General features: G+C 35.0%; 96 protein-coding genes and 1 tRNA gene (2 of these 97 cut by a window edge). 67 read left to right on the forward strand and 30 right to left on the reverse strand.

Annotated elements, in window-relative coordinates; all coding sequences use genetic code 11:
- The 8 genes from rpsF to FFWV33_RS13030 form a co-directional block, all read left to right on the forward strand.
- Nucleotides 1-85, forward strand: the end of a protein-coding gene (gene rpsF / locus FFWV33_RS12995) for a 30S ribosomal protein S6 (RefSeq protein ID WP_108741305.1). Its footprint begins 257 nt before the window's first position; 85 of the gene's 342 nt are visible here — the last part of the coding sequence; its start codon lies beyond the left edge, outside the window; it ends in the stop codon at nt 83-85.
- Nucleotides 86-90: 5 nt separating this feature from the next.
- Nucleotides 91-387, forward strand: a complete 297-nt coding sequence (gene rpsR / locus FFWV33_RS13000; RefSeq protein WP_066077030.1) for a 30S ribosomal protein S18 — start codon at nt 91-93, stop codon at nt 385-387.
- Between the two features lie 66 nt (nt 388-453).
- A complete protein-coding gene (gene rplI, locus FFWV33_RS13005; RefSeq protein WP_108741306.1) occupies nt 454-891 on the forward strand; it encodes a 50S ribosomal protein L9 in 438 nt (145 codons plus the stop codon).
- 148 nt (nt 892-1,039) lie between these two features.
- Nucleotides 1,040-1,513, forward strand: coding sequence for a DUF6495 family protein (locus FFWV33_RS13010; protein ID WP_108741307.1), 474 nt, complete (start codon nt 1,040-1,042; stop codon nt 1,511-1,513).
- Between the two features lie 150 nt (nt 1,514-1,663).
- The gene (gene ligA, locus FFWV33_RS13015) at nt 1,664-3,664 is read left to right on the forward strand and encodes an NAD-dependent DNA ligase LigA (protein WP_108741308.1); all 2,001 of its coding nucleotides are present in this window, start codon (nt 1,664-1,666) and stop codon (nt 3,662-3,664) included.
- A gap of 93 nt (nt 3,665-3,757) precedes the next feature.
- A complete protein-coding gene (locus tag FFWV33_RS13020; protein WP_108741309.1) occupies nt 3,758-4,333 on the forward strand; it encodes a GNAT family N-acetyltransferase in 576 nt (191 codons plus the stop codon).
- A 204-nt stretch (nt 4,334-4,537) separates the two neighbouring features.
- Nucleotides 4,538-4,972 (forward strand): hypothetical protein, encoded by a 435-nt coding sequence (locus FFWV33_RS13025; RefSeq protein WP_108741310.1) that lies wholly within the window; start codon nt 4,538-4,540, stop codon nt 4,970-4,972.
- A 421-nt stretch (nt 4,973-5,393) separates the two neighbouring features.
- Nucleotides 5,394-6,254: a CvfB family protein gene (locus tag FFWV33_RS13030; protein WP_108741311.1), complete on the forward strand. Its 861-nt coding sequence runs from the start codon at nt 5,394-5,396 to the stop codon at nt 6,252-6,254.
- Between the two features lie 598 nt (nt 6,255-6,852).
- On the opposite strand, the gene FFWV33_RS13035 is transcribed toward FFWV33_RS13030, so the two are convergent.
- Nucleotides 6,853-7,710, reverse strand: coding sequence for a hypothetical protein (locus tag FFWV33_RS13035; RefSeq protein WP_108741312.1), 858 nt, complete (start codon nt 7,708-7,710; stop codon nt 6,853-6,855).
- Between the two features lie 216 nt (nt 7,711-7,926).
- Between FFWV33_RS13035 and FFWV33_RS13040 the strand changes: the two genes are divergently transcribed.
- The 7 genes from FFWV33_RS13040 to FFWV33_RS13070 all read left to right on the forward strand — a co-directional run bounded on the left by FFWV33_RS13040 (nt 7,927) and on the right by FFWV33_RS13070 (nt 16,686).
- Nucleotides 7,927-8,757, forward strand: a complete 831-nt coding sequence (locus FFWV33_RS13040; RefSeq protein WP_108741313.1) for a 1,4-dihydroxy-2-naphthoyl-CoA synthase — start codon at nt 7,927-7,929, stop codon at nt 8,755-8,757.
- Between the two features lie 161 nt (nt 8,758-8,918).
- Nucleotides 8,919-9,881 carry a 1,4-dihydroxy-2-naphthoate octaprenyltransferase gene (gene menA / locus FFWV33_RS13045; protein ID WP_108741314.1) on the forward strand — a complete coding sequence of 321 codons (963 nt, stop codon included), beginning with the start codon at nt 8,919-8,921 and terminating at the stop codon, nt 9,879-9,881.
- A 129-nt stretch (nt 9,882-10,010) separates the two neighbouring features.
- Nucleotides 10,011-10,688, forward strand: a complete 678-nt coding sequence (locus tag FFWV33_RS13050) for a metal-dependent hydrolase (RefSeq protein WP_108741315.1) — start codon at nt 10,011-10,013, stop codon at nt 10,686-10,688.
- A gap of 136 nt (nt 10,689-10,824) precedes the next feature.
- Complete coding sequence (locus tag FFWV33_RS13055) at nt 10,825-12,024, forward strand: tetratricopeptide repeat protein (protein ID WP_108741316.1); 1,200 nt, start codon at nt 10,825-10,827, stop codon at nt 12,022-12,024.
- 211 nt (nt 12,025-12,235) lie between these two features.
- A complete protein-coding gene (locus tag FFWV33_RS13060) occupies nt 12,236-13,282 on the forward strand; it encodes an o-succinylbenzoate synthase (protein ID WP_108741317.1) in 1,047 nt (348 codons plus the stop codon).
- A gap of 158 nt (nt 13,283-13,440) precedes the next feature.
- Entirely contained in the window at nt 13,441-15,774 is a 2,334-nt protein-coding gene (locus tag FFWV33_RS13065) for an ATP-dependent helicase (RefSeq protein ID WP_108741318.1), read from the forward strand.
- Between the two features lie 291 nt (nt 15,775-16,065).
- Nucleotides 16,066-16,686 carry an L-threonylcarbamoyladenylate synthase gene (locus FFWV33_RS13070; RefSeq protein ID WP_108741319.1) on the forward strand — a complete coding sequence of 207 codons (621 nt, stop codon included), beginning with the start codon at nt 16,066-16,068 and terminating at the stop codon, nt 16,684-16,686.
- A gap of 89 nt (nt 16,687-16,775) precedes the next feature.
- Here the strand turns inward: FFWV33_RS13070 and FFWV33_RS13075 are convergent, their stop codons facing one another.
- From FFWV33_RS13075 to FFWV33_RS13085, 3 genes are all read right to left on the reverse strand, one after another.
- The gene (locus FFWV33_RS13075; protein ID WP_108742549.1) at nt 16,776-17,969 is read right to left on the reverse strand and encodes a multidrug effflux MFS transporter; all 1,194 of its coding nucleotides are present in this window, start codon (nt 17,967-17,969) and stop codon (nt 16,776-16,778) included.
- A gap of 367 nt (nt 17,970-18,336) precedes the next feature.
- Nucleotides 18,337-18,777: a KTSC domain-containing protein gene (locus tag FFWV33_RS13080; protein WP_108741320.1), complete on the reverse strand. Its 441-nt coding sequence runs from the start codon at nt 18,775-18,777 to the stop codon at nt 18,337-18,339.
- Between the two features lie 155 nt (nt 18,778-18,932).
- Nucleotides 18,933-19,160: a hypothetical protein gene (locus tag FFWV33_RS13085; RefSeq protein WP_108741321.1), complete on the reverse strand. Its 228-nt coding sequence runs from the start codon at nt 19,158-19,160 to the stop codon at nt 18,933-18,935.
- A gap of 103 nt (nt 19,161-19,263) precedes the next feature.
- On the opposite strand from FFWV33_RS13085, the gene FFWV33_RS13090 reads away from it, so the two are divergent.
- On the forward strand, nt 19,264-19,812 hold the full coding sequence (locus FFWV33_RS13090) for a hypothetical protein (RefSeq protein WP_108741322.1): 549 nt from the start codon (nt 19,264-19,266) through the stop codon (nt 19,810-19,812).
- Between the two features lie 2 nt (nt 19,813-19,814).
- On the opposite strand, the gene FFWV33_RS13095 is transcribed toward FFWV33_RS13090, so the two are convergent.
- Nucleotides 19,815-20,207: a response regulator gene (locus FFWV33_RS13095; RefSeq protein ID WP_108741323.1), complete on the reverse strand. Its 393-nt coding sequence runs from the start codon at nt 20,205-20,207 to the stop codon at nt 19,815-19,817.
- The gene (locus FFWV33_RS13100; RefSeq protein WP_159086023.1) at nt 20,204-22,411 is read right to left on the reverse strand and encodes a PAS domain S-box protein; all 2,208 of its coding nucleotides are present in this window, start codon (nt 22,409-22,411) and stop codon (nt 20,204-20,206) included. Before FFWV33_RS13100 ends, FFWV33_RS13095 begins: the two co-directional genes overlap by 4 nt.
- 409 nt (nt 22,412-22,820) lie before the next feature.
- Between FFWV33_RS13100 and FFWV33_RS19390 the strand changes: the two genes are divergently transcribed.
- Genes FFWV33_RS19390 through FFWV33_RS13110 form a run of 3 tightly spaced genes read left to right on the forward strand, consistent with a single transcriptional unit; the run spans nt 22,821 to nt 23,604 of the window.
- Nucleotides 22,821-22,970: a hypothetical protein gene (locus tag FFWV33_RS19390; protein WP_170111550.1), complete on the forward strand. Its 150-nt coding sequence runs from the start codon at nt 22,821-22,823 to the stop codon at nt 22,968-22,970.
- A gap of 15 nt (nt 22,971-22,985) precedes the next feature.
- Nucleotides 22,986-23,213: a hypothetical protein gene (locus FFWV33_RS13105; RefSeq protein WP_108741325.1), complete on the forward strand. Its 228-nt coding sequence runs from the start codon at nt 22,986-22,988 to the stop codon at nt 23,211-23,213.
- 10 nt (nt 23,214-23,223) lie between these two features.
- The gene (locus FFWV33_RS13110; protein ID WP_108741326.1) at nt 23,224-23,604 is read left to right on the forward strand and encodes a YchJ family protein; all 381 of its coding nucleotides are present in this window, start codon (nt 23,224-23,226) and stop codon (nt 23,602-23,604) included.
- Nucleotides 23,605-23,714: 110 nt separating this feature from the next.
- On the opposite strand, the gene FFWV33_RS13115 is transcribed toward FFWV33_RS13110, so the two are convergent.
- Complete coding sequence (locus tag FFWV33_RS13115; RefSeq protein WP_108741327.1) at nt 23,715-24,467, reverse strand: DUF4339 domain-containing protein; 753 nt, start codon at nt 24,465-24,467, stop codon at nt 23,715-23,717.
- A gap of 277 nt (nt 24,468-24,744) precedes the next feature.
- On the opposite strand from FFWV33_RS13115, the gene FFWV33_RS13120 reads away from it, so the two are divergent.
- Both FFWV33_RS13120 and FFWV33_RS13125 read left to right on the forward strand, forming a co-directional pair.
- Nucleotides 24,745-25,863, forward strand: a complete 1,119-nt coding sequence (locus FFWV33_RS13120; protein ID WP_108741328.1) for a vWA domain-containing protein — start codon at nt 24,745-24,747, stop codon at nt 25,861-25,863.
- Nucleotides 25,864-25,951: 88 nt separating this feature from the next.
- Entirely contained in the window at nt 25,952-27,415 is a 1,464-nt protein-coding gene (locus tag FFWV33_RS13125; RefSeq protein ID WP_108741329.1) for a MoxR family ATPase, read from the forward strand.
- A 95-nt stretch (nt 27,416-27,510) separates the two neighbouring features.
- Here FFWV33_RS13125 and lpxD read toward each other — a convergent pair whose 3' ends face one another.
- Both lpxD and prfB read right to left on the reverse strand, forming a co-directional pair.
- On the reverse strand, nt 27,511-28,515 hold the full coding sequence (gene lpxD, locus FFWV33_RS13130) for a UDP-3-O-(3-hydroxymyristoyl)glucosamine N-acyltransferase (protein ID WP_108741330.1): 1,005 nt from the start codon (nt 28,513-28,515) through the stop codon (nt 27,511-27,513).
- 192 nt (nt 28,516-28,707) lie between these two features.
- A protein-coding gene (prfB, locus tag FFWV33_RS13135) for a peptide chain release factor 2 (protein ID WP_108741331.1) occupies nt 28,708-29,806 on the reverse strand; the annotation gives its coding sequence in 2 pieces (ribosomal slippage) (nt 28,708-29,742 and nt 29,744-29,806; 1,098 coding nt in all).
- 88 nt (nt 29,807-29,894) lie between these two features.
- On the opposite strand from prfB, the gene FFWV33_RS13140 reads away from it, so the two are divergent.
- Entirely contained in the window at nt 29,895-30,920 is a 1,026-nt protein-coding gene (locus FFWV33_RS13140) for a threonine aldolase family protein (protein WP_108741332.1), read from the forward strand.
- A gap of 59 nt (nt 30,921-30,979) precedes the next feature.
- Here FFWV33_RS13140 and FFWV33_RS13145 read toward each other — a convergent pair whose 3' ends face one another.
- On the reverse strand, nt 30,980-31,300 hold the full coding sequence (locus FFWV33_RS13145) for a YbaB/EbfC family nucleoid-associated protein (RefSeq protein ID WP_108741333.1): 321 nt from the start codon (nt 31,298-31,300) through the stop codon (nt 30,980-30,982).
- A gap of 143 nt (nt 31,301-31,443) precedes the next feature.
- On the opposite strand from FFWV33_RS13145, the gene FFWV33_RS13150 reads away from it, so the two are divergent.
- Complete coding sequence (locus tag FFWV33_RS13150) at nt 31,444-33,504, forward strand: S9 family peptidase (RefSeq protein ID WP_108741334.1); 2,061 nt, start codon at nt 31,444-31,446, stop codon at nt 33,502-33,504.
- A 69-nt stretch (nt 33,505-33,573) separates the two neighbouring features.
- Nucleotides 33,574-34,614 carry a cysteate synthase gene (gene capA / locus FFWV33_RS13155; protein ID WP_108742550.1) on the forward strand — a complete coding sequence of 347 codons (1,041 nt, stop codon included), beginning with the start codon at nt 33,574-33,576 and terminating at the stop codon, nt 34,612-34,614.
- A 372-nt stretch (nt 34,615-34,986) separates the two neighbouring features.
- On the opposite strand, the gene FFWV33_RS13160 is transcribed toward capA, so the two are convergent.
- The 11 genes from FFWV33_RS13160 to FFWV33_RS13210 all read right to left on the reverse strand — a co-directional run bounded on the left by FFWV33_RS13160 (nt 34,987) and on the right by FFWV33_RS13210 (nt 52,043).
- On the reverse strand, nt 34,987-36,285 hold the full coding sequence (locus FFWV33_RS13160) for an NCS2 family permease (protein WP_108741335.1): 1,299 nt from the start codon (nt 36,283-36,285) through the stop codon (nt 34,987-34,989).
- Nucleotides 36,286-36,301: 16 nt separating this feature from the next.
- A complete protein-coding gene (locus FFWV33_RS13165) occupies nt 36,302-37,006 on the reverse strand; it encodes a DUF5020 family protein (protein WP_108741336.1) in 705 nt (234 codons plus the stop codon).
- A gap of 35 nt (nt 37,007-37,041) precedes the next feature.
- The gene (locus FFWV33_RS13170; RefSeq protein WP_108741337.1) at nt 37,042-38,286 is read right to left on the reverse strand and encodes a uracil-xanthine permease family protein; all 1,245 of its coding nucleotides are present in this window, start codon (nt 38,284-38,286) and stop codon (nt 37,042-37,044) included.
- A 376-nt stretch (nt 38,287-38,662) separates the two neighbouring features.
- Nucleotides 38,663-40,087: an L-serine ammonia-lyase gene (locus tag FFWV33_RS13175; RefSeq protein WP_108741338.1), complete on the reverse strand. Its 1,425-nt coding sequence runs from the start codon at nt 40,085-40,087 to the stop codon at nt 38,663-38,665.
- 682 nt (nt 40,088-40,769) lie between these two features.
- A complete protein-coding gene (locus FFWV33_RS13180) occupies nt 40,770-41,399 on the reverse strand; it encodes a hypothetical protein (protein ID WP_108741339.1) in 630 nt (209 codons plus the stop codon).
- 15 nt (nt 41,400-41,414) lie between these two features.
- The gene (locus tag FFWV33_RS13185; protein ID WP_159086024.1) at nt 41,415-42,038 is read right to left on the reverse strand and encodes a hypothetical protein; all 624 of its coding nucleotides are present in this window, start codon (nt 42,036-42,038) and stop codon (nt 41,415-41,417) included.
- A gap of 274 nt (nt 42,039-42,312) precedes the next feature.
- Nucleotides 42,313-45,144, reverse strand: a complete 2,832-nt coding sequence (gene uvrA / locus FFWV33_RS13190; RefSeq protein ID WP_108741341.1) for an excinuclease ABC subunit UvrA — start codon at nt 45,142-45,144, stop codon at nt 42,313-42,315.
- A 407-nt stretch (nt 45,145-45,551) separates the two neighbouring features.
- Complete coding sequence (locus tag FFWV33_RS13195; RefSeq protein ID WP_108741342.1) at nt 45,552-47,336, reverse strand: chloride channel protein; 1,785 nt, start codon at nt 47,334-47,336, stop codon at nt 45,552-45,554.
- Between the two features lie 489 nt (nt 47,337-47,825).
- Complete coding sequence (gene ggt, locus FFWV33_RS13200) at nt 47,826-49,511, reverse strand: gamma-glutamyltransferase (RefSeq protein ID WP_108741343.1); 1,686 nt, start codon at nt 49,509-49,511, stop codon at nt 47,826-47,828.
- 46 nt (nt 49,512-49,557) lie between these two features.
- Nucleotides 49,558-51,243 (reverse strand): gamma-glutamyltransferase, encoded by a 1,686-nt coding sequence (gene ggt / locus FFWV33_RS13205; protein WP_108742551.1) that lies wholly within the window; start codon nt 51,241-51,243, stop codon nt 49,558-49,560.
- A 221-nt stretch (nt 51,244-51,464) separates the two neighbouring features.
- Nucleotides 51,465-52,043 (reverse strand): acyl carrier protein phosphodiesterase, encoded by a 579-nt coding sequence (locus tag FFWV33_RS13210; protein WP_108741344.1) that lies wholly within the window; start codon nt 52,041-52,043, stop codon nt 51,465-51,467.
- Between the two features lie 95 nt (nt 52,044-52,138).
- On the opposite strand from FFWV33_RS13210, the gene glmM reads away from it, so the two are divergent.
- Nucleotides 52,139-53,527 carry a phosphoglucosamine mutase gene (gene glmM, locus FFWV33_RS13215; protein ID WP_108741345.1) on the forward strand — a complete coding sequence of 463 codons (1,389 nt, stop codon included), beginning with the start codon at nt 52,139-52,141 and terminating at the stop codon, nt 53,525-53,527.
- A 67-nt stretch (nt 53,528-53,594) separates the two neighbouring features.
- Here glmM and FFWV33_RS13220 read toward each other — a convergent pair whose 3' ends face one another.
- Complete coding sequence (locus tag FFWV33_RS13220; protein WP_108741346.1) at nt 53,595-54,479, reverse strand: lysophospholipid acyltransferase family protein; 885 nt, start codon at nt 54,477-54,479, stop codon at nt 53,595-53,597.
- 113 nt (nt 54,480-54,592) lie between these two features.
- On the opposite strand from FFWV33_RS13220, the gene FFWV33_RS13225 reads away from it, so the two are divergent.
- From FFWV33_RS13225 to FFWV33_RS13245, 5 genes are all read left to right on the forward strand, one after another.
- Nucleotides 54,593-55,231: a rhomboid family intramembrane serine protease gene (locus FFWV33_RS13225; protein ID WP_108741347.1), complete on the forward strand. Its 639-nt coding sequence runs from the start codon at nt 54,593-54,595 to the stop codon at nt 55,229-55,231.
- A gap of 49 nt (nt 55,232-55,280) precedes the next feature.
- Entirely contained in the window at nt 55,281-55,970 is a 690-nt protein-coding gene (locus FFWV33_RS13230) for an SIMPL domain-containing protein (protein WP_108742552.1), read from the forward strand.
- Nucleotides 55,971-56,093: 123 nt separating this feature from the next.
- The gene (locus tag FFWV33_RS13235; protein WP_108741348.1) at nt 56,094-56,792 is read left to right on the forward strand and encodes a pseudouridine synthase; all 699 of its coding nucleotides are present in this window, start codon (nt 56,094-56,096) and stop codon (nt 56,790-56,792) included.
- Nucleotides 56,793-57,094: 302 nt separating this feature from the next.
- Nucleotides 57,095-58,273, forward strand: coding sequence for a DNA polymerase IV (gene dinB, locus FFWV33_RS13240; RefSeq protein WP_108741349.1), 1,179 nt, complete (start codon nt 57,095-57,097; stop codon nt 58,271-58,273).
- Nucleotides 58,274-59,416: 1,143 nt separating this feature from the next.
- Nucleotides 59,417-62,467, forward strand: a complete 3,051-nt coding sequence (locus tag FFWV33_RS13245) for a DNA polymerase III subunit alpha (RefSeq protein WP_108741350.1) — start codon at nt 59,417-59,419, stop codon at nt 62,465-62,467.
- 326 nt (nt 62,468-62,793) lie between these two features.
- Here FFWV33_RS13245 and FFWV33_RS13250 read toward each other — a convergent pair whose 3' ends face one another.
- The 7 genes from FFWV33_RS13250 to FFWV33_RS13280 form a co-directional block, all read right to left on the reverse strand.
- Complete coding sequence (locus FFWV33_RS13250; RefSeq protein ID WP_108741351.1) at nt 62,794-63,447, reverse strand: oxidoreductase; 654 nt, start codon at nt 63,445-63,447, stop codon at nt 62,794-62,796.
- Between the two features lie 437 nt (nt 63,448-63,884).
- Nucleotides 63,885-65,405: a DEAD/DEAH box helicase gene (locus FFWV33_RS13255; protein ID WP_108741352.1), complete on the reverse strand. Its 1,521-nt coding sequence runs from the start codon at nt 65,403-65,405 to the stop codon at nt 63,885-63,887.
- Between the two features lie 347 nt (nt 65,406-65,752).
- Nucleotides 65,753-65,834 (reverse strand) — tRNA-Tyr (locus tag FFWV33_RS13260).
- Nucleotides 65,835-66,165: 331 nt separating this feature from the next.
- Nucleotides 66,166-66,525 (reverse strand): TlpA family protein disulfide reductase, encoded by a 360-nt coding sequence (locus tag FFWV33_RS13265; RefSeq protein ID WP_159086025.1) that lies wholly within the window; start codon nt 66,523-66,525, stop codon nt 66,166-66,168.
- Between the two features lie 45 nt (nt 66,526-66,570).
- On the reverse strand, nt 66,571-67,329 hold the full coding sequence (locus tag FFWV33_RS13270; RefSeq protein WP_108741354.1) for a DUF4369 domain-containing protein: 759 nt from the start codon (nt 67,327-67,329) through the stop codon (nt 66,571-66,573).
- 246 nt (nt 67,330-67,575) lie between these two features.
- Nucleotides 67,576-68,364 (reverse strand): anti-sigma factor, encoded by a 789-nt coding sequence (locus tag FFWV33_RS13275; RefSeq protein WP_108741355.1) that lies wholly within the window; start codon nt 68,362-68,364, stop codon nt 67,576-67,578.
- The gene (locus FFWV33_RS13280) at nt 68,364-68,894 is read right to left on the reverse strand and encodes an RNA polymerase sigma factor (protein WP_108741356.1); all 531 of its coding nucleotides are present in this window, start codon (nt 68,892-68,894) and stop codon (nt 68,364-68,366) included. The genes FFWV33_RS13275 and FFWV33_RS13280 overlap by 1 nt, the downstream gene beginning before the upstream one ends.
- 204 nt (nt 68,895-69,098) lie before the next feature.
- On the opposite strand from FFWV33_RS13280, the gene menD reads away from it, so the two are divergent.
- The 16 genes from menD (at nt 69,099) to acs (ending at nt 91,382) form a co-directional block, all read left to right on the forward strand.
- Entirely contained in the window at nt 69,099-70,760 is a 1,662-nt protein-coding gene (gene menD, locus FFWV33_RS13285; RefSeq protein WP_108741357.1) for a 2-succinyl-5-enolpyruvyl-6-hydroxy-3-cyclohexene-1-carboxylic-acid synthase, read from the forward strand.
- 128 nt (nt 70,761-70,888) lie between these two features.
- Nucleotides 70,889-71,230, forward strand: a complete 342-nt coding sequence (locus FFWV33_RS13290) for a DUF2853 family protein (protein WP_108741358.1) — start codon at nt 70,889-70,891, stop codon at nt 71,228-71,230.
- A 165-nt stretch (nt 71,231-71,395) separates the two neighbouring features.
- On the forward strand, nt 71,396-71,935 hold the full coding sequence (locus FFWV33_RS13295) for a DUF6913 domain-containing protein (protein ID WP_245891517.1): 540 nt from the start codon (nt 71,396-71,398) through the stop codon (nt 71,933-71,935).
- 7 nt (nt 71,936-71,942) lie between these two features.
- Nucleotides 71,943-72,824 carry a 4-hydroxy-tetrahydrodipicolinate synthase gene (gene dapA / locus FFWV33_RS13300; RefSeq protein ID WP_108741360.1) on the forward strand — a complete coding sequence of 294 codons (882 nt, stop codon included), beginning with the start codon at nt 71,943-71,945 and terminating at the stop codon, nt 72,822-72,824.
- Between the two features lie 124 nt (nt 72,825-72,948).
- The gene (locus FFWV33_RS13305) at nt 72,949-73,743 is read left to right on the forward strand and encodes an outer membrane protein assembly factor BamD (protein WP_108741361.1); all 795 of its coding nucleotides are present in this window, start codon (nt 72,949-72,951) and stop codon (nt 73,741-73,743) included.
- Nucleotides 73,744-73,751: 8 nt separating this feature from the next.
- Nucleotides 73,752-74,069 (forward strand): DNA-directed RNA polymerase subunit omega, encoded by a 318-nt coding sequence (locus FFWV33_RS13310; RefSeq protein ID WP_026709525.1) that lies wholly within the window; start codon nt 73,752-73,754, stop codon nt 74,067-74,069.
- A gap of 10 nt (nt 74,070-74,079) precedes the next feature.
- A complete protein-coding gene (coaBC, locus tag FFWV33_RS13315) occupies nt 74,080-75,291 on the forward strand; it encodes a bifunctional phosphopantothenoylcysteine decarboxylase/phosphopantothenate--cysteine ligase CoaBC (RefSeq protein WP_108741362.1) in 1,212 nt (403 codons plus the stop codon).
- Nucleotides 75,284-76,168 carry a type IX secretion system protein PorD gene (gene porD / locus FFWV33_RS13320; protein ID WP_108741363.1) on the forward strand — a complete coding sequence of 295 codons (885 nt, stop codon included), beginning with the start codon at nt 75,284-75,286 and terminating at the stop codon, nt 76,166-76,168. Before coaBC ends, porD begins: the two co-directional genes overlap by 8 nt.
- Before the next feature lie 42 nt (nt 76,169-76,210).
- Nucleotides 76,211-77,863 (forward strand): DNA repair protein RecN, encoded by a 1,653-nt coding sequence (gene recN / locus FFWV33_RS13325; protein ID WP_108741364.1) that lies wholly within the window; start codon nt 76,211-76,213, stop codon nt 77,861-77,863.
- An 84-nt stretch (nt 77,864-77,947) separates the two neighbouring features.
- A complete protein-coding gene (gene fabV, locus FFWV33_RS13330; protein ID WP_108741365.1) occupies nt 77,948-79,138 on the forward strand; it encodes an enoyl-ACP reductase FabV in 1,191 nt (396 codons plus the stop codon).
- A gap of 327 nt (nt 79,139-79,465) precedes the next feature.
- Nucleotides 79,466-84,460: a translocation/assembly module TamB domain-containing protein gene (locus FFWV33_RS13335; protein ID WP_108741366.1), complete on the forward strand. Its 4,995-nt coding sequence runs from the start codon at nt 79,466-79,468 to the stop codon at nt 84,458-84,460.
- A complete protein-coding gene (gene tamL, locus FFWV33_RS13340; protein ID WP_108741367.1) occupies nt 84,447-86,735 on the forward strand; it encodes a translocation and assembly module lipoprotein TamL in 2,289 nt (762 codons plus the stop codon). Before FFWV33_RS13335 ends, tamL begins: the two co-directional genes overlap by 14 nt.
- Nucleotides 86,736-86,901: 166 nt before the next feature.
- Complete coding sequence (locus FFWV33_RS13345; protein ID WP_108742553.1) at nt 86,902-87,645, forward strand: MlaE family ABC transporter permease; 744 nt, start codon at nt 86,902-86,904, stop codon at nt 87,643-87,645.
- Entirely contained in the window at nt 87,645-88,388 is a 744-nt protein-coding gene (locus tag FFWV33_RS13350; RefSeq protein WP_108741368.1) for an ABC transporter ATP-binding protein, read from the forward strand. The genes FFWV33_RS13345 and FFWV33_RS13350 overlap by 1 nt, the downstream gene beginning before the upstream one ends.
- A 6-nt stretch (nt 88,389-88,394) precedes the next feature.
- Nucleotides 88,395-89,120, forward strand: coding sequence for an MlaD family protein (locus tag FFWV33_RS13355; protein ID WP_108741369.1), 726 nt, complete (start codon nt 88,395-88,397; stop codon nt 89,118-89,120).
- Between the two features lie 351 nt (nt 89,121-89,471).
- Entirely contained in the window at nt 89,472-91,382 is a 1,911-nt protein-coding gene (acs, locus tag FFWV33_RS13360; protein ID WP_108741370.1) for an acetate--CoA ligase, read from the forward strand.
- A 163-nt stretch (nt 91,383-91,545) separates the two neighbouring features.
- Here the strand turns inward: acs and FFWV33_RS13365 are convergent, their stop codons facing one another.
- The gene (locus tag FFWV33_RS13365) at nt 91,546-93,639 is read right to left on the reverse strand and encodes an LTA synthase family protein (protein ID WP_108741371.1); all 2,094 of its coding nucleotides are present in this window, start codon (nt 93,637-93,639) and stop codon (nt 91,546-91,548) included.
- A 209-nt stretch (nt 93,640-93,848) separates the two neighbouring features.
- Here FFWV33_RS13365 and FFWV33_RS13370 point away from each other — a divergent pair, with 209 nt between their 5' ends.
- The 21 genes from FFWV33_RS13370 to FFWV33_RS13470 form a co-directional block, all read left to right on the forward strand.
- The gene (locus FFWV33_RS13370) at nt 93,849-94,283 is read left to right on the forward strand and encodes a thioredoxin family protein (protein WP_108741372.1); all 435 of its coding nucleotides are present in this window, start codon (nt 93,849-93,851) and stop codon (nt 94,281-94,283) included.
- Between the two features lie 4 nt (nt 94,284-94,287).
- Nucleotides 94,288-95,277: an FAD:protein FMN transferase gene (locus FFWV33_RS13375; RefSeq protein ID WP_108741373.1), complete on the forward strand. Its 990-nt coding sequence runs from the start codon at nt 94,288-94,290 to the stop codon at nt 95,275-95,277.
- Nucleotides 95,270-95,479 (forward strand): DUF4266 domain-containing protein, encoded by a 210-nt coding sequence (locus tag FFWV33_RS13380; protein WP_108741374.1) that lies wholly within the window; start codon nt 95,270-95,272, stop codon nt 95,477-95,479. The genes FFWV33_RS13375 and FFWV33_RS13380 overlap by 8 nt, the downstream gene beginning before the upstream one ends.
- An 8-nt stretch (nt 95,480-95,487) precedes the next feature.
- Nucleotides 95,488-96,936 (forward strand): DUF3570 domain-containing protein, encoded by a 1,449-nt coding sequence (locus FFWV33_RS13385; protein ID WP_108742554.1) that lies wholly within the window; start codon nt 95,488-95,490, stop codon nt 96,934-96,936.
- Between the two features lie 11 nt (nt 96,937-96,947).
- Complete coding sequence (locus FFWV33_RS13390; protein WP_108741375.1) at nt 96,948-97,616, forward strand: response regulator transcription factor; 669 nt, start codon at nt 96,948-96,950, stop codon at nt 97,614-97,616.
- Between the two features lie 191 nt (nt 97,617-97,807).
- Nucleotides 97,808-99,184, forward strand: a complete 1,377-nt coding sequence (locus tag FFWV33_RS13395; RefSeq protein WP_108741376.1) for a sensor histidine kinase — start codon at nt 97,808-97,810, stop codon at nt 99,182-99,184.
- Nucleotides 99,185-99,442: 258 nt separating this feature from the next.
- A complete protein-coding gene (locus FFWV33_RS13400) occupies nt 99,443-103,777 on the forward strand; it encodes a CusA/CzcA family heavy metal efflux RND transporter (protein WP_108741377.1) in 4,335 nt (1,444 codons plus the stop codon).
- Nucleotides 103,778-103,787: 10 nt separating this feature from the next.
- A complete protein-coding gene (locus FFWV33_RS13405; RefSeq protein WP_108741378.1) occupies nt 103,788-104,909 on the forward strand; it encodes an efflux RND transporter periplasmic adaptor subunit in 1,122 nt (373 codons plus the stop codon).
- 109 nt (nt 104,910-105,018) lie between these two features.
- Complete coding sequence (locus FFWV33_RS13410) at nt 105,019-105,501, forward strand: DUF2231 domain-containing protein (protein ID WP_108741379.1); 483 nt, start codon at nt 105,019-105,021, stop codon at nt 105,499-105,501.
- Nucleotides 105,502-105,786: 285 nt separating this feature from the next.
- Nucleotides 105,787-106,644, forward strand: coding sequence for an ATP phosphoribosyltransferase (hisG, locus tag FFWV33_RS13415; protein ID WP_108741380.1), 858 nt, complete (start codon nt 105,787-105,789; stop codon nt 106,642-106,644).
- Nucleotides 106,645-106,733: 89 nt separating this feature from the next.
- Nucleotides 106,734-108,038 (forward strand): histidinol dehydrogenase, encoded by a 1,305-nt coding sequence (gene hisD, locus FFWV33_RS13420; protein WP_108741381.1) that lies wholly within the window; start codon nt 106,734-106,736, stop codon nt 108,036-108,038.
- A gap of 93 nt (nt 108,039-108,131) precedes the next feature.
- Entirely contained in the window at nt 108,132-109,175 is a 1,044-nt protein-coding gene (gene hisC, locus FFWV33_RS13425) for a histidinol-phosphate transaminase (RefSeq protein WP_108741382.1), read from the forward strand.
- A 94-nt stretch (nt 109,176-109,269) separates the two neighbouring features.
- The gene (locus tag FFWV33_RS13430; protein ID WP_108741383.1) at nt 109,270-109,605 is read left to right on the forward strand and encodes a nucleotidyltransferase family protein; all 336 of its coding nucleotides are present in this window, start codon (nt 109,270-109,272) and stop codon (nt 109,603-109,605) included.
- Nucleotides 109,574-109,909 carry a HepT-like ribonuclease domain-containing protein gene (locus FFWV33_RS13435; RefSeq protein WP_108741384.1) on the forward strand — a complete coding sequence of 112 codons (336 nt, stop codon included), beginning with the start codon at nt 109,574-109,576 and terminating at the stop codon, nt 109,907-109,909. The genes FFWV33_RS13430 and FFWV33_RS13435 overlap by 32 nt, the downstream gene beginning before the upstream one ends.
- 63 nt (nt 109,910-109,972) lie before the next feature.
- Nucleotides 109,973-110,401, forward strand: coding sequence for a DUF2846 domain-containing protein (locus tag FFWV33_RS13440; protein WP_108741385.1), 429 nt, complete (start codon nt 109,973-109,975; stop codon nt 110,399-110,401).
- A 195-nt stretch (nt 110,402-110,596) separates the two neighbouring features.
- A complete protein-coding gene (hisB, locus tag FFWV33_RS13445) occupies nt 110,597-111,733 on the forward strand; it encodes a bifunctional histidinol-phosphatase/imidazoleglycerol-phosphate dehydratase HisB (protein ID WP_108741386.1) in 1,137 nt (378 codons plus the stop codon).
- Between the two features lie 62 nt (nt 111,734-111,795).
- Nucleotides 111,796-112,437 carry an imidazole glycerol phosphate synthase subunit HisH gene (gene hisH / locus FFWV33_RS13450; protein ID WP_108741387.1) on the forward strand — a complete coding sequence of 214 codons (642 nt, stop codon included), beginning with the start codon at nt 111,796-111,798 and terminating at the stop codon, nt 112,435-112,437.
- Nucleotides 112,438-112,451: 14 nt separating this feature from the next.
- Nucleotides 112,452-113,192, forward strand: coding sequence for a 1-(5-phosphoribosyl)-5-[(5-phosphoribosylamino)methylideneamino]imidazole-4-carboxamide isomerase (hisA, locus tag FFWV33_RS13455; protein ID WP_108741388.1), 741 nt, complete (start codon nt 112,452-112,454; stop codon nt 113,190-113,192).
- Between the two features lie 108 nt (nt 113,193-113,300).
- Nucleotides 113,301-114,056, forward strand: coding sequence for an imidazole glycerol phosphate synthase subunit HisF (hisF, locus tag FFWV33_RS13460; RefSeq protein ID WP_108741389.1), 756 nt, complete (start codon nt 113,301-113,303; stop codon nt 114,054-114,056).
- Between the two features lie 102 nt (nt 114,057-114,158).
- Complete coding sequence (gene hisIE, locus FFWV33_RS13465; protein WP_108741390.1) at nt 114,159-114,758, forward strand: bifunctional phosphoribosyl-AMP cyclohydrolase/phosphoribosyl-ATP diphosphatase HisIE; 600 nt, start codon at nt 114,159-114,161, stop codon at nt 114,756-114,758.
- A 119-nt stretch (nt 114,759-114,877) separates the two neighbouring features.
- On the forward strand, nt 114,878-115,343 hold the 5' portion of the coding sequence (locus FFWV33_RS13470; protein WP_108741391.1) for an alpha/beta hydrolase. 659 nt of this gene lie beyond the right edge of the window; 466 of the gene's 1,125 nt are visible here — the first part of the coding sequence; it begins with the start codon at nt 114,878-114,880; its stop codon lies off the right edge, out of view.

Genomic DNA, 115,343 nt, shown 5'->3' on the forward strand with positions numbered 1-115,343 from the left:
GCGTTTTTTAACTGTTAGTCTTGACAAACATGCTATCTCTTGGGCTGAAAGAAGAAGAGCAAAACTTAAATCTCAAAAAGCTTAATTATCATGGCAACATTACAACAATCTGCTTCAGGAAAAAAAGACGGAGATATTAGATATCTTACTCCTTTAAACATAGAAACTAACAAACAAAAGAAATACTGTCGTTTCAAAAAATCTGGTATCAAGTATATCGATTATAAAGATGCTGATTTCTTATTGAAATTTGTTAATGAGCAAGGAAAAATTCTTCCTCGTCGTTTAACAGGAACATCATTGAAATACCAAAGAAAAGTGTCTGTAGCTGTTAAGCGTGCACGTCACTTAGCTTTAATGCCATACGTGGCCGATTTACTTAAATAATATTAATAATATAAGTTGTTGTCCCGATTACAATCGGGACTAACTTCTATAATAAAGGACAACAACATGGAACTTATTTTAAGACAAGACGTTCAGAACTTAGGATTTAAAGACGATGTAGTAAACGTGAAAAACGGATACGGTCGTAACTACTTAATCCCACAAGGATTTGCTCATTTAGCAACTTCTTCTGCGAAAAAAGTATTAGCTGAAAACCTAAAACAAAGAGCACACAAAGAAGCTAAAGTAGTTGCTGATGCGCAAGCAGTAGCAGAAGCTATCAAAGCTATCGAAATTAAAATTTCTGCAAAAGCAGGTGGAGAAAAATTATTCGGTTCAATCACGAATATTGATATCGCTGCAGCTTTAGCAAAAGGTGGTCAAGAAATTGATAGAAAATTCATCACTAGTGGTATCGTTAAACGTACTGGTAAATACAACGCAAGCGTTCGTTTACACAGAGATGTAATCGTAGACTTACCATACGAAATCATTGCTGAATAATTTTTTATTTGCAATACAATATAAAATCCCGATGAGAATCGGGATTTTTTTTTAATATTAAGCGTCGCTTTTAGGTGCTTATTTAGAATCGTCAATTTGAATTTGAGATTTTAATCCTAAATTCTAAATCAAAAATCCTAAATCAAAAATGAAATACGCAAGATTAACCAAAGAACAATTTGAAGAGTTAACACAAGAATTTACTAATTTTCTAGCTTCGCAGTCTATTGATAAAGGAGAATGGGATGCAATTAAGGCCAATAAACCTGAAGTTGCAGAGCAAGAGCTAGACGTTTTTTCAGATTTAATTTGGGAAGGTGTTCTTGTAAAAGCAGAATATTTAGAGCATTTTTCTAAAAATCATATTTTCTTGTTTCAAACTTTTGATACGTACATCAATTCTATCGTTTTAAAATCACTAGTTCCAGAAGTTGATTTTTTGACTAATGAAGGATTGCAATGGTTAAGTGATAATATGTTCACGGATACTATTGAAATGAAAGTAGGTAAAAAAGAATTCTCAGACGAGCGCAATGCTTCTTTGTTTGCACTCATTCAGCAAGGTGCGTTTTTGAGCGACGGACAATTATATAAACAAATTAATACGATTATTGAATCGTAGTTAAAATTTTTTCTCCTGATCATTAATTAAATTTAGGAAGTCAGGAACCATAAATTATTTCATTAGGAAAAAGTATATTTTTAATGTGGGTTTCTTTAAAATTGGTTATTTTAGTACACGAAATTAAATACTAAAATAGCCAATTTTTATATGGATATGCTACCTCAAATACTTTTGTTAAGAGAAGAACTCAGTCAACATAATCATAATTATTATGTGCTTGACAATCCCACGATTTCTGATTTTGATTTTGATACCAAATTAAAAGAGCTTCAGGAACTCGAGCAAAAGAATCCACAATTTTTTGATCTCAATTCGCCAACTCAACGTGTAGGAGGAGCAATTACTAAAAATTTTGCCACCGTAGCTCATGAGCAGCGCATGTATTCGCTGGATAATTCTTATTCCAAAGAAGATTTAATGGACTGGGAAAAACGTATCGAAAAACAATTGGGAGAGGTGCCTTTGGAATATACATGTGAGTTGAAATACGATGGTGCTTCTATGAGTATCACCTATGAAAACGGTCGATTAATTCGCGCTGTTACGCGTGGAGATGGATTTCAAGGTGATGATGTGACGAACAATGTTAAAACAATACGCTCTATTCCGTTGCAGTTGAAAGGGAATTATCCTCCAAAATTCGACATTCGTGGCGAAATCATATTACCATTCAAAGGGTTCGAAAAAATGAACCAAGATTTAATCGAAATAGGAGAGACGCCTTACTCCAATCCAAGAAATACAGCATCTGGAAGTTTAAAATTGCAAGATAGCGCAGAAGTAGCCAAGCGTCCTTTGGATTGTTTGTTATACTCTATTGTGGGAGATAATTTGCCTTTTGAAACCCAGTACGATGGATTAGAAACAGCCAGAAAATGGGGTTTCAAAGTACCTGCTGCATCCAAATTGGCCAAGAATTTAGACGAAGTTTTTGAATTTATTGATTATTGGGATGTTCACCGCCATGAATTACCCTATGAAACAGATGGTGTAGTAGTCAAATTGAACAGCCGTCAATACCAAGATGAGTTAGGATATACAGCCAAATCACCTCGATGGGCAATGGCTTATAAATTTAAATCAGAACAGGTTTCTACGGTTTTGAATTCGATTTCATACCAAGTAGGTCGAACGGGTGCGATTACGCCAGTCGCTAATTTGGAACCGGTGCAATTGGCGGGAACAATTGTAAAAAGAGCTTCGTTACATAATGCTGACCAAATCGAAAAATTGGACATACGAGTATGGGACACTGTGTTTGTTGAAAAAGGTGGAGAGATTATTCCTAAAATTATAGCAGTTGACCTAACGGAGCGATCTACAACTGCGGAGCAAACAAAGTATATTACCCATTGCCCAGAATGTGAAACCGAATTGGTACGATCAGAAGGAGAAGCAAATCATTATTGCCCCAATTTTTATGGTTGTCCACCGCAAATTATTGGCCGAATTCAGCATTATATTTCGAGAAAAGCCATGGATATTGAAGGGTTAGGTGGCGAAACCGTGGCGTTGTTGTTTACTAATGGTTTAGTTCGAAATTATGCGGATTTGTATGAGTTGACCGTAGCTCAAATTATTCCTCTGGAACGAATGGCGCAAAAATCGGCAGAAAATCTAGTAAAGGGCGTAGCAGAATCGAAAAATATTCCGTTTGAACGTGTTTTGTATGCATTGGGAATTCGATTTGTAGGTGAAACGGTCGCTAAAAAACTAGCAAAACATTATAAAACTATCGATGCTTTGGCTCAAGCTACTTTGATGGACTTAGTATTGGTAGATGAAATTGGAGAACGAATAGCTCAAAGTGTCATTGATTTTTTCGAAAAGTCAGAAAACAGATTGATTATCGAACGCTTGAAAGAAAAAGGTGTTCAATTTGAGGTAGTCGAAAAAGTAAACTTAAATGCTACCGAAATTCTAGTAGGTAAAGTTTTTGTAGTTTCTGGAGTTTTTACAGAGTTTTCGCGTGACGATTTGAAAAAAGCAATTGAAGATAATGGAGGTAAAGTAGGTAGTTCTATTTCGACAAAAACCGATTATGTGGTAGCGGGTGATAATATGGGACCAGCAAAACTGGATAAAGCCAGCAAATTAAATATCCCGATTATCTCTGAAACCGATTTTATGGCGATGATAAAAGGGTAAGGTGTGGCAAAATGTTAACTGCAGTTAAATGCAAAGAATACAAAATAGTTAGTGAACTTCGTGTAGTTTTGAATTGTTCTTTAATTTGTTATAATGCAGAAAAAAATTGATGCAAAAATGAAATTTATTCCAATAATAGTTAAACTGAAAAATGCTAAAGAAGTAAAAATTAGGAGCGCCGAAATTTCTGATGCTGAAAACTTATTGAAAACTATAAAAAATTATATAGTTGACAGTGAATTTATTCCGAAACTTTTTGAAGAAATAAAACTTACTATTCAACAAGAAGAAGATTTGATAAATTCATTTATCCAAAAAGAAAACTCTTTGTTATTAGTTGCCGAATATGATAATGAAATTATTGGAAATATTGATATTACAGGAAGTTCTAGAATAATTAAGCAACATACTGGAGTTATTGGAATGGGCATGTTAAAAGAATGGAGAAATTCAGGCTTAGGAACTGAACTAATGAAACATTCAATTAATTGGGCAAAAGAAAATCCAATGTTAGAGATTTTATGGCTTCAAATTTATTGTGAAAATGAATTAGGATTAAGTTTATATCGAAAAATGAACTTTATAGACAATGGAATAATTAAAAATTACTTTAAACTCAATGGAAAGTACTATGATAATTTAACAATGAGTTTATCGTTAAAGAAATAAGACCGAGCGCTCAAAATTGGTTTGTAAAATTGGTGAAATATGTGGTAAATTCACGTTTATCTTTTTTAAGAAATTTTATCTTATTGAAAATAATCGGCTACGAAGTTCGCAATCTCGCGGAGCCTCGAAATGCTATTAATAATATGTACGGAAACATGGAAATTTAAACATCAATAGATTATTTTTTAGTAATAAATAGAAAATATGAATTTTATAAAATCTACACTTAAATTTTCAATACTCGGTTTTTTAATCCCAGGAATTACAGCAATTTTTCTACTAGGAATACAAATGTTTCTAAGTGCTTTGGGAATAGAATGCACTACATCGTGGAAAATAATTTGGACTGTAACAATAATTTCAGGAATAAGCTTGCCATTTATTTTTGGTAATTACATTACAAATATTACTGATGAAAAATTAAAAACCTTAAAGTTGAAATATAAAATTTTCTGTTTGATCGAATATATTTGTATTCAAGCAAGTTTTGGGTGTTATTTTTCAAGCAGTAATACTTTATGTTATGTCAGCGACGGACAAAATGGACTTGAATTAGTCTTCACAGCATGGTTAGCAATACCAATTTTAATAATTTTAAGTTTTATATTTAAAGAAACAATTAGTTATGCAGAAGAATAACCCAGTAAGTAGAACTACTGATAAAATTAATTAGTTTATATTTAGGTATTTAGCTTAGTTTAAAGATAGTTTTGTACTTGCGAAATCTGAAAAATCTACAATACTGCTCATTCTTAAGCTTAAACTTCATGTAGCGCCAAGACAATACTCCAAATAATATAGCAACTATTATTTGAAGTTTCTTTTGTGGTTAAAAAATGTAATTATAAAAATAATTCGCTGTCAATTAGCCCAGATTGAGGCGGTATCCTCTTGCTCCCAATTCCGAAGCTTCGGGATTGGGAGTAAGAGATTGAGCCGAAAGCGGGTGGGATCTTGAAATAAAACGGGTTGTTCTGCTTCTAATAACTAAAATGAACGGTTAAGAAAGGGCTTCCTATTTTCAAACTTCGTACCTTTGCGACTTAGAAAATTAGAAGAAATGATTAAAATAGGAAAATATAACGCGCTAAAGATTTTGCGTGATACACAAGTTGGTTTGTTTTTGGGAGATCCAGAGAAAGATCCAGAAGGTGTTCATGATGTGCTTTTGCCTAATAAATATGTGCCCAATGTTTTTGAAATTGGGGAAGAGTTGATTGTTTTTGTATACTTGGATCACGAACAACGTCCTGTTGCAACGACACTTGAACCTTATATTTTGTTGAATGAATTTGCGCTTTTGCGTGTGAATTATACCAATCAAGTCGGTGCCTTCATGGACTGGGGAATGGAGAAAGATATCTTGGTTCCGTTCAAAGAACAAGCACGTCCGATGGAAAAAGGAAAGCGCTACTTGGTGTATTTGTATATGGATGAGAAAACAAATCGCTTGGTTGCTTCGAGTAAAACAAATCAGTTTTTGAAAAACGAGGAGTTAACTGTTGAAAAAGGAGAAGAAGTTGATTTGATTGTATCGCATATTACCGAAATTGGTATTAATGTGATTATCAATGAACAACACAAAGGTTTGTTGTATAAAGATGAAGTATATGATGATGCTATACGTACGGGTGATCGTATGCGAGGCTTTATTAAAAACATTCGTCCTGACAACAAAATTGATGTTGCATTGCAGGAGCAAGGGTACGCAAGCGTGGAACCAAATGCCGAATTGATTTTGAATGAATTGAGAGCTAGCCGAGGTTTCTTACGTTTAAATGACAAATCGCATCCAGAAGATATTAAGACGGTCTTGAAAATGAGTAAAAAGATTTTTAAGAAAGCGATTGGTGCTTTGTATAGAGAGAAGTTAATCGAAATTAAAGAGGACGGTATTTATTTAATAGAAGCGCCTTTATAGTATAAAAAAAGAAAGACTAATCGAATGTGATTAGTCTTTCTCTTATTTTATGGCATTTTGAAATAAAAATAATGCCGTATTATTTAATGAACTGGAAACAAAATCTGCCGTTTCCGTTTTAACTTTCTTTATCTTTTGAATTTCTATAATTGTTACAATCCCTAATTGCATTAAAACCGTTGGTTCTTTTACTTGTTTTGGATTTTACTTTTTCATTTTATTAATTCTGAGAATTAAAGTATAGTAATCCAATTGATTAACCTTTGGTGCTCCTAGTGTATATTGGAATCAATCTTAGATTTTCCCTCTTAGGCTCTTTTGTTCCGAATTTTAAATTTAGTACCGTACAAAAAAGAGTGATAAAGTGATTTACATTTTTCAAATATTCTTCTTTAAGGTTAATAATTCAGTGATGTATTATAAGGTCAATTGCAATTGTAAATATTTAACCAATGCTGCAATTAACTATGTCTAAGATACGTAAAAAAAGCATTGTAAAATTATTGTGTGTACTTTATTTTGAGAACTTTAACATAGCGGGAGTTATTATTACGACTAGTATTGTTAATGTAGCAAGTCAGTAATTATAGTTATTTTGCTATACTTCGTTCTCTTTGATGGTTGTACTGCGTATACTCTCAGACTGTGTAACTATATCTTGTATTAGACCGTCCAATTCATTACTCGAGACTATGATGTTGTCTATGTAAAACATTTTTTCTTCTTCGGTTAGATCAATTTCTTTTAAAAGATAGGTGATACCCATTAAGCGAGATAATGGGGCTCTTATCACATGTGATTGTGTCCATGAAATATCTCGCAATAGTTTATTTTGTTTTTCAATTTCCAGAGCGTGTTCTAATGTTTTGTCAAAACTATCTTGTAAACCTTTGAATATTCTTGGAACTAGCGCAGCAATTAATAAGCTTAAGAATATTAAGTTAGAAAATACAGCAAATAAGATTGTTGTATCAAATTGTATGGCAGGTTTAGGTATAATATCATAGGTAGAAATAATTATGTACAATACCGAAACAGCAATATTGATGTAAGCGGGTGTATATTGATTTTTGAAAGTAAATATAAATAAGGAAACACAACAAGTAGCTAGCAGGAATAACGTACTATTGAGACCAGCATAATACACCAAAAAGGTACTAACAGTATATGCAATAGTGATGAATAGGATTTTTCGAACTTCTATGTTGATACCTTCTTTAAAGGCAATTACACAGGTAAATAACACCGCAGCTACGTCTACTGTACATAAAGGATACATTTGTGATTTAAGCGCCCATATAAACGAGGGTATAAGAGCAATAAGGCTCATTGGAAGGATATAAATTATGGTATTTGCAAACATGTCATTTTGCCAATACTTTAAATCCTTATTGGTCGATAGAGGGTTTAAAATAGTAGCTCGAACTGTAGTCATGTATCTTAACCATAAATTCATGAGGTCGTTTGTAATTGATTATGGGGCAGTGTTGTAAATATAACGATTTAAATTAGAAAAGAACGAATACGATTGCGGTTCTTTTGTGCTTTATATCAAAGGGTTAGGATTCAATGGCTTCTTTTTTGCTAATTTTAGCGCTAAATAAAAATGAGTATGGTTAGAATCCAAGTAAATTATTTTAATTTTACACTATAATTATTAAAACCCAATAAAATGGATTGGATTACTGCCAAAGAATACGAAGATATCACCTATAAAAAATGCGATGGAGTGGCGAGAATAGCCTTCAATCGTCCTAATGTTCGAAATGCCTTTCGTCCTAAAACTACAGCTGAATTATATGATGCTTTTTATGATGCGCAAGAAGATACTTCAATAGGAGTTGTTTTGCTTTCTGCTGAAGGTCCGTCAACAAAGGATGGTGTATATTCTTTTTGTAGTGGTGGAGATCAAAATGCGCGAGGTCATCAAGGTTATGTGGGTGAAGATGGACAACATCGTTTAAATATTTTAGAGGTGCAGCGTTTAATTCGTTTCATGCCAAAGGTTGTTATTGCTGTCGTGCCTGGATGGGCAGTTGGTGGTGGGCATAGCTTGCATGTTGTGTGCGATATGAGTTTAGCATCCAAAGAACATGCTATTTTTAAACAAACAGATGCCGATGTAACTAGTTTTGACGGTGGTTATGGCTCTGCATACCTTGCGAAAATGGTTGGTCAAAAGAAAGCTAGAGAGATTTTCTTTTTAGGTCGAAATTATTCGGCTCAAGAAGCTTTTGAAATGGGAATGGTAAATGCAGTTATTCCTCATGATGAGTTAGAAGATACTGCTTTTGAGTGGGCGCAAGAAATCTTAGGAAAATCGCCTATGGCTATTAAAATGCTGAAATTTGCTATGAATCTTACCGATGACGGAATGGTAGGGCAACAAGTATTTGCTGGTGAGGCGACTCGTTTGGCCTATATGACCGAAGAAGCTAAAGAAGGTAGAAATGCATTCTTAGAAAAAAGAAAACCAAACTTCGAGAAAAAATGGTTGCCATAAAAATGGCATTCAGTATTCAATCTCAGTGTACAATTTTAGTTTTGAGATTTGAACACAGCAATACTATTTAAGTTGAATTTTGAATCTTACTGTCATTACGGCAAGAGTTCAAAAAAGAATAAAACCCTAGCGCCTATATGGCGATAAAACAAAAAATAATAATGAAACATTGGATTGAAGCCGCACGTTTGCGCACTTTGCCCTTATCAGTATCTGGAATTATAGTGGGTAGTATGTATGCTTTGGCGCATCCAACGGCTACAGAGCTCACTCCGTCAGAGGTATTTGATTGGAAAATATTTGGTTTTGCAATGCTTACAACCTTAGGCTTGCAAGTCTTGTCTAATTTTGCCAATGATTATGGTGATGGCGTTAAAGGAACGGATAATGAAGATAGAGTAGGACCAAAACGCGCCATTCAGAGTGGAGCCATTTCGGCACCAGCCATGAAACGCGGCATTATAATTACTGCTGGTTTGACTTTATTATCAGCTATTTTACTTATTTATTATGCTTTTGGGCAAAGTAACCTGATTTATTCTCTTTTCTTTTTGGTGTTAGGAATCTTAGCGATTGTTTCAGCCATTCGATATACGGTAGGAAATACAGCTTATGGATACCGTGGTTACGGAGATTTGTTTGTCTTTATATTCTTCGGATTGGTCAGTACTTTGGGAGTCAATTTTTTATTCTCCAAAGAACTTGATGCCTTTCTGTTTTTGCCAGCTATAGCAATCGGTTTATTGAGTGTTGGAGTTTTGAATCTCAATAATATGCGTGATGAAGCATCTGATCGAAAATCAAACAAGAATACAATCGTTGTAAAAATAGGTGCAGCAAAGGCCAAAAAATACCATTACTTTTTGATTGTTACCGCCATGGTTTTGGTAGTACTTTTTGCCGTATTAGAGAAATTTAATTTTGATCAGTATATTTTTGTATTAGCATATGTACCTTTAATTAAACATTTAAGTACAGTGTATAAGAATCAAAACCCGAAGGAGTTAGATCCAGAATTAAAGAAGGTGGCGCTAAGTACTTTTGTGCTTTCAGTGTTACTTTCGTTAGGAATGATTTTCTTCTTTTCGGATATTTTGGTAAATCTCTTTATGGGAGGAAGATAGGGTTTGGAAAGCAAAAATCAAAAATCAAAAATCAAATTGCAGAAGTCAAAAATCAATTTCAAAAATCAAAAATCAAATTTCAACTTTTACGCTAATAGCTAAAAGCTACAAATCAAAAGCCACAAAACTATGAAAATTACATTTTACGGACATGCCTCATTAGGCATACAAGTAGGCGGAAAAAATATTTTTGTAGATCCCTATGTTTCTGCAAATCCAGCAGCGGCACATATTGATATCGATACTCTTGAGGCCGATTATATTTTGGTTACGCATGCACATGGTGATCACGTTTTAGACGTGGAGGCTATTGCAAAACGTACCAATGCAGTGATTGTTTCTAACGCAGAAATTGCAGGATATTATTCGGCTAGAGGATTAACTGCGCACCCAATGAACCACGGTGGAAGCTGGAATTTTGATTTCGGTAAAGTAAAATACGTTAATGCTATTCACTCAAGTTCTTTTCCTGATGGCGCTTATGGCGGTAATCCAGGTGGATTTGTAATCGAAGGTGAACATAAAAACATTTACATCGCGGGAGATACTGCTTTGACAATGGATATGAAATTGATTCCGATGCGTACAAAATTGGATTTAGCTATCTTGCCAATAGGTGACAACTTCACTATGGATGTTGAAGATGCTATTCTAGCTTCAGATTTTGTGCAATGTGACAAAATTTTAGGGTACCATTACGATACTTTTGGATATATCGAAATCAATCACAAAGAAGCTATTCAGAAGTTTTTTGAAAAAGACAAAGATTTGATGCTGTTGTCTATTGGTGAGAGTATCGAATTATAATATTTAGGAGCTATTTCCGGCCCCCGACGCTTCGGGGCGCTATATCTCTTGTGTCCGCTATCGCTACCACAAGAGGATGTCGCTGTTCCCTAAGCGTCGGGACTGGGCTAGGGCAATCCATAATTAATTCCATTAAGTGAAAAAAGTATATTTATTGCTATTCATTAGCATTTGTTTTCAGTCGATTCACGCTCAAAAAGAAGGCTATTGGGACAAAGAACGCGCCATGACCCGAGAAATCACTGTTTCTGCACGAGATAGAATGATTGTTAAAACAGATGATTTTCCAATTGGTACCACTGAGTTGATTTTCAGAATCACTTTGTTGGATGATAACCAACAAATGGCAGGTAGTCTAGTTTCGGTTTTAAAGGCTATTCCAGATCCAACCGGTATTAGTCAAGGCTCTGCAGGTGCTGTGTTTTTATTTTCTAAGATTTCAGGCGATGACAAAGCTAAGTACGCGATTTTTAATTCGAATGAAAATGCAGTAGTCTATCAAAATACAGGAAAAACTGCTGATGCCTGCTTGGTACAGGATACGCCTGTGAGTAAAGATGCCAAAAGGCTTTCTGTAGATAAGTCGGTATGTTTAAAAAATAATACGGCTGCTTTATGGTTTGGTTTCGAAAGTTCGAATTGGATTATGAAGCAGAAAATCGTACTCGAAATCGTTCCATGGGTAGATACTAAGTTGAGCCGTGGCTGGACAGTCGAGAATAGGAAATTTATTATCAATCAGTGTAAAACATCGGCTTTGGCTCAAAAAATGACCAATTCTGATGATTTTTGTATTTGTATTGAGGAGAAAATTCAAAATAAGTACCGATTTGATGAGTTTCAAAAATTACTCACGATGGAACAAGCCAAGGTGTATAAAGATTTTGGTACAGTTTGTTACTCGGAAAGTAGCGTGTCAAAAACGGTTTACGCAGACCTTCGAAACAAGGCAAATGCGGAAGCTAAAAAGAAAAATTTTGGTACAGCTATTATGCAAATGAATACTGTTGTGCAAGATGGTCAAGGAACGCCTATAGATTACGCTACGTTAGGATATTGGTACACAATGACCAAACAGTACGGAAAAGCGTTGAAAACGCTTGAAATAGGTGAAAAATTAGATACAACCGAATTGCTTATTAAGCTTCATACTGCGCACGCGCTACTTTTAAATGGAGACTATTCGAAAGCAAAAAAAATACACAAAGAATATCAAACACAAAATGTAACCGATAGCTTGAGTTGGATTCAGAAAACCAAAGCTGATTTTGCTCAATTTCAGAAAAACGGAATACAGTCCAACGATTTTGAGAAGATTTTGAAGGTTTTGGAATAAAAAATCAAAGGTCAAAGGGCAAAATTCAAAAATCAAAGGTCAAATTCAAAAATCAAAAGGTAAAAGGCGAAAATCAAAGGTCAATTTTAAAAATCAATTAAAAACGCTTGGCGAACTTTGTGGTCAAAACATCAAAAATCAGTAATCGTTACTCTACAATCGTTAATCATCAATCATTACTCTATAATCGCTAATTTTAAATCAATATCCTATGACAGCTTCTTTTTATAAATACATGCTCGACTTCAAACGTCCATCTGGAACTTCTAGGGGTGTGATGACGCAAAAAGAAACATGGTTTATTGTGCTTGAGGATGAAGGTAAAAAAGGAATCGGGGAGTGTGGTATTTTGCGTGGTTTAAGTGCAGATGACAGACCGGATTATGAAGCCAAATTGCAATGGACTTGTGAGAACATTCACTTGGGTAAAAATAAACTTTGGGAAGCGCTTTTGGAGTTTCCTTCGATTCAGTTTGGAGTAGAAATGGCGTTCTTGTCATTGGCTAGTGAAAATCCGTTTTTGCTATATCCATCTGCTTTTACCAACCAAGAAAAATCGATTTCAATTAACGGACTAGTTTGGATGGGAGATACCGATTTTATGATGGAGCAAATTCATGAAAAACTGGGTCAGGGCTTTCATTGTATTAAATTGAAAATTGGTGCTATAGATTTTGATCAAGAATTAAAATTATTGCGTTTTATTCGAAGTAAATTCACCGCTGAGAAGATAGAAATTAGAGTCGATGCTAATGGTGCTTTTGGTTTAAATGTAGCTTTAGATAAGCTAAATCAATTAACTGAATTTGAGTTACATAGTATAGAACAACCGATTCGAAAAAACAATACTGACAGGATGGCAGATTTGTGTAAAACGACACCTTTTCCTATTGCCTTGGACGAAGAGCTAATTGGTGAGTTTAAGCAAGAAGATAAGGAAGCTTTGTTGCAGAAAATTATGCCACAATACATTATTTTGAAACCTAGTTTTGTGGGTGGCTTCAAAGGTACAATGGAATGGATATTATTGGCCGAAAAATACAATATTGGTTGGTGGATTACCTCTGCCTTAGAGAGTAATATTGGTCTTAATGCTATCGCACAATGGACCTATTTATTGAATAATCCTATGCCGCAAGGTTTGGGTACAGGTGCTCTTTATACTAATAATTTTGAGAGTCCGCTATCGGTAGAAAAAGGACAATTGTGGTACAAACCGGAGCTAGGTTGGGAATTTGAGTTCGAACAACTTTCTTAATTATTTAACTGAAAAAGTTTTCATTTTAAAACTTACCTTGATGATCTAGATTTATCTTGATCCAAATGCATTTTTTAGTATCCTTATTCGTTTTAAAACTTTCCATACAAACCTTTTTTAATTCTTAAATTCTTATTTTTGCATAAATAGAAATTTTCATGCAACAATATATATCCCAATTAAACGAAGCACAGCAATTACCTGTTTTACAAAAGGAAGGCCCTATGATCATCATCGCTGGTGCTGGTTCTGGTAAAACGCGTGTGTTAACCATCCGAATTGCCTACTTGATGCAACAAGGTGTTGATGCGTTTAATATTCTGTCTTTAACCTTTACCAATAAAGCAGCTCGCGAGATGAAAGAACGTATTGCTTCAATTGTTGGGGCAAGCGAAGCAAAAAACCTTTGGATGGGGACATTTCACTCCATATTTGCAAAGATTTTGCGTTCAGAAGCTGATAAATTAGGATTCCCATCCAATTTTACGATTTATGATTCCCAGGATTCACTCCGTGCTATTTCAGGAATTATCAAAGAAATGCAATTGGATAAGGATGTATATAAGCCTAAGCAAATTTTGAGTCGTATATCGAGTTTCAAAAATAGTTTGGTTACGGTAAAAGCCTATTACAACGATCCTGATTTACAAGAAGCCGATGCGATGGCCAAAAAGCCTCGTATGGGAGAAATATATCGTAATTATGTAGACCGCTGCTTCAAGTCGGGAGCAATGGATTTTGATGATTTATTGTTGAAAACCAATGAGCTATTAACGCGTTTTCCTGAAGTTTTGGCAAAATACCAAAACCGTTTTAGATACATCATGGTGGATGAGTACCAAGATACCAACCACTCCCAATATTTGATTGTAAGAGCTTTGTCTGATAAATTCCAGAACATTTGTGTGGTTGGAGATGATGCGCAAAGTATATATGCCTTCCGTGGCGCCAATATCAATAATATTTTGAATTTCCAAAAGGATTACGAAGGGGTGCAAACTTACCGTTTGGAACAAAATTACCGTTCGACCAAAAATATTGTAGAAGCAGCCAATACAATTATTGACAAAAATAAAGTAAAGCTGGACAAGATTGTTTGGACAGCAAACGACTTTGGTCCGAAAATTAAAATCCACCGAAGCATGACCGATGCCGAGGAAGGGCGTTTTGTTGCAAGTACAATATTCGAACAAAAGATGCAAAACCAGTTGCATAATGGATCATTTGCCATATTGTACCGTACCAACGCGCAGTCACGTGCAATGGAGGACGCATTGCGTAAAAGAGATATTCCGTACCGTATTTATGGTGGTTTGTCTTTTTATCAACGAAAAGAGATCAAAGATGTATTGTGTTATCTACGATTAGTAATTAACCCAAAAGATGAGGAAGCTTTGTTTCGTGTGATCAATTATCCTGCTAGAGGAATTGGTGATACTACCATTGAGAAACTTACTGTTGCTGCCAATCATTATAAGCGTTCGATCTTTGAGGTCATGCAAAATATTGATAAAATTGATTTGAAACTTAATAACGGAACCAAACAAAAGCTAAAAGATTTTGTATTGATGATTCGTAGTTTTCAAGTAATTAACGAAAAACAAGATGCCTTTTTCTTGACTGATCATGTGGCCAAAAAGTCTGGTTTGGTTCAAGAGTTAAAAAAAGACGCTACACCTGAGGGGATGTTGCGAATTCAAAATATAGAAGAGTTACTGAACGGTATAAAAGATTTCACCGAAGGACAAGTCGAAGTTGACGGAGCTAGAGGATCATTGGAAGAATTTATGGAAGATGTAGCCTTGGCTACCGATCTAGACAATGATACAACAGACCAAGATCGTGTGGCATTAATGACGATTCACTTGGCCAAAGGGTTGGAATTTCCGCATGTATTTGTGGTAGGGATGGAAGAAGATTTGTTTCCGTCTGCAATGAGTATGAGCACCCGTAGTGAACTAGAGGAGGAGCGTAGGTTGTTTTATGTAGCGCTCACACGTGCAGAGCATCAAGCGTATCTTACCTATGCGCAGTCTCGTTACCGCTGGGGTAAATTGACCGATTGTGAACCTTCACGATTTATAGAGGAAATTGATAGTCAATATTTGGAGTATTTAACGCCGCCAGAGAGTAATTATCGTTACCAGTCAACGATCGATAAAGATATTTTTGATGATGTTGATAAATCAAAATTTAGATTATCAAAACCAGTTGCAGGAAAACCACCGGTAAAAAAATCTCCAAATGATCCTAGTTCAGAGATGAATGTTAGAAAGTTAAAACCAGTAGGCGCAAATGCAAGTAATTCGCAAGCCAATTTGTTTGATAATCAATTGACTATAGGTAATATCGTCATGCACGAACGTTTTGGAAAAGGGCAGGTTTTAAATTTAGAAGGGATTGCTGCTGATAAAAAAGCCGAAATTAAGTTTGAAGTTGGTGGTATCAAGAAACTATTACTACGCTTTGCAAAGTTGGATATTATTGGTTAAATTAGTAAGTAAATCTACTAACTGAATGAAAGCGTATTAGACTCTGAAACGTTTGGTCTATTCAAAGCTATAGAAGCTAGTTTTTGTCATTGAGTAATCGATAAAATAAGACTACTGACTGTTAATCTAATAAAAAATATCACGATTGATAGAGTAGATTATTCAATACAGCTATTCTCTGCAAAATGTCTACGCCTTTTGATAGGTGTAGAAACAATTAGTTATAAAGGATACAAATAAAATGCAATTGGAGGATTTACCTTCAGTTAGAACAACTAAGAAAACGAAAAAATGGCAGAATTTATAAAAATATACGAAGATAAACCTAGTGAAGCAGCTATAGCCAAAGTGGTTAAAGTACTGCAAGCAGGAGGTTTGGTCATTTATCCAACAGATACGGTTTATGGTTTAGGTTGTGATATTACCAACTCAAAAGCATTAGAGAAAATTGCAAGAATAAAAGGAGTGAAGCTTGATAAAGCTAATTTCTCATTCATCTGTCACGATTTAAGTAATCTCTCAGATTATGTGCGTCAGATTGATACGGCAACTTTCAAAATTTTGAAGCGTGCTTTGCCTGGGCCTTATACATTTATTCTTCCGGGTAATAATAATTTACCCAAAGAGTTTAAAAAGAAAACTACGGTGGGTATTCGTGTTCCAGATAATAGTATCGTTCTTGAAATTGTACGTCAATTAGGGAATCCTATTGTGACGACCTCTATTCGTGATGAGGATGATGTTGTGGAGTATACGACAGATCCCGAATTAATTTTCGAAAAATGGCAAAATCTTGTTGATATGGTAGTCGATGGCGGTTATGGAGATAATATAGCCTCTACCATTATTGATTTATCTGAAGATGAGCCTGTAGTTATTCGTGAAGGAAAAGGAAGCTTGGATATTTTATAGGTCCGAAACTAGATAATACATAAAAAAACTCGCAAATTCATATTTGCGAGTTTTTTTATGCTGAAAAGTGATAGTTTTATTGAGGTATATTAATGTTTTACTTTGATGGTACGTTTTCCTATTTGCAAGATTATCAAGGCAGTAATGGTTGTTGTTGCCATAATAATTGTCATAGGTACCATAGAGTTAATTACAAATATACCTACTGCAAATGAAGCTATTGCTCCAAGTCCTAACTGTATCGCTCCCATTAAGGCAGATGCACTACCTGTATTTTTGGTAAAAGGGGCTAATGTTAATCCAGCAGTGTTTGGGTTTGAAATTCCCAAACAACCTAAGTACATAAATAGTAAAGCAATCGTTCCACAAAGTCCCAATAGATTATTGATGGCAGCAATCAAAAAAGTGATTATGATTACAGACTGCGTTAATAAGGCACCAAATATCATTTGCTCACTAGTGAATTTGCGCAAAAGTAAAGAGTTTAATTGACTTGCACCGATAAAACTACATGACATGAAAGCAAATATCCAGCCGTATAATTTTGCATCTACTGCAAAAATATCCATGAATAAAATTGGAGAAGCGGCTACATAGGTAAATAAACCTGAAAACGAAATAGCTCCTGTAAAGGCATAAGTATAAAATTGAGGCTCTTTTAATACTGTCCAAAAATTCTTCAAAATAGGTTTTGGCTTTAAAGAAATCGTGGGATCAGGCGTGTAGGTGTTTGGTAACCCAAAATGTGCTGCTAGCAAAATTATTATCCCTAAACACATTAAAATCAAAAATACAGGTTGCCAACCATAACTAGCGGTCACATAACCACCAATCGTAGGCGCAAGCATAGGAGATAAACCTACTACAAGCATTAGCATAGAGAAAACTTTTGGTATCTCTTTTACGGGAAATAGATCACGCACCATTGAGACAGATGCTACAGTTGCGGCGCAACTACCAACGGCTTGAATAAATCGTAATCCGATAAAAGTATCGATATCTGGAACAAAAACACAACCAAGAGAGGCAAGTATGTAGACTAAAAGCCCGATAAATAGTGGAATCTTTCTTCCAAAACGGTCTAATAGTGGACCATAGAGCAACTGTCCTGCAGAAATTCCTATAAAATAGCTTGATAATGTCATTGCAACTTTTGCAACAGTTGTATTTAAATCTGTGGCAATACCTGAAAATCCTGGTAAATACATGTCAATTGAGAAGGGGCCAAGTGCAGTTAGTCCACCTAATATTAAAATTATCTTAAAATTATTAGCCTTTATCATTAAATATTTTTTTATTTGTAGTACCAATGAAATATTTTGACACATTACCATTGATTATATTATGTTTATGTATTGATGTTAATGATCTGTTAAAATTAAAAAAGACATTAAACCAATTCAAGTTTGTTTATTCTTATATTGAAAGATGTGATAAAATAATTTTAATAGTTTAAAATCCAATAGTAAAAGTTGTAGTCGTATACAGTTTATTTTAATTTTAAAATTACATTTTTTAAGATAAATATAATTTGGTTAGTTTGGCGATCCGTTCCTTTGAGCGGATCGTTTTTTTTTTATAAAAAAAAATAAAGAGATAAAAAAAGCTGTCTAAATAGACAGCTTGCTTTTAAACTATAAAACTAATTAATTAGTCTTGGTTGATTGTTTTTCTGTATGGAAAAGCATTGAAAATGTGTCTTTTTGCAAAACGTCCAGGAGAATCTGCATTCACCATCTTTACATAAGTTGCTTTTGGTACACTAATGTATTCGTATACACTACCGTTAGAGAAATTAATGATTAATCTACCATCAGTAAATTTATAATCAGTAATTGTCGCTGTTGAAGTAGTTTCAGTGTATTCTGGTAAATTTGCTTTAATTGTTTCAGGATTGATACTTACCAAAAAGTGGTATGCTTCAATAATTCTTTTACTGTTTTCTTCAGCTTCTTTAAGACCAGCATCATCACCTTGAAATTTATCAGGATGTGAATCTTTCATCGCATTACGATAAATGGTTTTAAGTTCTTTTAATTGTACTGTTTTATCTACACTTAGTAGTTTGCGGTATTCAACTATTTTTTTCATAAATTAAGGTAACTGCTTGTCTTTTAATGTGTAAATTGTTTTTTTTTAATTTTAAAAATCAACAATTTTTTGCAAAGGTACACTTTTTTTTAACTATTCAGAGTTCTTGGCGAAATTATTCATCACAAGCACGCTAGGATAGGGTAGTGTATCGTTTATTTGTTTTCAGGTTTGTTATTGGCCTTGTCAAAGTTTTTTGACTTCTTTGGGTATTTGTTATGGCTAATATCACTTGGGTTTTCGATGATGGTTTTTATTGTAACCATGTCACCTACAACATGTTTAGCAACGACCATTTGATAATCTAAAAGATATTCACCACAAAAAAAATTGTTGTTTTCATCTTTTTCTATCACACCTGTATAAACTCCTTTTTGTAGCATTTTTTATTTTATTTGTATTGTTATCTAAAGCAAAATCGAATGCAAAGATAGTTATTATCTAGAAACTAATATTCTCTTTTGTGGTTTCTTGTTATATTTGCGCATGGAAAAAATCTTCAGACCGAGTCCAAATTCGTTTAAAAATACATTTTGTGAATTCACAGAGGTTATGCCTTTTGAGTTAAAAGGATTAAAATGCCAGTTCGAAAGCAAAGCAGGGAGTTCCTATTATTATACCGAAAACGGAATGTATCGTTACTCCAATCACTGGGGGAGATTGGCCAATAGTAAGTGGCGCTTGATTGCGCTGGATCCAGAAACAGTGGAGAAAAAGAAGCTTGGTTTTGCTCCTTGGGATAATTTTTATCCTGACAATGCCGAAGATGAATTATATTATATTGAGGTCGATTATATCAATAATCTTGTCAATTATCAGCACAAAAATTGTCCGAGGTATGACCGCAAAGCTATTTTGCGCACCAGTTTTGAAACGACCAAAAAGATCAAACAAATTCGTAACCTGCAACAGTTAACTTCTTGGGCAAAATACTTTGACTATGAAGACATTGATGATTTAAGAAAAGAAATTATAGAACAGCTCATTTATACCAATAAAACATTAGAGCAAGTTAAAAGTAGTTTATTATCATAGGTTTAAGTGGTTGCGATAGCTATTAAATCTTCAAGTTTAACGGGTTTAGACATATATCCCAAAATGGAGCTATTGCATTTTGCTTTTTCTTTATCTTCAACTGCAATGGAAGAACTTGAGATATAAATTAAAACTGACTCTAATTTTGATTTGTCCATTAATGCTATTTCCTGCATAAAGCCCCAACCGTCCATAATTGGCATTTCGATATCTAGTAAAATAATTTCAGGTAAAGAAGGATTGTTTTCTTCTATGGCAACTTTTAAGGCTTCAATTGCTGACTTTCCGTTAGCAAAGGAAGAAATAGTAGAAAATAAATCCGATTTATGGATTATTTTTTTCATTATGATTTGATAAATAGGATCATCATCGATCAGCCATATAGTTTTCTTCATGAAATGTAAATTTTAAATGTTGTCCCAATATTAGGCTTGCTTTCGACCGTTATTCTACCCCCCATTGCCTCGATTTGATTTTTTGTAATAAATAGTCCAATACCTTTGGATTCGGGGTTGTTCGTGAATTTTTTATACATACCAAACATTTTATCTCCTTGTTTTTCTAAATCAATCCCAATTCCATTGTCGGTAACTGTTAGCACTGTAGTGTTATCTTCTTCTACTACATCAATACTTATTTCAGGTACTCTATCTGGATGGCTGTATCGTATCGCATTGGAAATCAAATTATACAAAATGCTTTCAAAATAAGCTGGATTGTAACGTAAACTAATATTATCTCCAATTGAAGTCTGTATAGCAACTCCTTTTAATTTAATTTTATCAGATAAGATTTCGATTGCGTTGGCAATATACTCGTTTGGTTTTATATTTTCTATGACTAATCCTAAATTGGATTGAATATTTACAACTTCGTTTAAGTTTTCTAAGGTTTCATTTAAAGCATTCGATACATTTTGCAACAAGCATACATATTCTTGTATTTCTTTCTCTGAATCAGCAGTCTGAATTAAATCGGTTAAGGATATAATATTGCTTGTATGTGATCTAAGATTATGTGATACAATATAAGAAAAATTAAGTAATCTTTTGTTTTGTTCTGTAACTAAATCGAACGAATTATGAAGTTCATATTCAGTAAGTTTAGTTTTAGTAATGTCAATCATAATACCTCTAAGGCAACTTGCCCCATCTTTGTCTTGAATAACATTTACAATATCACGCAACCAAACCACAGATCCATCTTTAGCAATCATACGGTATTCGAAATCATGGTCTTCAAGTAATTTTAATTTATTAGAGCAAAAATTAAGTGTATTGGGTTTATCGTCTGGGTGTATATGATCTTGCCAAAAAGTAGGACTAGCTAGCCATTCTTGTGGTGTATAACCTAAAATAGTTTCTACCTTGTTGCTAACAAAATTGAATTGAAAAGTTTCCGCCTCGCATTCCCATACAATTCCGTCGATTGTATTTATTAGTGATTCTATCTTTTTTTGATACTCCTTCGATTTTTTTTCTGCTATTTTTCTTTTCGAAATATTTTCAACAATAGAGATGTAACTCGCGTCAAACCCATCTGAAGTTTTTAATTTTGAGACGGTCAGTTTGACCCAAATTATTTTACCGTTCTTCTTGAAATACCTTTTTTCTATTGCATACTTGTTTATTTCTCCATTTTTAAGTTTGTTAAGATGCTCTAAGTCGATTTCCAGATCTTCAGGATGGGTAATTTCCATGAAACTTTTGGTCTTCATTTCTTGGGTAGAATAACCTAGTAGCGATGCAAACTTGTTATTTATGGTAATAAATTTTCCATCATCCTTACTTATATTTGCGATTCCAACTGCAGCTTGGTCAAAAAAGGTTTTAAACTTTAACTCACTTTCTAATATGGTGCCTGCTTGTTGTTCAAGTAAGGATCTTAAGTCAATCGGAATCTGTAAAATAGATGTAGTTAAAAATCCAAATAAAATAGATAAAATAAAGCCGAAAACACCAATCATGATGATTTTTGAATCGATTAAAGACGCTGGGTTTTTATCGATTAGATATAATTTCCATCCACCATCTGAAATGGTTGCAGATACATTTTGGAGGTTTTTTAGATTAGTTGGTCCGTTCAGATAAAAATCTTCTTTTTTTGTAATCGGATTTATCTTTGATAACTGAATATCATAATTCGCATTCTTTGGACTATGTTTTTCAAAAAAGGATACAATATTGTCAAGCCGAATTACGACAGCAGAAAATCCCCAAAATTTATTGTTCTTATAAATGGGAAGTCTTCCAACTATTCCTTTTCCGCCCTGTAATAAATCAATTGGACCAGCGAAATAAATCTTTTGACTTTCAATTGATTTTAGTGCCTCTGCACGATGTGATTTTGATTTTAAAACATTAAAACCAAGGGCAGCTTTATTTGCTTCATATGGATACACATAGGTAATAATACCATTGGGTACTAGTTGCACGCAATCTAAATTAGGATTGGCTGCAATTAATTTTTTCGAAATAGCTTCAAATTGAGCTGGGTTACCTTCGTCATTGATAGTGAGTGCGAGAGATAGTGTGGTGGTATAGGAATTTTTTAAGGTTTTTTCAAAATCTTGTTGAACTACACTTAGGTAATTCTCCATGCGATCAGATTTATATTCCTTTGCAATTAGGTACTGTTGAGAGATTATGTACGAGACTATCGAAAGTAGTAATAAACAAGCTACAAAGCCAATTAAGCGAGGTTTATGTAGGTACAACCTTCTATATAGTAGTTCTTTGTTTATATCCATGCTCGCTTGTATTTGTAGTTTCAAAAAGCAGCAAAAAAGGCAGTCCTTTGAAGCATGGCTCTACACAAATATAGGGTTTTAAATACATGAAACAGCTTTAAAGGGTATTATTTTGTTATTGATATAAAAAGCTGGTTATAAAGTGTTTTTTCGGCAATATAATATTGTTTCGTACCGTAATTCTTGTGTTTTTGTCTCAAAATAGTGCTTCATTGATGCTTTTGGGCTATATTTGGCCTCTGTTAAGTGAAAAAAAATTATGGGAAGGAACAACGAAAGGAATATAAAAAAGCACAACGATAAATTGCACAAAGCTCAAAATAAAGTAAAGCAAGCTGAAATTACTCGAAAAGAACAATTGAAAGCAATTGCAAAAAAGTATAACGAAAGTAAAACTACTGAAGAGTAGTTTAAGATAAGAAATATGGAAAACGATAAATTCTCATTAATTAAAAATAATGTTCAAGAGGTAATTGATTTAATCGCTACTAAAAATACAGTTGAAGCAGGTAACAAATTAATTGTATTGAATGAAGAACTTGATGAATTATTAGACTTTGCAGATGATGATGATCATTTAATTGAAATTAGTAAATATCAAGTTTTACTGAATCAATTGTTTATGAAAATTAACCCAACCATAGAAGACTAATATCAAAATTATGGCTGCAAGATTATGTTACTGTTGTTCTGGTGCAGCTTTTTCTAACTGCTGTGAGCCCATACTTGAAGGCAGGCAACTAGCCATCGTTCCTGAGCAACTCATGCGGTCTCGCTACACTGCCTTTGCTATTCAAAACGCAGATTATTTGGTAGCTACTACACATATCTCTACGCGTAAGCATCATAATAAGGAGGATATTTTGGATTGGTCAAAAGCTAATCAGTGGATCAAATTGTCTGTATTGGAAGCAGTTGATAATAAAGTACGGTTTAAAGCATACTACAAAGACGAAAACGGAATCGATCACGTGCATCATGAATACTCCACTTTTAAACAAGAGGGAGAACAATGGTATTATGTTGATGGGACCTTTTTGTAATTGGTAACTTTGAATTCTTCTAGTTTCTCGCTATTATACTAAAGTTAATAGCATTTTTATTTTCGAAAAAAAAATAAGACAGCAGTTTTTGACCTAATTTTTCTTTTCGATTAATGTAAATTTTCTAGTTCTAATTTGATTCGATCAGTGTCGTTGATAATGTTTTCTACTTCTTTTTTCCAATAACTCACTTGCTTTTGTTCTAAAGCAATTTCTTGATAGCGCTCGTCTTCTGATCTAAAAAACTGAAAGTTTGATGCTTCATCTAATTTCTTTTTAGCGATTTCAAAATTTGAATTTGCCGTTGCTAATAAGTCATTATTCGCTAAAATTTTTGCATTAAGCATTTCTTTCTTTTCTTTCAACATTCGATCTGCTTCAATTTTTTGTTGAATTTCCATCTGAATCTTTTGTTCTTCTATCTCTTTTTGTTGCAAGCGATATTGAACATTATTTTTTTCTGTTTGCTCATTTTTTAATTCAGATGCCTCACGACGACTGTCTTGGTATAAACTCAAACAATAACTAGCAATAATTAAGACGCTGAAGAAAGCAACAAAAATAAACACGCTTCTATTCAGTCCAAAAATGCGTTTACTTTTTTTATGTTTGACCGGTTCAATTATTTCCGCTTCTACTACTAGCGGTGAAAAAGCGGGTTCAGGTGCTGGTATAATTTTTTTTATTGGAGGCGGAGTAACAGTGAACAATGGTTTTAATTCGGCTATTTCTGCTGCAGTTGTCCAATCAGGCATTCCTTGAGACCAGATAGGTGTACTGCTCTTAAGGTTCATGGTTTTTAATTCTTCAACTGTAAAGGGGCCGATGCTGTCTGTACCGTTGTGTAAAAAGTAACTATTCATATTCTTTACTCTTGTTTTGTTTTCAAAAATACAAAACAAAATTCATTCCATCATTTATATTTTTACAAGATAATCTACTGGGCCCAAAAGGTTGTGATTGTCTTTTTTTTCGAAAAGTAAAACCTTTTACGGTTAGACTTTAACTAAAAATTAATAACCGTTAGCGAGTGCTTCCGTTTAAAAAGCTGTAATTTTAAATTTGTGAATAGCTGGTAAAACCAACTTAGGTATTATTAGCTAAACAACACAAAATAAACACTATAAATACAATCTGCGGATGAAAAAAGAATTTAAAAAAGGGTTTTACTTCAAGCAATATACAGCGCCAACGCAATCTCCTTTTGACAAGCTTTTTGGTATTTTCAAAGAATTGATAACTCATACATCTGGTGATTTTGACGAAGCAATCAGTTGGCTACGGGAATTGGATGTTGAGTACAAATTAACCGATGAAAATTATACCATTGATGATTTTATCGAAGACTTAAAGAAGAAAGGATATATTAAGGACGAAGTGAAGGAAGATGGCTCAGGAGGTTTGGGGATAACAGCCAAAACAGAACGAGCTATTAGACAGCAAGCTTTGGATCAGATATTTGGCAATTTAAAAAAATCAGGCTCTGGAAATCACAAAACCAAACATTCTGGCCTAGGTGATGAACATACTGGAGAGTTGCGTGCGTTTCATTTTGGAGACGGCTTAGAGAAAATTTCGTTAACGGAGAGTTTGCGAAATGCACAAATCAACAATGGTATTGGAGATTTTATGCTTACCGAAAATGATTTGGTTGTAGAAGATTCTCAGCATAAATCGCAAATGAGTACGGTGTTGATGATCGACATTAGCCACAGTATGATATTGTACGGAGAGGATCGTATCACGCCAGCAAAGAAGGTTGCAATGGCACTAGCCGAGTTAATTACAACGCGTTATCCTAAGGACACTTTAGAAATTTTGGTATTTGGTAATGATGCTTGGCCGATAGCCATCAAAGATTTACCGTATTTAAAAGTAGGGCCTTATCATACCAATACGGTAGCAGGCCTCCAATTGGCCATGGATATGTTGCGTAGAAAACGAAATACCAACAAGCAAATCTTCATGATTACAGATGGTAAGCCAAGTTGCATACGTGAACGCGATGGCTCTTATTATATGAACAGTAATGGTCTAGATGATTATATTGTTGACAAATGCTATACGCAAGCACAGCAAGCTCGAAAACTGCATATTCCGATTACGACTTTCATGATTGCTAGTGATCCTTATCTTCAAAAATTTGTAAATAAATTTACAGAAGCAAACCAGGGAAAAGCATTCTACACCGGATTAAAAGGATTGGGTGAAATGATTTTTGAGGATTATGAAACGAACCGAAAAAAACGTGTGAAATAGTATTCAGAAATCAAACTTCAATTTTAAAAATAAATAAAAACTTAGCAACTTTGGATCTAAGTAATTTAGTAATTACAGAAAAAAAAACATGAACATAGAAAATATAAAAACAGTAGGAGAATTAAAAGCTTCTGGATACCAATCAAAGTCGGTTAAGGATGAATTACGCGCAAATCTAATTGCGAAATTAAAAACCGGTAAACCAACATTTGAAGGAGTTCATGGTTTTGAAAACACCGTAATTCCAGAACTTGAGCGAGCAATTTTGTCTCGTCACAACATCAATTTCTTAGGGCTTCGTGGACAAGCGAAAACAAGATTGGCTCGTAAAATGGTAGAGTTATTAGATGAATATATTCCGTTTGTAACGGGTTCAGAAATTAATGATGATCCGTTAAAACCAATTTCTAGATATTCTCAAGATTTATTTGCCGAGCAAGGTGATAATACACCAATATCTTGGTTGCACCGTAGTGATCGCTTCTCTGAAAAGTTAGCGACGCCAGATGTAACCGTAGCCGATTTGATTGGAGATGTTGATCCTATTAAGGCTGCGAATTTAAAATTATCATACGCTGATGATCGCGTAATACACTTCGGAATGATTCCTAGAGCCAACCGTTGTATTTTTGTGATCAATGAATTACCCGATTTACAAGCGCGTATACAAGTGGCTTTGTTCAATATTTTGCAAGAAGGAGATATTCAAATTCGTGGGTTCAAGCTGCGTATGCCTTTGGATTTGCAATTCATATTTACAGCAAACCCAGAGGATTATACCAATCGTGGAAGTATAGTTACTCCGTTAAAAGACCGTATTGGCTCACAAATTTTAACGCATTATCCAGAATCTGTAGCAATTGCTAGAACTATTACCGAGCAAGAAGCAAAACTAGATGCATTACAAACAGAAACAGTAAAAGTGCCATCATTAGCCAAAGATTTATTAGAACAAATAGGTTTTGAAGCTAGAGATAGTGAATATGTGGATTACAAAAGTGGAGTGAGTGCTCGTATGAGCATTACTGCCTACGAGAATTTGTTGAGCACAGCCGAAAGAAGAGCTTTGCTAAATGGCGAAGAGTCGACTACGGTTCGTTTGTCTGATTTTATGGGAGTCATTCCTGCTATTACCGGAAAAGTAGAGCTTGTGTATGAGGGCGAGCAGGAGGGAGCAGCATTTGTAGCGCAGCAGCTTTTAGGGTCTGCAATACGTACTTTGTTTCCAATGTACTTTCCTAAAATTGAAAAATTAGAGAAGCCAAACGAAAAAACAACTTATACCGATTTGATCGAATGGTTTTTTGCCGAAAGTGGTTTCGAATTATTGGATGACACCACCGATGAAGAGTACAAAACAATTTTGAACGCTATTGTGCCTTTAGAAATTTTGCTTAAAAAACACCAACCTGATTTAGCACCAGAAGATCATTTGTTCATGAAAGAATTTATTTTGTGGGCGATGGTTGAATATAAAAAATTAAGTAAAGACCGTATTGCAACAGGATACCAATTCAAAGATATTTACGGTAGCTACATCAGTAAATTGTAGTACGAAGAATTTAATTGTTTGTTTTTATTTTACCAAAAAACCTGATACAGTTTGCGCTGTATCAGGTTTTTTTATGAATTTGAATGAATCGTTATTTATGATTTACATTTTGAGTCGTTTACTAATCGTTTTAAGATAGCCCATTGTTTCAAAGCATCACGTGCTTCAACGGCAGGATATCCAAGCATTGTTTTTCCTGCAGCAATATCACCAGTAACTCCTGATCCTGCACCTACAGTGGCACCATCACCAATAGTAGTATGGTCTTTTATCGAAGCACTACCACCAATTATGACTCCGTTTCCTAGCGTTACAGAACCGGCCAAACCTGAATTTCCGGCCATGATACAAAAACGTCCCAATTTACTGTTGTGGCCTATTTGAACTAAATTATCTATTTTACAACCATCTCCTAATACGGTAGAACTAAATTTACCACGGTCTATACAAGTGTTAGCACCTATTTCAACGTTGTTTCCGATAATTACATTTCCGATTTGAGGAATTTTTACCAAACCTCTTTCTGGACAAGGTCTAAAACCAAATCCATCTGCACCAATTGTTGCATTTGGATGTATAATACAATGGTGACCAATATGGCAACGTTCTCTAACTACAGCGCCAGACCAAATTACAGTATCATTCCCAATTGTTGAATCGTCTAGGATGGTCACATTTGGATAAATAGTGCTATTTTCTCCAATGGTCACATTTGGTCCAATATAACAACCAGCACCAATTTTGGCACCGTTTGAAATCACTGCGGTCTTATCTACAACTGCAGTGGGGTGGATTGCTACTTCAAAAGCAGGCATCGGTGAAGCAAAAAGTTCTAAAACTTGCGACATGGCTAAGTCTGCATTTTTTACTTTGATAAAAGCTCTGTTATCTCCAGGTTCGATAGTTATATCTTGGTTTACTACGGCAGCACAAGCATTTGAAGAAGCCCATAACTTTTCGTATTTTAGAGATCCTATAAATGATATTTCTGTGTTTGTAGCTACCTCAAGTTGTTCGGGAGCAGTAATATTTTGATTTGTATTTCCAAGGATTTCACCTTTTAGTACTTCATTTATTTCTAAAATAGAATAGCTTTTCATAGTTTGTTGGTTATATTATTCAAATAAAGTGATTTACTATTGCTATTCCTAATCAAAATTAAATTTCATCGCAAGAATTAACATTAAAATAAAAAAACAATGACAAAATCTATTTAAATCTGTTAATTTTATAAATAAAAAACCTTTCTAAAACGGGTTTAGAAAGGTTTTATTATCGAATGAACAGTAATTCTACTCTTCTTCTTTTTGTCCCATCATCATGAGATATGCTTTTAAAAATTCGTCAATCTCTCCGTTCATAACTGCATCAACGTTGCTAGACTCATAGCCAGTACGAACATCTTTGACCAACTTATAAGGTTGCATCACGTAATTTCGAATTTGAGAACCCCATTCGATTTTCATCTTACCGGCTTCGATATCGTTACGTTGCTCAAGCTGTTTTTTTAACTCTATTTCGTATAACTGTGATCGTAGCATTTGCATTGCTCTACTACGGTTGTCATGCTGTGATCGGGTTTCTGAACATTGAATCTGGATTCCGGATGGTTTGTGTACCAATTGAACCTTAGTTTCTACTTTATTTACATTTTGACCACCTGCACCACTAGAGCGTGCTGTTGTGATTTCAATATCAGCAGGATTAATTTCGATTTCGATTGTATCATCTACCAAAGGGTATACATAAACAGATACAAATGAGGTATGTCTTTTGGCATTGCTGTCAAATGGAGAAATACGCACCAATCGGTGTACACCATTTTCACCTTTTAGATATCCAAAAGAATAATCTCCTTCAATTTCGAGAGTAACTGTTTTGATTCCAGCCGCATCTCCTTTTTGAAAGTTAAGTTCTTTTATTTTGTATCCACTTTTTTCGGCCCACATCATGTACATACGCATGAGCATCTCTGCCCAGTCACAACTTTCAGTTCCACCAGCACCAGCAGTAATTTGAATGACAGCACTCAAAGAGTCACCTTCATCAGAGAGCATGTTCTTGAATTCGATCGATTCAATATGATGTTCCGTTTTTAAATACTGTGCATCAAGTTCTTCAGGAGTGTATTCACCTTCACGATAAAACTCATAAGCGATCTGCAATTCATCGGTATATTCGATGGCTTTGTTGTAGTCTTCAATCCATTTCTTTTTGGATGTCAGGTTCTTAACAATAAGTTCTGCTTCTTTGGCGTTGTTCCAAAAGTCGGGTGCAAAAGTCTTCTCTTCTTCGTTGGCAATTTCGATTAATTTAGCATCAACGTCAAAGATACCTCCTCAACGCACCAAGGCGCTCTACAATACCTTTTATTTGTTCGGTAGTTGTCATAAAATTTGTAATTTTGTACGACAAAAATATAAAAAAATAGCAAAGACGCAAGCCATAGCTTGTGGGTATTTGATCATAAAATAAAGATATGGATATAAACTTGGTTAGTGACACAGTCACCAAGCCCAATTTCGAGATGCTAGAGTGTATGTTTAATGCTCAAGTAGGCGATGATGTTTACAAGCAAGACCCTACTGTGATAGAGCTTGAAGCTACTGTGGCACAAATATTTGGCATGGAAGCCGCTTTGTTTTTTCCATCGGGAACAATGGCCAATCAAACAGCCATTAAATTACATACCAACCCAGGCGAGCAAGTGATTGCCGACAAAACCTCACATGTGTATTTGTACGAGGGTGGAGGAGCTTCTTTTAATAGTGGCGTCTCTTTTTCTTTGATAGATGGTAATCGCGGAATGATAACCGCAGAGCAGGTGGCGCAACATATTAATGATCCCGAATTTTATCACAGTCCTCTCACGAGTTTGGTTTGTGTAGAAAACACCACAAACAAAGGTGGAGGTGCTTGTTATGATATTGCCGAATTGCAAAAGATAAAAGCCGTTTGTGATGCTAATAATTTAAAGTTTCATATGGATGGTGCTCGTATTTGGAATGCTTTGATGGCCAAGAAACAAAATCCAAAATTGTTCGGACAATTGTTCGATACTATATCTGTTTGTTTATCCAAAGGTTTGGGAGCTCCTGTAGGTTCGGTATTATTGGGTGACAAAGCTACAATTCACAGGGCTTTGCGTGTTCGAAAAATGTTGGGTGGCGGTATGCGTCAAGCAGGATATTTGGCAGCAGCCGGTTTGTATGCTTTAGAAAATAATATTTCGAAACTAGTCGAAGACCACCGACGTGCAAATGAGTTGGCACAATCGCTAAGAAAAACATCTTGGGTAGATCAAATTGCTCCTGTGGAAACAAATATTGTGATTTTTACCATAAAACCGCAATATACAGAGAAGGTAGTGATGGAAAAATTGAAACAAAAAAATATTTACATCAGTTCAATGGGACAAGGCAAATTAAGGTTGGTTACCCATTTGGATTATCGTGAGGTGATGCATAATTATGTGCTAGAAGCCTTAGAAAAACTAGTCATTTAAAGACATAAAAAAAGCATGAATTGATGCAATTCATGCTTTTTTTATACTTAAATTTTGTTTTATTTGAACAAATTGTCCATTCCTGGTATCATTGGCATGTCCATTTTGGCAACGGCATCCAATTCAGCTTCGTTTACTTTTGTAGCTTTTTCGATTGCTTTGTTAAGCACCATAATGATGTAATCTTCCAATTGTTCTTTATCTTCCAATAATTCATCAGCAATTGTTACGGCAGTAACTTTTCTGTTGGCAGTCATGGTTACTTTAAACAATCCGTCTGTACTTTGTTCATCAACAAGAACAGTATCCAATCTTTTTTTAGTTTCTTCTATTTTATTTTGGGTCTCTTTTAATTTACCCATCATTCCCATTAAATCCATTTTTATATTTTTTGCAGTTTACTTAGCCAAAAATAATATATTCAGTTCAATACACAATGTTAAATTAGGTTAAAACAGCGTGTGAAGTCGATGTCTTGTCTTATTTTTGCCTCTGATCTCATCAAAAAATCGAAATCATACTTATGATAAAAAATACAATTGCTCCAGTTGCAAAAATTATACCTACCACTTTAGAAAAATTTTCAGATGTTCGAACCGATAATTATTTTTGGTTGAACAATAGAGAAAACCCAGAAGTAATTGATTATCTAAACAAAGAAAACGAGTATTATCAAGCTATGACAGCCGATACTAAGGATTTTCAAAAGGATTTGTACGAGGAGATGAAGAGCCGAATCAAAGAAGATGACGAATCGGTACCTTATTTATACAACGGTTATTACTACATCACTCGTTTTGAAACTGGGAAAGGTTATCCAATTTATGCTCGAAAAAAAGGGAGTCTTACTGCAGCTGAAGAAATCTTGTTTGATTGCAATATTTTAGCCGAAGGGCAAGCTTATTTCAAATTAAGCGGAATGAGCATCAGCCCAGATAATACACTTGCGTTGTTTAGCACCGATTGTGTAGGTAGACGAATTTATACCATTCAAGTTAAAAACTTAGTCACAAACGAAATTCTAGCCGATAAAATAGAAAAAGTTACAGGCTCGGCAGTTTGGGCAAATGACAATTATACTTTATTTTATTCTTCACAAGATGAAGTAACCTTGCGCTCTGACAAAATTTTTAAACACAAATTGGGCAGCAAGCAAGAGGACGATGTTTTGGTTTATTTCGAAAAAGACGATACTTATAATGTAGATATTGCAAAATCGAAATCAAGAAAATACCTTACCATTGAGTCAGGCAGTACGATGACCACAGAATATCGTATTTTGAATGCCGATACGCCAGATGGAAAATTCAAGATGTTCCAAAAAAGAAAAAGAGGCGTAGAGTATAGCGTCAATCATTATAAAAACAGTTTTTACATCATGACCAATAAGGATGATGCCGAGAATTTTAAACTAATGAAAACACCCGAAGACGCAACAACTGCTGAAAATTGGGTCGAAATCATTGGCCATCGTGAAGATGTGTTGTTAGAAGATGTCGAAATTTTCGAAAAATATTTAGTTCTTGAAGAACGCACAGGCGGTTTGAACAAAATTAGAATCATGACTTGGGATGGCAGTCAAGAGTATTATTTGCCTTTTGGTAGTGAAACTTATACGGCATACACATCTACCAACGTAGATTTTGAAACCGAAATATTGCGCTATAGCTATCAGTCACTAGCAACGCCTTCATCAATTATTGATTTTAATATGCGTACTCAAGAAAAGGAGGTTCAAAAAGAACAGCAAGTTTTGGGTGGCAAATTTGATAAAAATAATTATACCGAAGAGCGCGTTTGGGCAACTGCAGCAGATGGCACTAAAGTTCCCATTTCGATGGTGTACAAAAACGGAATGAAAAAAGACGGACAAAATCCGTTGTTATTATATGCTTACGGTTCGTATGGTCACTCGATGGATGCTCATTTTTCGTCGACCCGATTATCACTTTTAGATCGAGGTTTCATCTATGCCATCGCACACATACGTGGAGGCGAGGATTTGGGACGTCAATGGTACGAAGACGGAAAATTATTGCACAAGAAAAATACCTTTACCGATTTTATTGATTGCTCAAAGTATGTTATTGAACAGCAGTACACAAGTCCACAACATTTGTACGCAGAAGGTGGATCGGCAGGAGGATTGTTGATGGGAGTAATTTGTAACGATGCGCCAGAATTATATCATGGTGTGATAGCGCAAGTACCTTTTGTCGACGTAATGACTACTATGCTTGATGACAGTATTCCGTTAACGACTGGAGAATATGACGAATGGGGAAATCCAAATGTAAAAAAATACTATAACTACATGCGATCGTATTCACCTTACGATAATATAAAGGAGCAAGCGTATCCTAATATGTATGTGTCAACGGGTTTGCATGACTCACAAGTGCAATATTGGGAGCCAGCAAAATGGGTTGCCAAACTGCGTGTTGCCAAGCAAGATGATACCGTTTTGTATCTCGACACAAACATGGATGCAGGACATGGAGGTGCCTCAGGTCGCTTTGAAGCTCTTAAAGAATTAGCAAAAGAGTTTAGTTTTTTACTAGATTTAGAAAAAATTAAAGCCTAATCGAATTTTTTTGTTAAATTTGTACACTATCATAGTTAAATAATATTAACATTGATCAACTATTTTTTTATGAAAGAAGAAATAAATGCTTATAATAACGTTTTAGAATTAATAGGGAATACACCCCTAATTAAGCTAAATAAAGTAACTGAAAACATTGAAGGTAACTTCTTTGCTAAGGTAGAAGCTTTTAATCCTGGTCATTCTTCAAAGGATAGAATTGCGTTATATATTATTGAACAAGCAGAAAAGAAAGGGATTTTGACTCCTGGTGATACGATTATCGAAACTACCTCTGGTAACACAGGGTTCAGTTTGGCAATGGTGAGCATCATCAAGGGGTATAGCTGTATTCTTGCTGTGAGTTCAAAATCATCCAAAGATAAGATTGATATGCTTCGTAGTCTTGGTGCTAAGGTATATGTATGCCCTGCGCATGTAGCTGCAGACGATGAGCGCTCATATTATAGCGTTGCAAAACGTTTGCACGAAGAAACCAAAGGATCTGTCTACATTAATCAATACTTTAATCAGTTAAATATTGATGCACATTACCATTCGACTGGACCAGAAATTTGGAAACAAACGAACGGAAAAATCACGCACTTGGTTGCTTGCAGTGGTACAGGAGGAACAATATCAGGTACAGCAAAGTATTTAAAAGAGCAAAATTCGAATATCAAAATTCTAGGTGTTGACGCTTTTGGTTCGGTATTGAAAAAATACCACGAAACAAAAGAATTTGATAACGACGAGATCTATCCGTACAGAATAGAAGGTTTGGGTAAAAATTTAATTCCGTCTGCAACAGACTTTGATGTGATTGACAAATTCATGAAAGTAACTGACGAAGAAAGCGCACATGCTGCGAGAGAAATCACTAGAAAAGAAGGAATGTTTGTAGGTTACACATCAGGAGCCGTTTTGCAAGCCATCAGGCAATATGCCGAAGGTGGTGAATTTGATGCTAACAGTAACGTTATTGCCATTTTCCCCGATCATGGATCACGTTACATGAGCAAAGTATTTAGCGATGACTGGATGAACGAGCAAGGATTTTTCGACAGTATTAATGAAGAAGAGTCACAAAAAATCGAAATGATAAAATAAGGTTTCCTTATTTACAATTATATAAAACTTCAGAGAGATCTGGAGTTTTTTTTTTAGACTTAATCGAAATTTATTGTTTAATTATTTTTGGTAGTGTGGCAACTAGACATTTTTATGAAATAAAGTTCCCGCCATCCACTATAGCTGTTAATTTTACTATCGCAACACAACAGGATGTCTCCCTACACTTTGGGGCTGTCGGGTCTAAAAGGAATTATTGGTTTATATCAGTAGTATTCCGGTAGTAAAAAGAAGAATCCAATAGATGAATTGTTTGAAGTATTTAGTTCGATACCAGTTTCAATTTTAAAATAAAAAACGGAATAAGAGGTAAATCTTATTCCGTTTTTCAAGGTTGAATTATTATTTGTTTTACATCTGCGAAAGAACAATTTCTAGCATCGAGAAAAAACCAATTCCCCACATATAAGGGTGAATTTTATCTGTGTTTTTGGTAAAAATGCAAAGCAAAACATAACTAGAAAAGCCATAAGCAATTCCAGAACTAATGCTGTAAGTAAGAGGCATTAACAACAAGGTTAAAAACACAGGAACGCCTAAGTATAATTCGCTAAAATCTATTCGAACTAAATGCTTAGCCATGTAAATTCCCACCAGAATCAAGGCTGGAGCAGTGGCATAAGCGGGTACCATACTAATCAATGGTGCAAAAAACATAGCCAGTAAAAAGAACAAAGCAGTAAACACAGAACTCAATCCAGTTCTCGCACCATTAGCAATTCCTGCGGCCGATTCGATGTAGGTTACGGTGCTACTTGTACCCAAAAAACCACTTAACATCGTAGCAACAGCATCGGCTTCTAATACTTTTTTAACATGAGGCATTTTACCATCTTTATCGACTAAACCAGCTTCCATCGAGCAAGCCATTGCAGTACCAATAGAATCAAATAAATTCACAAAAAGGAAAGAAAATATCGGAGCTATAAAGGAAATTTTCAGCACAGAAAGCACTTCCATTTTTCCAAATATAGGTAGGATAGATGGAGGAGTACTCACAAATTCAGTAGGAAAGGTGGTGTTTGGGTCAAAAATAAAACCTAAGATGGTAGCCAACAAAATCCCCACCAAAATAGAACCTTTTACTTTATAATGTTCCAACATAACGGTGACAAAAAAGGCGATTAGACCAATAACCAAAGCAGGCGTAAAATGTCCTAATCCTACCAAAGTGGCATCATTTGCGACAATTAATCCCATTTGTTTGAAACCAATAAAAGCGATAAAAAGACCAATACCAGAGCCAATCGCTACACGGAGCGATTCGGGTATGGCATCGATTATTTTATGTCGAAGTCCGAGGATAGAAATGATTATAAAAACAACTCCCGACAAGAAAACAACCCCAAGTGCTTGCTGCCAAGTCGCGCCATCTTTTAAAACTAAGGTAAAAGCAAACATGGCATTCAGTCCCATTCCGGGTGCCATTGCAAAAGGCACATTTGCCCAAAAACCAACTAACAATGATCCAATTACAGCAGCCAAACAAGTTATACTAATCAGTGCATTTTTATCCATTCCGGTAGTCGACAGAATATTCGGATTTACGAAAATAATGTAGGCCATCGTCAAAAAAGTGACCATACCACCAATAGCTTCTTGCTTAACGCTAGAATGGCGTTCTCTGAGTTTAAATATTTTTTCTAACATTTTGTGTGTATTTTAATTAAAGGGTGTATTTGGCAAAGAGGGTTGGGTAAACTTTAAAAGCTTTATTCGGGACAAAGTTATTGCTAATTTCAATCTCTGAACCTACTGAAAATTTTGGCGTGAAATTGTACATAATTTGTGGTTCGGTTAAAAGAATCATGTGCTTTTTATTCGAATCTGGACTACTTAAAACAATTTCTTGACTCCAGAAATCAAAGAAACCTCTAATGGTTACTTTATTTTTGAAAAGATTCTGGAAAAATACAGCTGTAAATTGCCCATCAATTCCAGATGAACCTTTTGTGTTTTTGTATAGGTATGAAGTATGCAAAGTGAAATTTCCAATTTTTATAGGGAAGCCAAAACCAGCAAGGTAAGCTCTATTGATTGGGAAACCGATTGGGGAAACAGGACTACTACTTTTGTCATCGGTCATGACAAAACCGTCGTTGTACTCGATATGTAGATTTAAGCCTTTGATAGTTTCATTTTTAATATCGAATTTTCGAGCAATTTCAAAATAGGCTAAATTAGCTCCATCTTGTCGTCCGAAGTTAAAGTCGGTAAAAAAGAAAGTACTACCTGCGCTATCGGGCTTAAAAACTTCAAAAGTACCCGTTAGGTAATTTCTAGTTTTCGAAAAATCATAGTGGAGTTGAATTTCTTGCGCGGTAGTGCCTAAGGTAAAAAAACAGATTAGAAAAGCTAAAGATGTTTTCATTTAAGGGGGTTTAATAAGGTTTTGGGTGGGTGGAATTATATTTGTGGATCTGCATCCATTTGATCAGCTGGTAAAATTTTGTTTAAAAATACACCTATAAATGCGGCAATGGTCAAGCCTGACAAGGTAATGCTCCCCGGAATATTTACTTCTCCAATGGCGATTCCAAAAACAAAAATCAATGAAGCGATAATTAAATTTCTAGAATTTGAAAAGTCAATTTCCGCCGTTACAACTGTTCGAACACCAACTGCGGCTATCATTCCGAATAAAATGATAGAAACGCCACCCATCACAGGAGTAGGGATGGTAGTTAAAACCGCACCAAATTTGCCAACGACACCTAGAATTATGGCATAAACCGCTGCAATACGTAAGATAGCAGGATCGTACACTTTGGTTACAGCAAGTACACCCGTATTTTCGCCGTAAGTAGTTACGGCTGGACCACCAAGAAAACCAGCCACAATAGTTGCTAAACCATCTCCTAATAATGTGCGGGTAATTCCGGGATCTTTAAAAAAATCTTTGCCTACCACAGCGCCATTAGTTGCGATATCGCCAATGTGTTCTATAAAAACAACCAAAGCAATGGGCGCAATTCCTAAAACGGCAGTGAGCGTAAAAACAGGAACGGTTAGTAAATCTTTCTTAGCCAAATCAGAAAATCCAAACCAGCTTGCTTCTTCAAAATTGGTAAAATTCACCATTCCTAATGCCATAGCAGCAAGATAGCCAACGATTACAGAGATTAATATAGGAACTAGCCTAAAAAAAGATTTTTCTAGAATCGAAATGGTGATCATTGTGGTAATGACAATCAAGGCAATGATTAAACTTTTTGGATCAAAATTCCCATCCTTATATCCAGACATGGACAGTGCAACGGGGCTAAGGCGCAGACCAATCACCATAATAATTGGACCCACTACGATGGGAGGAAAAAATGATTTTATCTTTTCTACACCAAAAAAGCGAACCATTCCGCTCATGAGTACATAAACCAAACCTGCAGCGATAACGCCACCTTTGATACTAGCAATTCCTTCTTGCTTTAAAATTAAACTCAAAGCACCGATAAAAGCAAATGAGGAACCCAAGAAAACGGGCACTATTTTTTTTGTACAATAATGAAAAATCAAAGTACCGATTCCTGCAGATAATAAGGCAATTGATGGATTAAGACCTGTTAAAAATGGAACTAAAACGGTAGCGCCAAACATTGCTAAAACATGTTGTAGTCCAAGGATTAATTTCGTTTGGGTAGATTTTGTTTTCAATGATAGGGATTTTTTTACTTAAGTCCGCAAATATAGTATAATTGCAATTTTAATCGCACATTTAAAATTTTTAATTTTTTCAAGATCACTGAAAAAATTGCGTTTTATTTAGATGTTTTAAGTTTTATACGGTCATAAACTATTATATATTCGTTTTTTATTGCGATATTAATAAAACTGTTTTCATAATTGTGTAAAAATTCACGACCTTAATTACGAATAAGTGAACTGTAAAGCATAAGATCTATAGAAAGTATAAAAACAGAATGATTCTTATTATAAAAAGGAAATGCACAACAGATTACTATTGCGCATTTCATCTTTATTGAAAAATTGTGGATCTGAATTTAAAAGTAGAGTTGTGTAACTAATTAGATTAACAGTCTGCCATATTTACGGTGATTGCAAGACCACCTTCAGAGGTTTCTTTGTATTTATTATTCATGTCCTTGGCTGTTTCCCACATGGTGCTAATTACTTTGTCTAGTGGTACTTTTGCATTTTTTGCATCTGTAGAAAGTGCTAATTCTGCAGCATTGATTGCTTTTATAGCGCCCATAGTATTGCGCTCAATACACGGAATTTGTACCAAGCCACCAATTGGGTCGCAGGTTAAACCTAAATGATGTTCCATTGCAATCTCGGCAGCCATTAAAACTTGCTCAACAGAGCCACCCAATAGTTCGCAAAGTGCCGCTGCCGCCATGGCCGATGAAACGCCAATTTCTGCTTGACAACCACCCATTGCAGCAGATATAGTAGAGCCTTTTTTGAAAATGCTTCCTATTTCTCCAGCAACCAATAAGAACTTTTTAATTTCCTCAGGACCTGCCTGATGGTTTTCGATGACCAAGTAGTACATTAAAACAGCAGGAATCACACCCGCGCTTCCGTTGGTAGGAGCGGTTACAATGCGGCCCAACGCTGCATTTACCTCATTTACAGCAAGAGCAAAACAACTTACCCATTTTAGAATTTGGCGAAATTTAACTTCCGTTTTTCTAATTTCAGTCAGCCAGGTTTCGGGATCGCTATAATTGGATAATCCAATTAAATTTTGATGCATGTCAAACGCACGTCTGCGTACGTTTAGTCCGCCTGGGAGCACGCCCTCAGAGTGGCATCCTATATACATGCACTCGAGCATGGTATCCCAAATTCGCATTAATTCTTGATCGATTACTTCTACCGAACGCATTGATTTTTCGTTTTCGTAGACAATTTCAGAAATCGATTTGTGCTCTGTTTTACAATAGTTTAGTAATTCAGCGGCATTGTCTATCATGAACGGGAAAGCACATTTTATTTTGATTTTTTCCTTAGCGTTTGTTCTTTCTTCCTTGACCACAAATCCGCCACCAATAGAGTAATAGGTTTCTATATAGGTTTTTCCAGCGTTATCAACAGCTGTGAACATCATTCCGTTAGAGTGAAAAGGCAAAAATTCTTTGTTGAAAATAATATCTGTCCCAATAAGAAAATCGATTAATGTTTCATTACCCAATAGTAATTTTTTCGTTTTTTCAATCGACTTTATAATTCCATCAATATCCTGAATAGGAATTGTTTCTGGGTCTTGACCGCTTAGTCCAAGCATGACGGCTAGGTCGGTGGCATGTCCTTTTCCGGTTAAAGAAAGTGAGCCGTATAAATCTACTTTGATTCGTGAAATGGTATCTAAATCTTGTTCTTTCAATTCTTCTAAAAAACGTTCAGCTGCTCTCCAAGGTCCCAAAGTATGAGAGCTTGACGGACCAACCCCAATTTTCAACATATCAAAAACCGATATACACTCTTCCATAATCAAATTGTTTTAACTGAAACAAATATAGTAGATTTTGTTACTCTTAGATACAACTGCCTTGTTTTTTAAGCTCGTGCAAGGTTGTGAAGTAAATAAGCAAAACAAAGAATGAACAGCTTTTTTGGTTATTTTGATTTGATCTTTGTTAAAATAATTTAAACCTAACCTTTTTTTAGGCATTTCGATGTGAATCTGGTCAGTTTTTAAAGAATAGTATTTTCGTGAAAATATTAAATTCTTGGACGCTTATGAGTGAAATGTAAGGTATTCATGGGTTAAGTTGTATAAATTTTACTTCTTGCCGTTTTTGTTGTTTTCACCATATAAGTCATGTAAGTTTTTTTATCTCACTGCTTGAAAGTTTTAAACCATATAAGAAATAGGAGCTCATATAAGTTATTTTATGCTAGCATAATACTCCGCAATCTTGTCATTCTGGAAGAATCTAAGGTAAAGTGCTACAAAGTATTTCGACAATTTGCGGTCATTGCGAGGAACGAAGCAATCACGTATAGTATATCATTTTCTGTATTTATACCAAGCATTGTTTATAGAATGATTCACGGTTGACTTTCATTTGTTTATTGTTGACGATATTCTTTGCGGGCACCGTCGTGAAATTTCGATAATAAATCTGCGCAAAGCCTTGTCTGTAAATCGGATCTTTCGGCTGCAACAATTACACTTCTAGTAATTCCTTAAACTTAATTTCAATTTGTTTTTTTATTGGAATTATTTTTTCTGGTATTTTCTTATATGCATAAGCTGATTTTTTAAAAGTTTCGGGGTTTGGTTTGTTATCAAATTTTGCAAGAAAGTGATTTTCAGAATAATCGTTATAAATATCTGAAACTTCAACCAAATATTTATCAATTAATTCTTCAATTTGCTCATCAAGATAAATTTTATTATCGGAGTAATATTCTACAAAATTATTGTGTGCTTTTCTAAAATTTTCATTTAGTGAATCATCAAGTTGGTCAAATGTTTTTCCCTCGGGCACTCGTTTTACAGGACAAACGTAAAATTGTAAATCATTTTGACTTTTATTTATAAGTTTGTATATATTTTCTAAAATGTCAAATCGTTTTTCGTGTAGTTTTGTGAATTTAAATATTTCACGCGATTTTAAATTATTAAGTTCAGTTTGAAATGTACTAATTTCAATTGTGTGCTTCTTTTTAACAATTTCTAGTTTTTCTTCAAAAGAATTCTTTATTTTTCCTTTAACTTTTTCAGTTACAAATAAAGTAATTAACGTAGGGATTATAGAAAATATTAAGGCTTTAATGACTAGATCTGTTAACATAATAATTTCGGGTTTTTAATTAAGTTCGGTTTCTTCAAATTCAATCCAAAAATTTATTAAATCTCCAAGGCTCATTAAATCAAACACTTTTTCTCCATTAAATTCCTTAAGATTTAGATATTGCCAAACTGGTTTTATTTCACATTTCAGGTTTTTATCTATATTTATTTTTGAATGTGCAAAAGCATTTCTCAATTGTCGTGCAAACTGACATTTGGAATTTGCGAGATTTAGTTTTCCATATTTTAATATAATCTTGGGGCAAATTTTTTCTTCCCACCAATCTATAAATTGCTTTTCTGCTAAACTACATAATTGTTCATATTCAGGAATTGCACTTACAGTTGAAAATGCCCTATCTATTTTAGCAAGGTTAGGATTTCCTATTTGAATTTGCCTTTGTATTTCATAAGAATTTAAATTATTAATATCTATTAAATTAGGATTTAAGCAAACAGTTTTTTCAGAAATAAATGCGACAAGAATTTTAATTGGATTAAATTTATTTTGATTTTCTTCGAATATTTGTTTACTGATTAGATAGTCTTGTCTTATAATGTATTTTAGTTCTTTGTAAAAAGAATGATTTTCAGTTACAATGTACTTTTCTGGAATATAAATGTCATTTGGTATTTTCATTATAAATAATTTTTTCTGTTTCTGGGTTGACATTTCTACTAACTCTAAATTATAAGCAAACCTGTGCGTTTCTCACCAAATATACAAATTCCCACTCAAAGATTTTTCTTTCTTTTTAAAACAATCGTCAATTGTACCCAACTGCCGCGTGAGGGATTGAAACTTGCTACCGAAGTAGCGTGAAAAGCCCGACAGCAATAAAAAAAGGGGCTTACTATTGATAACGAATAGTAAGCCCCTTTTTTTATTGCTGTCACGTCCAAATTATTTGTATTTACTTCAATTCCTTTTTCAAAAACTTAGCTGTATAACTTTTTTTGTTTTTAGCGACTTCCTCGGGAGTTCCTTTGGCTACTAGAGTTCCGCCGCCTTTTCCGCCTTCGGGACCGATGTCTATGATGTGGTCGGCGAGTTTGATGACGTCCATGTTGTGCTCGATGATGAGGATGGTGTTGCCTTTGTCGACGAGGGTGTTGATGACGTCCATCAAGACGCGAATGTCTTCAAAGTGCAGTCCTGTGGTGGGTTCGTCTAGGATGTAAAAGGTGTTTCCGGTGTCTTTTTTGGAGAGTTCGCCTGCGAGTTTGATGCGTTGCGCTTCACCACCTGAGAGCGTGGTGCTTTGCTGCCCGAGTGTGATATAACCCAATCCTACGTCCTGAATGGTTTTTACTTTTCGGTATATTTTTGGGATGTTTTCGAAAAACGGAACGGCTTCGTCTACGGTCATGTTCAAGACATCCGATATGGATTTTCCTTTGTATCGAATTTCAAGTGTCTCACGGTTGAAACGCTTACCTTGACAGGTTTCGCATTCTACATATACATCGGGTAGAAAATTCATTTCGATGGTGCGCACGCCCGATCCTTGACAGGTTTCGCAACGACCGCCTTTGACGTTGAAACTAAAACGCCCGGCTTTGTACCCACGAATCATACTCTCGGAGGTCATGGTGTATAGCTTGCGAATCTCGGTAAAAACTTCGGTATAAGTAGCTGGGTTGGAGCGTGGTGTACGCCCGATCGGACTTTGATCTATGTCAATTACTTTGTCGATATGTTCAAGTCCTTCGATTTTTTTGTAGGGCTGTGGTTTTTTGACACCGTTGAAATAAAAGGCGTTCAAAATAGGGTAGAGGGTCTCGTTGATCAAAGTCGATTTTCCGCTACCAGATACTCCTGTAACGCAAATTAATTTCCCCAATGGCAAATCAATTGTAACATTTTTTAAGTTGTTACCAGTTGCACCAGTTAGTTTTAAAGATTTTCCGTTTCCTTCACGGCGCTTTTTCGGAATATCAAATTTCAATTTTCCGTTTAAGTATTGTGCGGTGATGGTTTTGGACGCTAGGGTCTCTTTGTAGGTTCCGGTGCTGATGATTTCGCCACCAAATTTACCTGCTTTGGGACCAATGTCGATCACATAATCGGCACGCTCCATCATGTCTTTGTCGTGTTCTACCACGATAACAGAGTTTCCAATATCGCGCAATTGCTCTAGTGAGCGAATGAGTTTTTCGTTGTCACGTTGGTGCAAACCAATACTTGGTTCATCCAAAATATAAAGTACACCAACGAGTTGCGACCCAATTTGAGTCGCCAATCGAATGCGTTGTGCCTCACCACCAGAAAGCGATTTGGAGCTGCGGCTCAAGGCCAAATAATCCAAACCTACGTTCATCAAGAAATGCAAACGGTCTTTGATTTCTTTTAATACTTCGCCTGCGATTGCCATTTGTTTTTCGGTCAAATCGTCTGCTAGGTTTTCGAACCAAGCCGTTAGGTCAGAAATATCCATATCGACCAATTCGGTGATATTTTTTTCATTTACCCTAAAATACTGAGACTCTTTTTTGAGTCGAGAACCGTGACAAACAGGACAATTGATTTCGTCCATGAATTCTTTTGCCCAACGTTTGATAGTTGTAGATCCGCTCTCATCATGTTGGTTTTTGATGAAATGTGCTATTCCCTCAAATTCGATTTTGTAGTCTCGAGTGACGCCTAAATCCTTTGAAGTAATGCTGAATTTTTCTTTTCCACCATTCAAAATCATTTCCATTGCTTCGGGAGAAATTGATTCTATTGGATCGGTTAATTTAAAGTCAAAACGTTCTCCAATAATTTCTAACTGCTTAAAAATCCAGGTTGATTTATATTCGCCCAAAGGTAAAAAACCTCCTGCTTTGATGGAAAGTTTTGGATTTGGAAGTATTTTTTTGATGTTGATTTCGTTTACTGTTCCCAAGCCTTTGCAATGGTCGCAAGCCCCTTTTGGGGAGTTGAAGGAAAACAAATTGGGTTCGGGGTTTTGATACGAAATTCCAGAGGTAGGACACATTAAGTTTCGACTAAAATAGCGTACTTCTTGACTGTCTTGATCCAGAACCATCAATACATTTTCGCCGTGATTCATGGCGGTATTAATGCTTTCGTTCAGACGTTTGGCAGTATCTGGAGAGTTGTCGATTGCTATTCTATCCACTACGATTTCGATATCGTGGGTTTTATAACGGTCGAGCTTCATTCCTGGCGTAATATCGAGAACGTCACCGTTGACACGTACTTTCAGGAATCCTTGTTTGGCAATTTGTTGGAACAATTCACCATAATGACCTTTTCTAGCCTTGATTACAGGTGCTAGAATATTGATGCGCTTGTCGTTGTAATCGGTAGTGATTAGCTCCTTGATTTGTTCATCTGAGTAGCTAACCATTTTTTCGCCGGTGTTGTAACTATAGGCATCTGCGGCGCGTGCGTATAGCAAACGCAAGAAATCGTAAATCTCGGTGATCGTCCCCACGGTTGATCGTGGACTCTTACTGGTCGTTTTTTGTTCGATAGCGATTACTGGCGAAAGTCCGTCAATTTTGTCTACATCAGGACGCTCTAATCCGCCAAGAAATTGACGTGCATAGGCAGAAAACGTTTCTACATAACGACGTTGCCCTTCGGCATAAATGGTGTCAAAAGCGAGTGATGATTTTCCAGAGCCTGAAAGTCCCGTAATCACTACGAGTTTTTCGCGAGGAATGGATATATCTATATTTTTGAGGTTGTGTACACGAGCCCCTATAACTTCAATAGTATTGTCTTTGTCTAGCATAATTTTTGCAAAAACACAAAGTTAATCTTTTGATTTATTCTTTGCATGCAACACATTAGAACTTTATGTTAAAATCAAAGATATTGATCCTTTTTTGAAGCAGAAACTAAGTGAATATCTATACTATTCTGTCCCGCTCCCGACGCTTCGGGACGTTTCAATCTTATAAGGCAAAACACTTGCCTTATAAAGATTTCCACTACAATCGGGGCTATTTAGGGTATTTTGTTGTTTAATCACCTCTGGGTATTCCGCATAAAAAAACGCTAATTTGTGGTTAGCGTTTTTAAGGGAGATATGATTTTTATACCAATACCAATTGTAAATTAGTTCAATGAATCCCGAATAACGACAAATTCACCTTTTACTATCAATATATATCCAATGTCACATCATTCAATATTATTTTACTCAATCGTCATTGCTTTTAGTTTTGTACGATAAGCTTCCAATGCCACCGATTTATGTAGGTAACCATAATAATGACCGTTTTTTACCACGGGTAGGTGGGTGCGTTTGCATTTCTCAAATTTATTCATAACCACTTCCATGCTGTCAATAGAATAGATGATTGCAGGTGCAGGTTTCATGACATCCTTAATTAGGGTATATTTTACGCGATATTGGTTGAAAATTATTTCTCGAATATCATTAAAATGTACCACTCCCACAAGTTCGTTTTCTTTGTTTACTACAGCAAAAACGGTTTGGTTTGAGTGCGAAATATAGTCTACCAATTTGATTAAGCTATCTTCTGGACTTACGGTCAAAGAATCGGTTTGAATCAAGGATTCAATGTCCAAAGTAGAGAGTACATTATGATCTTTGTTACTTGTGAAGGCATGACCTTTTCTAGCTAAATCCTTCACATCCATCGAATGTTTTTCAAATCGTTTCGAGATTGCAAAGCTGATAGATGCTACAATCATAAGGGGAAGCATAAGACTGTAGCCACTAGTTATTTCGGCAATTAGGAAGATGGCAGTTAATGGAGCGTGGAATAATCCGCTTAAGATTCCGGCCATACCCACCATCGTAAAGTTGCTTATTGGTAGATGTGTTAAACCGGTAAGATTTATTGCTTTCGAAAAAACATAACCTACATACGAGCCCACAAATAGGGAAGGAGCAAAGTTACCTCCGTTTCCACCAGATCCTAATGTTATAGAGGTAGCAAAAACTTTGATCATCATGGTAGCCGCCACAAACAATAATACGATCCAATTGTTATTTCGAAAAGAACTAAAGAGCGTATTTTCAAGTAAATCTTTAGCATCATTGTTGGCCAATGTTCGAATGCTTTCATATCCTTCACCAAAAAGGGTAGGGAAAAGAAAAATCATCACAGCCAAAATAGATGCTCCCAGTAGTGCTTTCTTGTAGGCGTTCATGCGTAGGTGGGCAAAGAAATGCTCTGTTTTTCTAAAATTTCGAGTAAAATAAATAGAAGTGAAACCTGTGATAACGCCAAGTAAAACATAAAACGGAATATTATGGTAGTTAAACTCTGGTTGGTGATTAACGTACAATAATATCTCTTCGTCTAAGGCAATTACAGAGACCAAAGCTCCCGTTGCCGCTGCGATCATGATGGGTGTAAAGGCAGAGATACTAACATCTACAAGCAAAAATTCGATAGCAAATAATACTCCTGCAATGGGTGCGTTAAAGGCTGCTGCAATTCCTGCTGCCACACCGCAACCTATCAGTAATGTTCTGTCTTTGTAACTTAATTTATAATTTTGAGCAAAATTGGATCCAAAGGCTGCTCCAGTGACAACAATCGGACTCTCTAGTCCTGCAGATCCACCTAAACCAACAGTTAACGAGCTCGTAACTATTTGCGCATACATTTGCTTGCGCGGAATAATACTTGCTTTTTTGGCAACAGAATATAAAATTTGAGAGGTTCCTTTTTCGATTGTTCCACTCAATAAACGTTTGATTACAAAAACAGTCAAAAGCAATCCTGCGATAGGCAAGACACTGTTTATAAAACTTAATTTTAAAGTAGCATTGATATAGGTGGCAAATTTAAACACCCAGTGAGCAAAAGATTTTAAAACAATTACGGCAAATGCAGAACTAATTCCGACCAATACACTCGAAAGGAAAATAAATTGTTTCTCAGTTAAAATAGACTGTGCTAGAGCAATTATACTTTCTAATTTAGAAATATATTTTTTGAACATTTTGGTTTTGTTTTATGAGGCACAAAAATACTATTATTTTAAGCAACAGATAAATTTTTGACTGCTTCTTTTCGGCTTAAAAAGGTTAAGTTACTAACTAAAACAAAATCACTATAGGCTTGTGGATTTGTTTAGGTGTATTTAGGATGAAAACAATTAATTGATTTTTTAATAAATAGAAAACTGTCATGGCTTTTTGTTCAAACCGATTAGTACATTTTATACCAAATCAATTAATAGTTTGGTCCAACACTTGACATTCTACTTTGAATTTGTAGCCTAGTTAAAAAACGAAAAAAGATTGGTTCAAGCAAAGCTTAGTATCATTCAAAAAGTCAGATAAGTAATTTGCAAAAAAAAAGCCTTCATTGCGGAGTTTTAATTCCGAAGAAGGCAAATTTGTTTTTATATATGTTGGTGTTGTGTATACTTCTACGCAACTGCTACTGTATTCACAAGCATTATATAGTGCGTGCGTAAAGGAGATTATTAAAAACCGATGGCTTTATCGTCACCGCGGTAATCGGCTCCACCTTCAAGTTTACCATTAGGGAGCGACAAAATAGCATCAACTTTACCAATTACAGGTGTTGTTTTTTCATTAATCAAATAGCCTTTTTTCTTTAAATTCTCCAAGGTAGTGGTATCAAAAGCATTTGGTTCAAAGGTAATCAAATCGGGTAGCCACTGGTGATGGAACCGTGGTGCATTTACCGCTTCTTGCATACTCAATTGATATTCATAAACGTTTAAGATAGTTTGCAAAACCGATGTGATAATCGTAGAACCTCCTGGAGATCCTACAGTCATGAATAGTTTTCCTTTTTTTTCTACAATGGTAGGTGTCATTGAGCTAAGCATTCTTTTTTCGGGTGCAATGCTGTTTGCTTCGTTGCCTATAAGTCCAAACATATTGGGTGTGCCTGGTTTTGAACTAAAGTCGTCCATTTCATTGTTAAGCATAAAGCCCAGTTCGTCACAATAATATTTAGAACCATAGCCCGCGTTTAAAGTAGTTGTTGCTGAAACCGAATTACCAAACTGATCCACAATAGAGTAGTGTGTGGTCTCCATACTTTCGTTATAACTCACTTTTCCTTCTGCAATATCAGCTGAAAGCGTGGCTTTTTCAGGATTAAAACTGCTCATTCGATCCTTCAAATAAGAGTCGTTCATCAATGCTTTCAACGGAATTTTGACAAAATCAGGATCACCCAAAAAGAAATTTCGATCGGCATAAGCGCGTCTTTCGGCCTCTACAATTATTTGTATGGCTTGACTCGAGTTATGGCCCATTTTTGCCAAATCATAAGGAGTAATCATTTTCATAATTTGTGCCAAGCAGATTCCGCCACTGCTAGGAGGAGCCATTGAAATCACGGTTAAGTCTTTGTACTTAAAAGTTATTGGATTTCGCCATTTTGCTTCATATTTATTCAGGTCTTCCATGGTAATAATGGCGCCTTTATCCTGTAAGTAAGCAACTAATTTTGATGCAGTTTCGCCTTTATAAAACTCGTCTCTACCATTTTTAGCAATTCGCTTCAAAGTAGTTGCCAAAGCGGGATACTTGATGGTATCATTGGTATGGTATACTTGTGATAAAACCGATTTACTACCATTTATTTTAGTCAGTTGGTCTCTGTATTCGTTCAGTCTTTCTTCTTGTTTTTGAGTTACAATTACACCTCTTTCGGCCAACTCAATCACGGGTTGTAAGATGGTTTCTATAGGTAATGAGCCTAGTTTTTTGTGTACAGCAAACATTCCGGCAATCGTTCCAGGAACACCAATTCCTAACGGACTCTTGGTACTTTTACCCGGAATTACATTTCCGTTCGCATCTAGAAACATATTTTTTGTTGCTGCCAAAGGAGCTTTTTCGCGGTAGTCCAAAGTTCCTGTTTCGCCATTTGCTTTTCTGTAGACCATGAAACCACCACCACCAAGATTTCCCGCATAAGGGTAAGCAACAGCAAGTGCCAATTCTGTGGCAATCATTGCATCAAAAGCATTTCCGCCTTTTTTCATGATGTCGGCTCCAATTTTTGAGGCTTCTTCACGAGCAGAAACAACCATGGCTTGGCTTGCTTCCAGACCAGTTGGTGTAGTAATTAATTTTTGTGAGGTGCAACTCATGCAGAATACGCTCACTAGTATTATAACATTTTTCATATTCGAAAAGGAATTATATGTAATTATAAGTAGAGTGGACTATGGCTTAAAATCCTTTAGCACTATTGTCTGCTCTTTTGTCTGCACCACCCTCTAATTTTCCATCAGAAAGGATTAATATAGCATCGACTTGACCAATAATTTCTTTATTATTTTCATTGATTTTGTATCCTTTATTTTTCAATTCTTCCAAAGTTTTTTTATCGAAAGAATTAGGTTCGAAAGTAATTTCGTCAGGCAACCATTGATGATGAAAACGGGGAGCATTTACCGCCTCTTGCATACTCATCTTGTACTCATATACATTAAGGATCGTTTGTAAAACCGATGTTATAATGGTAGAGCCACCTGGAGTACCAACTACCATAAATAATTTTTTGCCTTTTTCGACAATTGTAGGTGTCATCGAACTCAACATTCTTTTTCCCGGTGCAATACTATTGGCTTCTGTTCCTGTTAGACCGTATAAATTAGGAACTCCTGGTTTAGCGCTAAAATCGTCCATTTGGTTGTTTAGAAAAAAACCTAATTCGTCGCAATAGATTTTCGATCCATAATGATCATTTAAAGTTGTAGTCACCGAAACAGCATTTCCGTCTGCATCGACAATAGAATAATGGGTCGTTTCTTTGCTTTCGTAACCAGGGATTTTACCTTTTCCTATATCAGATGATTTTGAAGCTTTATCGAAAGAAAAATTACTCATCCTTTTTTGAATGTAAATTGAATCTAGCAGTTCTTTCACCGGTAGTTTTACAAAATCAGGATCTCCAAGAAAAGAGTTTCTGTCGGCATAAGCTCTGCGTTCTGCCTCTGTGATTACTTGAATAGATTTTGTACCGTTGTGCCCGAAGGTTGAAAGATCGAAAGGTTCAATCATTTTCATAATTTGATCCAAACAGATTCCGCCACTACTAGGAGGTGACATAGATGTAATTTCTAAATCTTTGTACGAAAATGTTATTGGCGTTCTCCATTTCGAATCGTACTTTTCTAAATCTTCTAAGGTCATGCTGCCGCCTTTTCCTTTTAAGAATGAGATTAGCTTTTGAGCCGTTTCACCGTTGTAAAATTCAGAACGGCCATTGGTTGCAATTCTTTCCAAGGTTGCCGCCAATGCAGGATATTTTATGGTGTCACCAACCTTATATACCTTCGAAAACAAACTGTTAGGTCCGTTCTCTTTCAGTAACACTTCTCGATAAGTTGATAAACTTTTTTCTTGATTTTCGGTAACAACAACTCCTTTTTTTGCCAAAGCAATTACGGGCTCTAGAATTTTGTTGATGGGTAGTGAACCAAATTTTTTGTGTACAGCAAACATTCCAGCAAGTGTTCCGGGTACTCCAGACGCAAATGCTGTAGCGGTACTTTTTCCAGGAATTACATTTCCGTTCTGGTCCAAAAACATATCTTTGGTTGCTGCCAATGGTGCTTTTTCTCGGTAATCGAGTGCACCCGTGTCACCGTTTGCCTTTCTAAACACCATAAATCCACCACCACCAATATTTCCGGCTTGCGGATAGGATACGGCAAGTGCTAACTCTGTAGCTACCATAGCATCAAAGGCATTTCCGCCTTTTTTCATAATTGCAACACCAATTTCAGAGGCTTCAGATCGTGCAGAAACGACCATTGCTTTATTGGTGACTAAGCCTGTTGGGACCAATAGTTTTTCATTCGATTTGCAACTCAAAACGAGTAATGAAAGTAAGAGTATAGTTTTTTTCATAGTGTTGTTTTTTAGTTTATTTGTTTTCAAAAAAAGGTAATAAAGCATCTAAACCTCCAGTACATCATGCGATAAAAGGAAATTAGGGTATTAGTTTTTCAATTTTGAAAACCAGTTCATTTATTATATTGATATTGATCGTTTGGGTAGGTGGTTACTAATTTCTATCCTTTTTTTAATGTTATAATCCTTATATTATAAATAGTTAAATACTCTCTCAATTATTTTAGGATCGTTTGAGCATGCGCTCGTAAATCTTCAAAAAACAAGGTAAATTCATTTTCGAATTCGCCATAATGTGCCACAAGTTCTTCGGTAGCAAAGGTCATTTTTGATTTGTTTTTGGTTCGTGAGTCCATTTGCCTTAGGATCTCAGCAATGCCTTCGACAGTTTGGTAACTCAATAACCAGTTTTGCGGAATCATATATGGCATCATGCCTAGGGTACGGTCAGATAAATCAGGTTTGTTATCTTCTAGCGAGTTATAGAAATTGGTAATATAGGTCGCTAAATCTTCTTGAGAATAGGTATTCCAATTTTTCGCTAAAAAATGATCATATAAAACATCAACGATAACTCCAGAATAATGATGGTATCTTGAATGCAGTCGTTTGGTGCTTTGTCTAAAAATAGGGTGAGCATCGGTAAAGGTATCGATAGCGCGGTGCAGCAATATTCCTTTTTGCATTTGCTCAGGATATTTTTCAAAATCTTTGCCTCTTATGCCATCGGCCATAAAATTTCCAATTTTGATGAGATCATTGTCTCCAGAAAGGTAGATGTGTGCTAAAAAATTCATTCGACTAAAATATGAATTCTAAACCACTTTATTCAATCTTCAATTATTATATTTGTGCAAAAAATAGAAATAACCTAATTTATAAAGACATAAGAATGACATTAATCAAATCCATTTCAGGAATTCGCGGTACAATAGGAGGCAAGGTTGGAGATAATTTGACACCGGTTGATGCGGTAAAGTTTGCATCGGCTTACGGGACTTGGTTGAAGAACTACTCTGGAAAAGAAAAACTTACAGTTGTTGTAGGTCGTGACGCGCGTATATCTGGACCAATGATTCATAATTTGGTGGTAAACACATTAATCGGTTTGGGTATTGACGTGGTTGATCTTGGTTTGTCAACAACACCAACAGTAGAAATTGCTGTGCCGCTAGAAAAAGCTGATGGTGGAATAATATTAACTGCTTCTCACAATCCAAAACAATGGAATGCCTTGAAGTTATTGAATGAAAAAGGGGAATTCTTAAACGGTGTTGAGGGTGAAAAAATCCTGAAAATAGCTGAAGACGAAGCTTTCTTTTTTGCAGATGTCGATAATTTGGGAACAATAACAATCAATGATGCCTATATGGACATTCATATTGACGAAGTTTTGAACTTAGAGTTAGTCGATATTGAGGCCGTAAAAGCAGCCAAATTTAAGGTTGTTGTTGATGGAGTAAATTCGTCTGGCGGAATTATAGTTCCAAAATTATTGGAGATCATGGGTGTAGAAGTGGTAGAGTTGTATTGCGATCCTACTGGTGAATTCCCTCATAATCCAGAGCCTTTAAAAGAACATTTGGCAGATATATGTGATTTGGTAGTTAAAGAAAAAGCCGATTTTGGAATTGTAGTAGATCCAGATGTAGACCGTTTAGCTTTTATCTCTGAAGATGGGGAGATGTTTGGCGAAGAGTACACATTAGTTGCTTGTGCAGATTATGTTTTGAGCAAAACTCCAGGAAATACAGTGTCTAATATGTCATCGTCACGTGCGTTGCGTGATGTAACCAATTTGCACAAAGGTACTTATGAAGCAAGTGCTGTTGGTGAAGTAAATGTGGTTGATTTAATGAAGAAAAACAATGCTATTATTGGTGGTGAAGGTAACGGTGGAATCATCTATCCTGCATCACACTACGGTCGTGATAGTATGGTGGGAATTGCTTTGTTTTTGACGCATTTGGCGAATAAAAAAATGACTGTTTCGGCTTTGAGAGCATCGTATCCTGAATATTATATGAGCAAAAATAAAATCGAATTGACACCTCAAATTGATGTTGATGCAATTTTGTTTGCTATGACTAGCAAATATAAAGACGAAGATATCACTACGGTTGATGGGGTAAAAATTGATTTTGTAGATCAGTGGGTACATTTACGTAAATCAAACACAGAGCCAATCATTCGAATCTATACTGAAGCTGGTTCTCAAGAAAAAGCAGATGCATTAGCGTTACGAATTATTGAAGAAATTAAAGAAGTAGCGGGAATTTAATCCAAGACACTTTTAAATACTAAAAACCCTTTCGAAAAATACTTTTGAAAGGGTTTTTTAATGCATTCTATTTTAGATCTACTATCTTTTGATGTTTCCAGCGTTTGTGTGTCCAAAAGTAATATTCTGGAGCCTCATGAATTTGTTTTTCAACTTCTTCAATAAAGCGATGGGTGATTTCGAATTGTTCTGTTTCTTTTGGGAATTTTGTTATCGGTACAAAAGTGGCTTCATAATACCCTCTTTTTATCTTTCGAACCTTAATAAATTCTACCCCAAGATTGTATTTTTTTGCAATCAACTCTGCACCTGTATGTACGGGTACCTCAATACCCATAAACGGATACCAGTGAAATGCTTTGTCTAATTTTGGAGACTGATCACTTGCTAGACCGTAAACACAAGCAATTTTCTCTCTTTGATTCTTAGCAATGTATGGAATAGTCTCTCTTGTAACCACAAGCGTTGTACCGTATTTTGATCGTATATTTTGAACCAAACGATCAAAGTATTTATTGCTTATTTGTTTGTAAACACCAGTACCTTTAAGTGTGGTTTTTGCATTGATAGTCAACATCCACTCCCAACTTGCATAATGAGAAGCTAGTAAGACCATACTTTTATTTTCTCTCTCGTACTCTTTTAAAATTTCGATATTAGTGACTACAAAACGTTTGTTCATCTCTTCGGTAGAAATAGTCAACGTTTTGACCATCTCTAGGAACATATCACACATGTGTTGGTAGGACTTTTTTTCAATAGCTAGCCGTTCTTTGTCCGTTAAATGGGGTAAAGTTAGCGCTAGATTGTATCGAACAGTTTTTTTTCTGTATCCAACGATATAATAAACAAGGAAATAAATGCAGTCTGAGAGTGCATAAAATATAGGGAATGGTAAAATTGAAATAAACCAAAGAAAGGGATAAGCGATAATATAAGCCAAAAATTGCATGCAGTATTTTTTTAGCAAAGATAAGGCAAAAATGAATAGTATATAATAGTAGTAGGGTATGACTAGGCTGTTTTAGATTTAGTACCTTTACATTTCACAAAATTCAACTATTCATGAATATATTTTTGATTGCAATTCTTGTTGCAAATGGACTGATAAGTTATAAAGGATTTAACGATCCCGCTTTTTTTAATAAATATAAGTTTCATATGGGCAGGTTTCAAGCGGGCGAGCAAATCCGATTGATTTCATCTGCTTTTTTGCACGCAGATATGAGTCATTTGGCATTTAATATGCTTACGCTGTATTTCTTTGCACCAGTTGTGATTGGTTATCTTGGGAGTATTTCGTTTCTATTGGTCTATTTGGTGAGTTTGATCGTAGGAGGATTATTGACCGTATATTTTCATAAAAACGACTATAATTATAGTGCAATTGGTGCTTCGGGTGCTGTTACGGGTATTTTATACTCGGCAATATTATTGCAGCCAGATATGATGTTGGGAATCTTTTTTATTATTCCGATGCCGGCTTATTTATTCGGTATTCTGTACCTATTGTATTCGATCTATGCTATGAGAGCCAAGAATGATAATATTGGGCATACGGCTCATTTTGGTGGTGCGATAGGAGGTTATTTAATGACATTGATTATTCGACCAAGTTTAGTGGTAGATCATTTGTCTATGGTAATCCTATTAACTATCCCAATTATTATACTTTTTGTAATGGCAAAGATGGGCAAATTATAATGGCATAACTTTTGAAATCATTCTAGGAAAATAGCTAAAAATGTATAAAATGAAAAAGTCACTATTAATTTTAACAGCATTATTTATGTCTGTATTAAATGCACAAGAAATAAAGCCAGTACCACAAATAAGTGTGTCAGGTGAAGGAAAAGTAAAGGTGGTACCAGATGAAGCCTTGATTACTGCCACCGTTGAAACTAAGGGAACGAACGTAAAAGAAGTTAAAAGGCAAAATGACACTCAAATTGAGGCTGTATTGAAGGTTATTAAAAAAATGAATCTCAATCCAGCTGATTACAAAACACAACGAGTAGCCTTAAACCCGCAGTATGATTATGAAAAGAAGAAACATAATTATAATGCAACTCAAACAATCGAAATCCATCTTCGTGATTTGTCAAAATATGACGAATTAATGGAAGCTATGGTCGATAACGGAATTAACAGAATTGATAATGTTATTTTTCAATCGTCAAAATTGGCACAATATGAGTCTGAAGCACGAAAACTAGCCATCAAAGAAGCCAAATTAAAAGCAGAGGATTATGTGTCGGTTTTGGGTCAAAAAGTGGGTAAAGCTTTGACAATAACCGATAATTCACAGGGATATAATCCGCAACCTGTATATGCTCGTATGAAGACTATGGCTATGAATGCCGAATCGGCTCCAAGAGAAACTTTGGCCGCTGGAGAAATAGAAATTACAGCAAATGTTAGTGTGAGTTTTTTGTTAGATTAAAAACACTTTAAATACTACAAACCTGTTTACTATACTTTAGTAAACAGGTTTTTTTATGGCTTTATTCGAAATAATTAAATTCTAAAAAGTGATTTTAATCGAAATCTCGTCTATTTTTGCACGATGTTAGAAATCCTTTACCAAGACGAATATATTATAGCCATTAATAAACCAAGTGGATTACTAGTGCATAAATCTTTTTATGCACGTGATGCAAAAGTGTATGCTATTCAGGAATTGAGAAATCAAATAGGAGGTCAGCATGTTTACCCAGTACATCGTTTGGATCGCAAAACATCAGGCGTCTTGTTATTTGCATTGAATAAAGAAGTTTTGAAGATTATGAATGATCGCTTTGCATCACGCGAAGTCGAAAAAAAATACTTGGCAATTTTACGCGGATGGTCGCCCGAAAAGCTAACGATTGATTATGATTTAATCAATGATGACAATGTTACACAAAATGCAATTACTTATTTTCGCCGCTTGCAAATTGCCGAAATTGCCTTAGAATTTAATAATAAACCAACTTCACGCTATTGTTTGGTAGAAGCGATTCCAGAAACGGGGCGTATGCACCAATTACGAAAACATTTCAAACATATTTTTCATCCCATTTTAGGAAGCCGTCCTCATGGCTGTAACAAGCAAAATAAACTATGGCTGGAGCATTATGAACTAATAGGCATGATGCTTCATGCGCACCAACTTATATTTGATCATCCCATACACAATAAACAACTCGTTCTCAATGCAAAGATTAACGAAGAGTTTAGTAAAGTAGGTACAATTCTTAATCTAGATTTGAGCAGTTATCAATAGTTTTATTGTTTAAAAGCTACTATTGATATAGTTTGAATTAGTTAGGTGCTTCATCGGTTCCTTATTAATTATTACAACAGTTTTTTTTAACTTACTTACAATAACAAACGACTAGTTTTTTATTTCAGAAGATCTTTTTTTTCGATAAAAAAAAACATTTTTTACGAATATTTTTTCAAATTCTGTTGTCTGTTTATTTCTTCTATTATTCTCTAAAAAATTAAGTTGTTATAATTTGGAACAACTAATTTTGTTATAATTGTTGCTATCTGTATTAATTTTGAAGTCTAAAAAACTTCAAAATGAAACGGGCAATTGTACATATGGATTTGGATACTTTTTTTGTGTCCTGTGAGCGATTGAACAACTCTCAACTGGAAGGAATCCCTTTGATTATTGGTGGTGGAGACAGAGGAGTTGTGGCTTCTTGCTCCTATGAAGCCAGACGTTTTGGAGTGCGTTCGGCTATGCCTACATCGATGGCTTTGAAGCTATGTCCTCAAGCCAAAGTGATCAAAGGCGATATGGAACGCTACTCGCAATTGTCGCATACCGTGACCGAAGTTATTCAAGAAAAATCACCCATTACCGAAAAGGCAAGTATTGACGAATTTTATTTGGACATAACAGGAATGGATCGTTTTTATGGCTGTTATCAATGGACCAATGAACTAGCTCAGCGCGTGCTGAAAGAAACTGGATTACCTATTAGTTTTGCCTTATCAGTTAATAAAACAGTTTCGAAAATTGGAACAGGAGAAGGAAAACCCAAAGGACATTTAGACATTCCCGAAGACCAAGTGCGGGCATTTTTAAATCCGCTTTCGATTCAGAAAATCCCCATGGTGGGCGATGTGACTTTTCAAACCTTGTCGCGTATTGGTATTCGAACGATACAAACGCTGTCTGAAATGCCTGCAGAGGTTTTGCAACGAATGATTGGTAAAAATGGTGTCGAAATCTGGAAAAAAGCCAATGGTATAGATAATAATCCTGTTGAACCCTATACAGAAAGAAAGTCGATTGCCACCGAACATACTTTTGTACAAGACACGATTGATATGGCGCATCTCAAATCGATTTTGTGTGGTATGGTCGAAAAACTGGCCTTTCAATTGCGGTCCGAAGAGTGGCTGACGTCGACGGTGGTGGTAAAAATTAGGTATGCCAATTTTGATACCGAAACCAAGCAATGCAAAATTGCCTATACCTCTGCTGATCATTTACTAACGCAAAAAGTCTTGGGTTTGTTTGAGGTGCTCTACCAACGCCGAATGCGGTTGCGATTGGTAGGAGTTCGGTTTAGCGGATTGGTACGCGGAACCTATCAAATTGACCTTTTTGAGGATACGCAGGAGATGTTGTCGCTCTATGCCGCTATGGATAAAATGAAAAGTCGCTATGGGTTTGATGCCGTCATGCGGTGCGCTGGTGCGGCCTTAAAACCTAATATGAAGGATGTTATTTTGAAACGGAATTAGGGTTGATTATGGTTTTAGTACTTCATTCAAGATAATCATACTACCATTTTTTTGGACACCAATTACACAGATTAGTACTAATTAAGAGATTTTGAAAATCAAATTACACTAATTTTTTATTGATAGTACTAAGTTTGTGCAATTGCTTCGCCTGTTTGCTTTCGCTCGGGTCGTGTCAGTTTTTAGACCTATGCGTTTGCTCTGAGTTGAAAATTTAGAATAGTTCAACATGCAGATTTTTTATTGGTATATCTGCTAAAATCTGCGGGATCAACGTGAAATAAAAGCATTAATCAAGTATCGTTTATCAGGCTGAGCTTGTCGAAGCCCCTTTGCTAAAAAACAACAATGAGAAGTAAAAAGTAAATTAGCACGCAGATTTACACAGATTTGCGCAGATTTTTTCTTGACTCATCAACATGAAATAAAAGCATCAATCAAGTATCGTTTGTCAGGCTGAGCTTATCGAAGCCCCTTTACTAAAAAGCAACAATGAGAAGTAAAAAGTAAATTAGCACGCAGATTTCGCAGATTTGCGCAGATTTTTTCTTGACTCATCAACATGAAATAAAAGCATCAATCAAGTATCGTTTGTCAGGCTGAGCTTGTCGAAGTCCCTTTACTAAAAAACAACAATGAGAAGTGAAAAATAAATTGGCACGCAGATTCACACAGATTTTTGCAGATTTTTTATTGGTTCATCAACATGAAATAAACCATCAATCAAGTATCGTTTGTCAGGCTGAGCTTGTCGAAGCCCCTTTGCTAAAAAGCAACAATGAGAAGTAAAAAGTAAATTAGCACGCAGATTCACACAGATTTTAGCAGATTTTTCATTGACTCATCAACATGAAATAAAAGCATTAACAAGTATCGTTTGTCAGGTTGAGCTTGTCGAAGCCCCTTTACTAAAATACAATAATGAGAAGTAAAAAGTAAATTGGCACGCAGATTCACACAGATTTTCGCAGATTTTTTATTGACTCATCAACGTGAAATAAAAGCATTAATCAAGTATTGCCTGACGGACGAAAACCCAAACCCAACGAAACATTTTAAAAACAGAATTTCTTCCTAATTTATCTGAGAAAATATGTGGAATCTGTGTTAAATAAAAAATACAAATATCATTTTATACCTATTATGTACCTCAATTGTCATTCTTTTCACTCCTTGCGCTACGGCACGATTCCGCTTGACGACTTGATCGAAAAGGCTGTTCGGTCAGGTGTTACCGCTATGGCATTGACCGATATCAATACCGTTACGGGAATTTATGATTTTATTATCGAATGTAAAAAGGTAAGTATTAAACCAATAATCGGAATTGATTTTCGTTCGGATAATGAATTTCGATACATCGGTTTAGCCAAAAACGCGAGTGGATTGGCAGAGATGAATCGGTTTTTGACCAAGCACAATTTCGATAAAAGCCCTTTGCCTATGGAAGCTCCTGCCTTTGAATCGGTGATGGTTATTTACGCTTTCGCGAAAGCGCCAATGGTACTTAAAACCAATGAATATATAGGTGTCCGCCCGGAAGAAGTAGGGAAGTTGTTTGGTTATAAAGGAAGTCTGGATAAAATGGTGGTGCTACAACCGGTGACTTTTCGAACTAAAAAAGAATACCAACTCCACAAAATTCTACGAGCGATTGATAACAATGTTTTGTTGTCCAAATTAACTCCTGAAGCTATTGCAACGCCCTATGAAGTCATGGTGGAAGAGGAGCGTTTGCGAGCTGTTTACAAGGACTATCCGCAATTGCTAGCCAATACGCAAATGGTTATGGACAGTTGCGATTTTCAATACGATTTTGCGACTCCAAAAAACAAAAAACATTACACCAATTCGAGCGAGAGTGATATTGCGTTGCTCACTACTCTCGCGCATCAAGGCATGGAATGGCGGTACGGAAAAAAGGATAAAATTGCTCTAGCACGAGTGCAAAAAGAACTGAAAGTGATTCACGAATTGCAGTTTAGCGGTTACTTTTTGATTACTTGGGATATTATTCGATACAGCAACAGTCGTGGTTTTTTGCATATCGGGCGGGGTAGCGGCGCCAACTCGATTATTGCCTATTGCCTTGGAATTACGGACATTTGCCCAATAGAACTCGACTTGTATTTTGAGCGTTTTTTGAATGAAAACCGCAAGAGTCCACCCGATTTTGACATTGATTGGAGCTGGCAAGAACGCGACGTGATTTTGGAATATATCTTCAATCGTTACGGATACGAAAATGTAGCTTTTTGTGGAACCAATGTGGAGTTCAAATACCGTTCGATATTTAGAGAAGTCGGTAAAGTTTTTGGTTTACCCAAAGAAGAATTGGACCATTTGGCCAAAAACCCGATGCGGTTGCAGCAAACCAATAGCGTAGTGCAAGAAGTGCAAGAATACGGCATGTTGTTAGAAAAATATCCCAACCAACGCAGCATGCATTCGTGTGGAATTATCATATCCGAAGAACCCATTACCAATTACACCCCCTTGGAAATGCCTCCAAAAGGGTTTCCTATTGTGCTTTTTGATATGCATGTCGCCGAAGCAATTGGTTTCGAAAAATTCGATATTCTGAGCCAGCGTGGTATTGGGACCATTGATGATACGGTAAAACTAGTTGCCAAAAATAGAGGGATTCAGATTAATATTCGAGACACTTCCCTTTCGAAAAATGAAAAATTGGCCAATACTTTTTTGGCTCAAGGAAAAACCATTGGTTGTTTTTATATCGAAAGTCCCGCTATGCGTGGGTTGTTGCGTCGTTTAAGTTGTGATAATTATAAAACTTTGGTGGCGGCTTCGTCAATCATTCGACCAGGTGTGGCCAAGTCGGGTATGATGAAAGAGTATATTTTCAGGCATAATAATCCTTCTCAATTTGAATATTTTCATAAAGTATTCGAAGAGCAATTAGGCGAAACTTACGGTATTATGGTTTATCAAGAAGATGTGATTAAGATTGCGTTGCATTACGGTGGTTTGCCTGCTGCCGATGGTGATATTTTGCGTCGCGCCATGAGTGGCAAAGGACGTTCGTTGGCGGCCTTACAAAAAGTAAAAGACCATTTTTTTGAGAGTTGTGCCCTGCAAGGTCATCCCGAAATACTAAGTCAAGAAATTTACCGACAGATAGAATCGTTTGCGGGTTATTCGTTTTGCAAAGCACATTCGGCTTCGTATGCAGTGGAGAGTTACCAGAGTTTGTACCTCAAAGTCTATTATCCGGTTGAGTTTATGGTGGCGGTCATCAACAATCAAGGTGGTTTTTATCGTACAGAAGTCTACATACACGAAGCGAGAATGGCAGGCGGAACCATTCATAATCCTTGTGTGAATAAAAGCGAATTAACTACCACTTTATATGGCAATGACATTTATTTGGGTTTTATGCATTTACAAGGCTTGGCAGAGAAGTTGGCGGGAGAAATTGTGCGCGAAAGAGAATTGCAAGGCGATTATTTATCGTTGGAAGACTTTTGTAATCGAGTAAAAATCGGATTGGAAAGTTTGAAACTATTGATTTTTATAGGTGCTTTTCGCGAAACAGGCAAAACCAAAAACCAACTGCTCATTCTGGCAAGTTTACTGTTTAATTCGGCTCCAACAGACCATCAAATGCTCTTGTTGCAAGAATCGGTTAAGGAGTACCAATTGCCCAAATTGGAGCGTTCTCGATTTGAAGATGCTTTTGACGAAATAGAACTCCTAGGTTTTCCCACTTCGTTTACGCCTTTTGATTTGTTGCAAACACCTTTTCGGGGTGATGTAATGGCAAAAGATTTAGCTTTAAACCATAAAAAACAGGTTCGAATGTTGGCTTATTTGATTTCGAGAAAACAAGTCCCCACAGCTAGAGGCACGATGTTTTTTGGTACTTGGGTCGATTTTGAAGGCACTTATTTTGATACGACTCATTTTCCAGATAATTTGCAAGTATATCCTTTTCAGGGTGGTGGTTGCTATTTGCTATTGGGCACTGTTGAGGTTGATTACCATTTTCCAACCCTTACGATTTTGAAAATGGCAAAACTACCTTTTGTGCCCGACCCAAGGTATTCAGACTCCAAAGACCATCAGTTCATTACGCAACAAAGAATGAAAGAAGATGTGAGCAGTACGCAAAGAGCGCCTTATCCGCAAGCACATAAGATTAATTTGCCTAGAAATAAAATGAACTTGAGTTAGAATGAAAAATTAAACCGTTATTATTCCGTTTTTATTTAATCCCTTAATCCACATTTTGCTTGAGGCAAATATAAAATTGAAGACTAAGCAAATTGAAAAGTTAAATCTAATAGCGTTAAATGGAATCATGTTTAATCAAACAATTTAAGATCAATTCTTTATGCGCTTTTGCTGCATTTTAAATGCACATAATACCCGAATTTATATGTATTACGGATCATTAAAATAAAAGTGTACCTGAAAATTGATTACAGATTTTTTAGAAAAATTAGCTAAAAAAAAACATGTGATTTCAATAATAGTAGGTAGCGAACTGTTTGTTATTTTTATAACAAACTATTCATTTCTTTCCATTGATAAACCATCACCTTATCGGATTGTTTTTTGGCTGCATTGTTCATTGCTTTAGCAACGTCTTTACCATCAATCCCTTTGTATTTGCTTAGGCTACCAATAAATATAGAATTGATTACTTTAAATATTTTTATGAATATTTTTTCACTTGGACGATTTTCCTTTCTACTTCCGAGTAGCATTGAAGGTTGAAAAATATGCGTGTGTTCATAATTCAAAGCAATAATATCTCGTTCTAGAGCACCTTTGGTTTTAGTGTAAAAAATACTAGAGTTTGGATTTGCTCCAATCGCACTAACGACAAACACAGCTGTTGCTCCATTTTCTTGCGCTAGTTTTGCTGCTAATACAGGATAATCATGGTCAATTTGATAATACTTCTTTTCGTCAGGAGTTTGTTTTTTTGTGGTACCTAATGCAATAAAAACATCATCTCCAATGAGGCTCTCTTTCAATTGGGGTAAGGAATTAAAATCGCCAATCAATGTTTTTAGTTTGGGATGATTTATATTTTCTGATTTTCGAACAACAATAGTTATTTGTTCATACTCTGCGTCATTCAATAAGTCTTGCAATAAATGGGATCCAATAAAACCACTTGCGCCAAAAAGGATTGCTTTTTTCATATTTTATTTTTTTAGTTTTTCTAAAATGATTGTTTAAATTCTAATCTATTTGTTTTAATCTTGAACGATTTGTTAAAAGCCTGAGGCTTTTTAAGTCCTAGTTAATAAGGCATTTTACTAAGCGATAGATTTTTTTTTATAAAGACTACTTCTATTTTTTAATGTATTTTGGTAATTAGTTATGCTGTCCAAAGCTAGTATTTTAATGAAGGACTTCTATACGAATCAAGTAAAAACTTGCTTAAACTCTACAAGGTTTTCTATTAATTTTTTCTAAGGATGATATTTAATCAGAAGGCAGAAGCAAAATAGATTTTTAATCGTTTAGATGAATAGCTATATTTAATCTGCGACAGTTGCCTACTTTTTATAATTAAAAATCCAGAAATTGATAATCATTAAATAGCATATACTTTAAATGAGACAGACTGAAAATTTTAAACAAGCTGATTTTGAGCATGTATTTTTGGATATAACTTTTTAATCAAGCCTTCCAATCGATTTTGATAATCTTCCATTAACCAACTTTTGTAACTAGTACTGGCGCTATCTAGGCATTTTACATACTGCTTCACGCGCCACTGAACCTCCGGATTTAAAATTGCCGCCAATTCAAGTGCATGACTCAAGCTTTCACCATTGTCCAAACACATTTTTGCTTGCTGTCTAATTGATTCTTGTATAACAGTTTTATGCTTTTTGTCCATATCTATTGCTTCCTGAAAATGACTGTCTATATCAAAAGCCAATTCTAACGTTTTGGGGAAATGGCTTCGCATTTCAGCAGTAATAGCATTCGATTGTGATGAAGCGTTGCCTACCACTTGATAGTGTAATTGTTTGGCAAAGTCATCTGGGTGTTCAAAAATATATTTCCAGTCCAACGGCGCTTCCCAAGCACCAAACCGCTGAATATTATTTCCTAAATCAGTGATTCCAAAAGTCTTTTTTGATGCTAATCTTCTCGCGCCACGTCCCACCATTTGGTGATACAAAGTGATAGAAGTAGTTGCTCTATTCAAAATCACGTGCTTCACGGTCGGTTCATCAAAACCAGTAGTTAATATAGAAACCGAAGTCAGTACCGCATTTTTTGTCTTTTTAAACCATTGCAAGATTTCTTTTCGCTCCTCATCCGTAGTTTTGTTGTCTAAGTGCCTCACTGGAATACCAGCAGCGTTAAAATTTTCTTCTACCTGCTTTGAAACAGCAATACCGTTATTGAAAATCAAGGTTTTTTTACCATTTGCATTGTCCTTGTATGTCTGTAAAAGTAGATCTTGCATCACCGCAGAACCATAGAGATCATTGGACGAACTAACGGTAAAATCACCATGTATTCCGGTTTTCAAGGTGTTAAGTTCTATTTCGTATGCGTATGACTTTGGCTTAGCCAAAAAACCATTTTCAATTAAATTTGAAATGCTTTCGCCTGTAATCAAACTATCATAGTAGGTATTCATAGGTTTAGAAACATCTGAACTAAATGGCGTTGCAGTAGCTCCTATTATGAAGGCGTTTTTAAATTTCTTAGTTAGTTTTCTAAAAGAGTTATGGTGCGCTTCATCAATGATAAGCAAGCCAACATTTTTAGTATTGATTTTTTTGTCTTTGATTCTGTTTCTTAAGGTTTCGACCATTGCCACATAACAGCTCGCATTGGTTTTAAAATTTTTAGTTTTACTACCAATGATCTTATTTTGCACTGTCAGTTTTTTTAAAGTGCTAGACGTTTGCTTGCACAGTTCGTTGCGATGTGTTAAAATCATCACCTGCTTGTTGTATTGGGATAAATACTTTCGAGTAATCTCAGAAAATATCATCGTTTTACCACCACCTGTTGGCAATTGGTACACGACTTTCTGATTTGGTTTACTTTCTATATTTGTAAATATTGTTTCGATATCTTTTTGCTGATAATCATAAAACAAGGTCGCATTTTGAATGGCATTTTTCATAATCTTTATATTAATAGGCTGCAGTATTTTTTTCGAAAATCACACTAATTTGTGTGCTAATACCAAAATATTTTGGTCAAAATTTCAAATACTATCGCAGGCTGTTAGATACATTTATTTATTTGGTTTCAAAAAATAAAAGTAGACCGTTTTAGCTATCATTATTTTATACAATTCAAGCACATTATTATAGGATTTAGGTGTAGTAGGGAAGAGTTGTTTCAAAAATTGAATGTAAGAGGTATGGTTAACTAATTGGGTAGCTAGACATAATTGTAAATTGCAGCCTCATAAGTGGGCAAGTAAAAAACGAAAAAAGCTGCAATAAAATTGCAGCTTTTTTTAAGTGGGGAGAGTAGGATTCGAACCTACGAAGACGTAGTCAGCAGATTTACAGTCTGCCCTCGTTGGCCGCTTGAGTATCTCCCCGAGGCCTTTGATAACATCGACTATTGTTGTTATTGACGGCAAATAAAGCAATACTTTTTGTTTTAACAAACAAATTTGAGAGTTAATTTGAGATAATTTCAGTTTAGATTTTTAAAGTATTGAAATAGAATAAAATATAAGAACAGCTCTTTTTTATATTGGTGTTATGTATGTAAAATTGAATGATTAATAGGGGAGATGAAGTTGTTTTTAGTGTTCGAAATATCCATCAATCATAAAACAGTTAAATGGTGCTACGGTATCAACTTTAGCTTACAGGCAAAAAAAAATCTCCACGAGGGAGATTTTTAATTTTTTATATGATGAAGAATTATTTAGCCAAAAGTTCAACAATTTTGGCTCTAAGTGCATCTCCTCTTAAATCTTTTGCAACGATGGTTCCTGATGCATCAAGAATAAAAGTAGCTGGTATAGATTCAACCTTATATTGTCTTGCAATTGGTTCATCCCAAAACTTAAGGTTAGAAACATGAGTCCATGTTAACTTATCTTTTGCGATAGCTTCCAACCACTTTGATTTGTCTTTGTCTAATGATACTCCAACTATATTTAAACCTTTTGAGTGTAAATCTTTATAGATGGCTACAACATTAGGATTCTCGACTCTACATGGTCCACACCATGAAGCCCAAAAATCAACAATAGTAACTTTTCCTAGGCTTTCTTTCAAAGAGATTACTTTTCCCTCTGGATTAGGAGCCGAGAAATCTGTCCTTCATTTACCTTCAGCAGCTGCTGGCGCTGGTAAAGCTGCCCCAACTCCTGGGTTTTTAATTTCAGCAAGTTTAGTTTTGATTGCTTTACCTGGTTTAGTGTTTTTCAAAGATTCTTCAAATCCATTGTAGATTCCTTCTGCTTTTTTAATATCTGCACTAGGATCGTTTAACATACCTTGAATAATCAAAGCACTGATTAACGATTTTGGGTGAGATTCAGCATATCCAACATATTTAGTTTTAGATGCATTTCCAACTTCTTCTTGAAGTTTAGAGAACTCTTGCATTAAACCATTGATTACTACAGTATCTTTTGATTGTTGAGCAGCGTTCATTTTCTCCATGTTTTGAGATTGGAAATCCATTAATTTCTTTTGGATTACTTTAATCTCTTCATTGAATTTCACGTACTCATCATTGTTATATGATCCTGAAACTTTAGCGTTTTGGATGCTGTCTTTGTTTATTGTGATTACAATATCACCGTTCTCAAGGATAAAAGGTACTTTTCCTTGTACTCCTTCAATTTGCAACGTATGGAAAGCAGGTTCTAAAGCTTTACCTTCAAATACAAACTTACCATTTTCAACTTTTACAGTATCAATTGATTTTAATCCCATTCCGCTTTCGTCTTGTGTTTCAAGGATAATGGTTTTTCCGTTTTCAATTCCTGAGATAGTTCCTGAAACGGTGTACTTGTCTTTATTACAAGAAATTAATAAAAGAGAAGCAGAAAGTAAAAAAAATATTTTTTTCATTACAATTTTAATTAGTTATTACGTTAAGTGAACAAAAGTATTATAAAAATATAGAACTCCATTAATTTTATCTTCTAAATTTTTGTTATAGTTTGTTTAATTTACTGACAAAGGCGTATTTATGTTAATTTTGTGCTGTTTCTATACAAATAAATCCTTCGCTAGCTCCAAAAGCTAGTTAATAATCAAAAAAAGGTTCCTCTAAAATATATAGAGAAACCCTTTAATGGCTTTTATTTGTATGAATTATACCTTTCCTAAGGTGTATAGCTGCTCCATTGTCGGACTTAAGCTTCCACCAGCAGGCTCTAATGTGATTCCAAACGCCTCAGCATCATTGGTTCCATCCACAGCAAAGATACGTTGATTATTGGCTACAAAATTATCCAATAAACCTATACTTGTAGGCGTTAGTGGGTTCAGTTTTAATGCCCATACTTGATATACCATTCCTTTTGGAGGTTCAGGTAATCCGCTAGCATCTACAAAAACTTTTTGAGTGCCTTTGTTCCAGTAAATTTTTGCAGATGACTCAGGAGCGACTGCTTGTCCTCCCAATGCCACTACGGTATTGTTACTGTCTCTAATGATGGCTAAACTTGATTCAATCGCTTTGTTTTCAAGTGTTAGTGTGTTCAGCTCTTTTTCCATTTTAGCTTTTTCAGTTGTCGCATTTACCACTTGGTTGTTGCTAGAACTTAATTGGCTGTATTGGTACCCGACACCTATAAGTAGTAAAACTGCTGCCGCCCATCCAATATAAGGACTGAGGCTTCTTTTTGGTTCAAAATCGATAACTTTCGATTCTGATGTTAAATCTAGTTTTGCTTTTATCTTCTCATAATTTCCTACCGAATTAAACGGTGCAAAACTAGAGGATAAAGCCACGATAGATTTTTCGATAGCAATTATTTCTTCGTTAATCAAGGGGTCGTTTTTGGCTTTGTTGGCCACTTCAACGTTTTCAGACTCACTAAGCAAGCCGTAAACGTAAAGTTCCAAAATTCCAGATTCTATATATTCTTTATTTTCCATTATACTTTCAAATAGGTTCTTAAATCATTTATACAATTCCTATTGTGTGTTTTTACTGTTCCTAGAGGTATTGCAAGTTCTTCTGCAGCTTCTTGTTGCGTGTAACCTTTAAAGAATAGTAAATCGATGATCTGAATGCACTTTGGCTTTAATCTCTTTACAAATTCTTGAATACCTATTGTATCCACTTTGTTAGCCGCTTTTGTGCTGTCTTCTAATAGATTTACGAAATTATCTGAAGAAAGGTTTTTTTGACTGTTGTTAAAGTTTTTAGAACGAAGTTTATCAATGGATGTATTTCGAGCAATATTTAAAATCCATGTGTAGAAACGCCCTTTACTTTCGTTATATGAATCGATGTTCTTCCAGATCTTTACAAATACGTCTTGCAAAACATCCTCTGCTTCTTCGGTATTCTTTACCAAAACATTTATAACAGCAAATAAACTCTTGGAATACATATCATATAGATGTGTAAAAGCCCTTTCGTCTTTTTTATAAATTAAAACTAATAAATCTTCTTGGGTCATAATGATTTTATTTTTTCAATTACAAACTTATGCAAACAAATCAAGATTTAATTTTATTTAACAAAAAATCAAATGCAAATGTTTGTTTGTGAAGCTTTAATCCATTCAAAATCGAAATATTCAACAAAATCCCTCTTATTTTAAGATTTAGATAAGAAAATAAATCTACACAAGGTTGTATCTTTGTTTCTACAATAAAACACAATGATATATCCAAAAATACCTTTAGCGCAAAGCATCATCGAAATATGTTTGGCCAAAGGAGTTACCCAAATAATAATTTCTCCTGGTTCTCGAAATGCTCCATTGACAATTGGTTTTGTCAATAATCCAAATTTCACCTGTTATAGTATCGCTGATGAGAGATGTGCGGCGTTTTTCGCTCTTGGCATCGCCCAGCAAACTAAAACTGTGGTGGCACTAGTGTGTACCTCTGGATCGGCTTTACTCAATTACTATCCTGCATTTTCAGAAGCATTCTATAGTCAAATTCCGCTATTGGTTATTTCTGCAGATAGGCCACAGTCTAAAATTGACATTGGAGATGGTCAAACCATTCGACAAGAAAATGTCTACAGTAATCATTCGATTTTTAATGCAAATTTGACAGCAGAAGCTTCTTTCGAAAATGATTCAAAGATCAGCCAAGCTATTGATGCTGCCTTATATCAAAAAGGACCTGTACATATAAATGCTCCTTTCGAAGAGCCTTTGTACGAAACCGTTTCTGAGTTATCGGTATCGCCACAGGTTACCGCTTTCGCGAAAGTGCCATTGCAGCTGCATACTCATGATCTCGAAAACTATGCTTCAATTTGGAATAAAGCCAGCAAAAAATTAGTTTTGGTAGGAGTGAGCGATCCAAATCAAATTGATCAAGAGGTTATTGATTGGTTTGCCAATGATCCTTCAGTGGTGGTCATGACCGAAACTACCTCCAATTTGAATCATCCTACTTTTATTTCGAATATTGATTCGATCATTACACCTTTTACAGAGGAAGATTTTGAAGCTTTTCGCCCAGACATCTTACTAACTTATGGAGGTATGATTGTTTCTAAACGAATCAAAGCTTTTTTACGCAAGTATAAACCCGCTGCGCATTGGCACGTAGATGCCTTGCGTGCCTACGATACATTTGGTGCATTGACGGATCATGTTCATCAGGAAGCAAATTTATTTTTTAAAGAGTTTATACCTTACACGCAAAATGTGGCTAGTAGCTATTTTGAAAAATTGGATGCTATTGAACGTTTACGAAACAAAAGAACAAAGGAATATTTAGGTAAAATAGGATTTTCGGATTTTGTCGTTTTCGAAAAAGTGATTGCAGGATTACTAAAAAATAGTCAATTGCAAATCAGTAATAGTTCGGCTATTCGCTATGCGCAATTGGTAGAAATTGATGCTAGTATTGAAGTGTTCTGTAATAGAGGAACAAGCGGAATTGATGGGAGTAGTTCAACGGCAATAGGAGCAGCTGTCGCTAATAATAAACAAACAACATTGCTAACGGGTGATATTGGTTTCTTGTATGATAGTAATGCACTGTGGAATAATTATATTGCACCCAATTTTAAAATTATAATTGTTAATAATGGTGGAGGAGGAATCTTTAGAATCTTGCCTGGTCACCAAGAGACACCTGTATTCAATACTTTTTTTGAAACCTCGCATCAATTAACAGCAGAACATTTGGCAAAAATGTATCAGTTTGACTATTGCGCTGTTGATAATGTTATAGACTTAGAAACTGCTTTACAAAACGTGTTTGCATCCAATGATAAGCCGAGTATTCTAGAGATATTTACCCCTACACTAGATAATGACAAAATTTTGCTTCAATTTTTTAAAGAACTACTGTAGTTTGTGTTTAAGAAGTCAATTGTAATTTAAATCAAAGTTGAGTTTTAGATTTTTTTTGTAAGTATTATGTTGTTTAATTGGGTGTAATTCGCTATATTTGGTATTATTAACTAAAATTAAAATACTTTATGAGTGCAAGAGAAGACCTTATTGTAAAATATGCAGCAGATTTAAAAGACAAATGTGGTGTAACTCCAGATATGGATTTGTTAACGAAAGTAACTATTGGATGTGGACCATCTATTTATAACAAAGATGCAAGTACGGTTGCAGGAAGCCAGCAATCAGAATTGGACACGGTTAAAAATAATTTCTTGATTAAGAAGTTAGGTTTAACAGATGGACCTGAATTAGATGCAGGAATCGATGCTGTTATTGAAAAATATGGTCGTTCGAACGGAAATAAACATAGAGCGGTAGTGTATTACCTTCTAGCAGTGCACTTTAAAAAAGAAAGTATTTATAATTAAGAATTTGTACTTTTCGAAATAGTAAAAAACGTCTTTTTGAGACGTTTTTTTTATGCCCAGAAGTGATTGTAAACCCGTTTGATGTTAAGAATATAACAAAAAGTTTTAATTCTACATTTTAGTTTTATAGATTTGCTGTCCAAATTGTGTCAGAATTTTTTAATTTTGCCTAGTAGAGAAAGGAATATGCTGTGGAATTATTTAAAGGAATTAGTAGTTAAGAGGAAGGTGAAAGCCAGTTTGAATACTGAGAAAAGCACTACGGATAATAGTACTATAAAAACAGTTGGATTGTTGATTGATGAAAATTATTTTTCAGAAAAACAACAATTAATCGAAGGTGTTATAGCCAATGGAATAGCAAAAGAGAACATTAAAGTAGTTGTTTTTAAGAATAAAGCTCAAAAACTAATTTCAGAAAATGTAGTTTTTTGTTCTCCTAAAAATCTTAGCTGGCAAGGAGGAATAAATAATGAAGCTGTGAAAGCATTTATAGCAACTGATTTTGATTTATTGATTAATTATTATGACATTGAAAAAGCAATGTTGTTGGTAATTACACAACAATCAAAAGCGAGATTTAAAGTAGGCTTTTCATCTGTGGATAGAAAATTAAATGATCTGACAATCACAAGTGACGCAGAGAATTACCAAGTTTTTATCCATGAACTTTTTCGATACTTAAAAATATTAAATAAAATATAACCAAACCATGCAATCATTAATAGGAACTGGAGCCGCACTAATAACCCCATTCAAAGCAGATTTAACAATCGATACAGAGGCGCTGTCTAAGATTGTAGATTTCTCAATAGATGGAGGCATAGAATATCTTGTAGTTTTAGGGACTACAGCTGAGACTGCTACACTAAGTCCTGATGAGAAGGAATTGGTAATCAAAACAGTACTTGAAGCAAATAGTGGTAGAGTGCCCTTAGTTTTAGGCTTAGGAGGGAACGATACCTATAAATTGGTTGAAGAATTAAAAACCAGAGATTTCTCTGGATTTGAAGCTATACTTTCTGTTTCACCATTTTACAATAAACCGACTCAAGAAGGAATTTACCAGCATTACAAAGCAGTAGCCGAGGCTTCTCCGCTACCTGTTATCATATATAACGTACCAGGTAGAACAGCTAGTAATATGTTACCAGCAACGGTAATAAGACTAGCCAACGATTGTAAGAACATTGTAGGCTTAAAAGAAGCAGCAGGAGATTTGGTACAAGCGATGGAAATCATAAAAAATAAACCAAAGGATTTCTTGGTTATTTCTGGTGATGATATGATAGCTTTACCTATGATTTTGGCAGGTGGAGTAGGGATAATTACTGTTGTTGGACAATGTTTTCCAACGGCTTTTTCAGAAATGGTGCGTTTAGGTTTGAATAGAAAAGTAGATGAAGCTTTTGCTATTCATTACAAATTAACAAACTGTATTGATATGATTTTTGAACAAGGTAATCCTGCTGGTATTAAGCAAGTGTTTAAATCACAAGGTATTGCTGAAAATTACGTACGCTTACCTTTAGTCCCTGTAGACGAATCATTAGCGGGAAGAATTGATTCTTTCGTCGCTGATTTTGATAAATAAAACACACTTTTTGTTCCTATAAAGAAATATTTTGTAGTGGCTAAATTAATACCTAAATTTGCACCGAATCTTCGGTGCAATTTTTTGTTTTTATAATAGATAATTGAATCGATAAAATTAATAAATGAAAAAATTAGTATCAGTACTACTTATTGCAGTTGTGTTTACTTCTTGCAATGAATATCAAAAAGCATTGAAAAATGAAGATATTGCTGTTAAGTACGAAATGGGAACTAAATTGTACGATGCAGGTAAGTATACCAAAGCGATTCGATTGTTTGAGCAAGTAGCAACTACGTATCGAGGAAAACCTCAAGCCGAAAAGTTATTCTATATGTTTTCTCAATCGTATTTTAAAACTAATCAGTTTTATTTGGCTGGATATCAATTTGAAAGTTTTACTTCGAGTTATCCAAAAAGTGAAAAATCAGAAGAAGCAGCCTTTTTGGGTGCAAAAAGTTATTCTAAACTATCACCAACGTATAGCTTAGATCAGACAGATACAAATAAAGCGATAGAAAAACTTCAAAACTTTATTGATACCTATCCCAATTCAACTTATTTGCCAGAGGCGAATGAAATTGTAAAAGGATTAGCTGAAAAAATCGAGAAGAAAGTATACGAAAACGCTAGAGGTTATAATACAATCTCTGACTATAAATCAGCTTTGGTGGCGTTAGATAATTTTATAAATGATTATCCAGGGACTCCATATAAAGAAGATGCATTGTATTACAGATTAGATTCTGCATACAAATTAGGTATAAACAGTGTTCCAGACAAAATGGAAGAGCGCTTATTAGTAGCTAAAAAAGCGTATACTAATTTGGTTAAGTTCAAAGAAGGTACAAAATACAAACAAAAGGCTGATGAAATGTTAGCTAGAATAGAACAAGATTTACAAAAATTTACTAAATAAATAAAGTCATGGATTTAAAAAAGACGAACGCTCCAGTAAATACAATAACGTATAATAAAACAGTTATTGAAGAGCCTACTGGGAATGTGTATGAAGCGATTACCATTATGGCTAAAAGAGCAAACCAAATTAACTCTGAAATCAAAAAAGAATTGACAGAGAAATTAGAAGAGTTTGCTACTTATAATGACAGTCTTGAAGAGGTTTTTGAAAACAAAGAACAAATCGAAGTTTCAAAATTCTATGAAAAATTACCTAAGCCACATGCATTAGCAGTTCAAGAATGGTTAGACGGTAAAATTTACCACAGAGATTCAAACAAATAATACGTAGAAAATGTCAGTTTTAAACGGTAAGAAAATTTTACTAGGTGTTTCTGGTGGGATTGCTGCCTATAAAACAGCCTCATTAGTACGACTCTTTATAAAAGCAGGTGCACATGTCCAAGTGATAATGACACCTGCTTCTAAGGATTTTGTAACGCCACTTACGTTGGCAACCCTTTCAAAAAATCCTGTATTTTCAAGTTTTTACAACGATGAAGATCAAGAAGCAGAATGGAATAACCATGTCGAACTAGGTCTTTGGGCCGATTTGATGATTATTGCTCCCGCTACTGCCAATACCATGGCAAAAATGACTGCAGGTATTTGTGATAACTTAGTTATTGCTACCTATTTGTCTGCAAAATGTCCTGTATATGTCGCACCCGCAATGGATCTGGATATGTACAAACATCCCTCAACGATTCAAAGTTTATCATCCTTAGATTCTTTTGGTAATTTTGTTATTCCAGCTGAGTCAGGTGAGCTAGCAAGCGGACTTTCAGGTGAAGGCCGTATGGCAGAACCAGAAAATATCGTCTCTTTTATAGAAAAAGAACTTGAAAGTAAGCTCCCACTTAGAGGAAAGAAAATTTTAATTACCGCTGGACCAACTTATGAAGCGATTGATCCTGTTCGTTTTATAGGGAATCATTCTTCTGGCAAAATGGGGTTTGATATTGCACATAGTGCTGCAAATTTAGGTGCAGAGGTAATATTAGTTTCCGGTCCTACAAATTTCAAATCAAATCACTCAGGAATTAAAGTTATTCCGGTTGTAACTGCGCAAGAGATGTATGATGCATGTCATGAGTACTTTGCTACTGTTGACGTAGCAATTGCAGCTGCAGCTGTTGCCGATTACCGACCAAAAAATGTCGCTACTCAAAAGATTAAAAAAGCGGCAGTTAATTTTGTTATCGAAATGGAAAAAACCAAAGACATTTTATTGTCTATGGGGGAATTGAAAAAAAATCAGTTTTTGATCGGTTTTGCTTTGGAGACAGAAAATGAAATTGAGAATGCGAAGCTGAAAATTCAGAAAAAAAACTTAGATTTGATAGTTCTCAATTCACTGCAAGATGAAGGCGCTGGATTTAAAAAAGCAACTAACAAAGTTACTTTTATAGATAAAGATTTCAACATTGAACCTATGGAACTAAAATCCAAGGAAGCAGTTGCAGATGATATTTTAAACAAAATAAAAGCCTATTTTCATGAATAAATGGATTCTTTTTTTCGCACTTGTCTTTTTTTCTACTCTACATTCACAACAGCTGAATTGTACTGTCACGGTTAATACCGAGAAGTTGGCAGCAACCAATCAAATGGTTTTTAAAACATTACAAACTTCATTAACTGATTTTGTAAACAAAACAGATTGGACCGGAAAAGCTTTAAAACAAAGCGAAAAGATAAATTGTTCCATGTACATCACTGTCTCGGCTAATAGTTCAGATGATTTTATTGCTACGATACAAGTACAATCTTCGAGACCTATTTATAATTCATCCTATTCATCGCCAGTTTTAAATTTTAATGATAAAGATTTTAGCTTTCGATACACACAATTTCAGAACTTGATTTTCAATCCAAATGGTTTTGAATCGAATTTGGTATCGGTGGTTTCGTTTTATGCATATGTTATTCTAGGACTAGATGCTGATTCTTTCGAACCAAATTCAGGTACTGAAAATTTAGTTATAGCACAAAATATTGCTAATAATGCGCAACAAGGTGGATATAAAGGTTGGAGTCAAGCAGATGGTTTTCAAAACCGTTATTTTTTGATTAATGATTTATTATCACCAACATTTTCAGTTATTCGAACTACAATTAGCGACTATCATACTGGTTTGGATTTGATGACAAAAGATTTAAAAGGGTCTAAAGAAAAGGTGAAAGCTTCATTAATCGATTTGAATAAGCTTTACGCTGCTAAGCCCAATGCTTTTTTGACTCGTGTGTTTTTTGATGCTAAGTCAGACGAGATCGTCTCTATATTTTCAGGAGGACCGAGTATTACCATTACCGATTTATTGGACAGTTTGAATAGAACATCGCCATTAAATTCTAGTAAATGGTCAACCATTAAATACTAAAAAGCTTTTTATATAAATTTCGATTTTACAAAAACAATTTAGATGATAACCACGCTATCTATAAAAAATTACGCTTTAATTGAAAAGTTATCTATTGATTTTTCAAAAGGATTTTCAATTATCACTGGGGAAACTGGTGCAGGAAAGTCCATTATACTTGGAGCATTAGGTCTGGTTCTTGGAAAAAGAGCTGATTTGAGTTCGCTTAAAAATAAAGAAGAAAAATGTATCATCGAAGCTCATTTTGAAATTTCGAAATACAATCTAAAACCCTTTTTCGATGCTAATGATCTCGATTATGAGGACGATACCATTATAAGACGTGAAATTTTGCCATCAGGTAAATCGCGTGCTTTTATCAATGATAGTCCCGTAAACCTTCAAGAGTTGCAGGAATTAAGTTTGTATTTAATCGATATTCATTCGCAACAGCAAACTCAAGAGTTATCGGATGAGAATGTGCAGTTCAAAATTATCGATGCTATTGCTACCAATGTAGAAGTTATTGTTTCTTACCAAGGACTTTTAAAACAATATAAAGCAGAGAAATCAAAGTTGAATGCCTTGGTAAAAAAGCAAGCGGAGTCCTATAAAGAACAAGAATACAATCAATTTTTGTTGACAGAGCTGCAAGAAGCAAAGCTGAAGGCGGATGAACAAGAAACATTAGAAAGTGATTTTGAAAAGCTTAATAATGTCGAAATTATAAAGGAATCATTAGACAAATCAATTGCGATCACTAGTGCCGATGCTGTAGGTGTTTTGTCTGGATTGAATGATATAAAAGCAGCTTTGCAAAAAATCGTATCTTTTTCACCGGAGTATCAGTCCTTGCAGGAGCGCGTGATGAGTGTTTTGATCGAAATGGACGATATCACGAACGAATTGAACGATAGCAGTGAAAGTTTGGTCAGTGACCCAGCACAATTGGAACTTATCAATCAAAAGTTACAGTTAATTTATAATTTACAAAAGAAACATCAAGTAGCAACGGTAGAAGAATTGATTGCTATAATGACGCAATTGGATCAATCTGTCGTTGAACTAGGGAATTTAGGTGAAGACATTGAAAAATTGACCCTTTCGATAGAAAATAAAGCCGCAGAATTGGATGTGTTAGCAGCGACCATTCATTCGAACAGAGAAATTGCGATTCCGATCTTATCAGAGAAATTGATTTCGATTTTGGCTACTTTAGGAATGCCAAATGTTCGTTTTGATATCAAAGTAACGCCATCCGCCAATTATTTCGAAAACGGAAAAGACGAGTTACAATTCTTGTTTGCTGCCAACAAAGGAACTGATTTTGGTTTACTGAAAAAAGTAGCTTCAGGCGGGGAGATGTCAAGGATTATGTTATCTGTAAAAGCGATACTGGCTCAATACTCAAAATTACCAACGTTGATTTTTGACGAAATTGATACTGGAGTTTCAGGAGAGATTGCGATTAGAATGGGAGAGATCATGAAAGAGATGAGTAAAGCCATGCAAATTTTTGCCATTACACATTTACCTCAGATTGCTGCCAAAGGTAATGCTCACTTTAAGGTATTTAAATCTACAGTAGGAGACGATACGCAATCTGAATTGGTCTTGCTGTCAGCAGAAGAACGCATTGTCGAAATCGCTCAGATGCTATCTGGAGCTGTGGTCTCAGATTCGGCTTTAATTCATGCCAAAGCCTTGTTGAAGTAATATAAAACTTTATATTTGTACCTCAAAAAAAATACATTTAGAACGCTTAGGCGCCATTTATATACAAACGATAAAAAAAGAAAAATGATCATAGAACCAAGAATGAGAGGATTTATTTGCCTGACATCTCAACCAAAAGGATGCGAGCAAAACGTAAAAAATCAAATTGAATATGTAAAATCAAAGGGAGCAATTGACGGTGCCAAAAAAGTATTGGTTATTGGTGCTTCAACAGGTTTTGGATTGGCTTCACGTATTACAAGTGCTTTTGGTTCTAATGCAGCAACTATAGGTGTCTTTTTCGAAAAACCACCAACAGCTGGAAAAACAGCTTCACCAGGATGGTACAACTCAGCAGCTTTTGAAAAAGAAGCTACTAAGGCTGGATTGTATGCAAAAAGTGTGAATGGTGATGCATTTTCGAACGAGATAAAAGCACAAACTTTAGCTTTAATAAAGGAAAATTTAGGTCAAATAGATTTAGTAATATATAGTTTAGCATCGCCGGTGCGTACAAATCCTAACACAGGAGTGCTACACCGTTCGGTTTTGAAACCAATAGGAGAAAAATTCACGAATAAAACCGTAGATTTTCACTCAGGTAAAGTATCGGAAGTATCTATTGAGCCATGTAGTGGTGATGACATCGAAAATACAATTGCCGTAATGGGTGGTGAAGACTGGGCAATGTGGATGGATGCTTTAAAAGCAGACAACTTATTAGCTCCTGGAGCTACAACAGTAGCTTATTCCTATATCGGGCCATCATTAACAGAGGCTGTTTACCGCAAAGGAACAATTGGTCGTGCAAAAGATCATTTGGAAGCAACTGCTTTTGAGATCACAAAAAGCTTAGCTGATTTAGATGGTAAAGCATATGTTTCTGTGAACAAAGCCTTGGTAACACAAGCAAGCTCAGCGATTCCTGTGATTCCGTTATATATTTCATTATTATACAAAATCATGAAAGCAGAAGGAATTCATGAAGGATGTATTGAGCAAATTCAACGTTTGTATGCAGATCGTTTGTACAGTGGGAATGAAGTACCTACAGATGAGCAAGGACGTATACGTGTAGACGACTGGGAAATGCGTGAAGACATACAAGCCAAAGTTGCTGCATTATGGCAAGAAGCTGTTACTGAAAACCTTGAAGAAATTGGTGATTTGGAAGGATACCGTAAAGATTTTTATAATCTTTTTGGATTTGATGTTGATGGTGTTGATTATGCCGCAGACACAGACGAAATGGTAGGTATTCCAAGCATTAGCTAAAAAATAGAGTAAATCGTTTTTGTATTACAAACACCTTAATCATGTAAAATTGGTTAAGGTGTTTTTTTTGTTTAATTTAAGGTGGAAATTGAAGATTGAAGACTTTAAATTTTAAAACAATTTGATTTAATTATATAAGTGTAATAAATGTCTAGGCAGTATCTTCACAAAATTATATCTAAATGTTAACTTGATTGTGATTCAGTGGTTTCTGTAGATTAAGTTGTATTTTACGAGTAGGAGTAGGTCTTCCACTTGATGAAATGGAAAAGTATTTGGTATTTAAATTTCATATGGAAATGGTATTAATTTTATAATTTATAAAACTTGAAAAAAGCCTTTACAATTTTTTTAAAAGTGATTGCTGGCATAGTTGCCCTATTTTTGCTTCTTGTGCTATTATTACAAGTGTCTTTTGTCCAAAACAAAGTCAAAGATTATGCGGTGTCTTATCTTGAAGGAAAGATCAAAACCAAAGTAGCAATTGGGTCAATTGAGATTGGGTTGCCTAAAAAAGTTATTTTGAATGATTTTTATTTTGAGGAGCAGTCAAAAGATACTTTGGTTGCTGGAAAATCTTTAAAAGTTGATATTGATTTATTTCAATTGATAAATAGCAAAGTTCAAATCAATTCTATTGCGCTGGATGATGCTGTTGCGAATATAAAAGTGAACAAAGTGGGCGTTTTTAATTTTGACTATATTATAAAAGCTTTCGCAACTCCTGATCAGCCAAAAACTGAAGAAAGTTCCTCAACTGCCATTTCGATAAAAAATATTAGCTTAGATAAAGTACGTTTTAACTATCAAGATGAAGTATCGAAAAACAATGTTTCGTTAGGAATTCAACATTTCGATACAAAAATTGATCAGTTTGATTTGGATAATCTTGCGTTTGATGTTCCCGAAATTAACTTGAAAGGTTTTAAATTGAATCTCAGTCAAGATATAGCAGAAGCTGTTCAAAAAGTAGCGGAAGATGTTAAAGCGAAAGCCGATACTAAATTTCTACAATTGAAGTTGAGCAAAATTAATTTGGACGACATAGTAGTTTCTTACCAAAGTGCAGTAGCAAAAATGAATGCCAATATTGCACTTGAACATTTGGATACGCAGCTAGAATCTATTGATTTGCAGAAACAACATATTGTAGTCAACGAAATTAATTTATCTAAAACTACGGGAAGTGTTGCATTACTTAAATCATTAGTCGAAGCTAAAAAATCTTCCTCTGAAACTGCTGCAACGGAAACATCTTTACCTTGGAATTTCGAAATAAAAAAAATCGGAATTCAAGCAGTTACTTTTGCTTTCGATAATGAAAATGAAGTTAAAATAGTTAAGGGTATGGATTATAATCACCTTGCTATTAAGGACTTGAATTTTGTAGGGGAATCAATCGTAGCAAATAACAATGCTTATACAGGAACTATTTCATCTTTACAATTTGTTGAAAAAAGCGGCTTTTCTATACAAGAATTGCGAACTGCTTTTGCGTATTCAGACAAAGGCGCGTCTCTGCAAAAATTGTATTTGAAAACACCACAAACCACGCTAGAAAAATCAATTATTGCCACTTATCCATCTATTGCATCTCTGAGTGAACATGTAGAAAATCTAGTGGTTGATGTCAATTTAATCAATAGTACTTTAGGATTTAAAGACGTATTGCTACTAGTGCCAAGTTTAATTTCGAATGATGTTTTCAAGAATTATCCCAATGCAATTTTGGCATTTAATGCCGTTTTAAAAGGACGAGTAGATCAAATGACGATTTCGAATTTTAATGCTAGCGGATTAGGAAGCACCAAAGTCGCTTTTAAGGGAAATGTGGTGGGATTGCCAAATTTTGATAAAAGTAATTTTGATATAAATTCGCTCTACCTAGAGAGTACTGCAAAAGATATAAATGGTTTTGTGCCTAAAAATATGATACCTAATAGTATACAGCTACCTAAAAACTTTAATCTTAAAGGAGATTTTAAAGGGAGCATGGCTGTTTTTAAAACAAATTTGGCTGTAAAAAGTAGCTTTGGTAGTGCAGTAATGCAAGCTAGTTTTGATCAAAGCCGAAAAAATAACGAAAAATATATTGCTGATGTTAGCATTCAAAATTTTGATGTGGGTCAGTTGATAAAAAACAAGCAATTGGGCAAAATTACAGCAAATGCTACCATTAATGGAGTGAGCTTAGATCCTGCTGTGTCGAAGGCTACTTTTACGACCAAGGTGATTGCTGCCAATTACAACCAATACAATTATCAAAACATATTTTTGGGTGGTTCTATTAGCAATGGTAATTTTGATATAAAAGCCAAATCATCTGATCCAAATGTAAGTTTTGCTATGGATGCTAAAGGTTCATCAAATCCAAAAAAGCCAACTGTAGATTTGAAGCTTAATGTTGATATATTGGATCTTGAAAAATTGAATCTTCACGCTGGGCCTTTGAAATTAAAAGGAGATGTAATTGCTAGATTTGATGATTTAAGTGTTGATAATTTAAACGGAACTTTATCTGCAAGCAACTTTTTGGTCGCTCTTGAAAAAGAACAGTTTCCTATAGATTCTATTTCGATAAAAGCAGTTAGCTCAATTGCTAGAGATTCGATTGTTTTAAAATCACAGTTTGCTGATGGTGTGATAAGTGGTGAATATAAATTAACTACAATTGGAGATGCATTAATGAATTCTATTTCGAAATACTACCAATTTGACAAGAAATATGTGGCCAAGAAAGAGGCACAATCATTAGATTTTGCGTTTACCATCAAAGACGATCCTATCTTGAAAAAATTGGTTCCAGAATTGGTTGAATTATCTGCTATTGATTTGACAGGATCCTACCAATCAACAAACGATAGTATTGTTGTAAAAGGTGTTATTCCCAGAATTAATTATGCGTCTAACGAAATTTCGAATGGTTTACTAACTATAGATACTCAAGCAAATACGCTCAATTACAATGTATCTTTTGGTTTGTTGAAAAATGCTCAGTTTGAAGTTCCTAAAACGTCAGTTGGAGGTACAATAACTGATAATACGATTAATTACCAATTGGTGAGTCAGGACCAAGAAGATAAGGAGAAATATGTGATTGGTGGTCGTGTTAAAGATAGCTTGGGAGCAATGACCGTTTCTTTTGATCCCAAAAGTATGCTTTTGAATTATGAAGAATGGGTAGTTGCTCCTGATAACTTTATAAAAATTGCTCCAAAGGGAATTCAGTTTTCAGATTTCGAAATTAAAAATGGTAATCAGGCGATTTCTATTCAATCAGAAAACAATAAAGTTACCGGACCTGTTGTGGCAAAATTTGAAAATTTCAAAATTGAAACCTTAACGAATATTGCTAAAACCGATTTTGATTTAGGCGGAACTATTAATGGAGAAACTGTAATTAAAAATTTGACTACTAATCCATTATTTGTAGCTGATTTAAAAATTGAAAATCTTAAAATCAAGGAAGATTCGGTTGGCGATTTGCAGTTGAAGGTCGCTAATAAAAATGCAGATGTTTACACAGCAAACGTTGGTTTATCCGGATTAGGAAACCAAATGAACATAGACGGCTCGTACACGATAAGCTCAAGTAATTTGGATTTTGATGTGCTCATTGATAAATTACAAATAAAGTCACTACAAGCTTTTGCAACCGACTATTTAAAAGATAGTGAAGGTTTTATTGATGGAAAAATGAAGGTCAAAGGGCAAGCATCAAGCCCTGTTGTGGAGGGTGCTTTGAAATTCAATTCAGTTAATTTTGTTGTGGTGCCTTTAAATTCGAAATACCAATTGAATAACGACCAGATTGTATTTCGAGATAAAAAAATCGTTTTTGATGATTTTAAATTACAAGATGAAAACAAAAATCCGTTGAAGGTAACTGGCTTTATTGATACTAATGATTACACCAATGTAGGTTTTAATTTGAATATAGATGCTAAGAATTTTAGAGCGGTTAATTCAACTTCCAAAGACAATAAATTATTTTATGGTGAATTGTTCTTGGATAATAACTTGGGTATAAAAGGAACAATGAACAGTCCAGTTGTTGATGGTACCATCAAGGTTAATGAAGATACAAAATTCAGTATAGTATTACCACAGTCAGATCCTTCCATTGCTGATCGTGAGGGGATTGTAGAGTTTATCGATCAGGATCAGCCCGTTTTGATTACTGTTGAAGACCCAATGAAAGATATTGTACAAACGCAGTTTACAGGAATTGATGCAACAGTGAATATTGTTGTGGATAAAAAAGCAGAAATTTCGATTGTGATTGATGAATCTAATGGTGATTATTTAAAACTGCAAGGAGAAGCGCAATTGACAGGAGGAATTGACCCATCAGGTAAAACTACATTGACTGGGAAATATGAATTTACTGGTGGGGCCTATGAAATGAATTTTAATTTAATAAAAAGAAAATTCGAAATTCAGCCTGATAGTTATATTCTTTGGACTGGAGAACCAACAACGGCCAATATCAATATTACAGCTGTTTACAAAGTAGATGCATCGCCACTTGATTTGGTTGATGATCAATTAACCGGAATAACTGATGAAACAAGAAATACCTACAAACAAAAAATTCCGTTTGAAACCAATTTGATCATGAAAGGGGAGTTGTTGCAGCCCGAAATTTCGTTTGATATTGTTTTGCCGGATGGTAATAATGATGTTTCTGCCGAAATTATCAATACAACCCAAGCCAAGTTGACACAGTTAAAAACTGATGATGATGCGATGAACAAGCAAGTTTTTGCGTTGTTGCTACTGAACCGTTTTATTGGTGAAAATCCGTTTTCAAGTGAAGCAGGAGGGACGAGTGGTGCTTATTTGGCCAAACAAAGTGTAAGTAAAATTCTGTCTCAGCAATTGAATAATTTAGCCGGTGATTTGATCAAAGGAATCCAAATTGATTTTGATTTACAAGCGACAGAAGATTATTCAACAGGAGAGAAAAAAGAACGTACGGATTTGAATGTAGGACTTTCAAAGCAACTTTTTAACGATCGATTAAAGGTGACATTAGGAAGTAGTTTTGGTGTTGAAGGAGCACAAAATGCCAATGAGCAAGCGACTAATATTGCAGGTGATGTAACTGCAGATTACCTACTGACGACAGATGGGCGCTACAAAGTGCGTGCCTATAGAAAAAACAATTATCAAGTAGCTTTACAAGGCCAAGTTGTTGAAACGGGAGTAGCTTTTATCATCACGATGAACTACAATAAATTCAAAGAGTTGTTTCAAACTAAACAGCGAACAGACAAAAATAAAGAAAACAGAAAGCCTAAGAAGGATGAAAATAAGTAAATACATATCGTTAATTTATATAGGATCGCTGCTAGTAAATTGTAGCGGAACAAGTAAAATTCCAGAAGGGGATTTCTTGTACACAGGTCACAAGATTTTAATCGAAAAAGGTACTACTGCAAAGAGTAAAGTCAAAAAGATAGAATCAGAATTGAATGATTTGATTAGACCTATCCCCAATAAATCTTTTTTGGGTTTTAGACCTGGAATCTTTTTCTATAATTTGGCAGGAGAGGTAAAAAAGGACAAAGGATTCAAATATTGGCTAAAATATAAAGTAGGAGAAGCACCGGTTTTGATGAGTGCTGTAAATTTGGATTATAACAAAGATGTGGTTCAGAATTACATTGAAAACCGTGGTTTTTTTAATGCAGCAACAAAAGCAGATTCTATTTCGAAAGGGAAAAAAGCAACCGCAACCTATGAGATTAAATTGCAGAACCAGTATAAAATCAAGTCAATAGAATACCCGAAGGACAGTACCGTCTTGAGCAAAGAAATTACTTTGGCTAGAAAAAATTCTGTTTTAAAGATTGGAAAGCCTTACAATCTTGATGTCATTAAAACAGAGCGTAGTCGTATCGATGCCAAACTAAAAGAACGAGGCTTTTATTATTTTAACGAAGACTATTTATTGGTTCAAGTAGATAGTACGGTAGCTAAACATGAGGTAGCTTTAATTTTAAAAATTAAAAAAGAAATCCCTGCTAAAGCGGCTATACAATACAAGATTAACGATGTTTATGTTTACCCAAGTTTTAATTTAAAGAGAGATACAGTTGCTAATCGAAAGCAAGACTCAATAAAACTGGAAAATTTTACGGTAATAGATAATAATACTGTCTTTAAACCTATCATTTTCGACAAAAGCTTATTGTTCAAAAAGGGCGAATTATACAATAGAACTACACACAATTTGTCACTAAATAGATTGATCACTTTAGGAACTTTTAAATTTGTAAATAATGAATTCAAAGTAAATGATCGTTTCAAGGATCAATTGGATGCCTACTATTATTTGACTCCTTTGCCCAAAAAATCCATACAAGTAGAGGCACTCGCAAAAACGAATACTGCCAACTATTCGGGTACAGAATTGAATATTAACTGGAGTAATCGCAATACTTTTAAAGGAGCTGAGCTGCTTAGTATTTCAGCTTTTTCGGGGCTTGAAGTGCAGGTTTCAGGTCAAAACAACGGATTCAATGTGTACCGATTTGGAGGAGAAGCCAATTTGGTGTGGCCGCGTTTTATCTCGCCTGTTCGCATGAACTCAGGTAGCGCCTATGTACCAAACACCAAAGCCACAATTGGTTATGAGTACCAATTGCGAACAAAATTATATTCGTTAAAAACTTTCAATAGTTCTTTTGGTTATTCTTGGAAAGAAAACGAACGTAAAGAACACAATCTAAATGTGGTTAATATTGCCTATACATCGTCAAATAATGTATCCGATTTGTATTTATCGCAGATCGCGGCAAGTCCGTCGTTGCAGAGTATTATTGACAAGCAACTTATTTTTGGTACCAATTATTCGTATACCTATACAAATACGATGCTCAAAAACAAAAAGAATAATATTTACTTCAAAGGAAGTCTAGATTTTTCGGGTAATGCTTTATCACTATTATTAGGAGCGAATGACAGCAGCGATCCAAAGACGGTTTTTGGAGTACCCTTTAGTCAATACACAAAAGCAGAATTTGAATTCCGTCACTACTATAATTTTAATAGCGAAACAAAAATAGCAAGCAGAATTATCGTTGGAGCAGGATTACCATATGGAAATTCGAATAATTTACCTTTTATAAAACAATTTTTCATTGGTGGTACGAGTAGTATTCGAGCTTTTAGAGCGAGATCAATTGGACCCGGAAGTTTTAATGGTAATGCAGTTACCAACAGTTTTTTGCCAGACCAATCGGGAGATTTAAAATTAGAATTCAGTACCGAACTCAGAACCCAAATTTACAGTTTTGTAAAAGGTGCCGTATTTGTAGATGCTGGAAATATTTGGCTTCGAAATAAAAGCGTAGAAAAACCAGGAGCAGAAATCAGTAGTCAATTCTTAAACCAATTGGCAGTAGGAACAGGAGTTGGACTTCGTTTTGATTTTAGTTTTTTAGTCCTTAGAACTGATTTGGCTTTTCCGTTGCGTACCCCTTATGAGACCAATGGTAAAAATTGGGTCGTAGACAAAATTGATTTTACAGACAGGTCGTGGAGAAAAGAGAATTTGATCTTCAACCTTGCCATAGGATATCCTTTCTAAATATTGGTATTTTATAAGTTTATTTAAAAATGGTATAAATATGCTGCATCGTATCAGCAGTATCTTTAACTATCTTTTAAATAACCACCACATGCAAAAAAAAATACTTTACCAGGAGGATTCCACTGAGGATTCTCCGAGATTGACGCAGCTCGTAAAGCATAAAATGATACACTATTTTATGCTTTTGGGTAATGTAGTCGAATATATTTCTTTGGTAACAAGAAACCTATTTACCAAAAAGTTTGAATTTCAAGAATTTTTAAAGCAATGCTATCAAATTGGGAATAAGTCCGTAGGCTTGATTTCGATTACGGGTATCATTGTGGGTTTGGTACTAACCATTCAATCAAGACCTTCACTCGTTAGTTTTGGAGCGGTAGCTATGTTGCCAGGAATGGTTAGTATTTCAATCATCCGAGAAATGGGTCCTGTAATTACGGCCTTAATTTGCGCTGGTAAAATAGGATCGAGCATGGGTGCAGAATTGAGCTCTATGCGTGTAACCGAGCAGATAGATGCTATGGAGGTTTCGAATACTAATCCAATCAATTTTTTAATAATCCCAAGAGTTTTGGCGGCGACGATTATGATTCCGCTACTTACTTTATATGCAGATGCCATAGGTATTTTTGGTAGTTGGTTGGGCGTGAATATTAAAGATAATTTGAGTTTAAAACTTTTTCTAAACCAAGCCTTTAGCAATTTAGAATTTATAGACATTTTTCCAGCGGTAATTAAATCCTTCTTTTTTGGAGCAGTAATAGGTTTGGTCGGATGTTACAAAGGTTATCATGCAGGACGAGGAACCGAAAGCGTGGGTATTGCGGCCAATTCAGCTGTAGTAACCGCATCCTTATTATTGATCATTGTAGATTTAATTGCCGTACAAATAACCGATTTATTATAATGGATACCGAAACTAAAAAGGCAGTCATTCAAATTGAAGGGCTGACCAAAAGCTTTGGTGATCTAAAAGTACTTGATGGTGTCACTTTAAATCTTTATGGAAATGAGAATCTGGTAATCTTAGGTAAATCAGGTACAGGAAAATCGGTTCTGATCAAATGTATTGTCAATTTATTGCAACATGATCAGGGGAGTATTAAGGTTGGAAAGTATGAACTAACCGGAATATCAGAGGATGATCTTATAAAAGTCCGCCAAAAAATTGGTTTTCTATTTCAAAGTGCTGCACTATACGATTCGATGACTGTTCGAGAGAATTTAACTTTTGCACTTCTTCGATTAAAAGAAAAATTTTCGACTGAAGAAGTGGACAGAATGATTGTAGAAGCCTTAGAAAATGTTGGCTTACCAGATGCGATAGACAAAATGCCATCAGAACTTTCCGGAGGTATGAAAAAACGAATAGGTCTCGCTCGAACCTTGGTCGTTAAACCCGATATTATTTTGTATGATGAACCTACAACGGGTTTGGATCCTATTACTTCTGATGAAATTAGTCATCTTATTAATGATACCAAATCCAAATTTAAGAACGCTTCGATTATTATTACTCACGACATTAATTGTGTCAAAACGGTAGCCGACAGAATCATCATGTTGAAAGACGGAAAAGTATATAAAGAAGGAAACTTACAAGAATTTACCACAGACAGTGATCCCTACATTCAATCATTTTTTAAATAGAAAACCATGCAAACAGCAAATAACTCGTATAAAGTCAAACTAGGGATCTTCGTATCCTTAGGAATATTAATATTGTTAGTCATCATATTTTTCATAGGTACTAACCAAAATTTATTTAGTTCGAAATTCACTCTAAATTCTAATTTTCGAAATGTAAGCGGCTTACAAGTTGGGGGTCAGGTTCGCTTCTTAGGGATTGCCGTAGGTACGGTAGAGCAAATCGATATTGTTAATGATTCGACAGTAAATGTAGCCGTTGTAATGGATACAAAGGTTAAAAAATTCATCAAGAAAGATAGTAAAACATCGATTACCTCCGAAGGTGTTATTGGTGATCGAATCTTAGTAATTTCACAAGGTAGTACACAGTCACCTGAGGTAAAAGAAGGAGCTAGATTAATTTCAGTAGAACCAGTTGAGTTCAATACAATATTGTCGTCTGTTGAAGTGTCTGCCAAAAATGCCGAGATTATTACCGAGGAAATGGCATCTTTACTTATTAGCGTCAACAATAGTCAAGGAATTTTAGGAAAACTACTCAAAGACGAACAAATCGCTGCTGACATGAAAAAAACAGTAGAAAATTTACGCAAAGGTTCCAAAGGATTAGAACAAAATATGGAGGCTGCAAAAGAAAATTTTTTACTTAGAGGTTACTTTCGAAAAAAGGAAAAAGAGAAAGAAAAAGCAGCAAAAGAAGCAAAGAAGAAAGCGGAGGCTATCAAAAAATAATGGGATAAACTGCTAGTACACAAATGATGTACTAGCAGTTTTTTTTTAGAAGGTTAAAATTTTAATAGCTTTAGAATGTTAGTTATTATTTAAAAAACAAATACAGTTTTAATCTACCATAGAAAATATTAAATATCGAAAACTGATTGGAATAATTGTGTCTAACTAGTTGATTAATTTGTAGCTAAAATTTCTAGAAAATTTATGAGGTGATTTGTTAAGCTTGCTAGTAATTAACAAAAAAAAATATTAGTTTTACATAAGTTGATTTTTGAACGATTATTTAGGTATTTCTAGATTTTTTTTCAACTATTAATAGCCTTTTAATATATTTATCCAAATTTTAAACAGATGAGTTACTACAAAATAGACAATTTAGAACAATATTTCAAGCATTATAATAAATCGGTACGCGAACCAAGAAAATTTTGGGGAAAAATTGCGGAAGAAAATTTTACTTGGTACCAACAATGGGACAAAGTAGTAGAATTTAATATGGTTGATGCTGAAGTAGAATGGTTCTCTGGTGCTAAAGTAAATATCGTCAAAAATTGTATTGATAGACATTTAAACAAAAGGGGAGAAAAGACAGCCATAATTTTCGAACCAAATGATGTTAATGAAGAAGCATTGCACATTACTTACAATGAATTGCACCAACGTGTTTCTAAAATGGCAAATGTTTTGCGTGAGCAAGGCATTAAAAAAGGGGATAGAGTTTGCATCTATTTGCCAATGATTCCAGAATTGGCCGTATCTGTACTAGCATGTGCACGTATAGGGGCCATTCATTCCGTTGTTTTTGCTGGTTTTTCTGCCTCAGCTGTAGCTAGTAGAATCATCGATAGTGAATGTAAAATGGTTATTACCTCAGACGGTGGATTCCGTGGTAGCAAAACCATTGAATTAAAGCCTATTATTGATGAAGCGCTTGAAAAATGCCCTTCTGTTAGTACTGTTTTGGTTGTTAAAAGAACTAATGCTACCATCAAAATGAAAGAGGGTAGAGATATCTATGTACAACCCTTACTTGACGAGGCTTCAGACAATTGTGTGGCCGAAATCATGGATGCCGAGGATCCTTTGTTTATCTTGTATACTTCTGGTTCAACAGGTAAACCAAAAGGAATGGTACACACGACTGCTGGATATATGGTGTACTCTGCATATACTTTTAAAAACGTATTTAATTACGAAGAAAATGATATTTTTTGGTGTACTGCCGACATTGGTTGGATCACAGGACACTCTTATATTTTGTACGGTCCCTTGTTAAATGGAGCGACAACAGTAATTTTTGAAGGTGTACCATCATACCCTGATTTTAGCCGTTTTTGGGAAGTAATCGAAAAGCATAGTGTTACTCAATTTTATACAGCACCAACTGCTATTAGAGCACTAGCCAAAGAAAGCTTGGATTATGTTTTAAAATATCCATTTAAATCCTTAAAAGTTATTGGATCTGTAGGAGAGCCTTTAAATGAGGAAGCTTGGCACTGGTACAATGATCATGTTGGGGCAAAAAGATGCCCAGTGGTAGATACTTGGTGGCAAACAGAAACTGGCGGGATCATGATTGCTCCTCTAGCATTTGTTACACCAACCAAACCAACTTATGCTACTTTACCTTTGCCAGGAGTGCAAGCGGTATTGATGGATGAAAGACGCAACGAAATTGAAGGTAATCAACAAGAGGGAAGTTTGTGTATCAAGTTTCCATGGCCTGGAATTGCACGCACAATTTGGAATGACCACGCACGTTATAAAGAAATATACTTTTCACAATTCCCAGGAAAATATTTTACAGGAGATGCTGCCTTACGTGATGAAGTTGGATATTACAGAATCACGGGTCGAGTAGATGATGTTGTAATTGTATCGGGACACAATCTAGGTACAGCGCCAATTGAAGATGCAATTAATGAGCATCCTGCAGTAGCAGAAAGTGCAATTGTTGGTTTCCCTCATGATGTAAAAGGCAAAGCACTCTATGGTTTTGTTATTCTAAAAGAAACGGGTGAATTAAGAAACAAAGAAAATTTATCTTTGGAGATTAATAATCATATTTCGGGCCATATTGGACCAATTGCCAAATTGGACAAAATACAATATGTTTCAGGTTTACCAAAAACACGATCTGGAAAAATCATGAGACGTATTTTAAGAAAAATTGCAGAAGGTGATTATTCTAATTTTGGGGATACTAGTACGTTACTTAACCCAGAAATTGTTGAAGAAATAAAAGAAGGAAGAATAGAATAATACTCTTTCAAAATACAATACAAGGCTCAAGAATTTATCTTGAGCCTTTTTTTTGGATTAGTGTCGAATTTAAAAGAATATAAAAAAGCCTTTAAAAACAAGTTGTTTTACTTGATTTTTAAAGGCTTTTGAATGGACTAGAGTGGACTTGAATGAAGTCTTATTATTTTTGATACTTCTTCTTCTTTAAAATATCTGAGGCCGTTTGATAGAAGGAGATGGTTTGATTAACTAAATCTTGACGCTCTTTTGTCAATGGCTTTTGATCATAGTACAATTGAAAATCAGGTTCTATTCCGTTTTTTGGTTGTAGTGTCAATCCAAATTGTTTGACTTGCTGCTTTGGCGAAATAATAGTCAAAACATTATCTTTAATGAGTCCTAAATCTTGGTAGGTTGCAATAAACGCTCTAGGTTGGTAATTTGGATTCAAAACATCTTGTCCAAAAAACTTAGACTGATAGTTAAAATGCAATAATCTAAATAGGGTTGGCATGATATCTATTTGTGACATAAGTTGAGTATAACGATCTGGCGCTACAAAACCAGGACTATAAATCATGGCTGGAATTCGGTATTTATCTACCGGTAATTCTGTTTTACCTGCGCTAGAGGCACAGTGGTCAGACACAATTACAAAAACTGTATTCTTGAACCAAGGTTGTTTTGCTGCCATGGTAAAGAATTTTTTAATCGCATAATCGGTATATTTTACGCCACCTTCACGAGATTTTGCGTCTCCAGGAATATCAATTTTACCGTTAGGATACGTAAATGGTCGGTGGTTTGAAACGGTCATCCAATGGTTGAAGAATGGTTTCCCCGTTTTTGCCTCAGCGTTCATGGTTTTGATTGCTTTGTTCACCATATCCTCATCACATACGCCCCATACATTCGAAAACGTAATTTCTTCGGGTGTGAAGGTTTTCTTATCAACAATATCGTATCCATTGCCCGAAAAGAAATCTTCCATATTATCAAAAAATGCATCTCCGCCATACAGGTATTTCACCTGATACCCTTTCGATTTAAAAACACTTCCGGTAGTAAATTTGTTTTTATTGTCTTTACGTTTTACAACACTTTCTCCAGCAGTAGGAGGTAAGCACAAGGTAACAGCTTCCAATCCACGAACGGTTCTATTTCCTGAGGCATAGAAATTGGTAAATAATAAACTTTTGGTTGCTAAATCGTCTAGAAAAGGAGTGATGTTTTTGTCGTTACCGTACATTTTCATAAATTCAGCACTATAACTTTCGATCGTAATCAAAACGACATTTTTGTGTACCTCGGCACTGTCTGATTGAATTATTCTACTAGAAGAAAAATTTTGTAACCCAGGAATTTGCTTGTCAAGTAAAGCATAAGCTTCCGTTTCGGGCATCATTTTATAGAATTTAAAATAATCTAATTCGCTATTCATGAAAGCAAGGTAGAAACGATACATTCCATTAGACTGCAACTCATTGGTGAAAACGTTTGTTGCATTTTCCGTTTTAGCCAAATTAGGAATGCACCAAAGCGCTACACCAGCTAGCAGAAAATAAATGACTGTCAACTTAATTTTTTCGAAAAGAGTCGGGATTTTTTCGATATAAATTTTTGATTTTTTTACTACAAAGTACGTTATCGTTCCTGCAACCAAAAACAGAGCAGAAAAAATTGGAATTACAGGATAGGATTCCATAATATTTCCAATCACTTCATTGGTGTACACCAAATAGTTAACAGCTATAAAATTGTATTTCACTCCAAATTCGTTCCAGAAAAAGTACTCGCTTATTGCATTTTGAAGAATAAGTACCACATACAAGAACATAACAAAGGAGAACAACCAGAATCTGATTTTATCACGTTTTTTGGGTAGGAATAAAAGAAGGCCAAACAAAAAAGTCTTGATTCCTACAAACACAAGCCCAACAGTCGCCAATCCTCCACCGTATTCGGTTAAAATAGATTGCCCTGAAAAAATATAAAGCCAAATTGCTATTAAAATTCCGAAATGAATATATCCATACGGTTTTTGGTATTTGGCATTTGATATAAATATAAGGTAAAGCCACAAAAAACCACTCGCTAGAATAAAGACAAATACATCTGAAACTAGTCCTAACGAAAAAATCTTGGCAGTGTCTAGAAACGAAAAAGTAGATTGTGTGATGGGGTGAAAAAGTAATACTACCCTAAGGATTACACTAATAATAACATAAAATAAAGTAAGTGTATAAAATGGAGCTAATTTTTTGGAGAAATACATACTTGTTGTTTTGTTTGTGCACAAAATTAACCTTTTTAGACAAATTACATTGCAATATTCAAATGGATTTCTTAAGGTTGGCTTAAGATGTCAATTGGCTATTAAGTAGCAGGAATAATTAAGATTATCTTTGTTTAATAAATGGTTTCAAAGTATTTAAAGTTAGAAGAATCTACTTTAAGTTTTCTAAATACATAAATTTGTTTAAAATGAATAAAATAGTAATCGTACTTCTACTTTTAATCACACAATTTGGGTTTGCTCAAGATTGGAAAACTAATTTTGATGCTACTAAAAAAACAGCAATGGCAGAAAATAAAGCTATTGTACTTGTTTTTTCTGGTTCTGATTGGTGTGCCCCTTGTATAAAACTACATAAAAACATTTGGCAGTCTGATGCCTTTAAAGAATTTGCCACAACTACTGTAATAATCGAAAAAGCCGATTTTCCCAAGAAAAAACAAAACCAGCTAAGTCCAGAGATTGCAAAGCAAAATCAAGAATTAGCACAAACATATAATCCAGAAGGTATTTTTCCACTTGTGGTTGTTATGGACAAATCAGGAAAAGTATTGGGTAAGGCGAGTTACCAAAATATTCCTCCAAATGAATATATAGCGTTACTACAATCCTTTATAAAATAACAATATGAAATTCTTCTTTTTAAGTTTGTGTTTCTGTATTGCAAATGTAGCCTCGTCTCAAGTTACTAGAAGTCGTACTTTGTATATGCTCGGTAGTCCATTTGAAATGATTGTTGAAGCAAAAGACAATGCACAAGGCGACCTATACATTGATATGGCTGTTGCTGAAGTGAGTAGGATTGAGAATTTGATTTCAGATTGGATTCCAACCACCTCAATTTCTGAAGTCAACAGAAACGCCGGGATACAACCAGTAAAAGTACCAACAGAAGTTTTTGATTTGGTAATGCGTGCAATTAAGATTTCCGAACTGACATCGGGAGCTTTTGATATCAGTTATGCCTCGATGGACAAAATATGGAAATTTGATGGAAGCATGACACAAATGCCATCACCGGAAGAAATTAAAAATTCAGTGGCAAAAGTTGGTTATCAAAAAATAATGTTGAATGCTAAAGAATCTACTATTTTCTTAAAAGATAAAGGAATGAAATTGGGCCTTGGAGGGATAGGACAAGGCTATATAGCTGACAAAATCAAGACGCTATTAATCCAGAAGGGCGTAGTTGCTGGCATTGTAAATATATCTGGAGACATTAATACTTGGGGAAAACAACTCAATGGAGAAAAATGGAAGATAGGAATTAAAAACCCTTTGAATAAGGATAAAGTTTTCGCCACCTTTCCGTTGGAGGATAGCGCTGTAGAAACCTCTGGCAGTTATGAAAAGTACGTAACTTTTAACGGTATTCGATATTCACACATAATAGATACACGTACGGGATATCCAGCCACGGGTGTAGTGAGCGTATCTGTATTTGCTAAATCAACAGAGTTTGCAGACGCATTGGCTACAGGTATATTTGTACTGGGTATAGACATAGGTTTAGACCTTGTTAACCAATTACCAGGTGTTGCATGTATATATGTAGATGATAAAGGAAAAATATTTGCTTCAAAAAACATTGACCTAAAAAAATATACAAATGATTAAACTGGCAATTTTAGTAGTTTTAATGATAAGCATGCAATCCTGTGTTGCTATTAAAGAGTATGACAAATTATATATCAATGACCCTGATATGAAATTAACTGCAAAAGCAGCAGAAAAGTACGAAACTACATTTCAAGTCTATCGAGAAGCTGCTGCTGGAGCTAATGGTGGAAAAACAGGTGGTGGTTGTGGTTGTAATTAATGTATCAAATGAAAAAAATATATCCTATTTGTTTCTTATTGCTATCGGTAATTGTGCAAGCACAAGAAAAACAAGAAGCAACTCCTTTTAAGAAAAGAGTACTAGAAACTACCGAAGTTAGTATTTTACTAAGTTATTACAATCAAGATGGAAACCATTCGGCAGTGAATGGCGGAGTCGGTTCAGAAAAATTAACTGACATAGCGTCAAACATTGTGGTGGCTTTACCACTCAATGCTGATGATGTACTTACGTTTGATGCAGGTATATCAGCGTATACTTCAGCTTCTTCAAGTAACATAAATCCTTTTATGGCGGGTAAATCGGGTACGACAACTACCTCTGGAGCATCAGGCACAAAATCAAGCACTACATCTGTAAGTTCAGCACCTTACGGTACACCTTGGCAAGCTTCTTCAGGCGCTTCTTCAGGCGATCAATTGGCGAATTTGTCTGCAAATTTCAGTCATAATTCAGATAACCGAAACACAATTTTGGATGCAAACGTTTCTGCGTCAAATGAGTATGATTATACTTCTGTGGGTTTTGGAGGTGGAATTACTAAATTGTTTAACAAAAAAAATACCGAAATAAGTTTAAAAGCGAATGCCTATTTAGATAAATGGAGACCCATTTACCCAACAGAATTAAAAGAATATTCACTATATGGTAGTAATTTTCAAAGCAAAGGCTATTTTTCGGGTGTTACAATCATAGATCAAAACGGTAATAAATCAACTGATTATTTGCCAACTGCTTTTACGACCTATTCCAATTCCAAACGCAACTCTTATTCGGCTTCGTTATCGTTTTCTCAAATTTTGACCAAAAAAATTCAAATGTCTATTTTTATGGATGTTTTAAAGCAAGAAGGATTATTGGGCACACCTTACCAACGAATTTATTTTGCTGACAAAGTAAATTATTATGTTGGGCAATCACAATATATTCCCGTTTACACAACAGCTCAAAATACGGGCGTTTACCAACTAGCAGATGATAAGGAACGTTTACCTAGTTCACGATTTAAAATTCCAATTGGTGCCCGAATTAATTTTTATATCAACGAATATGTTGTTGCTAGAACTTATTATCGCTATTATCAAGATAATTGGGGCATAAAGGCACATACAGTATCATTTGAGCTGCCTGTAAAACTGACTACTAGCTTCACTGTATATCCCATGTACCGTTATTATACGCAAACAGCTTCAGATTATTTCGCTCCTTATGAAACGCATCTTTCAACTGAAAAATATTATACCTCAGATTATGATTTATCAAAGTTCAAGACGAATCAATATGGGGCAGGTTTTGTTTATACCGACATTTTTACTCGAGCAAAAATCTTTTATTTTGGTTTAAAATCAATAGATTTACGTTTGAATCATTATCAAAGAAGCGATGGATTAAATGCAAATATTGCATCATTAGGCTTTAAATTTGAAGCTGAATAAAAGTAGAACGTATGGAAATTTTAATTGTAGAAGATGAAGTTGGAATAGTTCAGTTTTTGACGCAAGGACTAGAAGAGGAAGGATTCAAGGTCACCAGCACAATTGATGGAATTTCTGGACTTGAATTGGCCCAAAATGGAACCTTCGATCTATTACTTTTAGACTGGATGTTGCCCAAACTTTCGGGTTTGGACCTTTGTAAAACCTTTCGAGAAAAAGATAAAACCACACCAATATTGTTCTTGACCGCCAAAGATACAACAGCTGAAACGATTCAAGGATTGCAAGCCGGAGCCAATGATTACATCAAAAAACCTTTTGATTTTGCCGAATTATTAGAACGTATCAATATTCATTTTCGAAATAAAAAAGTAGAAACCAAATTACAATTGGGCGAAATAACGATCAATGTTGCCGAGTATACCGTTACCAATGCGGGTACAGCAGTAGCTTTGACACAAAGGGAATTTGAACTACTAAAATTCTTGGTCGTTAATAAAGGAAAAGTATGCAACCGCAAACAAATTATAGAAGAAGTTTGGGACATTCATTTTAATTACGACACGGGAGTAATAGACGTATTTATTAATGCTATTCGAAAAAAATTAAAACTAAAAGTAGAACAAGATTACATTAAAACGGTTCGTGGGGTAGGGTATATCGCTTCTGATGTATTTTGATAATAAATTAATTGCTCAATAAATAGTTATTACTTTAGTAATATAAATTTGTATAACTGTTATTTTTAGTTTCAAACACTAATGCGAATTTGTTGTCCCGACGCTTCGGGACGTGTCACCTTTTCAATTCCTGAAAACCCGTATTCATTCTTGTACTAATAAAGATAAAGAATTGTAATAAATTAATCCTCATGAAACCACTTTCATTCAAAAATAAAATCGCGTTTTATTACCTAATTTCCACAGCTATTTTGATTTTTGTGGTGTTTTTTTTTATTTACACTATTGTAAAACAAAATGTGAACTCGCATTTAAATAACGATATTTTAAAGGAAGTGAAAAATCACTTGAACGAAATCAGTATCAAAGACGGCAAATTCCATTTGATTCATTTTGAAGAATGGAAAGAAAGAGAACACAACACGGTCGATGTGAATCCGGTTTTTATAGAGTTTTTGGATAAAGACAAAAAGCTGATTACTAAATCACCCAATCTTAAAAAACACCAATTAGTTTTTGACAATGCTAAAGCTGACACCGAATTATTTGATGCCATATTAGTAAAGGCCAAAATTCGTCAGATTCAAGTTCCAATTGTAGAAAAAGATGCAATAATTGGGTACTTGGTTATTGCTATGTCTCTTGAAGGAACATTGGTCGTGCTTAACGATTTGTCACATATTTTAATTGTCTCTTATCCGTTAATTTTATTGGTTTTATTTCTGATTGCTCGTTTTATAGCCGGTAGAAGTATTCAACCTATCAATGCAATTATAAGAACATCAGACAAAATCACAAAAGACAATCTTTCGAGCCGAATTCCCTTACCAGTAAATAAAGACGAGCTGTTTGTGCTCTCAGATACGATCAATAATTTACTTAATCGTATTGAAAATGCTATAGCCCGCGAAAAGCAATTTACCTCAGACGCTTCGCATGAACTTCGTACACCTTTGACAGTAATCAAAGGCACTTTGGAAGTTTTAATTCGAAAAGAAAGAACCGAAGCAGAGTACCATGAAAAAATTAACTATGTCATCTCAGAGGTAAATCGTCTCAATCATTTGGTAGATCAATTGTTACTATTAGCACGGTTTGAACACCAAAAACAATCGGTAAATATTCAATCGTTTGATTTACGACTAGTAGTTAAAGAGATAGCCAATCGAAAGAATATAGAAAATCAAAACAGTCGTATTCAAGTGAGACCAGGTGGTAGTGAAGCCTCAATTATTGCTTCAGATGCTTATTTATTAGGAATAATTTTGAACAATATACTATCAAATGCACTTAAATATTCGGATAGTTATAGCGAAGTTTGTATTGAGATCCATTCGATAAATCAAAAAATAGAATGCCACATTATCGACTTAGGAATTGGAATGCTAGCGCCTGATCTAGAAAAAATATTTCAACCTTTTTATCGAATAAATAATGATGCACAAACTGCAAATAAAGGCATCGGTTTAGGATTATCCATCGTGAAACGACTAAGTGACTTACTGCAAATAAACATTATGGTGGAAAGTGTTGAAAACGAAGGTACTGTAGTCAAATTAATCTTCTAAAATAATTTGGACGTCTCCCTCCGTAACCTCAATGATTATCGGGGACGGTTAAGGCTTGTCATTCCAATCTTTTTTGAGGCAGGAAAAGCCCCGAAAAAGGATTCCTTCTGACGGTTCGGGACGATGCTTTACGTTAGTTTAAGTAGTATAGAAAGATTCTGATAGAAATATTAATCTTCTCCTAAGCAATCCTTAAGCCAATCTTAAGTCTATTCTACTTTGATTCTTTTACTTTTGTAAGAATAAATTAGAATAGAAATGTTAGAAAAAATTATAGCTTTCAGCCTCAAAAACAAATTACTAATTCTCCTTTTTACTTTTGGAGTGATGGGATTTGGCGTCTATTCGGTTTTTCAACTCTCCATAGGTGCAGTGCCTGATGTGACCAACAATCAAGTGCAAGTCATTACTACATCACGTAATTTGTCTACCCAAGATATTGAGCAATACATTACCTATCCGGTAGAGATAGAAATGGCAAACTTACCTGGTGTCAAAGAAATTAGATCAATTTCAAAATTCGGTTTGTCGGTAGTGACTATCGTTTTTGAAGATGAAATGGGTACGTACTTGCCTCGACAATTGATTGCTGAAAAAATCAAATCGGCTACAGAGAAGATTCCACAAGGTTTTGGAGTTCCTGAAATTGGTCCTATCACAACTGGCTTAGGCGAAATATACCAGTACACACTCGAAGTACAACCCGAATACCAAAGTCAATACACCATAACCGAACTACGAACGATTCAGGATTGGTTGGTTAAACGTCAGCTGTCTGGAATTAAAGGTGTGGTCGAAATCAATACTTGGGGTGGCTATTTAAAGCAGTATCAAGTAGCGATCAATCCTGCTAGTTTGAAGGCCATACAAGTAACACCTTCGGCTGTGTTTACAGCTTTAGAAAAAAATAATAGCATTGCAGGTGGTGCCTATATCGAAAAAGAAAATCAAAGTTATTTTATTCGTGGCGAAGGAAAAATCAATTCATTAGCTGATATCGAAAATATTGTGGTCGAAAACCGTAACGGAACCCCAATCCTAATCCGAGATATCGCGACAGTAAGTTTTGGAGCCGCCAATCGTTTTGGAGCGATTACGGGTAACGGTCAAGGTGAAAAAGTGCTAGGACAAGTGATGATGTTAAAGGATGCAAACTCAAAACAAGTAATTCAAGACGTTCACGATCGCATTGCGACCATTCAAAAAACTTTACCAAAAGGGGTCTACATCAATGGCTTTTTAGATCGAAGTGAATTGGTTGCTAAAACCACCTTTACCGTTGCCGAAAATCTAGTTTTAGGTTGTTTGATCGTTATTTTTGTAGTGGTCTTACTTTTAGGTAATTGGCGTTCTGGATTGGTAGTAGCTTCTGTGATTCCCCTTTGTTTGCTTTTTGCTATTTCGCTAATGAATATTTTTAAAATTGACGCCAATTTGATGAGTTTGGGAGCGATTGACTTCGGGATCATTATTGACGGTGCTGTTATTATTGTTGAGTTTATCGCTTTTCAAATCGGTCAAAAAGCAAATACACTGCTTCACTTACCAGAATCAGAAAAAAAAGCACAAATTGATACTATTACTTATAAAAGTGCTTCCAAAATGATGACATCTGCTGTATTCGGACAGTTGATTATTTTGATTGTTTTCATTCCGATACTTTCGCTCACTGGTATCGAAGGCAAAATGTTTAAACCCATGGCGATGACTTTTAGTTTTGCATTAGTAGGAGCAATGATTTTCTGTTTCACCTATGTACCCGTAATTGCATCTTTGGTTATCAAACCAATTGAAGAAAGTCCGAACTCATTTTCGAATCGTCTAATTACTCGCTTACAAAACGGGTATTTACCGATAATTACTTGGTCTTTGGACAATTCCAAAAAAGTGTTGTATGGTGCTGTTGGACTGTTAGTTTTGGCCATTGTATTATTCAGTAGTATGGGGGGCGAATTTATTCCTACGCTTGATGAAGGTGATTTTGTGATTCAACCTGTACTAAAAACGGGGACAACACTATCCAAAACCATTGCTACCACCACTAGAATCGAAAAAATAATCCTGAAAAATTTCCCCGAAGTAGACCAAGTGGTGAGTAGGATTGGTGCTGCCGAAATCCCGACCGATCCTATGAGCATGGAAGAGTCTGATGTGATTGTGAAATTAAAGCCACATTCCGAATGGGTTTCTGCAGCTACCAAAGATGAATTGGCAGACAAAATAAAAGAAGCCATTTCAAACGAAATTCCGAATATGGAAATCGAATTTACGCAACCAATTGAAATGCGTTTTAATGAATTGATCTCAGGTACGCGGTCAGATGTGGCGGTAAAAGTATTTGGACCAGATTTAGAAATTTTGGCTAAAAAAGCTGCACAGATTAAAAAAGCAATTGAGCATGTGCCTGGAGCATCAGATGTGATTATCGAAAAAACGGAAGGTTTACCGCAAATTACTGTAAATTATAATCGAGCCAAAATTGCACGCTACGGACTTAATATTGAAGATTTAAACAATCTTGTAACCCTTGGATTTGCTGGAAAAACGGTTGGAAATGTTTTCGAAGGAGAAAAACGATTTGATTTGGTGTTGCGTTTAGACCAAAGTAAAAGAAGCTCATTGGAAGATTTAAATAAACTTTATGTGACTGTACCAGCTACAAACCAACAAATACCGTTGGAGGAATTGGCCCTAATTGAATTTACAAAAGGACCAGCCAAAATTTCGAGAGACAACACCAATAGGCGAGTAGTGGTCGGAATAAATGTCCGCAACCGAGATTTGGAAAGTGTTGTCAGCGATATTCAATCTATTGTTAAAAACGAAATCAAATTACCCGAAGGCTATTTTGTACAGTATGGTGGTCAATTTGAGAATTTGCAGTCTGCCAAAGCCCGATTGATGGTTGCAGTTCCCATCGCATTATTATTGATTTTTGTACTGCTGTATTTTGCATTTGGATCTGTAAAGGAAGCTTTGATGGTGTATTCTGCCATTCCGCTCTCTGCCGTTGGTGGTATCTTGTTTTTGTGGATTCGAGATTTGCCTTTTAGTATTTCTGCAGGAGTTGGTTTTATTGCTCTTTTTGGTATCGCAGTGTTAAACGGAATAGTACTTATCGAATGTTTTAAAGAATTAAAAGAAGAAGGAATGAATTCAATAAAAGAGTTAATTATCGAAGGAACTACAAGTCGTTTGCGTCCAGTATTATTGACAGCTTTGGCTGCAGCTTTAGGATTTTTACCCATGGCAATTTCGAGCTCTGCAGGTGCAGAGGTGCAACGACCGTTGGCGACAGTGGTTATTGGTGGCTTGTTTACGGCTACCATTTTGACCATGATTGTACTCCCTGTTTTGTACCAAGTATTTCAACAAAAAGATTTTAAATGGAAAGCGAAGGTTAAAAAAGATGCGTTATTGGTAATTCTATTTGTTCTAGGACTTGGATCCGCTTTTGCACAACAAAATCCAGCAGAGTTGGACAGTATCATTGCTATTGGTTTGCAAAATAACAATGGAATTAAAGCGAGTCAATTGCAGGTTGACAAACAACAAGCACATATCAAAACCGCTTTTGATTTCGAAAAAACAAACCTCTATTATAATTATGATCAAAATAATATAGCACCAAACAATTTGCCAATTCGGGTATTTGGAGTGCAACAAAGTTTTGCTTTCCCAACGGTTTATAGTGCGAACAAAAAATTATATTCGGCAGAATATGAACGAGAAATGGCAAAACTAGCCGTACAGAAAAACCAACTAATATTGGCCATTTCTATATCGTACTATCAAATTGTTTCCTTACAACACAATGAAAAATTATATCGATATTTGGATAGTTTGTATCAGAATTTTTCTAAGGCAAGTGATCGCCGCTTTGAATTGGGTGAAACTAATTATCTAGAAAAAATTACGGCACAGTCCAAATACAGACAAATAAAAACCAAGTTAACTCAAATTAAAAAGGAAGTTGCAGGACAGTATTCGGTCTTGAATGGGTTATTACAAACTGACAAAAAAGTGGTGATTTATAGCACAACCTTGCTACCCATTATTGAAGTAGCTAATGCAGCAAATGAACAAGCATTGGATAGGTATTATAATTCGGTTTCAACAGTTTACGACAATCAAGTTAAAGTACAAAAACAACAATGGATGCCCGATTTACACCTTATAGGTTTCAGAGGAAGCAACATTGGCCTTTCACAGCCTTTGTATGGTATTCAGCTAGGTGTTTCTGTGCCCATATTATTTTCAGGGGTGGTGGCAAAAAATAAAGTAGCACAGTTGGAAAAAGAAAGTTGGGAAAAGGAAAAACTGAATCAGCAATCAAAACTCACCAATTATAAAAATCAAAAAATAAATGAGTTAGAACAGTTTCAAGAAGCAATTCAATATTACAGTCAGTATGGCAAAAAGCTATCTGAGGAGATTATAAAGGTGGCAAATATGAGCTACAAACACGGCGAGATAGACTTTTTTCAATACATCCATAGTTTAGAAAATGCTACTCAAATACAAGTTAGCTATCTCGAAAATGTATTACTTTATAATCAAACGCAGCTGGATGCGCAATACCTAAATTTTTAAATTTATTACGATGAAAAAAAATATAATAGCACTACTAGTTGGAATAGTACTTTTTTCGTGCAAAGATAATACAGCTGAAACAAGCCCTTCTGAAATTAAAAAGGATAACGAAATTGTAGTTACCCAATCACAATTTGCTGCATCAAGTATGCAAATTGGAACGGCTAATGAGCAAGAGTTTGACGTAACCGTAAAAACTACAGGAAAGATAGATGTACCGCCTCAAAACAGAGCAAAAGTGAGTAGTTTTATAGGTGGTTACATTAAATCGACCACATTGTTGGTTGGTGATAAAGTGACCAAAGGACAAGCTTTGCTGACTTTAGAAAACACAGAATTCCTTGATATTCAAAAAGATTATTTAGAAGTTGCAGAACAAATTAATTATCTAAAATCTGAGTACAACCGCCAGAAAACACTGTATGACGAAAAAATTACTTCTCAAAAAAATTACCTAAAGGCAGAGAGTGAGTATCGCAGAGCGTTTGGCATGTATCAAAGTTTGAAGGCTAAATTAAACTTAGTGCACATTAGTCCATCAAATGTTGAAAAAGGAAAATTGACGAGTGTGATTACGGTATATTCTCCAATTTCTGGCGATATCGTGGTCATGAATGCTAATGTAGGTATGTATGTTGCGCCATCTGAGGTATTGCTCGAAATCATTGAAACGGATCATTTGCACTTAGAATTAGACGTTTTTGAGAAAGATATTTTGAAAGTTAGAGAAGAACAGAAAATAAAATTTACAGTTCCCGAAGCCTCCAAGGAAGTTTTTAATGCATCCGTACATCTTGTAGGTAAATCAATTGAAGGCGCCAATAGAGTTATTAATGTTCACGGTCATTTGGATGATAATATCAAGCAACGACTGCTTACAGGTATGTTTGTTGAGGCAAATATCATTACGGCTGCTCAAACGGGTTTGGCAATTCCAATTGGTGCTTTGGTGACCGAAAACAATAAAAATTATGTTCTGGTTTTAGAAAAAAAGACAAATGACTATGTCTTCAAAAAACAACTTGTCAAAATAGGGGCGAAGACGGAGACTGAAGTCGAAATAATTCCAGATGCTAAAGTTACTGCCACTACAAGAATATTGTTAAAAGGAGCTTATGATATAACGGAATAGTATAAAAAAGACATAAAATATATTTTTTATATTTGAAGCCAATTAAAACTATTCTATATTTGAATTCTGATTAAATAAACAACATAGTTTTATATAAAAATAGTTATAAATGAACGACGCACATTTGCATTTGATGGTAAACCATTTTCCTATTGTGGGATTAATTATTGGTTTCGGAATATTGATTTCGGGTTTATATTTTCGAAATAATGGTATAAAGAATACGGCTTATTCTGTGTTTATTGTTGCAGCAGTTGCAGCTTTCCTAAGTATGTATACGGGTGAAGGGGCAGAAGAGTTAGTGGAGGATATGCCAAATATTGGACACCAAATCATACACGAACACGAGGAATATGCTGAGAAATTAGCTCTAATCTTGTATGCCATGGGACTTCTATCTATTGCTGGATTTTATTTGAACGTAAAAGTACATGCAAAAGCGAGATTGGTATCGATAATTGTGTTGGTTACTGCAGCTATCGCCGTTATTTTTGCTCTAAAAACAGGAGAAACAGGTGGTGAAGTACGACACACAGAAATTAGGGAATCGAATGTAAAGGGAAAACCAGTTCAAAGTGTAGAGGAAGATTAAGTTTTTAACAAATTAAGGTTATTAAGTGTAAATATTGTTGTTTCATGTTTAAAATAAAAAGTATATTTGCAATCGAAACGAAAATCAAAGTAATTTTACAATATCATGTTATCAAATCAAGTACATCATCATCATTTTCATTATTGCTCTCAAGCGATGTGTTAATGGTATGCGTGTAGTTCATCATATTAATAAACCCGTTTGAGTACATCAAACGGGTTTTTCATTGTGTGAAAGTCCTATGTACTCAAACACAATCTTTAAAAAATAAAAAAAAATAAAAAAATGAGTACATTAAAAATTGCAATTCAGAAATCAGGAAGATTAAACGAAGAAAGTATTCAAATTCTTAAGGATGCAGGAATCTCTATCAACAACGGTATTGACCAATTAAAAGCAGAAGCTTCTAATTTCCCGTTAGAAGTATTGTATTTGAGAAATTCAGATATTCCTCAGTATCTTATTGATGGTGTTGTAGATATTGCCATTGTTGGTGATAATTTATTAGTCGAAAAAGGTAAAAACATTGAAGTAATTCAAAAATTAGGTTTTTCGAAATGCAAAGTTTCTGTAGCAGTACCAAAAGCTTTCGAATATAATTCTGTTAAAGATTTAAACGGATTGCGTGTTGCTACTTCTTATCCAAACACGGTAATTGATTTTTGCGCAGAGCACGGTGTAACAGTTGATATTCACCAAATTTCTGGTTCGGTTGAGATCGCTCCAAATATCGGATTGGCAGATGCAATTGTAGATATCGTTTCAAGCGGTAGTACCTTATTCAAAAACAATTTGAAAGAGGTAGAAGTGATCTTTAAAAGTGAAGCAGTATTAGCAGTTTCTCCAAAAGTTTCTCCAGAATCTCAAAAAATAATTGATACTTTAAAATTCAGAATCGAATCTGTTTTAAGAGCTCGTAAATCAAAATATATCTTGATGAACGTGCCGAACGATAAAATCGAAGCTATTGGTAAAATTTTACCAGTGTTAAAAAGTTTGACTGTAATGCCATTAGCTCAGGAAGGTTGGAGTAGTGTACACTCAGTAATCGACAAAGATACTTTTTGGGAAGTAATTGACCAATTGAAAGACGCTGGTGCCGAAGGTATTTTGGTTTGCCCAATTGAGAAAATGGTTTTGTAGAGCTATTTGCTTTTGGCTACTAGCCAATAGCAGGAGAAAGTGAAATAAGTGCTAAAAGCCAATGGCTAAAAGCTAAAAGCTAGAAAATTATGAATAAAATATACAATCCAACACCAGATACTTGGACTTCTATTTTAGAAAGACCCACAAAAACGGTAAACGATATAGAGCAAACGGTAAAAGAGATTTTTACAGCTGTTCAAAAAGATGGAGACGTTGCTGTAGCTAAATATACCACCCAGTTTGATGGGGTATATTTTGAAAATAGTGAAGTTACTGCAGTTGAAATTGAAACTGCTGTAGCTTCAATTCCGAATGATTTAAAAGAAGCTATCGCATTAGCGAAAGCAAATATAGAAGCCTTTCATCAAGCACAAAAAACATCTCGTGTATCTGTGGAGACAGCACCTGGTGTCCAATGCTGGCAAGAAAAAAGACCAATCCAGAAAGTAGGTTTGTACATTCCGGGAGGGACAGCACCTTTGTTTTCAACGGTTTTGATGTTGGCAGTTCCCGCTAAAATCGCTGGCTGTAACGAAATTGTTTTGTGTTCTCCGCCGGATAAAAACGGAAATATAAATCCTGCTATTTTGTATGCTGCAAACTTATGCGGTGTAACAAAAATAATCAAAGTTGGCGGAATCCAAGCCATCGCTGGAATGACGTTTGGGACGAAAGTGATTCCGAAAGTGTACAAGATTTTCGGACCTGGAAACCAATACGTAACGGTAGCCAAACAATTGGCAACACAGTTTGGTGTGGCAATTGATATGCCAGCTGGACCATCAGAATTATTGGTGGTGGCAGATGATACTGCAGTACCCGCTTTTGTAGCGTCTGATTTGCTTTCACAAGCAGAGCATGGAATTGATAGTCAGGTAATTTTGGTAGCTACATCTAAAGTTTTAATTGATGCAGTAGAAAAAGAAATAGAGCTTCAATTGGAGCAATTACCACGTAAAGCTATTGCAGAAAAAGCCATAGCAAATTCTAAATTAATCTATGTCGAAAATGATAAAATTGCTTTGGAATTAATCGATGAATATGGTCCAGAACATTTTATAGTTTGCGTGAAAGATGAAGATTTCTACGTCAATAATATTGGTAATGCTGGTTCTGTTTTTATAGGTAACTACACTCCCGAGAGTGCGGGCGATTATGCATCAGGTACCAATCATACCTTACCAACCAATGGTTACGCAAAGAATTACAGCGGTGTAAACTTGGATAGTTTTATGAAATCGATGACCTTCCAAAAAATATCCGCTACAGGAATTCAAAATATCGGTACTGCTATTGAATTAATGGCAGAAGCAGAAGGTTTGCAAGCGCATAAAAATGCAGTTACATTGAGATTAGCAGAGATAGAACAAAGAAGTAAGAATATAGAATAACGAAAATAGAACGTTGACATGATGTGTAAATAGTTATAGATTAAAATCTTTTTTCTATTCTCTATATTCTATTCTCTTTTAAAGATAAGCAAAATGAAATTTGATATAAATAATTTAGTTCGTGAGAATGTAAAAACAATGAAGCCTTATTCATCTGCAAGAGATGAGTTCAAGGACTTTGATGTTGCTCAGATGATTTTTTTGGATGCGAATGAAAATCCGTATCAAAACGGGGTGAATCGTTATCCAGACCCGCAGCAAATATCAGTAAAAGGAGTTTTAGCAAAAATGAAGAATGTAAATCCAAATCAGATTCTGCTAGGAAACGGAAGTGATGAAGTACTGGACTTACTATTTCGAGCATTTTGTGAGCCTAAGATTGATAACGTAATCAGTTTACCACCAACCTACGGTATGTATGGAGTTTTGGCAAACATCAATAATGTTGAGAATAAAGAGATTGTATTGTCGAACGATTTTCAGCCACAAGTAGAACAAATTCTAGATGCGGTTACGCCAAACACAAAAATCATCTTTTTGTGTTCGCCAAACAACCCAACGGGAAATTCATTTTCTACAGAAAGTGTGATTACCATACTAGAGAATTTTTATGGTTTAGTTGTAATTGATGAAGCCTATATCGACTTTTCAGATAAAGCAAGTTGGTTAGAAAAATTGGAACAATATCCTAATTTGATAATCACGCAAACCTTATCAAAAGCGTATGGTTTGGCGGGAATTCGTTTAGGGATTTGTTATGCCTCTGCAGAAGTAATTGCAGTAATCAACAAAATTAAACCTCCATATAACGTAAACGAATTAACACAACAAAGAGCATTAGAGCGTTTGAGTGATCCAGTTAAAATTCAAAACGAAATAGACTCAATCATAGCACAAAGGACTGCATTATTGCAAGTATTAGGTACGGTTTCTTTTGTAGAAAAAATTTACGCTACTGAAGCCAATTTCATCTTGATTAAAGTGGATAATGCAAACCAACGTTACGCAGAGTTGATCGCCAAAGGAATTGTAATTCGTAATAGAACGACCCAAGCACTTTGCGAAAACACCTTACGATTGACCATTGGAACAGAAGAAGAAAATAAGAAGCTGATGGAGGCATTGACAGCGATTTAATATTGATTCGTAAGATGGTCGTTTTAATATTTAAAATCTATCTTAGCATAAAAGGAAGGTAGTTGTAGTTGTTAAACACGTAAAAGTATTGATTATGAAGATGAAGGAGTCCATACAAGCAAAATTGAGTGAGTTTTTGAATTTGTGCAAGAGTCATAATGTTGTTTCTATTTATGCTTTTGGTTCTGCGGTTAATGATAGTTTTAATGAGGATACGAGTGATATAGATTTATTAATCGAAATTGAAAGCCAAAATCCCATTGAAAAGGGAGAGTTATTGATGGATATTTGGGATAAATTAGAATTATTTTTTCAAAGAAAGGTTGATTTATTAACGAATTCATCTATCAAGAATCCGGTTCTAAGGAGTAATATTGATGCTACAAAAATTTTACTATATGATGGAAAAGAGCAAAAAGTATCTTTCTGATATTTTAATGGCAATCGATTTGATTACTGATTTTATGATTGGCGTCGAAGATTTTGAAGCTTATGAAAAGGACTTTAAAACTCAAAGTGCTGTTGAAAGACAACTGGTTATTATTGGCGAAGCATTAAATAAATTAAGACAACTTGAAACCAAAATTCTAATTGAAAATGATAAGCAAATAATCAGTTTAAGAAATCGATTGGTTCATGCTTATGATAGTATCGATAATGCCATTGTTTGGGCAATTGTGAAACGTCATTTAGAAAAATTGCGAATAGAAATAGAAGCTATAAATAATATTTAGTACGATAAATTAATCCTTGTGAAAAATTGTAACTTATATAAACTTTAAATAAAATAGGAAAAAATGGATTCTAATTTTAAAAAAAATGTAATAACCGCAATATTATTGGTAGTCGCTTCCTTTTCTGTAGCTGCACAAGACAAAGTAGATACTGGTAAGATTTACTTTTTAAGATCTACTGGTTTTCAGGGTTCTGCTGCAGCATTTAAAACTTTTATAGATGGAGAATTTGTATGTAAATTGAATAACAAAAAATATTCTGTTCATGAAGTTCCTGTAGGTAAACATGAATGTTCTGTTCAATTTGGAGGTAAAGTATCTAAAGAAAAAGCGGAAAAATTTGAAGTAGAAGTAGAAGCTGGAAAAGTAACCTATGTGCAGTTGGTCTTTGAAACAGGGATGTTTATAAACAATATATATTGCGAAGAAGTTACTGAAAATACTGCCAAAAAGAAAATGGAGATTATGGTAGAAGATACCAAATGTCTATAATTAACAGATTCTAATTTTACGTGAGCGATAGTAGTGAAGCTCTTTATTATCTTGCTTTTTTGCAAGATTAAAAAAGCGGGAACATCGCGAGGCTTCGAGAGCCCGACACGTAGGGACACGCCCTAATAATGATGTTGAATAAGTAATTAAAGTTAGCTAAAGTTCAAAACCTAGCCGCTAAAAGCAATAAAAATAATGAAAAAAGTACTTTTTATCGATCGTGACGGAACGATTGTTTTGGAACCAGTAGGCTACCAATTAGATAGTTTAGAGAAATTGGAGTTTTATCCAAAATCATTTCAATATTTGGCCAAAATAGCCACCGAATTGGATTTTGAATTGGTAATGGTGACCAACCAAGATGGTTTGGGAACAGATAGTTTTCCGGAAGACACGTTTTGGCCAACGCAAAACTTTATTTTAAAAGCGTTTCAAAATGAAGGAGTATTATTTGATGATATTTTTGTAGACCGCTCTTTTCCCGAAGACAATGCGCCAACACGCAAGCCTCGTACAGGTATGTTGACTAAATATATTGATAATCCAAATTACGATTTGGCGAACTCTTTTGTATTAGGTGACCGTTTGACTGATGTCGAATTGGCTAAAAACTTGGGTGCGAAAGCCATTTTTATGAACGATTCTGATGGAGCGGGTAGCGAAGAAATTAGTGCCAAAAGAGAAGAGTTAGATGAAATTATCGTTTTGCAATCTATGGATTGGAAAAAGATATATGAGTTTTTGAAATTGGAAGAGCGTACTGCGACTATTTCTAGAAAAACACATGAAACAGATATTTACATCAAACTAAACTTGGACGGAACAGGTCAAAGTAAAATTGATACCGGAATTGCTTTTTTCGACCATATGTTAGATCAAATTTCGCGTCATGGACAGATGGATTTGGAGATAAAAGTGGTGGGTGATTTAGAAGTTGATGAGCATCATACTATTGAAGATACGGCTATTGCATTGGGTGAAGTCTATGCAAAAGCGCTTGGAAATAAATTAGGAATTGAAAGATACGGTTTCTGTTTACCGATGGATGATTGTTTAGCGCAAGTAGCCATTGATTTTGGTGGAAGAAATTGGTTGATATGGGAAACGGAATTCAAACGTGAAATGGTGGGTAAAATGCCGACTGAGATGTTTTTCCACTTTTTCAAATCGTTTTCTGATGGTGCAAAAGCCAACATCAACATAAAAGCAGAAGGAGATAATGAGCATCATAAAATTGAAGCCATTTTTAAAGCTTTCGCGAAAGCGATCAAAGTAGCGGTGAAACGTGATACTGAGAAAATGATTTTGCCAAGTACGAAGGGAATGCTTTAAAATTCCCCTAACCCCCGAAGGGGGGATGTGAATAAATTGAACATAATATACAGTTTTTAGAAATGAGTCAAGAAAAGAAAGTATCAACTTCAACTCCCCCTTCGGGGGCGGGGGGGATTGTAATCATAAATTACGGAGCAGGAAATATTCAAAGTATTATGTTTGCCATCGAAAGATTGGGATATACTGCAGTTTTGAGTAATGATCCTGACGAAATTAGAGCAGCGGATAAAGTGATTTTTCCTGGAGTAGGAGAGGCAAGTTATGCCATGAATATGTTACGCCAAAGTGGGTTGGACAGTTTGATACCGACTTTGACACAACCTGTTTTAGGAATTTGTTTGGGGATGCAATTGATGTGTCATCATTCTGAAGAAGGCGATACCACTGGTTTGGGGATTTTTGATGTAAATGTGTATAAATATTCAAATAAGGTAAAAGTACCTCAAATGGGATGGAATACGATTTACAATTTAAAATCGGACTTGTTTAAAGGTATTGCCGAAAAAGAATATATGTATTTGGTACACAGTTTTTATGCACCATTGTGCAAAGAAACGATTGCGACCACCGATTATGAATTGGAATATTCATCGGCTCTAGAAAATAAAAACTTCTTTGGAACGCAATTTCACCCAGAAAAAAGTGGTGATGTTGGGGAACAAATTTTGAAAAACTTTCTACTTCTAACCTCTAATTTCTAACCTAGACTTTAACTATGAGAATAATACCAGCTATAGACATCATCGACGGAAAATGTGTTCGTTTGTCAAAAGGAGATTACAATACAAAGATTATTTACAATGAAAACCCGCTTGAAGTGGCCAAAGAATTTGAGGCGCACGGAATAGAATATTTGCATTTAGTAGATTTGGACGGTGCGAAATCAAGCCGCATCATCAATCACAAAATCTTGGAGCAAATTGCTACACAAACTAAATTAAAAATTGATTTTGGTGGTGGTTTAAAATCTGATGAAGATTTGAAAATTGCTTTCGAATCTGGTGCTAACCAAATTACGGGTGGAAGCATTGCTGTGAAAAACCGAGAAATTTTTGAAAAATGGATTTCTAAATTTGGTGCAGACAAAATCATTTTGGGTGCAGATGCTAATAACGAAAAAGTAGCTGTTTCTGGATGGTTGGAAGAATCAGACCAAGAGTTAGTTCCTTTTATTCAAGGTTATCAGTCGAAAGGAATTCAGTATGTGATTTGTACTGACATCGCTAAAGACGGAATGCTTGAAGGACCAAGTTTTGATCTCTACGAAAAGATTTTAAAGTCATGTAATGTCAAATCGAGCGGAGTCGAGATTAAACTAATTGCCTCTGGTGGAATTTCGACCTTCGACGAATTACCAAAATTGGCAGAATTGGGTTGTGAAGGAACAATTATTGGTAAGGCGATTTACGAAGGAAGAATTTCGATGAAACAATTGGAACAGTATATCATATCGTAGAGATGTTGCACTGCAACGTCTTAACGCATCATTTGGGTATATAATAATTGGTAAATTACATAATGTTTGGACGTTGCACTGCAACGTCTCTACGCAAACAACAAAATCATGTTAACAAAAAGAATAATCCCTTGTCTAGATATTAAAAACGGTCGAACGGTAAAAGGCGTAAATTTTGTAGATTTGCGTGATGCTGGCGACCCTGTAGAATTGGCCAAAATTTATTCTGACGAAGGTGCAGATGAATTGGTTTTTCTAGATATCTCGGCAACCGAAGAAAGAAGGCGTACATTATTTGATTTAGTTCGAAAAGTAGCCGCTACGATAAATATTCCGTTTACCGTTGGTGGTGGAATATCAGCTGTAGAAGATGTAGAAGTATTGTTGCAAAATGGTGCTGATAAGGTTTCTATTAACTCTTCTGCCGTAAAAAACCCGCAGTTAATTAACGATTTGGCTCAGAAATTTGGAAGCCAATGTGTAGTAGTTGCCATTGATGCCAAACAAATTGATGGTCAATGGATTGTGCATTTGGTGGGCGGAAAAGTACCAACAGAATTAAATTTATTCGATTGGGCAAAAGAAGTAGAGCAGCGAGGTGCAGGAGAAATACTTTTTACCTCGATGAACAACGACGGAACCAAAAGCGGATTTGCAAATGAAGCTTTGGCTAAATTGTCAAGTTTAGTTAATATTCCGATTATCGCTTCTGGTGGTGCAGGAAATGTGCAGCATTTTATCGATACCTTTGTGGACGGAAAATCTGATGCCGCTTTGGCAGCAAGTGTTTTCCATTTTAAGGAAATCGAAATCAAAGCATTAAAACAAGAATTAAAAAATAATAATATTGAAGTAAGACTTTAGAAATAAGAGGTAGGAAGTAAGATGTTTGAAGTGTGAACAACGAACTCGAACTACTGATATTTAATTTCTAAATTCTAATTTCAAAATTTCAAAATTTACATAATGGAGATAGATTTTTCAAAAAGCGCACACGGATTAATTCCAGCAATTATACAAGATAGTGAAACTAAAAATGTTTTGATGTTGGGGTACATGAATGCCGAAGCGTATCAAAAAACAGTTGAAACAGGAAAAGTAACATTCTACAGCCGTTCTAAGCAAAGACTTTGGACAAAAGGAGAGGAGAGTGGTAACTTCTTGAACTTGGTAGATATCAAAAACGATTGCGACGGTGATACTTTGTTAATTCAGGCACAACCAGTCGGACCAACTTGTCATACAGGTGCCGATACCTGCTGGCAAACGCCAAACGATGAAAGTTATGGTTTTATTTCGAAATTAGAAAATACTATTGAGTCTAGAATCAAAAATGCTGATTCAGAGAAAAGTTATGTAGCCTCCTTATTCAAATTGGGAATTAATAAAATTATTCAGAAAGTAGGTGAGGAAGCTGTTGAAGTTGTAATTGAAGCTAAAGACACTAATGATGATTTATTCTTAGGTGAAAGTGCTGATTTATTTTTCCATTACTTGATTTTGTTGCAAGCCAAAGGATTTAAATTAGACGATGTAGTTTCTATTTTAAAAAGCCGTCAGAAGTAGATTTACTTTGTAAGAATATAGTATGAAAGCCCAATAGTTTTAATTTAACTGTTGGGCTTTTTTTTTAATTTCAAAAAAGTACCTTTGTCACTATAAGATATTTCCAAAATAGTGATAGAATGAAAGTGAATAATACCACAATTGATTTTCAAAACAAAAAAGTACCGAATACAAACAGTCTAATCATCGAATTAAAAACAGATGATATTGACGGTAGACCAATTTACATTGCAGGTAATTTTAATAATTGGAGTACCCAAGATGAAAATTATAAATTAGAGCAGATTTCTGAAAATACGTATCAGTTTAAATTTAATATTGATCATACTTTTCCGGACTTACTTTTGTACAAATTTACAAAAGGGGATTGGAGTGCAGTTGAGATTGGAGAGAACGAAGAGATTACAGAAAATCGTTCGACTTCATTGAAATCGGGTATTCAAAAAGAGTATGTTCCAAAATGGAGACGTAATTGGCTTCCTTACAAACCGAATTTTCTACCCCAAGTTGTCTTGTTGTCTGATGAATTTGAGATTCCGCAACTTAATACTACTCGAAAAGTTTGGGCTTTGCTACCTCACGATT

It is taken from the genome of Flavobacterium faecale, from assembly GCF_003076455.1.
In the GTDB taxonomy this organism is placed as follows: domain Bacteria; phylum Bacteroidota; class Bacteroidia; order Flavobacteriales; family Flavobacteriaceae; genus Flavobacterium; species Flavobacterium faecale.

Coding starts and splice junctions, on each gene's coding strand:
- rpsR (WP_066077030.1), top strand. CDS start 91: ATGGCAACATTACAACAATCTGCTTCAGGAAAAAAAGACGGAGATATT.
- rplI (WP_108741306.1), top strand. CDS start 454: ATGGAACTTATTTTAAGACAAGACGTTCAGAACTTAGGATTTAAAGAC.
- FFWV33_RS13010 (WP_108741307.1), top strand. CDS start 1,040: ATGAAATACGCAAGATTAACCAAAGAACAATTTGAAGAGTTAACACAA.
- ligA (WP_108741308.1), top strand. CDS start 1,664: ATGGATATGCTACCTCAAATACTTTTGTTAAGAGAAGAACTCAGTCAA.
- FFWV33_RS13020 (WP_108741309.1), top strand. CDS start 3,758: ATGCAGAAAAAAATTGATGCAAAAATGAAATTTATTCCAATAATAGTT.
- FFWV33_RS13025 (WP_108741310.1), top strand. CDS start 4,538: ATGAATTTTATAAAATCTACACTTAAATTTTCAATACTCGGTTTTTTA.
- FFWV33_RS13030 (WP_108741311.1), top strand. CDS start 5,394: ATGATTAAAATAGGAAAATATAACGCGCTAAAGATTTTGCGTGATACA.
- FFWV33_RS13035 (WP_108741312.1), bottom strand. CDS start 7,710: ATGAATTTATGGTTAAGATACATGACTACAGTTCGAGCTACTATTTTA.
- FFWV33_RS13040 (WP_108741313.1), top strand. CDS start 7,927: ATGGATTGGATTACTGCCAAAGAATACGAAGATATCACCTATAAAAAA.
- menA (WP_108741314.1), top strand. CDS start 8,919: ATGAAACATTGGATTGAAGCCGCACGTTTGCGCACTTTGCCCTTATCA.
- FFWV33_RS13050 (WP_108741315.1), top strand. CDS start 10,011: ATGAAAATTACATTTTACGGACATGCCTCATTAGGCATACAAGTAGGC.
- FFWV33_RS13060 (WP_108741317.1), top strand. CDS start 12,236: ATGACAGCTTCTTTTTATAAATACATGCTCGACTTCAAACGTCCATCT.
- FFWV33_RS13065 (WP_108741318.1), top strand. CDS start 13,441: ATGCAACAATATATATCCCAATTAAACGAAGCACAGCAATTACCTGTT.
- FFWV33_RS13070 (WP_108741319.1), top strand. CDS start 16,066: ATGGCAGAATTTATAAAAATATACGAAGATAAACCTAGTGAAGCAGCT.
- FFWV33_RS13075 (WP_108742549.1), bottom strand. CDS start 17,969: ATGATAAAGGCTAATAATTTTAAGATAATTTTAATATTAGGTGGACTA.
- FFWV33_RS13080 (WP_108741320.1), bottom strand. CDS start 18,777: ATGAAAAAAATAGTTGAATACCGCAAACTACTAAGTGTAGATAAAACA.
- FFWV33_RS13085 (WP_108741321.1), bottom strand. CDS start 19,160: ATGCTACAAAAAGGAGTTTATACAGGTGTGATAGAAAAAGATGAAAAC.
- FFWV33_RS13090 (WP_108741322.1), top strand. CDS start 19,264: ATGGAAAAAATCTTCAGACCGAGTCCAAATTCGTTTAAAAATACATTT.
- FFWV33_RS13095 (WP_108741323.1), bottom strand. CDS start 20,207: ATGAAGAAAACTATATGGCTGATCGATGATGATCCTATTTATCAAATC.
- FFWV33_RS13100 (WP_159086023.1), bottom strand. CDS start 22,411: ATGGAGAATTACCTAAGTGTAGTTCAACAAGATTTTGAAAAAACCTTA.
- FFWV33_RS19390 (WP_170111550.1), top strand. CDS start 22,821: ATGGGAAGGAACAACGAAAGGAATATAAAAAAGCACAACGATAAATTG.
- FFWV33_RS13105 (WP_108741325.1), top strand. CDS start 22,986: ATGGAAAACGATAAATTCTCATTAATTAAAAATAATGTTCAAGAGGTA.
- FFWV33_RS13110 (WP_108741326.1), top strand. CDS start 23,224: ATGGCTGCAAGATTATGTTACTGTTGTTCTGGTGCAGCTTTTTCTAAC.
- FFWV33_RS13115 (WP_108741327.1), bottom strand. CDS start 24,467: ATGAATAGTTACTTTTTACACAACGGTACAGACAGCATCGGCCCCTTT.
- FFWV33_RS13120 (WP_108741328.1), top strand. CDS start 24,745: ATGAAAAAAGAATTTAAAAAAGGGTTTTACTTCAAGCAATATACAGCG.
- FFWV33_RS13125 (WP_108741329.1), top strand. CDS start 25,952: ATGAACATAGAAAATATAAAAACAGTAGGAGAATTAAAAGCTTCTGGA.
- lpxD (WP_108741330.1), bottom strand. CDS start 28,515: ATGAAAAGCTATTCTATTTTAGAAATAAATGAAGTACTAAAAGGTGAA.
- FFWV33_RS13140 (WP_108741332.1), top strand. CDS start 29,895: ATGGATATAAACTTGGTTAGTGACACAGTCACCAAGCCCAATTTCGAG.
- FFWV33_RS13145 (WP_108741333.1), bottom strand. CDS start 31,300: ATGGATTTAATGGGAATGATGGGTAAATTAAAAGAGACCCAAAATAAA.
- FFWV33_RS13150 (WP_108741334.1), top strand. CDS start 31,444: ATGATAAAAAATACAATTGCTCCAGTTGCAAAAATTATACCTACCACT.
- capA (WP_108742550.1), top strand. CDS start 33,574: ATGAAAGAAGAAATAAATGCTTATAATAACGTTTTAGAATTAATAGGG.
- FFWV33_RS13160 (WP_108741335.1), bottom strand. CDS start 36,285: ATGTTAGAAAAAATATTTAAACTCAGAGAACGCCATTCTAGCGTTAAG.
- FFWV33_RS13165 (WP_108741336.1), bottom strand. CDS start 37,006: ATGAAAACATCTTTAGCTTTTCTAATCTGTTTTTTTACCTTAGGCACT.
- FFWV33_RS13175 (WP_108741338.1), bottom strand. CDS start 40,087: ATGGAAGAGTGTATATCGGTTTTTGATATGTTGAAAATTGGGGTTGGT.
- FFWV33_RS13180 (WP_108741339.1), bottom strand. CDS start 41,399: ATGTTAACAGATCTAGTCATTAAAGCCTTAATATTTTCTATAATCCCT.
- FFWV33_RS13185 (WP_159086024.1), bottom strand. CDS start 42,038: ATGAAAATACCAAATGACATTTATATTCCAGAAAAGTACATTGTAACT.
- uvrA (WP_108741341.1), bottom strand. CDS start 45,144: ATGCTAGACAAAGACAATACTATTGAAGTTATAGGGGCTCGTGTACAC.
- FFWV33_RS13195 (WP_108741342.1), bottom strand. CDS start 47,336: ATGTTCAAAAAATATATTTCTAAATTAGAAAGTATAATTGCTCTAGCA.
- ggt (WP_108741343.1), bottom strand. CDS start 49,511: ATGAAAAATGTTATAATACTAGTGAGCGTATTCTGCATGAGTTGCACC.
- ggt (WP_108742551.1), bottom strand. CDS start 51,243: ATGAAAAAAACTATACTCTTACTTTCATTACTCGTTTTGAGTTGCAAA.
- FFWV33_RS13210 (WP_108741344.1), bottom strand. CDS start 52,043: ATGAATTTTTTAGCACACATCTACCTTTCTGGAGACAATGATCTCATC.
- glmM (WP_108741345.1), top strand. CDS start 52,139: ATGACATTAATCAAATCCATTTCAGGAATTCGCGGTACAATAGGAGGC.
- FFWV33_RS13220 (WP_108741346.1), bottom strand. CDS start 54,479: ATGCAATTTTTGGCTTATATTATCGCTTATCCCTTTCTTTGGTTTATT.
- FFWV33_RS13225 (WP_108741347.1), top strand. CDS start 54,593: ATGAATATATTTTTGATTGCAATTCTTGTTGCAAATGGACTGATAAGT.
- FFWV33_RS13230 (WP_108742552.1), top strand. CDS start 55,281: ATGAAAAAGTCACTATTAATTTTAACAGCATTATTTATGTCTGTATTA.
- FFWV33_RS13235 (WP_108741348.1), top strand. CDS start 56,094: ATGTTAGAAATCCTTTACCAAGACGAATATATTATAGCCATTAATAAA.
- dinB (WP_108741349.1), top strand. CDS start 57,095: ATGAAACGGGCAATTGTACATATGGATTTGGATACTTTTTTTGTGTCC.
- FFWV33_RS13245 (WP_108741350.1), top strand. CDS start 59,417: ATGTACCTCAATTGTCATTCTTTTCACTCCTTGCGCTACGGCACGATT.
- FFWV33_RS13250 (WP_108741351.1), bottom strand. CDS start 63,447: ATGAAAAAAGCAATCCTTTTTGGCGCAAGTGGTTTTATTGGATCCCAT.
- FFWV33_RS13255 (WP_108741352.1), bottom strand. CDS start 65,405: ATGAAAAATGCCATTCAAAATGCGACCTTGTTTTATGATTATCAGCAA.
- FFWV33_RS13270 (WP_108741354.1), bottom strand. CDS start 67,329: ATGAAAAAAATATTTTTTTTACTTTCTGCTTCTCTTTTATTAATTTCT.
- FFWV33_RS13275 (WP_108741355.1), bottom strand. CDS start 68,364: ATGGAAAATAAAGAATATATAGAATCTGGAATTTTGGAACTTTACGTT.
- FFWV33_RS13280 (WP_108741356.1), bottom strand. CDS start 68,894: ATGACCCAAGAAGATTTATTAGTTTTAATTTATAAAAAAGACGAAAGG.
- menD (WP_108741357.1), top strand. CDS start 69,099: ATGATATATCCAAAAATACCTTTAGCGCAAAGCATCATCGAAATATGT.
- FFWV33_RS13290 (WP_108741358.1), top strand. CDS start 70,889: ATGAGTGCAAGAGAAGACCTTATTGTAAAATATGCAGCAGATTTAAAA.
- dapA (WP_108741360.1), top strand. CDS start 71,943: ATGCAATCATTAATAGGAACTGGAGCCGCACTAATAACCCCATTCAAA.
- FFWV33_RS13305 (WP_108741361.1), top strand. CDS start 72,949: ATGAAAAAATTAGTATCAGTACTACTTATTGCAGTTGTGTTTACTTCT.
- FFWV33_RS13310 (WP_026709525.1), top strand. CDS start 73,752: ATGGATTTAAAAAAGACGAACGCTCCAGTAAATACAATAACGTATAAT.
- coaBC (WP_108741362.1), top strand. CDS start 74,080: ATGTCAGTTTTAAACGGTAAGAAAATTTTACTAGGTGTTTCTGGTGGG.
- porD (WP_108741363.1), top strand. CDS start 75,284: ATGAATAAATGGATTCTTTTTTTCGCACTTGTCTTTTTTTCTACTCTA.
- recN (WP_108741364.1), top strand. CDS start 76,211: ATGATAACCACGCTATCTATAAAAAATTACGCTTTAATTGAAAAGTTA.
- fabV (WP_108741365.1), top strand. CDS start 77,948: ATGATCATAGAACCAAGAATGAGAGGATTTATTTGCCTGACATCTCAA.
- tamL (WP_108741367.1), top strand. CDS start 84,447: ATGAAAATAAGTAAATACATATCGTTAATTTATATAGGATCGCTGCTA.
- FFWV33_RS13345 (WP_108742553.1), top strand. CDS start 86,902: ATGATACACTATTTTATGCTTTTGGGTAATGTAGTCGAATATATTTCT.
- FFWV33_RS13350 (WP_108741368.1), top strand. CDS start 87,645: ATGGATACCGAAACTAAAAAGGCAGTCATTCAAATTGAAGGGCTGACC.
- FFWV33_RS13355 (WP_108741369.1), top strand. CDS start 88,395: ATGCAAACAGCAAATAACTCGTATAAAGTCAAACTAGGGATCTTCGTA.
- acs (WP_108741370.1), top strand. CDS start 89,472: ATGAGTTACTACAAAATAGACAATTTAGAACAATATTTCAAGCATTAT.
- FFWV33_RS13365 (WP_108741371.1), bottom strand. CDS start 93,639: ATGTATTTCTCCAAAAAATTAGCTCCATTTTATACACTTACTTTATTT.
- FFWV33_RS13370 (WP_108741372.1), top strand. CDS start 93,849: ATGAATAAAATAGTAATCGTACTTCTACTTTTAATCACACAATTTGGG.
- FFWV33_RS13375 (WP_108741373.1), top strand. CDS start 94,288: ATGAAATTCTTCTTTTTAAGTTTGTGTTTCTGTATTGCAAATGTAGCC.
- FFWV33_RS13380 (WP_108741374.1), top strand. CDS start 95,270: ATGATTAAACTGGCAATTTTAGTAGTTTTAATGATAAGCATGCAATCC.
- FFWV33_RS13385 (WP_108742554.1), top strand. CDS start 95,488: ATGAAAAAAATATATCCTATTTGTTTCTTATTGCTATCGGTAATTGTG.
- FFWV33_RS13390 (WP_108741375.1), top strand. CDS start 96,948: ATGGAAATTTTAATTGTAGAAGATGAAGTTGGAATAGTTCAGTTTTTG.
- FFWV33_RS13395 (WP_108741376.1), top strand. CDS start 97,808: ATGAAACCACTTTCATTCAAAAATAAAATCGCGTTTTATTACCTAATT.
- FFWV33_RS13400 (WP_108741377.1), top strand. CDS start 99,443: ATGTTAGAAAAAATTATAGCTTTCAGCCTCAAAAACAAATTACTAATT.
- FFWV33_RS13405 (WP_108741378.1), top strand. CDS start 103,788: ATGAAAAAAAATATAATAGCACTACTAGTTGGAATAGTACTTTTTTCG.
- FFWV33_RS13410 (WP_108741379.1), top strand. CDS start 105,019: ATGAACGACGCACATTTGCATTTGATGGTAAACCATTTTCCTATTGTG.
- hisG (WP_108741380.1), top strand. CDS start 105,787: ATGAGTACATTAAAAATTGCAATTCAGAAATCAGGAAGATTAAACGAA.
- hisD (WP_108741381.1), top strand. CDS start 106,734: ATGAATAAAATATACAATCCAACACCAGATACTTGGACTTCTATTTTA.
- hisC (WP_108741382.1), top strand. CDS start 108,132: ATGAAATTTGATATAAATAATTTAGTTCGTGAGAATGTAAAAACAATG.
- FFWV33_RS13430 (WP_108741383.1), top strand. CDS start 109,270: ATGAAGATGAAGGAGTCCATACAAGCAAAATTGAGTGAGTTTTTGAAT.
- FFWV33_RS13435 (WP_108741384.1), top strand. CDS start 109,574: ATGATGGAAAAGAGCAAAAAGTATCTTTCTGATATTTTAATGGCAATC.
- FFWV33_RS13440 (WP_108741385.1), top strand. CDS start 109,973: ATGGATTCTAATTTTAAAAAAAATGTAATAACCGCAATATTATTGGTA.
- hisB (WP_108741386.1), top strand. CDS start 110,597: ATGAAAAAAGTACTTTTTATCGATCGTGACGGAACGATTGTTTTGGAA.
- hisH (WP_108741387.1), top strand. CDS start 111,796: ATGAGTCAAGAAAAGAAAGTATCAACTTCAACTCCCCCTTCGGGGGCG.
- hisA (WP_108741388.1), top strand. CDS start 112,452: ATGAGAATAATACCAGCTATAGACATCATCGACGGAAAATGTGTTCGT.
- hisF (WP_108741389.1), top strand. CDS start 113,301: ATGTTAACAAAAAGAATAATCCCTTGTCTAGATATTAAAAACGGTCGA.
- hisIE (WP_108741390.1), top strand. CDS start 114,159: ATGGAGATAGATTTTTCAAAAAGCGCACACGGATTAATTCCAGCAATT.